Genomic DNA, 108,828 nt, shown 5'->3' on the forward strand with positions numbered 1-108,828 from the left:
GTCAGGTTTTTTCCGAGAACCAGATCTCAATGTTTTCAAGCACTTAACGAAGTGGGGCACTATGAACAAGCCATTGCCGGGTCAGGCTCAGCATGCTGCGGGCGATGTCGGTGATGCGCCGTCGCCTGCCGCTGAGGGGGACGAGGGCGTCAGGAGAAAGTGGCGCATGCGCCAGCGCAACCTCACGATCTTTCCCAATCTGCAGATCATCGATATCCAGTCGATGAAGCTGTCACTTCAGCTGCGCACTTGGCAGCCGCTTGCGGCTGACAAGACGCGAATGAGCTCGCATTGCCTCGCTCCGGTCGGCGAGGCTCGCGGCGAGCGACGGTCGCGCATCCGCGCGTACGAGGACTTCTTCAACCCCAGTGGGCTCGCGACTTCCGATGACAATGTCATGTACGAGTTTTGCCAGAGCGGGTTCAGGGCCATCGCGGCGGGCCCGACGCAGGGCTATCTGCGCGGTTTGGGCGAGTTGCAGACCAATGGCATGGAGCACGCCGCGGAGCTGAATATCGACGACTGTGAATCGGCGTTTGGATCGATGACGTTTGGCAATGAAACCTGTTTTCATGCAGGTTATCGGGAATGGCAACGCCTGCTGCTCGCCGAGGACTCCAGGAGTTCCGTCATCGTCCACAGCCCGCGCGCTGCCGGCCAAGCGACGGCGGTTGAGCGACCCGTCGTTGACGACGCCGTCGCGACGGGTTTGAGGAGGTCGCCATGATGAATCACGAGGCCACGGCAGTCGCCACGGAGATCTTGTTCCGGGAGGGGATGTATCTGGACCGGCGCAGATGGAAGGAGTGGGTTGGTTTGTATGCGCCCGATGCGGTGTATTGGGTTCCGGCCTGGCGCAACGAGTACGACGAGATCGACGATCCGGATACCGAGATCTCTCTCATCTATCACGATTCGCGCATCGGCCTTGAGGAGAGAATCAGTCGAATTCAATCGCGAAAATCGGTTACCGCCATGCCACTGCCGCGCACGACGCATTTTGTGAGCAATGTCATGGCGAGCCCGGCCGGGGCAGAGACGATCGAGGCCCAGTCGAGCTGGATGGTGCGCGTCTACGATGCCCGGACCGCCAAGCAGCACGTTCATTTTGGCTGGTACGAACTACAGATGAAACATAAGGACGGGCAGTGGTTGATTGCGCGCAAGAAGATTCATTTGCAGAACGACCTGGTTCCCGCGGCGATGGATTTCTATGCGCTCTGACCCGCTGCGCCGGCTGTCACGGGCAGTGCTGGTTTCTCCTCTGGCGGGAGGAAGGTTTGCAGAGCGTCGCCATGCTGTGCAGCGAGCGGTCAAGTCGAAGGCTGCTCGTGGGAAAGTGCTTACGTTGTGCTGCCCATCCCCGATCTGATGAACGACCCCATGGTGCGCGAGGCCTATCTCGGGCTCGGCGTCGAAGCAACGGAGACTGCCGCATGAGTCTGTGGCTGGATCTGCTGGGCGCCACCGTGCGCCACGTCGACACCCCAAGCTTCGGCAACATCCGCATCGTCGAGACTGGCGTGGGCAAGCCCGAAGCGCTGCTCCTGATGCACGGCATCGGCGGCCACCTGGAGGCCTATGCGAAGAAAGTGCTGGCTTATCGGCCGGCCCGACTATCACGTCTTCGCTTTCGACATCGTCGGCCGCGGTATTGCCGACCATTCGATGATCCTGAACGCCATCGTGACCGCCAGCTCGCTGGCTGCCGGGCGCGCCTTCCCGACCCTGCACTGACATGTCAGCAGCCCTTGCCCAACGAGAGGACCGCTGCATGAGCGACTCCAAGACGATGACATTCATCGCCCGCATCGACGATGTCGAGGCCGGCTACGCCCTTCAGGTGCCTGTCGAAGGCCGCGAGCCGGTGGCGCTGGTGCGCCTAGACGAAGGCTATTTCGTCATCGACGACACTTGCACCCATGGTGCGGCGTCGATGTCCGAGGGCGACATCGTTGGCTGCGAGATCGAGTGCCCGTTCCACAGCGGCCGGTTCGACATCCGCACCGGCGCCGCCACCGCGTTTCCGTGCGTCAAGGCACTGATGATCTACCCGGTCAAGGTCGAAGGCGACGAGGTCTACGCCGCACTGGACGCGGGCACGCGTGCCGACGAATCCACTTCCTGAAGGAGCCTCACATGGACGCTGCACCCCAAACTCTGCTCGACGACGACGTTCACCACGAAGACGGGCAGCGCGCCGTCGATCGGCGCATCTTCGTCGACCCCGATCTGTTCGAACTCGAGCAACGCCAGATCTCGAAAAGGTCTGGGTCTATGTTGCACATGAGAGTCAGCTGCCCAAGCCCAAGGACTACCTCACCGGCTGGATCGGCCGCGCGCCCATCGTTGCGAACCGCGACAAGGCTGCCTGCCATGCTCAAGAAAAAGAAGGGCGTGATCGTCAACGTATCGTCGGTCGCCACGCGCAGTGTCAATCGGGTGCCTTAAAACATGTCCCTGTTTGATTCCCGCCCCAAGTTCGCAGTGCACGTGGCCCCGACGGACGAGACCTTTCCCTGCGCCGGCAATGAAAGCCTGCTCACCGGCATGGTCCGCCTGGGCCGCAAGGGCATCCCGGTGGGTTGCGTCAACGGCGGCTGCGGGGTCTGCAAGGTCCGCATCGTCGAGGGACAGATCAAGGCCCTGGGGCCGATCAGCCGTGCACACGTGACGCTCGACGAAGAGAACCAGGGCTACACGCTGGCATGCCGCGTGGCGCCCCAGACGCCGGTGAACCTCGAAGTGGCCGGCAAGTTGAGCAAACCGTTTTCCAAGGGGCGCGCAGAGTCTGCGACTGCCAGCCCTTCGATTCAGCAGCAGTAATCAACCACCAGGAGACACAACATGGGTGTGATGCGCATCGGGCACGCGAGCCTGAAAGTGATGGACATGGACGCCGCCGTCCGGCACTACGAGAACGTGCTGGGCATGAAGACCACCATGAAGGACAAGGCGGGCAACGTCTACCTCAAGTGCTGGGACGAATGGGACAAGTACTCGGTCATCCTGACCCCGTCGGACCAGGCCGGCATGAACCACCTGGCCTACAAGGTCGAAAAGGAAGCCGACCTTGAAGCGCTGCAGCAGAAGATCGAGGCCTGGGGTGTGAAGACCACCATGCTCGACGAAGGCACCTTGCCCTCGACCGGCCGCATGCTGCAGTTCAAACTGCCCAGCGGGCACGAAATGCGCCTGTATGCCAGCAAGGAGTTTGTCGGCACCGACGTGGGCAACATCAATCCCGACCCCTGGCCCGACGGCCTCAAGGGCGCGGGCGCCCACTGGCTGGACCACTGCCTGCTGATGTGCGAGATGAATCCCGAGGCCGGCATCAACACCGTGGCCGACAACACCCGCTTCATGACCGAGGCGCTGGACTTCTTCCTGACCGAGCAGGTGCTGGTCGGCCCCGAAGGCAACATGCAGGCGGCGACCTGGATGGCCCGCACCACCACGCCGCACGACATCGCCTTCGTCGGTGGGCCGCGCAGCGGCCTGCACCACATTGCCTTCTTCCTGGACTCGTGGCACGACGTGCTCAAGTCCGCCGACGTGATGGCCAAGACCAAGACGCGCATCGACGTGGCCCCCACCCGCCACGGCATCACGCGCGGCGAGACGATCTACTTCTTCGACCCGAGCGGCAATCGCAACGAGACCTTCGCCGGCCTGGGCTATCTGGCCCAGCGCGACCGGCCGGTGACGACCTGGACCGAAGACCAACTGGGCAGCGGGATCTTCTATCACACGGGCTATCTGGTGCCGTCTTTCACCGAGGTGTACACGTGATCACCCCCCTGCGCCACTGACGCGGCTTCCCCCCTCTCTGGCGCGCCTTCGGCACTTGGAGGAGGGACGGCACCTGAGGCCCGGCGGAGCCGGTTCCTCGGTGCCCCTCGAACTGGAGTCACCTTTCTCTCGCCGCTTCTTCTTATGACATCCGCTCTCTCTGTTCCCTCTTCCGTCATCTCCGCATCTGCGGCTTCGCTGGCCTGCCAGGCGGCGGTGGCGCATGCGGAGGCATCGGGCATTCGCATCAACGTGGCCGTCACCGATGCCTCGGGCACGCTGGCCGCTTTTCTGCGCATGCCCCATGCGTTTCTGCATTCGATCGACATCGCGATCGACAAGGCCTACACGGCCGCGAGCTTTGGCTTTCCCACCTCGCAATGGGGTGGCGTGATCGGCGACGACGAGTTGCTGCGCATCGGCCTGAACCAGCGCCAGCGCCTGGTGCTGTTCGGCGGCGGCCTGCCGGTCGTGACCGACGGCCAGCGCATCGGCGGCATCGGTGTCTCCGGCGGCTCGGCCGAGCAAGACGAGGCCTGCGCCCGCGCCGGCCTGAAAGCCCTGGGCCTCGACTGATTTTTCATCTCACTCACGCACCATGAAACAGTTTCTGAACTTCATCAACGGCGAATTTGTCGCCACCGCCAAGACCTTCGAGAAGCGCGCGCCCGCCACCAACGCGGTGATCGGCCAGGTGCACGAGGCCGGTCAGGCCGAGGTCGACGACGCCGTGGCCGCGGGCCGTGCCGCGCTCAAGGGCGAGTGGGGCCGGATGAGCGTGGTCAAGCGCGCCGAGCTCCTGCACGCGGTGGCCGACGAGATCAACCGCCGCTTCGACGACTTCCTGGCCGCCGAACTGGCCGACACCGGCAAGCCGCGCTCGCTGGCCTCGCACATCGACATCCCGCGCGGCGCGGCCAACTTCAAGATCTTCGCGGACATCGTCAAGAACGTGCCGACCGAGAGCTTCCAGATGACCACGCCCGACGGCGGTACGGCCATCAGCTACGGCCTGCGCACGCCCTTGGGCGTGGTCGGCGTCATCTGCCCCTGGAACCTGCCGCTGCTGCTGATGACCTGGAAGGTCGGCCCGGCGCTGGCCTGTGGCAACACCGTGATCGTCAAGCCCTCCGAAGAAACCCCCGCCACCGCCACCCTGCTGGGCGAGGTGATGAACGCGGTCGGGATTCCCAAGGGTGTGTACCAGGTGCTGCACGGCTTCGGCCCCGGCTCGGCGGGCGAGTTCATCACCAAGCACCCCGGCGTCAACGGCATCACCTTCACCGGCGAGACCCGCACCGGCGAGGCCATCATGGCCGCCGCCGCCAAGGGCGTGCGCCCGGTCTCGTTCGAACTCGGCGGCAAGAACGCCGGCATCGTGTTCGCCGACGCCGACTTCGACAAGGCCATTGCCGGCATCACGCGCAGCGCCTTCGAGAACTGCGGCCAGGTCTGCCTGGGCACCGAGCGCGTGTACGTGCAGCGCCCGATCTTCGACAAGTTCGTCGCGGCCCTGAAAGCCAAAGCGGAAGGCCTGAAGATCGGCGGCCCCGACATGCCGGGCGTGGGCATCGGCCCGCTGATCTCGGCGGAGCACAAGCAGAAGGTCATGGGCTACTACGCCAAGGCCAAGGCCGAGGGCGCGACCGTCGTCACCGGCGGCGGCGAACCGGCCATGACGGGCGAGTACGCCAACGGCCACTTCGTGCAGCCCACCATCTGGACCGGCCTGCCCGAAAGCGCCAGCGTGATTCGCGAGGAGATCTTCGGCCCCTGCTGCCACATCGCGCCCTTCGACACCGAAGAGGAAGCGATTGCGCTGGCCAACGCCACCGACTACGGCCTGGCCACCACCGTGTGGACGCAGGACCTGGGCAAGGCCCACCGCATGGCCGCGGCCATCGAGGTCGGCCTGTGCTGGATCAACAGCTGGTTCCTGCGCGACCTGCGCACCGCCTTCGGCGGCAGCAAGGCCAGCGGCATCGGCCGCGAGGGCGGCGTCCACTCCCTGGAGTTCTACACCGAGCTCCGCAACGTCATGGTGAAACTGTGAACGCACCGCACAACCCCGAAATCGCCCGCAGTGTCCGCACGCGCGCGTTCAACACCAACGTGCACGACCTGGGCAGCGCCAAGCCGGGCCAGCCGCCGGTGCTGTTCATCCACGGCTCCGGCCCCGGGGTCAGCGCCTGGGCCAACTGGCGCCTGGCGATGCCGGTCATCGCCAAGGACCGCCGCGTGATCGCGCCCGACATGGTCGGCTTCGGCTACTCCGACCGCCCGGCCGGCATCACCTACAACATGGACACCTGGGTGCAGCAGGCGCTGGACCTGCTGGACGCGATGGGAGTCGAGCAGGCCGACGTGGTCGGCAACAGCTTCGGCGGCGCGCTTTCGCTGGCACTGGCCGTTCGCGCCCCGCAGCGCGTGCGCCGCCTGGTGCTCATGGGGTCCGTGGGTGTGCCCTTCCCGATCACGCCGGGCCTGGACGCGGTCTGGGGCTACGAGGCGTCGCTGGACAACATGAAGCGGATCATGGACGTGTTCGCCCACGATCGCTCCCTGGTCACCGACGAGCTGGCCGAGCTGCGCTACCAGGCCAGCATCCGCCCCGGCTTCCAGGAATCCTTCTCGGCCATGTTCCCGGCCCCGCGCCAGCGCTGGGTCGACGCCATGGCCAGCCCCGAATCGGCGATCCGCGCGCTGCCGCACGAGACGCTCATCGTGCACGGCCGCGAGGACCAGGTGATTCCGCTGCAGACCTCGCTCACGCTGAGCCAGTGGATTCCCAACAGCCAGCTGCACGTGTTCGGCCACTGCGGCCACTGGACGCAGATCGAACACGCCGCGCGCTTCGTCCAGCTGGTGTCGAACTTCCTCGCCGAAGCCGACGCGCAGGGCGCCGCGCCCGCCTGACCTCTTTTCCCACACAGAACACCATGGACAACTCCAAGATCCAGCACTACGGCGACGAGCTCTACCAGTCGCTGCTCGACCGCCAACCCGTCGCTCCACTGACCGACCGCGAAGCGGACATCACCATCGAGGACGCCTACCAGATCCAGCTGCGCATGATCCAGCGCCGCCTGGACGCCGGTGAACATGTGGTCGGCAAGAAGATCGGCGTGACCAGCAAGGTCGTGATGGACATGCTCAAGGTCAACCAGCCCGACTTCGGCCACCTGCTCTCGGGCATGGTCTACAACGAAGGCCAGCCGATCCCGGTGAGCAACATGATCGCGCCCAAGGCCGAGGCCGAGGTCGCCTTCATCCTCGCGCGCGACCTCGAAGGCCCCGGCGTCACCGCGGCCGACGTGCTGCGTGCCACCGACTGCGTGATGCCGTGCTTCGAGATCGTCGACTCGCGCATCAAGGACTGGAAGATCAAGATCCAGGACACCGTGGCCGACAACGCCTCCTGCGGGGTGCTCACGCTCGGCGGCCTGCGCAAGAGCCCGCGCGACCTCGACCTCGCGCTGGCCGGCATGGTGCTGGAAAAGAACGGCGAAATCATCAGCACGTCCTGCGGCGCATCGGTGCAGGGCTCGCCGGTCAACGCGGTGGCCTGGCTGGCCAACACGCTCGGCCGCCTGGGCATCGGCCTGAAGGCTGGCGACATCATCCTCTCGGGCTCGCAGTCGCCGCTGGTGCCGGTGGTCGCGGGCGACAGCCTGTATTGCAGCGTCGGCGGCCTGGGCGGCACGTCGGTGCGTTTCGTCGCCTGAGCGGGAAGGAAACAACCACATGAAACTCGACAAGAACACCCTCGCCCAGCTGGCCGAGCATCTGGAAAACGCCGAGCTGAAGGCGCACGACGTCACCAAGATCACCGACGACCACCCGGACATGGACTGGGACGACGCCTACGCGATCCAGGACATCATCCGCGCGCGCAAGGAAGGCCGCGGCAACAAGACCGTGGGCCTCAAGTGCGGCCTGACCTCCTACGCCAAGATGAAGCAGATGGGCGTGGACACGCCGGTCTTCGGCTTCGTCAGCGACTACATGGCCTGCGCCGAAGGCAGCGACATCAAGACCTCCGAACTCATCCATCCCAAGGTCGAGGCCGAGATCTGCGTCGTCACCAAGGCGCCGCTCAAGGGCCCGGGTTGTCATGTCGGCGCCGTGATGGCCGCGATCGACTTCGTGATCCCCGGCGTGGAGATCATCGACAGCCGCTACCGCGACTTCAAGTTCGACCTCAAGAGCGTGATCGCCGACAACACCTCGGCCTCGCGCTTCGTGATCGGCGGCCGTGCCCGCCGGGTGGAAGCGCTGGACCTGCGCACGCTGGGCGTGGTGCTGGAGAAGAACGGCCAGATCGTGGCCATGGCCGCGGGTGCGGCCGTGATGGGCCACCCCGCCGCCGCCATCGCCGCCCTGGCCAACCACCCGGGCGCGCGCGGCCATGAGATCCCGGCGGGCAGCTTCATCATGACCGGTGGCGTGACCGAAGCCATCGCGGTGCAGGCCGGTGACAGCGTGAACGTGCGCTTCCAGGACCTGGGCACGGTGGGCATGCGCTTCGTCTGAGCGCCGCCCTGCGAAGCCTGCGCCCATGAACGCACCCGCCACCCCGTCGCGCGCCGTGACCGTGCTGGTCACGCGCCGGGTCGCACCCCAAGGCGTGGCCGGCTTCGAGACGGCCATGGCCGGCATGATCGAGGCGGCAACGCACCTTCCCGGCCACCTGGGCGGCCAGCTGGTGCGCCCCGGCGAGGCCGGCAGCGGCGACGAGCCCCTGCTCTACCACGTGGTCTTCGCCTTCGACAACGACGCGCACCTGGCCGCCTGGCAGGACTCGCCCGAGCGCTCGCACTGGCTCGCGCAAATCGCCCCGCACACCATCGGCGCGCAGGAAATGCGCCGGGTCAGCGGGCTGGACTACTGGTTCGCGCCGACCGGCAGCACCACCAAGGCGCCGCCGCCGCGCTGGAAGGTGGCGGTCGTGACCTGGCTGGGCATCTTCCCGACCGTGCTGCTGCTGTTCCTCACCGTGGCGCCGCTGCTGGCCGACTGGCCGCTGGTGCCGCGCACCATGGTCATCACCATGCTGGTGGTGGTCCTCATGACCTGGGTGGTGGCGCCGCGCCTGACCCGCTGGCTGGCCGGCTGGCTGCACGCCCAACCGCCCGCAGGAGAGCGCCCATGAGTCAGGCACCACGCCCCCTGGCGGGACAGACCGCCTTCGTCTCGGGCTCGACCGCCGGTATCGGTCTGGCCATCGCCCAGGCCCTGCTGGCCGACGGTGCCCACGTGATCATCAACGGCCGCAGCGAAGCATCGGTGCTGCGCGCGCTGCACACCCTGCGCGAACAGCGCCCGCAGGCCGAGGTGTCCGGCATCGCCGCCGACCTGGGCATCGCCGCCGGCTGCGAGCAGGTGGCGACCAGGCTGGCCCAGGTGGACATCCTGGTCAACAACCTCGGCATCTTCGAGCCCAAGCCCTTTGAGCAGATCGCCGACGCCGACTGGCAGCACCTGTTCGAGGTCAACGTGATGAGCGGCGTGCGCCTCGCCCGCGCCGCGCTGCCCGGCATGCTGGCGCGCAACCGCGGCCGCATCGTCTTCATCTCCAGCGAGTCGGGCATCTGTCCGCCGGCCGAAATGGTGCACTACGGCATGAGCAAGTCGGCCCAGCTGTCGGTGGCGCGAGGCCTGGCCGAGTGCTGCGCCGGCACCGCCGTCACGGTCAACAGCGTGCTGCCCGGCCCCACGCTGACCGAAGGCGCACGCGCTTTTTTCGACACGCTCGCCACACAGCATGGCCTGAGCTTCGACGAAGCCGCGGCCCGCTTCTTCCGCGACGCGCGCCCCACCTCGCTGCTGCGCCGCTTCATCCGCCCCGACGAAGTCGCCGCGATGGTGGCCTACGTCTGCAGCCCGCAAGCCAGCGCCACCACCGGCGCCGCGCTGCGGGTGGACGGTGGCGTGGTGCGCACGCTCACCTGAACCTTTTTTCTTCTTCCCCCAGGAGTCAACCCATGAGCAAAAAAATCAAGTGCGCCCTCATCGGGCCCGGCAACATCGGCACCGACCTGCTGGCCAAGCTGCAGCGCAGCCCCGTGCTCGAACCCGTGTGGATGGTGGGCATCGATCCCAACTCCGACGGCCTCAAGCGCGCCAAGGAGATGGGCATCAAGACCACCGCCGAGGGTGTGGACGGCCTGATTCCGCACATGAAGGCCGACGGCGTGCAGATCGTGTTCGACGCCACCAGCGCCTACGTGCACGCCGAGAACTCGCGCAAGGTCAACGAACAGGGCGCGATGATGATCGACCTCACGCCCGCGGCCATCGGCCCCTACTGCGTGCCGCCGGTCAACCTCAAGCAGCACGTCGGTCAGCGCGAGATGAATGTGAACATGGTCACCTGCGGCGGCCAGGCCACCATCCCCATGGTCTACGCGGTCAGCCGCGTGCAGCCGGTGAGCTACGGCGAGATCGTCGCCACCGTGTCCAGCAAATCGGTCGGACCCGGCACGCGCAAGAACATCGACGAGTTCACCCGCACCACGGCCGGCGCGGTCGAGAAGGTGGGCGGCGCGAAGAAGGGCAAGGCCATCATCGTGATCAACCCGGCCGAGCCGCCGCTGATCATGCGCGACACGGTGCACTGCCTGGTCGAAGGCACGCCCGACGAGGCCGCGATCACGAAGTCGGTGCACGACATGATCCGGGAAGTGCAGAAGTACGTGCCGGGCTACAAGCTGGTCAACGGCCCCGTCTTCGACGGCAACCGCGTCTCGGTTTTCATGGAGGTCGAGGGCCTGGGCGACTACCTGCCCAAGTACGCCGGCAACCTGGACATCATGACCGCCGCCGCCGCGCGCACCGCCGAGATGTTTGCCGAAGAAATTCTGAAGGGCGAGCTCGTGCTCGAACCAAGCATGGCCTGACCCCCGCGCCGCTTCGCGTCACCCCCTTCCAGGGGGCGCAGCCTGCAGCCCGGCAAAGCCGGTTCTGCGGCAGCCCTCGAAAAGACATCTGAAAGAGACTCACATGAGCACCAAGATCACCCTGCACGACATGACCCTGCGCGACGGGATGCACCCCAAGCGCCACCTGATGACGCTCGACCAGATGAAGAGCATCGCCGGCGGCCTCGACGCCGCCGGCGTGCCGCTGATTGAGGTCACCCACGGCGACGGCCTGGGCGGCTCCAGCGTCAACTACGGCTTCCCGGCCCACTCCGACGAGGAGTACCTGGGCACCGTGATCCCGCTGATGAAGCAGGCCAAGGTCTCGGCCCTGCTGCTGCCCGGCATCGGCACCGTGGACCACTTGAAGATGGCGCACGGCCTGGGTGTGCACACCATCCGCGTGGCCACGCACTGCACCGAAGCCGACGTGAGCGAGCAGCACATCACCTACGCGCGCCAGCTCGACATGGACACCGTGGGCTTCCTGATGATGGCCCACATGAACAGCCCCGAAGGTCTGGTGAAACAGGCCAAGCTGATGGAGGGCTACGGCGCCAACTGCATCTACATCACCGACTCGGCCGGCTACATGCTGCCCGCCGATGTGAAGGCCCGCCTGCAGGCGGTGCGCGACGCGCTCAAGCCCGAGACCGAGCTGGGCTTCCACGGCCACCACAACCTGGCCATGGGCGTCGCCAACTCGGTCGCCGCGATTGAATGTGGCGCCGCCCGCATCGACGCCGCCGCTGCCGGCCTGGGCGCGGGCGCGGGGAACACCCCCATGGAAGTGCTGGTCGCCGTGCTCGACCGCATGGGCGTGCAGACCGGGGTGGACGTCTGGAAGATCCAGGACGTGGCCGAAGACCTGGTCACCCCCATCATGGACTTCCCGATCCGCATCGACCGCGACGCGCTCACCCTGGGCTACGCCGGCGTGTACGGCAGTTTCCTGCTGTTCGCCAAGCGCGCCGCCGTCAAATACGGCCTGTCGGCGCGCGACATCCTGGTCGAACTGGGCCGCAAGAAGATGGTCGGCGGCCAGGAAGACATGATCGAAGACACCGCCATGACCATGGCCCGCGAGCGCGACGCCCGCCAACAGAAAAAAGCCGCCTGAGGAACACAGCCCATGCAACGCAGAGATTTCATCGCCTCCGTGGGGGCCGGCCTGGCCCTGGCACCCACGGCAGGCTGGTCGCAGGACGCCTACCCCGCCCGCCCCGTCAAGCTCATCGTGCCCTTCCCGCCGGGTGGCCCCACCGACATCATGGGCCGCACCGCGGCCAAGGCCATGGGCGACGCCCTGGGCCAGTCCTTCGTGGTCGAGAACAAGGCCGGCGCGGGCGGCAACATCGGCACCGACGCGGTGGCCAAGGCCGCGCCGGACGGCTACACCATTGGGCTGTCGGCCATCAGCAGCCTGGCCATCGCACCCTACCTCTACGACAAGCTGCCGTTCCAGGTGGAAAAGGACTTCGCCCCGATCTCGCTGGTGGGCACCACGCCCTGCGTGATCGTCGTGCACCCGAGCGCACCGTTCGCCGACCTCAAGGGCCTGGTGGCCTACGCCAAGGCCAACCCGGGCAAGCTCGGCTACGCCACGTCCGGCATCGGCACCAGCAACCACCTGGCGGCCGAGCTGCTGCAGTCGGTGGCCGGCATCGAACTCACCAACATCCCCTACAAGGGCTCGAGCCAGATCGTGCCGGACCTGCTCTCGGGCACGGTGATCATGAGCATGGAAAGCTCGCTGGCCACCACCTTGCAGCACATCCGAAGCGGCAAGCTCAAGGCGCTGGCCGTCACCTCGCCCACGCGCGCCAAGGCCCTGCCGGACGTACCGACGGTGGCCGAGTCCGGCTACCCCGGCTTCGCGGTGGAGACCTGGTTCGGCCTGGTCGCCCCCGCCGCCACCCCGGCCGCCGTCGTGCAGAAGCTGCACGACGCCTGGGCCAAGGGCGCCAAGACCGCCGAGGCCCAGGCCGCGTTCGACAACATCTCCGGCAACCTGCGCGTCACCACGCCCCAGGAGTTCGGCGCCTTCATCAAGGCCGAGAACAACCGCTGGGGCTCCCTGATCCGCAAGCTGGACATCAAAGCCAACTGACCCGGGAGACCACCACCATGCCGTTCGCACAGATCTACATACTCGAAGGCCGAACCCCCGAGCAGAAGAAGGCCGTGATCGAGAAGGTCACCCAGGCGCTGCACGAGGCCATCGGCGCGAAGAAGGAAACCATCCGCGTCTGGATCCACGAAATGCCCAAGGAGAACTGGGGCATCGCGGGCGTCAGCGCCAAAGACCTCGGCCGCTGACCAGGACCGGAATCGCCGCCCAGCGCTACCAGGGGGGCGTGATCGTCGTGACCGGCGCCGCGCAGGGCATCGGCCGGGCCTGCGCGCTGCGCATGGCGGCCGAGGGCGCGCGCGTGGTGCTGGTGGACCGCGCCGCCGGCCCCTGCGAGGCGGTGCGCGACTAGATCACCGCTGCAGGCGGCGAGGGCCTGCTGGTGGCCGCCGACCTGGAGCAGCACGAAGGCGCGCAGGCCGTGGTGCAGGCGGCCCTGCAGGCCTGTCGGCGCCGATTGAATCTTGACCACCCGTTCCGACCGATTCTTGACCAGGGGGCGGAAGCCGGTTTTTCAGTGCCCGGCTGTGCATAAGTTTAGTGTTTGAGTCCTCCTCGATGTTGTGATCGCGCGCGGGGGAAGCCGCGAAGGGCGTAGCCCGTAGCGGATTTCCCCGCGCGGCCGCTTGCGGCTCAGTCGCCAGTTGCCGCCGGCGGCTGCGGATATGCCTTGCGGGCCTGTTCCCTCGCCTTGATCCGCTTCTTCGCCGTGGCGCTGCTGTGCAGGAAGCGGTGGCTCTCATTGCCCGTCTCCACGATGTGGCAGTGATGCGTGAGTCGGTCAAGCAAGGCGGTGGTCATCTTCGCGTCGCAGAACACCGTGGACCACTCGGCGAAGTCCAGGTTGGTGGTGATCACCACGCTGGTGTGCTCGTATAACTTGGACAGCAGATGGAACAGCAGCGCGCCACCGGCCTGACTGAACGGCAGGTAGCCCAGTTCATCCAGGATCACCAGGTCCATGCGCAGCAGCGCACTGGCGATGCGCCCGGCCTTGCCCTGGGCCTTCTCCTGCTCCAGTGCATTGACCAGATCGACCGTCGAGAAGAACCTCACGCGTTTGCCATGACGCGTGATGCCGGAGACACCCAGAGCCGTGGCCAGATGGGTCTTGCCCGTGCCCGGCCCGCCGACCAGCACGGCGTTGTGCGCGGCGTCGGTGAACTCCAGTGTCGCCAGTTGTTCGATCAGCTTGCGATCCACCACCGAGGCATCGAAGTCGAAGCCCGCGAGGTCCCGGTGCACAGGGAAGCGCGCCGACGTCATCTGGTACTGCACCGAGCGCATCGCGCGGTCCGTGGTCTCGGCCTGCAGCAGGTGTTCGACCAGCCAGCGTGAGCTATCCAGACCCGAGGCCGGGCCCTGCTCCTGCAGATCGCACCAGGCACCAGCCATGCCGTGCAGGCGCAATGCCTTGAGTTCAACCGTCACATCACGCATGGTCCACCTCCTGGCCGCGCAGGCTGTCGTAGCGCGCCGTGTTGGCCAGCGGCGGTGTTGCGACCTGCAGCGCCGTCTCGGCGCCGAGGGGCACTGCCGGCGCGTTGAGCCGGCCGAGCACGTTGATGACGTGCTCTACGCTGACACGTCCAGACGGCGGGCGGCTCTCCATCGCCAACTCCACCGCCACGATCACGGCATCCAGGCCGGCCGCCGGCACGATGGCCAGCACCTGGGCCATCACGCGGTCGCCGCCGGCCTGGCGCAGCAAGCCGCGACGCAACTGTTGCAGCGCCTCGGGCATGTCCGCGAAGGGCGCCCCGTTCCTGAGGGCCCCCGGCTTGCGCTGCACCAGCGGGATGTAGTGCTGCCAGTCGTAGCGCGTGCCGCCGGAGTCGCTCAGGCGCTCGTGGCGAGCCACGACGACGTCATCGGCGACGACCGCGACGCTGCTCGGATACAGTCGTGTGCTGATCATCTGCCCGGCCCACTCGCACGGCACCGAATAGCGGTTGCGCGCCACCGACACCAGGCAGGTGCTCGACACCCGAGCGGGCTTCTCCACGTAGCCGTCGAAGGGCTCGGGCATGGGCATCAGGTGGGGCCGCTCGTGCTCAAGCATCTCGGCCACGCTGAACTGGCTGTGCTCGGGATGGCGCACCTCGCTCCACAGCGCCCGGCAGCGCTCGCCCAACCACGCGTTGAGCTCGGCGAAGGAGCTGAAGCGTCGTCGGGCGGCCTCGATCCAGATGCGCCGACGGCTGTCCTGCACGTTCTTCTCCACGCGGCCCTTCTCCCAGCCCGAGGCCACGTTGCAGAAGTCGGGGTCGTACAGGTAGTGCGCGCACATCACCGCGAAGCGTGCGTTGACGGTACGGCCCTTGCCCTTGTGGACCTTGTCGACGGCGGTGCGCATGTTGTCGTAGATCCCGCGGCGCGCCACGCCGCCCAGCGCAGCGAACGATCGAGTGTGGGCGTCGAACAGCATCTCGTGGCCCTGACTCGGGTAGGCCACCAACCAGAACGCGCGGCTCGCGCACAGCTTCGTGTGCGCCACCTGCACCCGGTAGTAGATGCCGCCGACCACCAGGCCTTCCTCGCTCCAGTCGAATTGGAAGGCCTCGCCGAGTTCGAAGTTCAGCGGGACGTAGGCCGTGACGTTGACCGCCTGCCCCTCGCCCTCGCGCCAGGCTCGAATGAAGTCGGTCAGCCGGCTGTAGCCGCCTTCATAGCCCAGGGCCTTGAGTTCGGTGTGCAGCGCCCTGGCCGTGCGCCGCTCATGCTTGGCTCGCCGCGCATCGGCGCGCAGCATCTGCACCAGCGCCTCCTCGAATGCACTCAGCTTGCCAGCTACAGCCTTGCGTCGATAGCGCGGTTCGACCTCTGCGGGCGCCTTCACCCACTTCTTGACCGTGTTGCGCGACAAGCCCGTGCGTCGGGCGATGTCGCTGAATGAGAGTCGGTCGCGGAAATGCATCCGCTTGACCTTGCCAATCATGTCCATGGTGATCACCTGTTCGCCCTGCTGAAAAAATCAGCAGAGCAGTGGAACACCCTGGTAAATTTTCGATCGGTAGACCTCGCTTTAGATGGTCAGTTTTCGGTCGGCGCCAACACAGTCATTCGCTCGGTACAAATCGATCCAGGTTTCGGCCAGCGGCTGTTGACAGTCGAGAATCTGACCACGTTCAACGAAATGGCCGGACAACGGCCGGACGATGCCATCGTCATCTACACGGGCGGCATGCCGAGTCCATCGTGGAAGCGAGCCTATGCAGTGTTTCTGAAGGCGCTTGCGCCGACCGCGACCCTCCATCACTGGGGCGACATCGACTTGGGCGGATTCCGCATTGCGTCGCACATCGCTAAGTGCTGCGAACAAGAAGGGCGTTCGCTCCGTTTGCATGGCATGCGCGCTGATGCCGTGCTACCCGGCACCGTTACCCGGCGTGAATTGGCACCCTCTGCACGGCGCGAGATTCTCAGGGTCTGTGAGCGCTGGGGGTGGGGTGAAGAAGCCGCAGCACTCGGAGCGCTCGCGGTCGAGCAGGAAGCGATGGAGCCATGCTGGCCCGAGTGATCACGGCAGCGGCGCAAGTACCTGTCGATCTATTGAGCAACTGTCCGAAGGTTTGCAGCTAGCGTGCGTGGGGCCCTGCCACTCCGACACGCTCATGACCGTGGCCGTTGGCAACAACCCGTCAACCATGAACGTCTCAGATCAGCCCCAGAAACGGTCATGAAGCCGGTGAGCCCGAAAGGTTGCTCCTGGCCGTTGGAGCGGAAGTTGATAGCCTTGGCTGCGTGCCATCACCGGACAAACAGAAGCCCGCTTGAGCGGGCTTCTGTTGCTCATCTGCTACGCACTGCGCAGCGGATCAGTGCTTTTGGTGTCCGACTGGCGTCCGCCATCATAAGTTGTTGATTTTGTTTGTATTAATTCGATCTTGTAGCCATCGGGGTCGGTCACGAAGGCAATCACCGTCGTGCCGCCCTTCACCGGACCCGCCTCGCGCGTCACGTTGCCGCCAGCGGCCTTGATCTTCTCGCAGGCGGCATAGGCATCGGGCACGCCCAGGGCGATGTGGCCGTAGGCGGTGCCCAGGTCGTAGCTCTCGGTGCCCCAGTTGTAGGTAAGCTCGATCTCGGCCTGTGCGGGGTTGCCTTCGTAGCCCACAAAGGCCAGCGAGTACTTGTACTCGGGGTTCTCCGAGGTGCGCAGCACCTGCATGCCGAGCACCTGGGTGTAGAAGTCGATCGAGCGCTGGAGGTTGCCCACGCGCAGCATGGTGTGAAGGATTCGCATGCGCTCTATTTTGCGGGCATCTCGAAAACCAGGCAGGTTGTCGTGGCATGGGCGTAGAGCTTGCCGTCTGCCCCGACGATGCGGCCCTCGGCGGTGGCGAGCTGGCGGCCTGCATGCACCACGGTGCCGATGGCGCGCAGTGGCCCGCTCTTCAAAGATGCAGCACGCACGATGTTCACACTCAGTTCGGCCGTGGTGTAGCCGCGTCCTGCCGGCATCACGGTGTGCACGGCGCAACCCACGGCCGAATCGAGCAGGGTGGCGTACCAGCCACCGTGCACCGAGCCCAGTGGGTTGTAGTGCTTGAGTTGCGGCGTGCCCTGGAACACGGCGCGGCCCTCGCCGATTTCCACCAGGGAGAAATCCATGGTGTCGGCGATGTGTGGATAGGGCGCCTTGCCATCCAGCATGGCCTGCATCTGCTGCATGCCGTTCAGCCCGGCAAAGGCCTCGCGGCTGGCCAGACCCGGGCCGGCGCCGGCCCGCATGCGCTGAATGGTGGCCTCGTACTCGCGGTTCCAGAGTGCCAGGGTTTCTTCGGTCGTCATGATGCGTGTCCTTCTGTTTGCAGATGCAATCATTGTAGATACAATTATTGAATGAACTCCGACGCCCAGGTGACAATGCCGACCCCCATCGGCTGCACCAACTTCAAGTTGCGCCAGCTCACCCGACGGGTGACACAGCACTACGACCAGCACCTCTCGGCAGCCGGTCTGAAGATCACCCAGTATTCGCTGCTGACCCATGTGGACCGGCTCGGCCCGCTCGCCCCGGGCGAACTCGCGCGGCGCATGGACATGAGCGCTTCCACGCTGACGCGCAACCTGCAGCCCATGGTGGCCGCGGGCTGGCTGGAAATGGGCGTCGGGCACGACGCGCGCAGCCGCCTCGTTCACATCACCGAAGCCGGACTCGAGATGCGCCGGCAGGCGCAGCGCCGCTGGAAGGCCGCGCAACTCTCTCTCAACGACAAGCTGGGTCCCGCCACCGTGGCCGCCCTGCACGTGCTGCTGGACCAGGGTCTGGCCGCATTCCACGAGGACGACACGCATGAAGACTGACACCGTCTCCCCCAACCGGCCGATGGTCTGGTGGCTCGTGCTGCTGGCCGCCGCCGGTGCCTTCGCGCTCACCATGGGCACGCGGCAGACCATGGGCTTTTTCCTCTCGCCGCTGAACACCGCTACCGGCCTGGGCGTGGGCAGCATCAGCCTGGCGTTTGCCTTCGGGCAACTGTGGTGGGGGCTCACGCAACCGTTTGCGGGCGCGGTGGCCGATCGCATCGGTGCCGGGCGCGTGCTGCTGGTGGGCATCGTGCTGGTGGCACTGGGCACCTTCATCACACCGTTCATGACCACCACCTGGGGCTTGATCCTCGCCATTGGTGTGCTTGCGGCGGGCGGTGCCGGCATGGCGGGGCCGTCGGTGCTGATGGCGGCCACAACGCGCCTGATACCACCAGAGCGCCGTGGCATGGCCACGGGCATCGTGAACGCGGGCGGATCGTTCGGTCAGTTCCTCATGGCTCCGCTGGCCGCCGCGCTCATGCTCGCTCTGGGCTGGGCCAACGCGCTGCAGGTGCTCGGGCTCATCGTGCTGCTGGCGCTGCCGGCGGCCTGGGTGTTGCGGGGTCCCGGCCTCGCCGCCAGGGCCGGCGCCGCACCCGTTGCTGTGGCGTTGCCGGCGCGCGAAGCGATCGCCGGGGCCTTGCGCAACCCGAGCTACCTGCTGCTGTCGGCGGGCTTTTTCGTCTGCGGTTTTCATGTGGCCTTCCTCGCCACGCACCTGCCCGGCGTGGTGGCCGCTTGCGGCCTGCCCGCGCCGGTGGGTGCCTGGGCGCTGGGCATCATCGGCCTCTTCAACATCATCGGCAGCCTGGCCATGGGCTGGGCAGTGGGGCGCTGGCGCATGAAGTCGCTGCTCTCGCTGGTGTACGCCACGCGCGCGCTCGCTGTGCTGGTGTTCCTGCTCGCGCCCAAGACCGAAGCCGTGATGCTGATCTTCGCGGCGGTGATGGGCCTGACCTTCCTGTCCACCGTGCCACCCACGGTGGGCCTGGTGGCCAAGTTCTTCGGCACCGGCAACATGGCCATGCTCTTCGGCATCGTGATGCTGGTGCACCAGATCGGTGGTTTCCTCGGCGCCTGGCTGGGTGGCCAGGTGTTCGAGGCCACGGGCAGCTACGACTGGATCTGGTACATCGACATCGTGCTCGCCGTGGGTGCCGCGCTCATCCACCTGCCGATCCGTGAAGCGCGGGTGGTGCGGGCGCAGCCGGCCTGAGGCCAGGCGTTCCTACACCGGCACGGTGTAGTTCAGCGTCATGCGGCCACCATCGACGGTGACGATCTCGCCGGTCACGTAGCTGGCGGCATCGCTGGCGAGCCATGCCACCACGTCGGCAATCTCGGCGGGTTCGCCCAGGCGCTTCATGGGGGTGCGGCTGAGGATGCGGTTACTGGCCTCTTCGCTGGTGAGCACGGCCTTGGCGGCCAGCTCCGTGGCAATGGTGCCCGGTGCCACCGCGTTGACGCGGATGCCCTGGTCGGCCAGGGCAAGCGCCATCACGCGCGTGAGCTGGTTGATGCCCCCCTTGCTCACGTTGTAGCTGGCGATGCTGGGGATGGCGAGCACGCCATTGACCGAACTCATGTTCACGATGCTGCCGCCGCCGGTGCCCACCATGGCGCGCGCCACCGCCTGGCCCATGAGGAAGGCTCCCCTTGAGGTTGACGCGCAGCACCGCGTCGAAGTCGGCCTCGGTGATGTCCAGAAAGTCCGCCGCCTTGAAGATGCCGGCGTTGTTGACCAGCACGTCGATGCGGCCGTGCGCCTGCAGGACTTGCGCCACGGCGGCGTCCACGTCCGGCTTGTGGCCCACGTCGCCATGCACGTAGAGGGCTTGCAGTTCGGTGGCCAATGCCTGTCCGCGCGCATCGGCCACATCGACCAGCACCACCTTGGCGTCCTCGCGAGCGAAGCGGCGTGCGCAGGCTTCACCGATGCCTTGCGCACCACCCGTGACGAGGACCACACGGCCCTGGTGGCCGAATTGCACGGGGGAAGGTGTCGGTGTGTTCATGTGCCGCATGGTAGCGGCGCTTTATCGTGGCGCGGCGCTGGCGGCTTCCAGCATGGAGAGCACCGCGGCATGACCGGCTTCGCGCGCCAGATCGGCGGCGCTTCGACCCTCCCTGTCGCGGCGCCTTGGGTCAGCACCCGCTTCCAGCAGGTGGCGCACCCGGTCGGCGTCGCCCTGCACGGCGGCGCGCATGAGCGCGGTGCGACCTTGCGGATCGATCGCGTTGACGTCGACCTCGCGCGCCAGCGCGCCCTGGGCTTCCGGTCGAGTCTGCGATCGGGCAGCCGGCGCGCTTTCACTCATGGCGTCGGCAGCGCTGTCCTGCGCCCTGGCGGGCGCCGGGGCCGGGGCCGGGGCACTTGGCGCGCGCAGGACGGGGGAGGCTGGAGCTGGCGCGGGTGCTACCGACTCGGCGGACCGCGTGCGCGCCTCGGGTGGCGGTGCTGCAGGTTGCGCGACAACGGGCGGTGCGGGCCGGGGTGGCGGTGTGGCCGACACCGGTGGAGTTGCGGGTGCGGGCGTGGTGGTTGGGGCGGGCGACGGCGCAGCGGAAGGCGCAGGAGCCGGCACGGTGGCGCGGGGTGCTGTCGGCGCCAGCACCGCGTCTCTTTCCTCCGGGGTGCCGCGATCGAACTGCAGCACCACCAGCGTGGCCAGCCCCAGCACCGCCAGGCCGCCGAGCGCTCGCCAGCGCCAGAAAGCGTCGTTGGCCGCCGCCGCCGGGCGGGCCTCGCCAGTGGGTGCTCCAGCGATGGCACGCGCACGCGCCAAAACCTCTTCGCGCAGGGCGGGCGAAGGCCGCGCAGGATCCAGCGCGTTGGCCTCCCGGTAACGTTCGAGCAAGGAATCGTCGGGTGTCATGCCAGGGTCTCCAGCGTTTGGCGCAGGCGCTCGCGCGCGTAGCGCAGGCGGCTCTTCGCGGTTTCGTGGGTGACGCCCGTGGCCTCTGCGATGTCGGCCACGCTCAAGCCCCCTTCAGCCTGCAGCAGGAAGGCCTCGCGCTGTGCAGCCGGCAACCCGGCGAGCGCATCGAGCAGGGCCTGCGCCTGTTCGCGCGATTGCAGCTGGCTCACCGGACCAAAGCCCGAATCCGCCGCCAGCGAGTCGGCCAGCGCCGCGCCCTCTTCGGTGTCGGCGTCCAGGCTGATGTGCGGCTTGTGGGTGCGCCAGTGGTCCACCATGCGGTGGTGTGCCAGCGTGAAAAGCCAGGTGCGAAACCTTGCACGCGGCTGGTAGTTGGGTGCATGGCGCAGCAACGAAAACCACACGTCCTGCACCAGGTCGTCCGCCAGTGCGTTGTCTCGCACGCTGCGCTGCACGAAGCGCCACACCGGCAGGGCGTGGCGGTCGTACAGCGTTTCGAAGGCGCGCGCATCGCCCGCGGCGAAGCCCAGCATCAGGGTTTCGTCGGCGGGCTCGGTCATGCCTCTGGATTATGGAGAGTCTCGACGGAGAGCGATCCGGCGCCGGGCCGCCCCAAGCCGGATCAGCCCCCTCGGGGGGCAGCGACCCGCAAAGCGGCGGAGCGTGGGGGTCGCGCTTCAGCTCGGATCGGGTGCGTAGCCGGGAGACACACCTCCCGGGAAAGGATTCGGCCTGGGCGGCATGGGCAGCGTCGGGATGATGCCCATGGCCACCAGGTTCTCGCGGCTGTCGTAGCGGATGCGGATGAGCTCGTCGGGGCGCTGGCTGCGGCGCTCGAAGGTGGTGTGGCTGACCACCGAGGTCTCGCGCTCGCCGTGGCCGGTGCCCAGGCGCGGGCGGGCTGCTGCCATGTCGGCAGCGCTGGAGGGGGCGGATGAGCGGCTCTCCTGTGCAGCGCCCTGCTCGCGCAGCATGGGCGATGGCGCCACGGCGGGGGGTGGCGGAGGCTCCGGCTTTTCACGGAACACGGCCACGCCGACCACGCCCAAGTGCGCCGGCCGGCCGGTGCGCTCGGCATACGAATCGCTGGATGCGGTGAAGTGGAACGCCGCCACCTCGGTGTCGCTCTTGCGCCAGCCGTTGATGGCGTGCTGTTGCCAGGGCGAGAGCACGTAGCCGGTCTGCCGCCAGTGGGCGGTTTCGCCCGAGATCACGTTCACGCCGTCGACCGACACCACGCTCAACACGCGGCCGGGGGTGGCGTTGCGCACCGAGACCGCGTAACGCGCGCCGGGGCGCCCGGCCACCCAGTGTTCTCCCTGATGGCGGTAGACCGTGAGGGTTTCGCCGCTGTCACGGTCGATCACCTGCACGTCGGCGATGCCACCCACGGCATGGGCGGGCAGGGTGGTCAGTGAGGCGAGGGCGGCCACCAGTGCAAGGGTGGTACGAACGGTGGGCAGGGGTTTCATGCGGGCTCCGTGTGAAGTGGATGGAGCCTGTTGAAACGAACCAAGGCGCGCGACGGGGTTGACTGCGCCAAGCCAAGTTGTAACGGCCTGTGCGAGCCCGTGTTCAGCAGCTTTCGCACGTGGCCAGTGCGCTGACCACCCGCATGCGCGTCTGCTCGGTGAGGTAGTCCAGGAACACCTGGGTGCGCCGTGGCATGAACTTGCGGCTGGGCAGGGCGGCGTACATCGTGAGACGGCCGGTGATCCAGGGGTTGAGCACGCGCACCAGGTCGCCGTTCTGCAGCAAGGGGGCTGCGAGCTCGACGGTTGAGGACGTGATGCCTGCGCCATCGAGTGCCGCGTGCATCAGCGTGTCGTTGTGGTTGGCCCAGAGTACGGGCTGAACGTCGACGTCGATGTGCCGGTCCACATCAAGCGCGTGCAGCAGGCGCCAGGCGCGGGTGCGCCCGGTCGGGGGCTTGAGGCGCAGGCAGTCGTGCTGGCCCAGTTCTTCTGGCGATCGCGGCACGCCCTTGCGCTTGAGGTAGTCGGGCGAGGCCAGCAGGATGGCTTCGGTGGAGATCACCTTGCGCGCAATCACGTTGGCATCGAAGCCGTCGCTTGCGCCCATGAGCGTGATGTCGTAGTCCTCGATCGGTGGCTCGCGGTGCGACTCGACATCAATGTCGAGCAGGATCTTGGGGTAGGCCTGCCGAAAGCCGCTGACCAGTGGCGCGAGCACATGCGTGGCCAGCACCGGCGGTGCCAGCAGGTGAAGAACCCCGGCCAGTTCGCTGGTGTGGGAGCTCACGAGCGCGTGGGCCTCGTCCAGCTCCAGCAGGATCAGGCGAACGCGGTCCAGGTAGGCATCACCTGCCTCGGTGAGCGAGACGCGCCGCGTGGTGCGGTGAAGCAGGCGCGTGCCCAGGTGCTCCTCGAGATCGGCCACCAGGCGTGTCACGACCGCAGGCGACATGTCCAGCGCCCTGGCGGCCGCCGCAAAGCCGCCCTCGTCAATCACTTTCTGAAAGGCGCGCATCGAAGCAAGGCGGTCCATGGGGCTCTCGGGTGGTTTCGGATCGGGTGATTGTTGCTGAAAGAGAAACGTGGCAATGGCAATAGGGTTGTTTTTCTTCGAAATCAGAAACTTTAAAGTGCACCCATCGATGCAAGCCAACCCGGTTCACAGGCATCGAAGCCGGGCAGGTCACCACAAGTGACCGCCCGGCATGTTCAACCTACCCAAGGAAAAATGTCATGAAAAACACCCGTCTCTCCGTTGTGGCCATCGCTCTCTCCACCCTCGTTGCAGGTCACGCCCTGGCCGCCGATCTCACCGTGGGCAAGACCCGCGAGCAGGTGCGTGCCGAACTGGCCCTGGCCCAGCGCAACGGCGACCTGATCGCCAACGGCGAATCCGGCCTGCGTTTCAACCAGCTCTACCCGCAGCAATATGCACAGCCGGTGGTGGTCTCCAAGAGTCGCTCGCAAGTGCAGGGCGAACTCGAAGAAGCCCGCGACGGCGGCACCCTGATTGCCGACGGCCAGTCCGGCGCCACCGCCCGCGAACTGGCGCCCCAGCGCTATGTGGCGCAGCGCAAGACCCGCGAGGAAGTGCGTGCCGAAGTGCGCGAAGCCCTGCGCAACGGCAGCCTGCATCCTGTCGGCAACGACTACCCGGTGAACTGATCGGCCTGACCGGGCGCGGTGCGATGCGCCGGCAGGTGCACCGACACCGACAGACCGCCCCCCGGGCGGTCGCGAAGTTCGATGCCGCCCCCGTTGTGTTCGGCGATCTGCGTCACGATCGCCAGCCCGAGACCGCTGCCGGTGGTGTCGTGGGGGTTGAGTCGAACGAAGCGCTGCAGTGCGCGCGCTCTTTCGGCCTGGGCAATGCCCGGGCCGTTGTCGTTGACGGTGAGCATGACGCGTTCGCCCACTTGCTGCACCTGGATGTCGACCTGGCTGCCCAAGGGCGTGTGTCGCAACGCGTTGTCCACGAGGTTGTTGAGCAGCACGCGGAAGTCTTCCGGGTCCATGCACACGGTGGCAGCGTCGCTGGGCTCCAGCCCCAGATCGATGCGGCGTGCGTCGGCCCGTGCGGAAAACGCCCCCACCACCTCGGCCGCCATCTGGTCGCAGCGCAGCGGCACGGGATGGCGCTGGTGCATATCGCGCTCCAGCCGGGCCATCTGCAGCAGTTGCGCCACCAGGTGCGTGCTGCGTTCGATCCCTTTGTCGAGTTCGTCCAGCGCCGCTTCGCGGTCGACATCGTTCGAGCGGCGGGCCAGTTGGGCCTGCAGCTTGACCGCCGCCAGCGGCGTGTTGAGTTCGTGCGCCGCATCGGCCAGCACCTGGCGCTGGCGTGTCAACAGGCCATCCACCCGCCTCAGCAACTGATTCAGTGCCTCGGCGAGCGGCGTCAGTTCCTGGGGAAGATCACGCGTCGGCAGAGGGTTGAGGTCTTTTTCATCGCGACGGTGGATGTCGCGACCCAGCTGGTTCAATGGCAGGAGCGCGCGGGTCACGGCCGCATGGATCAAGGTGCTGAGCACCAGCACGAGCAGACCGGTGGGCACCAGCAGCCAGGGCGCCAGCTGGCCAAAGCTCGTGGCGCGGTCGCTCGACGTCTTGGCCACCTGCACGATCTGCTGCGGATCGACCAGCGTATAGACATGCCAGGACTCGCCCGACCACGCCACTTCATGAAAGCCAGCGGGCTGCAATGGGGGGCCGGTGCCTGGGACCGAGCTGTAGAGGATCTCGCCGCCGGGGGACCAGATCTGGCTGATGAAACGTCCCAGGTCGTTGGCCGTGGCAGGCGCCGCCGGCGGATTCGTGGCCCAGGAGCCAGGCCGCACGCCATGGCGTACCACCGAGTGCGCGATCTGCTCCATGGCGAAATCCCGCTCCCGGTTGAACGCCTGCCAGGCCAACTGGTAGGTGAGAGCGCTGACGAGAACGCATGTGATCACCAGGGCGGTGATCTGCCAGAACAGCAGGCGCTGCCGGATCGAGTTCATCCGGCCTCGACCAGCTTGTAGCCCACCCCGCGCACGTTCTTGATCCAGGCGCTGCCCAGCTTGCGCCGCAGGTGGTGCACGTGCACCTCGATGGCGTTGCTGGCCAGTTCGTCGTGGTCGCCGTAGAGCCGGCTCTCCAGTTGCTCGCGCGAAAGCACGTTGCCTGGGCGCTCCATCAAGACGAGCAACAGGTCGTATTCGCGCGTGGAGAGGCTCAAGGGCTGGTTGTCGAGCAGGGTCTCACGCCGCAGCGGCCGCATGATCAGCCGCCCCAGTTGCAATTCCGAGGGCGCGCGGCCCACCACGCGCCGCGCCAGCGCATGCATGCGGGCGACCAGTTCGTCGAGGTCAAATGGCTTGGTGAGGTAGTCGTCGGCGCCCAGGTTCAGGCCGGCCACGCGATCGCCTACCGCATCGCGGGCCGACACCACCAGCACAGGAATGGGCAGGTGCTCCGTACGAAGCCAATGGAGCAACTGCAGTCCATCCAGGCCGGGAAGGCCGATGTCAAGCAGCAACAGGTCGTAGGACTGCGCCCGCAGCGCCGCCTGGGCTTGCACGCCGTCGCGCACCCACTCGACGGCAAAGCCCGCCATGCGCAGTCCCCGGTCCATGCTGGCGCCCAGCATGGTGTCGTCTTCGGCCAGCAAAACTTTCATGGAACGTAGTGTGAGCGAAAAATCCCGCGCCTCTGGTACAACGGCAGACCGTTTCCTGGAGATTTCCTTGAACACATTCAATCAGGTGATCCTCTATACCGATGTCAGCGGCCTGGCCCGATTCCGCGAGTCCCCGATCGCGTTGAGCGAGGGTTCGCCAGCCGCCCGGCTGTCGGCCCTGTTGCCGGCCACGGCATGTCAACTGCGCGAGAGCCCCGTGGGCTTTCGCAGCGAATTCCATTGCACGCCAGCGCCGCAGTGGCTGTTCGTGCTGCAGGGCTTCATGGAGATCGGCCTGCAAGATGGCAGCTGGCGCGCCTTCGGGCCTGGCCAGCATTTCTACTCGGCCGACACGTTGCCGGAAGGCGCCACGTTTGACCCCACCGTGCACGGTCATCGCAGCCGGCAGGTGGGCGACGAGCCACTCGTGACCCTCTTCGTGCGCGGCTGAAAGCGCCGTCAGAGAAACCGGTCGAGAAGTCGGCGCGAATGCGCGTCGAGCGCGAACCGGTCGCGCACCGCGAAGCTCACACCGTGGCTGGCCTGGATCAGCAGGGCCTGGCCTTCGAGCCGGCGAATGTCGTCCTCGCTGCGCAGCACGAAGCTGGTGGTGCCGCGGTCGGTGGCCACCTGCCAGGTGCTGGGCGTGGAGAACGTGGACACCGACTCGATGCGCTGGATCACGGGTGTGAATTCGCGTTGCGCCAGTTCCTCTTCGATCAGGCTGCGCGTGTCTGGCGGCAGTGTCGAGAGGCGATCCACCCAGGCCAGTTCATGGCCATCGCTGCCCAGCAGTGAAAGGCCCTCATCGGGCGCGCCGATGGGGAAGGCGCGCACGGGCACCACGCCGACGTGGTCTTCGCCGCCGGCTTCCGTGAGGACCAGGCGACCGAAGGGGTTGCGCGTCAGGCGCCAGGAAGGTGTGGAGGTGGACGCGTTCATGGCGTGTCCTCCGGCGCATCCACATCGAGCAAGGCAGCGGCTTCCTGCTCCTTGCGCGCCTGCGCCTCGTAAAGGCGCCAGTAGTGGCCGCGCAAGGCCATGAGCTCGTCGTGCGGGCCGATCTCCACCACCTGGCCGCGGTCCATCACCACCAGGCGGTCGGCGCGGCGCAATGTGGAGAGGCGGTGCGCGATGGCAATGGTGGTGCGGCCCTGCACCAGGTTGTCGAGCGCCTTCTGGATTTCCTTCTCGGTCTCGGTGTCGACCGAAGAGGTGGCTTCATCCAGAATCAGGATGCGCGGGTCGATGAGCAGTGCGCGTGCGATGCTGATGCGCTGACGCTCGCCACCCGAGAGGCCCTGGCCCCGCTCGCCCACCAGCGAGTCGTAGCCCTGGGGCAGGCGCAGGATGAATTCGTGCGCATGCGCCGCGCGGGCAGCGGCCACGATCTCGGCCCGCGTGGCGCCGGGTTTGCCATAGGCGATGTTCTCGGCGATGGTGCCGAAGAACAGAAATGGTTCCTGCAGCACCAGACCAATGTGGCGCCGGAAGTCGGCCACGGCCACGCGGCGGATGTCCACGCCGTCGACGCGGATGGCCCCTTCGCTCACGTCGTAGAAGCGGCACAGCAGATTGACCAGGGTGCTCTTGCCCGATCCACTGTGTCCCACCAGGCCGATCATTTCGCCTGGCTGGATCTGCAGGCTCAGGTTGCGGATCACCGTGCGACTGCCATAGCGAAAACTCACGTCCTGCATCTCCAGCCCGCCCTTCACCTGGGTCAGCGGCACCGGCTGCGCGGGGTCCGGTACGTTGGAGACGTGGTCCAGGATGTCGAAGATGCGCTTGGCGCCGGAGGCCGCTTTCTGCGTGACCGAGACGATGCGGCTCATGGAGTCGAGCCGGCCGTAGAAACGCCCGATGTAGGCGATGAAGGCGGTGAGCACGCCCACGGTGATCTGGCTCCGGCTGACCAGCCAGATGCCGAAGGCCCACACCACCAGCAGGCCGATTTCCGTGAGCAGGGTGACGGTCGGCGTGAACAGCGACCAGGTCTTGTTGATGCGGTCGTTGACGGCGAGGTTGTGCTCGTTGGCGCGTTTGAAGCGGCGCGCTTCGCGGGCTTCCTGCGCGAACGCCTTCACCACCCGGATGCCAGGGATGGTGTCGGCCAGCACGTTGGTGACTTCACCCCAGACGCGGTCGATCTTCTCGAAGCCGGTGCGCAGGCGATCGCGAACGAGGTGGATCATCCAGCCGATGAAGGGCAGTGGCAGCAGCGTGACCAGCGCCAGCCAGGGGTTGATGGAGAACAGGATCACCGCCGTCATGCTGATCATCAGCACGTCGGTGACGAAATCGAGCGCGTGCAGCGAGAGAAAAACGCTGATGCGGTCGGTCTCGCTGCCGATGCGCGCCATGAGGTCACCAGTGCGCTTGCTGCCGAAATAGTCGAGCGAAAGCGCGAGCAGGTGGTCGAACGTGGTGGTTCGCAGGTCGGAGCTGATGCGCTCGGACACCACCGCAAGCAGCCAGGTGCGCGCCCAGCCCAGGCCCCAGGCCAACAGGGCTGACCCCAGCAGGCCCGAGAGCAGCAGCAGCACCAGGCCGGTGTCGATGTCCTGGCCGTTCTGGAACGGGATCAGCACCCGGTCCATCAAGGGGATGGTGAGGTAGGGTGGTACCAGCGTGGCGGCGGTGGAGGCGAGCGTCAGCGCGAACCCGGAAAACAGGGTCCAGCGATAGGGACGGGCGAAACGCCAGAGGCGCAGCAATACCCATGTCGAAGGAGGGGCTTGTGGCGCGTCCTGCGCGCAGTCGGAGCACTCGTCGCTGTCGGGCGGCAGGCTGGCCTGGCACTGGGGGCAGGTGCGGACCGCCTCGTCCAGCGCCACGCCGCTGGTTTCGTCGAGCTGGGCAATCACGCGCTGGAACTGCTCCACCAGGCGCGCCGCCCGGGGCTGGGCAGCCAGTGTGAAGCGCCACACGGCGAGTCGGCCCTGGGCATCCATCAACTCCAGCACGCCAACGCCAGCGTGGTCGCCGAGACGCAGCTCCATGTCCGGGGTCAGCACCCAGGCCTGGTCTTCCAGCACCAGGCGTTGGCGGCTTAACAACAGCGTCCTTGTGCGGAAATGTAAATGCTCGTCCAGGTCAAGCGCCAAAGTGGCGACGGCGCTATCATCGCCCCCCAGCCGGGTTGATGCGGGCCGCAAGGCGTCCCGTGCAGGGTCGGCTTTTGAAGCTGATGATTCAGCTGGAAAGTGTGAAAGCATGGTGAAGAAGGCTGCGTGGCGTCGACCGCGAGTACCGGCATGCTCCCACGGGAGAGCATGGCATTTTCACCGATGTCGGGTTCATGATCAGTGAAAGTATTGAACTTCCTGTGACCCTCAGACCGGTACAACACCCGGTTGCCAGAAACACGAGTCCCGCTGGAGACATGAGCTCTCGACACGACATCACGCTGCTGCGCATCAATTACCTGCGCGGCCCCAACATCTGGACGTACCGCTCGGTGCTGGAGGTCTGGCTCGACCTTGGCGACCTGGAGGATCTGCCGTCCAACAAACTTCCTGGTCTCACCGATCGCCTGCTCGAATGGCTCCCCGCGCTGGAGGAGCACCACTGCGGCGTGGGCGAACGTGGTGGCTTCATTGAAAGACTGCGCGAAGGCACCTGGGCCGGCCACATCCTCGAACACGTCGTCATCGAGTTGCTCAATCTGGCCGGGATGCCCACGGGTTTTGGCCAGACCCGCGAGACCACCCGGCGCGGCGTCTACCGCATGGTGTTCAGGGCGCGCGACGAAGCGGTGGCGCGCGCCGCGCTGGCCGAGGCGCATGCCTTGCTGCTGGCTGCCATCCGCCACAAGGACGGTTCGACCAGCTTCGATGTGACGGGCGCCGTGGCGCGCATCGTGGAGCAGATCGACCGCAGCTACCTCGGCCCCAGCACCGCCGCCATCGTGGCCGCCGCCACCGATCGCGGCATCCCGCACCTGCGCCTGAACGACGGCAACCTCGTGCAGCTCGGCCATGGGAAGCGCCAGCGCCGCATCTGGACCGCCGAGACCGACCACACCAGCGCCATCGCGGGCAACATTGCGCACGACAAAGACCTCACGAAGAGCCTGCTGGCTTCCTGCGGTGTGCCGGTGCCCGAAGGGCAGGTGGTGGACAGCCCGGCCGCCGCCTGGGAGGCCGCGCAGGACATCGGCCTGCCGGTGGTCGTCAAGCCTTCTGACGCCAACCATGGTCGCGGCGTGAGCCTGGACCTGTCCGATCGCAGTGACGTCGAGAAGGCCTTTTCCGTGGCCGATGCCGAAGGCAGCGAGGTCATGGTCGAGCGCTATGTGCGCGGTGACGAGCACCGCCTGCTGGTCGTGGGTGGCCGCGTGGTCGCGGCAGCGCGCGGGGAAAGTCTGTCGGTGGTCGGCGACGGTCGCTCCACGGTGGCCCAGCTCATCGACAGCCAGCTCAACAACGACCCGCGTCGAGGCGAGGCCGAAGAGTTTCCGCTGGAGACCATCCGCCTGGAGCGCGAGCCCGTGATGCGCCTGCTGCTGGAGCGCCAGGGCCTGTTCGGCGAGGCGGTTCCGGTGGCTGGGCGCCGCGTGCTGGTGCAGCGCAACGGCAATGTGGCGATCGATTGCACCGACGAAGTTCACCCCGAGGTGGCGCATGCGGTGTCGCTGGCCGCCCGGGTGGTCGGGCTGGACGTTGCGGGTGTCGACGTGGTCGCGCAGGACATCGGACGTCCCTTGCAGGAGCAGGGTGGCGCGGTGGTGGAAGTGAACGCCGGCCCCGGGTTGCTGATGCACCTCAAACCCGCCACCGGCATGTCGCGTCCCGTGGGGCGCGCCATTGTGGACCACCTGTTCGATGACGGGGGCAATGGCCGCGTGCCGATCGTGGGTGTGGCTGGCTCCCGGCACGGAGGGGCCATCGCCCGCCTGGTGGCCTGGCTGTTGCATCTCAGTGGACATCAGGTGGGCCTGGCCTGCCGTGATGGCCTGTTCCTTGGCACCCGCAAGGTCGATGCCCGGCCCAGTGCCCACTGGGATGCGGGCCAGCGCCTGCTGATGAACCGCGAAGTGGATGCCGTTGTGCTCGAGAACGACGCTGCGGCCATCCTGGAAGACGGCCTGGCGTACGACCGGTGCGCCGTCGGCGTGGTGACCGATCTTGACGATGTCGCGGGGCTGGAACGCTACGACGTGCGCGATGTTGACCAGCTCTACCGCGTGCTGCGCACCCAGGTCGATGTGGTGCTGCCCGATGGCGTGGCCGTTCTCAACGCGGATGACGCACGTGTGGCGCAGATGGCCAGCCTGTGCGATGGCGACGTGATCTTCTACGGGCTTGACGGTGCGTCCTCCCTGCTGGAGAAACACCGTGCCCTCGGCCTGCGAACGGTGTCGGTGTCCGATGGCGCACTGGTGCTGGCCGAAGGCACGCGCAAGGCACATCGGGTGAAGCTTGACGCGCCGATCGTGCAAGGCCTCGGCGAGGAACTGGGCCTGCACACGCTGTTGGCGGTGGCCGCGGCCGCCTGGGCACTCGCGGTTTCACCCGAACTGATCGCTGCCGGCATGGAGACCTGCGGTTTTGGTGCGGCCACCACGCCCGAGCCCGCCGATGCCGCCGCCCCTGTTCCCGTGTCCTGAGCCGCTCAACCGTTCAACCCATTCATTCGCCGTCATGGACGTTTCCCGTATCCGGACCCTGCGTGGTCCCAATCTCTGGAGCCGCCACACCTGCATTGAGGCCATCGTGGCTTGCGAAGCGGACGAGCTCGATCTCGATGCGCTCCCCGGCTTCGAGCGGCGGCTGCGCGAACTCTTCCCTGCGGTCGGTGCGTTGCAGCCGAGCAATCCGCAGGAGCACCTTTCGCTCGCCCATGTGCTCGCCGATGTGGCGCTGGCCTTGCAGGCCCAGGCCGGTTGCCCGGTGACTTTTCGCCGTGTCGCAGCCACCCTGGAAACCGGGGTGTTCCAGGTGGTGGCGCAGTACAGCGAGGAAGTGGTGGGACGGCTGGCTTTTGACCTGGCGCGCGAGCTCCTCGATGCGGTGCGCGCCGGTGAGCCGCAGGGCTTCGATGTGGAGGCCGCCATCACCCGGCTGCGTGTGCTCGACGAAGACGTTCGCCTGGGCCCGAGCACCGGCTGCATCGTGGATGCCGCTGTGGCGCGAAACATTCCCTACCGGCGCCTGACGTCGGGCAGTCTGGTGCAACTGGGCTGGGGCTCGCGGCAGCGGCGCATCTGGGCCGCCGAGGTCGACAGCACCAGTGCGGTGTCCGAATCGATCGCGCAGGACAAGGACCTTAGCAAGAAGCTGCTGGCCGCAGCCGGCGTGCCGGTGCCCGAAGGCCGCCCGGTGAGCGACGAGAGCGATGCGTGGGCAGCGGCGCAGGAAATCGGCCTGCCGGTGGTCGTCAAGCCGCAGGACGGCAACCAGGGCAAGGGCGTGACGGTGAACATTGTGTCGCGCGATCACCTGGAAGTGGCGTTTCGCGCCGCCGCCGAGCACGGCGAGGTGATGGTCGAGAAGTACCTGCCCGGCAGCGATTTCCGCATGCTCGTCGTGGGGGACCGCGTGGTCGCCGCATCGCGCCGCGATCCGCCGCACGTCATTGGCGATGGCGAACACACGGTGAGCGAACTGGTTGACCTCGTCAACGCCGATCCTCGTCGGGGCGAAGGCCACGCCACGTCGCTCACCAAGATCCGGTTCGACGACATCGCACGTGCTCGCCTGGGCGTGCAGGGCCTCACACCCGAATCGGTGCCCGAGATGGGGCGGCGCGTCGTGCTGCGCAACAACGCCAACCTGAGCACGGGCGGCACGGCCACCGACGTGACCGACGACCTGCATCCTGACGTGGCCGCCCGGTCGGTCGCCGCCGCTCAGACCGTGGGGCTGGACATCTGCGGTGTCGACGTGGTTTGCGAGAGCGTGCACGTGCCACTGGAGAAGCAGAGTGGAGGCGTGGTCGAGGTAAACGCCGCACCCGGCCTGCGCATGCACCTCTCACCCTCGTACGGCAAAGGCCGGCCGGTGGGTGAAGCGGTGGTGGCGCACATGTTCGAACCGGGTGACGACGGCCGCATTCCCGTGATCGCGGTCACCGGCACGAACGGCAAGACCACCACGACGCGCCTGATCGCGCACCTCATGGCCACCAGCGGCAAGCGCGTGGGCATGACCAACACCGATGGCGTGTACGTCGACGGCCGCCAGATCGACAGCGGCGATTGTTCCGGTCCCAAGAGCGCGCGCAACGTGCTGCTGCACCCTGACGTGGACGCGGCCGTGCTCGAAACCGCACGTGGCGGCATGCTGCGCGAAGGCCTGGGTTTTGATCAGTGCAGCGTGGCGGTGGTGACCAACGTCGGTGCAGGCGACCACCTCGGCCTGAACTACATCACCACGGTCGAGGACCTCGCGGTGCTCAAGCGCGTGATCGTGATGAACGTGGCACCTACCGGCTATGCCGTGCTCAACGCGGCAGATCCCATCGTGGCAGCGATGGCGGCCAAGTGCACGGGTGGGGTGGTGTTTTTTGCCCAGGAACACGATCACCCCGTGCTGGCGGCACACCGAGTCCAGGGGCGTCGCACCATCTGCATCGAGGGTGACCGAATCGTCGTCGCCGAAGGAAGCTGGCGGGTGCAGATTCCGCTGCAGGGCGTGCCGATCACGCGCGGCGGCACCATCGGTTTCCAGAAGGACAACGTCATGGCCGCCATTGGCGCTGCCTGGTGCACAGGGCTCGATTGGGACACCATCGCGCGAGGCCTGGCCACCTTCTCCAACGACGCCGACAACGCGCCCGGTCGTTTCAACGTGATGGACTACCGAGGCGCCACCGTGATCGCCGATTACGGCCACAACCCGGATGCCATGCGGGCGCTGGTCGAGGCGGTGAAGGCCATGCCGGCGCGCCGCCGCAGCGTGGTCATCAGTGGCGCAGGCGACCGGCGCGACGAAGACATCCGCGAACAGACCGCGATTCTGGGCACCGCCTTCGACGAGGTGCTGCTGTTCCAGGACGCCTGCCAGCGCGGGCGAGAAGACGGCGAAGTGCTCACCCTGCTGCGCCAGGGCCTCCAGGGCGCCAGCCGCACGCGCGAGGTGCTGGAGATCCGCGGCGAGTTCATCGCCATCGACACGGCGCTGGAGCGCTTGCGCCCCGGCGACCTGTGCCTGATCCTGGTCGACCAGGTCGAAGAGGCGCTGGCCCATCTGGCCTCGCGCATTCGCGAAGGCGAGGCGCAGCCCGTCGCTTCAGACCACTGAAGCCGCGGCGTCGGGCAGGCGGATGCGCAGCAGGGCGCGCACGAAGCCGTGGTCGCTGCGGCTGCGGTCCCGGCCCTCGAAGAGGTGATCGTTGAACACCTCCACACGTCGCACATCGCCCAGGGTGCGGCGACTCGTCGCCACAAACTCCTCGCTCACCAGCACCTGGTCCAGCACCTCGGGATAGCCCTGGTGGATGTGCGAGTAAGCCACGTCACGACGCAACGCGGCTTCACCCTGCACATCCCAGGCGCTGAACAGCGCGTGATCGTTCGCGCCCTTGTCGTAAGCCACCTGCGATGTGGCGGCAATGAGCTGGGTGGTCACACTGTGCGGGCTGTCGTTGAGGTCGCCCATGAGCACCAGTGGGGTGCGCGTCTGGTGCAGCAGTTCCACCACTTTCAGGCGCAAGGCCAGCGCTTCACCGGCACGCATGATGAGTGATCGCAGCGATGCCAGCGCCTGCACGGCCGGGTCTGCCGTGTCCTCATTGATCTTTCCTTCTGAATCTTCGAGAAACTTCGGCCGTTTGCTCTTGAGGTGAGCCGTGATCACACACAACGGCTGGCCATGCCTGAGGCGCAGGTGGGCAATCAGCGGAGCGCGCTCGAAGCGTGTGTGAAGCCCGAGGCCCGGCACCTGAACCACAGCGGCCACTGGAAAGTCGGCCATCGACTGCAGGGACTCCACCTTGAGCCGCGTGACGATGCCCACGCGCGGCGTGCCTTGCGCGCCATGCTGGCCAGGCCCGTTTTCCGCACCGGGCACGGCGACCACGCCGTATTGCAGACCGCTGCGCGCCACTGCGGCGCGCAGGGCCAGTTCGTCCCAGACTTCCTGCACCGCGATCACGTCGGCATTGAGCGCCTTGAAGCGGTCACCCAGCCAGTCCACCTTGCGGTCGAACTCGTTCTGGGTATAGGGCTCCTGCCCGTCGTAGAAATGGCGGCCGGGTTGTGCCAGGTTGAGCACGTTGCAGGTAGCCACCATGAGGGTGGCCCAACGCGGCAACGCCCCATGGCCTGCGGGGGCCAGCGGGGCGCTGGAAGGAAGCGGTGTGAGGTCAGGCTGCATGACCTCACTGTAGTTCAGCGAATCCTGCCGTAGTTGGTGCGCAGCGGGTCGGCAGGGCCACCGCCGTTGCCACGTTGACCACCGCCGCCCTTGCCTTTGCCACCACGGTTGCCGGTGCGCATGGCATCGATGCTGGTGCGCAGCGGGTCGGGCTGGCCGCCCGGGTTGGCCGCACGGGGACGCGGTTCCTTGATGCGCAGGCTGCCCAGGTGGGCGTTGGGGCCCGGCTGGCGCTCGGCGCCGGGTTCACGGTCCTCGCGCGGGCCGCGGTCTTCACGGGGACCACGGTCTTCGCGCGGCGGACGGTCGGCATGCTGACGCGGCGGGCGCTGGCCTTGCGGGCCATTTCGGTTGCCACCATGGCGCTGCTGGCCACCACCGTTGCCGCCTCCGTTGCCACGGCGGCCTTCGCCGCGTGGGCCGTCGGCCTGGGCGCTGTCACCACTGGCAGGGCGGTGGCGCTGGCCACCGCCATTACCGCGTCCCTGGCTCGGATCACTGGCCTTCTTTTCACGCACGCGCTGCAGCATCTCGGTGCGCGCGGCCTTGGCGGCAGCGGCCATCACCTCGCGGCTCGGTGGCTTGCCGGCACCGCCCCAGATGGTCTGGCGTCCCATGGCGATGGGTTCGGCCTTCTCGCCGGGTTCGGGCATGAATTCGGGGAACATCTGCACCGGAATCTGCTGCTTGGTGAAGCGCTCGATATCCATCATGAAGCCTTCTTCGTCCAGGCTCACGAGGTTGACGGCTTCGCCACTGTTGCCGGCGCGGCCCGTGCGGCCGATGCGGTGCACGTAGTCTTCGCAGACGTTGGGGATCTCGTAGTTCACCACGTGCGGCAGTTCGTCGATGTCGATGCCGCGCGCCGCAATGTCGGTGGCCACCAGGGCGCGGATTTCGCCGCTCTTGAAGCCAGCCAGCGCCTGGGTGCGGGCACCCTGGCTCTTGTTGCCGTGCAGCGCCATGGCGTGGATGCCGTTCTTGGTGAGGTACTCGGCGACGTTGTTGGCGCCGAACTTGGTGCGCGTGAACACCAGCACCTGGCTCCAGTTGTGCTGGTTGATGATGTGTGCCAGCAGGGCCTTCTTCTTGCCGCGACCCACGGGGTGAATCACCTGGGTGATGCGCTGCACCGTGGTGTTGCGCGGGGTCACCTGGATGTGCAGCGGATCCTTGAGCAGGGCGCTGGCGAGGTCACGGATCTCGTCGCTGAAGGTGGCGGAGAACAGCAGGCTCTGCTTGTCCCGTGGCACCAGCGCCAGGATCTTCTTCACATCGTGGATGAAGCCCATGTCGAGCATGCGGTCGGCCTCGTCGAGCACGAGCATCTGCACGGTGGACAGGTCCAGGAAGCCTTGCTGCTGCAGGTCGAGCAGGCGGCCGGGCGTCGCCACCAGGATGTCGACGCCGCGCTTCATCGCGTTGATCTGCGGGTTCATGCCGACGCCACCGAAGACGACGGTGGAGGTCAGCGAGAGGTGCTTGCCATAGACCCGCACCGATTCTTCGACCTGTGCCGCGAGTTCGCGCGTAGGGGTGAGCACCAGTGCGCGGATGCCGATGCCGCCAAAGCGGCTCTTGGCACGCTCGGAGGCGGCCAGTCGATGCAGCATGGGCAGCGTGAAGGCAGCGGTCTTGCCGGTGCCAGTCTGGGCGCCGCCGAGGAGGTCGCGCCCGGCCAGGATGGCCGGAATGGCCTCGACCTGGATGGGGGTGGGTGTTTCGTAACCGTGTTCGCGCACTGCTTGCACGATGGCCGGGGCCAGGTTCAGATCGTCAAAGGTCATGTTGTGATGAGGCGCCCGTCCAGGGCGCTGGGGGCATCGGCCACTCCGGTTGCCATTGCCAGGTTGGCAGCGGCGCCCGGTCAGTCTGGGGCAGATGGATTCAGGAAGTTGGTGGCCGCAAGCGTTTTGCGCACACCCCAGCCAAGCGCTGGTGCCGGACCAACTGAAGTGCCCGACAGGCCGTATTGTCGCATGCGCGGATAATCATGGGTTTGGCGCCGGTTCCCGGCGCAGATTTCAGGCAAAAAATCCCATGGCTCAATACGTCTTTTCCATGAACCGGGTCGGCAAGATCGTGCCGCCCAAGCGCCAGATCCTCAAGGACATCTCGCTCTCGTTCTTCCCCGGTGCCAAGATCGGTGTGCTCGGCACCAACGGCTCGGGCAAGTCCACGCTGCTCAAGATCATGGCCGGCATCGACAAGGAGATCGAGGGCGAAGCGATCCCGATGCCGGGCATTCGCATCGGCTACCTGCCGCAGGAACCGCAGCTCGACCCCGAGCAGAACGTGCGCGAGGCCGTCGAGGCCAGCATGAGCGGCGTGCGCGCCGCCCAGAAGCGGCTGGACGAGGTGTACGCGGCCTATGCCGAGGAAGACGCCGACTTCGATGCGCTGGCCGCCGAACAGGCCCAGCTCGAAGCCATCATCGCCACCTCGGGCACCGACGGTGAGCACCAGCTGGAAATCGCCGCCGACGCGCTGCGCCTCCCGCCCTGGGACGCCAAGGTGGGCGTGCTTTCCGGCGGTGAGAAGCGCCGCGTGGCGCTGTGCTGCCTGTTGCTGTCCAAACCCGACATGCTGCTGCTCGACGAACCGACCAACCATTTGGACGCCGAATCCGTGGACTGGCTGGAGCAGTTCCTTGCGCGCTTCCCTGGCACCGTGGTGGCCATCACCCACGATCGCTACTTCCTGGACAACGCGGCCGAGTGGATTCTCGAACTCGACCGGGGCCATGGCATTCCGTACAAGGGCAACTACTCCACCTGGCTGGAGCAGAAGGAAGCCCGCCTGGAGCAGGAGCAGCGCACCGAGGACGCCCGCACCAAGGCCATGAAGAAGGAACTCGAGTGGGTGCGCCAGAACCCCAAGGGCCGCCAGGCCAAGAGCAAGGCGCGTCTGGCCCGCTTCGAAGAGTTGAGCGACGTCGAATACCAGAAGCGCAACGAAACCAACGAAATCTTCATTCCCGTGGCCGAGCGCCTGGGCAACGAGGTGTTCGAGTTCAAGAACGTCAGCAAGTCGTTCGGCGACCGCCTGCTGATCGACAACCTGAGCTTCCAGATTCCGGCCGGTGCCATCGTCGGCATCATCGGTCCGAACGGCGCGGGCAAGTCCACGCTGTTCAAGCTCATCAGTGGCAAGGAACAGCCGGACACCGGTGAGGTGAAGATCGGCCAGACCGTGAAGATGGCCTTTGTCGACCAGAGCCGCGAAGGCCTGGACGGCGACAAGACCGTGTGGGAAGACATCTCGGGTGGCCTGGACATGATCACCGTGGGCAAGTTCCAGATGCCCAGCCGCGCCTACTGCGGCCGTTTCAACTTCTCGGGCGGCGACCAGCAGAAGCGCGTGGGCAGCCTTTCCGGTGGTGAACGCGGACGCCTGCACCTGGCCAAGACCCTGGCCGAAGGCGGCAACGTGCTGCTGCTGGACGAACCTTCGAACGACCTGGACGTGGAAACCCTGCGCGCGCTTGAAGACGCGCTGCTCGAGTTCGCCGGTTGCGCGCTGGTCATCAGCCACGATCGCTGGTTCCTCGATCGCATCGCCACCCACATCCTGGCCGCAGAGGGCGACAGCCAGTGGGTGTTCTTCAACGGCAACTATCAGGAATACGAGGCCGACAAGAAGAAGCGCCTGGGCGAAGAGGGCGCCAAACCCAAGCGCATGCGCTTCAAAGCCTTGAAGTGATGTCCGAGATCGAAGCCGCGACGCGCGAGTGGATCGAGAAGGCCGTCATCGGCCTGAACCTCTGCCCTTTCGCGCGGGCGGTGTACGTGAAGAACCAGGTGCGCATCGTGGTGAGTACAGCGCGCCACCTCGATGCCTTCCTCGACGACCTCGATCGTGAGCTCGACCTGCTGGTGAACACGCCGGCCGAAGAGATCGACACCACGCTGCTGGTGCATCCCTCGCTGTTCCCCGAGTTCGAGGTGTTCAACGACTTCCTCAACGTGGTGGACGACGTGGTGACCGAGCACGAACTCGACGGCGTGATCCAGGTGGCACCGTTCCACCCATTGTTCCAGTTCGAGGGCACTGAGCCCGACGACGTCACCAACTGCACCAACCGATCGCCGTTTCCCACATTGCATCTGTTGCGTGAAGAGAGCGTGGAGCGGGCCGTTGCCACGGAGGGCGGGGACGCCGAGGCCATCGTTGATCGCAACCTGACCACCTTGCGTCAGCTCGGCTTGTCCGGCTGGCAGGCGCTGTGGTCTAAAACCTGAACTGTCAGGTTTTACAGGTTTCTTTTCCCGGTTTGCCGTTGTAACCTGTTGGGCACAATGAGTGGCAAGACCCGTTCCCTTGATTGAAAGACCCCGTCTGCATGGACGCCCGCGATACACAGGCCTTTGACGATTGCCTGAAAGAAGCCTTGACACTCACCCGCGAGTGGATGCCGCGTTGGCTCACGCAATTGCAGACCGCGCTCAAGGACAAGGAGTCCTCCACCAGCCAGATGAGCGAGAAGCAGGGCCTGATCCAGGCCCGCAGCGCGCTGGAATCCCACCGTGATCGCATCGCCACCGATTTCCTTGCCTCGGCGGCCGAGGCGGTCGAGCAGGCGCTCCCACGGTCGGGCGGTGGCCCGCGCCGTGCCCGCTCGGTGAGCTTCGACGAGCTCGAGCTGATGGGCGACGACCAGGTCCAGGAAACGGTGGAACTGGCGCGCGTGCAGCAGGTGGTGCAGATGTCGGTGGACGAGGAGCAGCTCGCACTCACGGCGCTGCTGTCCACGGCGCAAGGATACGAACTCGTCAACGCCGATGCCAACCCGCTGCGTGCGGAAATCGTGGTGGCTGCCTTGATGAAGACGCTCAAGGGCCTGCCGGTTGAACCTGCTGTTCGTGCACGCTGGCTGCAGGCAGGCGCACTGGCCCTGGGCAGCGAACTGAGGAACATGTACCTTCAACTGGGCATGTTGCTGAGCCAGGCGGGCATCGAGCCGGCGGCCTATGCGGTGATCCAGGCCCCTGAGAGCCGCCCCGTCCCGAACCCGAATGCGAAGCCCGGTTCGAACACCGGCGCGGCCCAGGCCCGTGCGGATGCCGACACGGAGCACGAGGTGCTGGGCAGCGACGCGCTGCTCACGCTCGACCACCTTCACCAGTTGCTGGTGGGCAATCTGGACCAGAGCGGCGATGCGCCAAGCGACCAGGGCGCATCGGGCTCGGGCAACGCCATGGTGCGCACCCTGGCCAGCGAGGTCGTCTCGCTCATGCTCAAGCGCATCGCTTCCGACGAACGACTGCTGCCACCGGTTCGCGAGATGCTGCAGGAGATGAAGCCCGCGCTCTTGCAACTGGCGCGCGCGGAACCCCGCTTCTTTGCCGACCGCCAGAACCCCGCGCGGCGCATGCTCGATGCCATCACGGAGCGCAGCCTGGCCTTCACCAGCGAGCAGGATCGGGGCTATGGCCCCTTCTCTGGCCAGGTGCGCAACATCCTGAAGGCCCTGAAGACACCAGGGCCTGACATTTCCGAACGCCTGGAGCAATTGCTCGAGGACTTGAACCGCTCGCAGGCCGAGGCGGTGGCACCGGCGCAGGTGCAGGCGCGCGGCCTGGCCGTGCAGACGCTGGTGCGCGTGGAGCAGCGCAATCTGCTGGCAGAGCGGGTGGCAGCCGAGATCCGCAGCCGCAACGATTTCGAGAAATCTCCCGGCGTGGTGCGCCGTTTTCTCACCAGCGCGTGGTCGCAGGTGATCGCACAGGCGCGGCTGGAGGTGTCGGAGACGCCCTCGATCAAGCCGGCGGATTCACCCGCCTTTCGCTACACCGAACTGTTGCCCGACCTGCTGTGGTCGAGCCAGCTGGCCCTGGCCAGCCTGAACCGGCCCCGGTTGGTGAAGATCATCCCCACGGTGCTGCGCACCCTGCGCGAAGGCCTGGATTCGATCGAATACCCGCGCGAGCAGACCGAGGCTTTCTTCCAGGCCCTGATGGGGTTGCACGAGGCGGCTTACAAGACGCAGCGCAATGAGCCGCCGGTGGAGGACGACCCACCGAGTGTTCAACCGGAGATGGACGACGAGCCCTGGATGCAGCGCACCGAAGCCCGCAATTCCTGCCTGATGGAAGACGTGTTCCTGGATTCGCCTCTGACCTCCACGCAGCCCGCTTTCCTCGAGACCCGGCCGATGCAGCGAGACTGGGCCGACCTCAAGGTCGAGCTGGCGGGCCAGCAGGCGTCCAACCTGCCGGTGGGCACCTGGGTCGACATTGCGCAGGATGGCCATGCGGTGCGCTGGCAGATCACCTGGGCCAGCCCGCACGGCACGCTCTTCCTGTTCACGGGCGCCAATGGCCGCTCGCTGTCGATGACCAAGCGCGGTCTCGATCGGCTGCAGGAGCAGAACCGCCTGCGCGTGGTGGCCGACCACGGCGTGGTGGACGAGGCGCTTGACGAGGTAGCCCGTCAGGCCTGGCTCAACTCCGCCAAAACGGATGGCCTCTAGGCCTTTCTCAGCAGTTTCTTGCGCACCAGGTGGATGTTGTTGCGCAACGCGTAGAGCTCATCGGTGTACGACAGGGGCACCACGATCTTCTCCACCTTTCCTTCCATGGCATCGAGCTGTTCCAGCAGGTCGGGCGCACTGGCGCTGCCGCTTTCGTGGCGCTGCTCCACGTCCCGCAGCTCGGCGTACCAGCGGAACACGCGTGAGCGGATGCGAAAGGCGTAGAGCGGGGGCACGATGCGAGAGAGCGGCAGAGCCAGCACGATGATCAGGCCCATGGCCAGCCACACGCGTTCGATCAGGTTGGCCAGCCAGAACGGCAGGTAGCGTTGCAGGAAAGGCGGGCCGTTCTTGATGGCGCGTTGCGCTTCGGACGAAATGGGTACCTCGCTGTGTTCCAGATTGGGGTACTCGCGCGCCCGGCTGAACCAACTGGCACCGCCATGCAGCTGGGTGGCGGTCTGCGCGAAGAGTTGCAGGATGGCCGGATGCGTGTGGCTTCGAGCGAGCAGGCTGGTGGTGGAGGCCACCAGTCGCACGTTGCGTGCCGGAATGTTGTTGGCCAGGTCCACCACGCCCTGTGGCATCAGCACCGGTGTGAGGTAGCCGAAACGGCGTGAGTAGGCTTCGCTCTGCGCAAAGTCCAGCAGCCTGATGCCCGGGGTCTGCAGCAGCATCTGCACCATCAGCGATTCGGGTGCCGAGGCGAACACCACGGCGTCCAGCTCACCGTTGAGGAAGGCCACGGTGGCCGGCGTCTGCTCGAGCCGGCTCAACTGCAGCTGGCCGGGCTCGATGCGATTGACGTCGAGCAGGGTGTTGAACAGGCGTGGCACGCCGCTGCCCGGGGTGCCGACGTTGACGCGCCAGCCCTTGAGTTCGGAGAGGCTCCGGACCACCGGTTCCTTGCGCAGCCGCCGAGCGGCATCTTCACGGTAGAACAGCCACAGCGGCTCCACGAACAGGCTGCCGAGGGAGGTCAGCGTGTCTTCTTCGTCGTAGCCGATGTCGGCGGTACCGCCTTGCACGAAGCCGAGATCGGCTTCGCCGGTGCGCAGCTTCTCCAGGTTGTCCGAAGAGCCTTCGGTGGTCAGCAATTCGACCTGGATGCCGTAGCGCGCCAGCGACTCGGCATAGCGCTTGCCGAATTCCTCATAGGCACTCTGGGCCGGGCCGGTGGCCAGCACCACGCGCTCGGGTGGGTTGGGGTTGAGCCACCAGTAGGTCAGGACCAGCAGGGCGATGGTGAGCAGTGCGAAGGGCCCGGCGGACAACAGCATCTCTCGCAGGGACAGCAGGGTGTAGCGCAGGGTCTTGGGCATGGCGCGACATTAGCATGCCGTCCAGCGAAAACACCCGCCCAGCGCGGTGGCGAGGCGAGGCCGGATGTTTCAGACTGTGTCGGTCCTCAAGGCGCCGGAGCGATGCTCATCACCGTGTAGGCACCCTGTATCTTGTCGGCGGTGAAGTGCACCTTGTCACCCGTTTTCACCCCGCTGAGCAGGGCCGGATCGCTCACCTGAAACACCATGGTCATGGGTGGCATGTCCAGGTTCGGGATGTCGCGGTGCTTGAGTGTGATCTTGCCCGCGCGCACGTCGACCTTGCGGACTTCGGCCTCGACGGCGGGCAGGCCGCGTGCATCACCCGACGTCGGCTTGAAACCACTGCTGGCGTTGCCTGGGTAGTGTTGGTAGACATGCGCACTGCCATCGCGCAACACCATCACCACGTCGTAGGTGTCGCGCCGGTCACCATAGATGGGTCCGTCCATACCGGGGCTGCCCACTGGCATGCCGGGCACCGCCAGGCCAATGGCTTGAGGCTTCTCAGCCAGCAGACGGCGGATTTCGCGCGTGCTCACATGCCCTTCGATCACATAGCCGGCGATCAGGCCGGTGTGGCAGGAGCCGTACTTGTCAGGCAGGCCCAGACGCTTGCGCACCGCGGTGTTGCCGGTGTCGAACACCTGGACCACAAAGCCATCCTTCCTGAGGAGATCCACCCAGTCGTTGCAGCAACCGCAGTTGGGGTCTTTCCAGACTTGCAGCGCAGGAAGAGCGGGCGGGGCGGATCGGGCCAGCACCGCCGGGTCGGAGAGCAGCAGGCCGAGTGCGAGGGTGAGAAGGTTTCGTCTTTGCATGGTGGTGTGCTCCGGGTTCAGGGTCGGGCTTTGACGCGGATGGTGCCGCGCATGCCGGCCTCGAAGTGGCCGGCGATCAGGCAGGCGAACTCGAACTCGCCGGCCCGGTTGAAGGTCCAGACGATATCGCCACGGCGCCCCGGCGGCACATGGGCCATGTAGGGTTCGTCGTGTTCCATGCCCGGGTGTTTCTTCATCATCTCCGCATGCGCCTTCAGCTCTTCGCTGGTGCCGAGCACGATCTCGTGCATGAGCCTGCCCTGGTTCACCGCGCGCAGGCGCAGCGTCTCGCCCTCGCGAACTTCCAGGTGGTTGGGCGAGAGCTTCATGTCATCGGTCATGCGGATCTCCACCGTGCGCGTGGCTTCACGCGGCTCGGCGGCAATGCCCCAGGGTTTTTGCTCCTTCACCACCGTGGTGCTGGGGGAGCCATGCCGTTCACCATGGGCGCGGGCGGCGTGGGCGGCCAGCGTCCATGGCAAAGCGAGCAGGGCGAGCTGGAAATGGCGGCGGGATGTGTTCGGGGTTTTCATGAGCGTGTCCATGTCAGTGAGCGTGACCTGATGGGGATGAAGGTTTGCGTGCGCTGCCGCTGGCGGGCTGCGTGGGGGTCGATGATCTTGCGGGTTCGGGTGCGATCCCGTTTTCCACCTGCCGGGCCTGCGTGCCCGGCGGCATGGCGTACCAGCCCGGATCGGTGTAGTCGCCGGCCTTCAGTCCGGCGCGTACCTTGAGCAGGGTGAACATGCCGCCCATCTCGATCGGGCCATAGGGACCGGTGCCGGTCATCATGGGATGGGTGTTGGCCGGTAGCTCCATCTGCATTTCGCCCATGTCGGCCATGCCGCGCTCGCCCATCACCATGTAGTCGGGAGCGGCGCGCTGCAAGGGTTTCACCAGGCCCCGGTGATCCACGCCGATCATGGTGGGCACACCGTGGCCCATCGCGCCCATGGTGTGGTGGCTCTTGTGGCAGTGCATGGCCCAGTCGCCCGGTTCGTCGGCAATGAACTCGATCTGCCGCATCTGCCCGACGGCGATGTCGGTGGTCACCTCGGGCCAGCGAGAGCCCTTGGGGGTGGGGCCGCCGTCGGTGCCGGTCACTTCGAATTCGATGCCGTGGATGTGCACCGGGTGGTTGGTCATGGTGAGGTTGCCGACCCGCACGCGCACGCGCTCACCCAGTCGCGCCACCAGCGGCGAGATGGCCGGGAACACGCGGCTGTTGAAGCTCCAGATGTTGTGTTCCAGCATGGTGTTGACTTGTGGCGTCATGCTGCCGGGCTCGACGTCGAAGGCGTTGATGAGGAAAGCGTAGTCGCGCTGCACGTCCTCGATCAGGGGGTGCTTCTGCTTAGGGTGTGTGATCCAAAGGCCCATCATGCCCATGGCCATCTGCACCATTTCGTCGGCATGCGGGTGGTACATGAAGGTGCCGGGGCGGCGCGCCACGAATTCGTAGACGAAGGTCTTGCCGGATGGAATCTGGGGTTGGTTCAGTCCGCCCACGCCGTCCATGCCGTTGGGCAGGCGCTGGCCGTGCCAGTGGATCGTGGTGTGTTCGGGCAGGCGGTTGGTGACGAAGAGGCGCACCCGGTCGCCTTCCACCACTTCAATGGTGGGTCCCGGGCTTTGCCCGTTGTAGCCCCACATGTTGACCAGGAAGCCTGGCGCCATCTCGCGCACCACCGGTTCTGCCACCAGGTGGAATTCCTTGGCGCCGTCCTTCATGCGCCAGGGGGCGGTCCAGCCGTTCAACGTGACCACCGGGTTGTAGGGGCGCCCGGCACCGGTCACACCCGGTGGCGTCCAGGGGCCTGCGGTGTCGGCCGAGTTCTGTTGCACGGCCTCGGGAATGGCCGCGAGCGCCACGCGGTTCACGCTGGTGGCGGCCACCGCCGTGGCCGCGGCACCCGCGAAGAAGTGTCTTCGGTTCATGGAGGGGTTCATGTCAGTGTCCTGCGGGGGCGCTGGTGGCGGCGCCGGAAGTGGAGGGGTTGTCGGCACGGCGGTAATCGGCGCCGGACAGGAGGGCTTGCCAGTCGGCCTGCGCGAGCCAGAAATCGCGCCGGGCCTGCAGGGCTTCGTCGAGTGCGCGCAGGCGTTCACGCGCGCTGGCCAGCAACTCCCAGGTGCTTTGCAGCATGCCGTTGTAGCGCAGCAGGCTGTCCTGAGCCAGGCTGCCCTGGAGTGCGACCACCACGTCCTGCGCGTGGGTGGTGGCGGCGTGGCGCAGTTGCAGTTGGGCCCAGGCTTCGCGCGCCATGGATCGGCGCTCGGTGGCCTGCCGCAGCAGGTCGGATTCGACCTGTGCGGCGCGCACCAGAGGGTGGTCGCGCAGCAGGCTCAGGTCTTCGATGCGGGGTGGCTGGAGCGTGCCGGCAGAGCCCGCGTCGGGCATGGTTCGCAGCGCGCCGTTCACGGCGCGCTGCCAGGCTTGCCGGCGTTCCCGATTCATGGCGTCGAACTGGCGCTGCGCCAGCTGTCGATCGCGCGCCAGCGTGGGGTGGCTGCGCAGCACCGCCGTCTCCAGGGTGGTGGCATCCAGGCCAGGGCCAGGCGAGAGCTGCTTCGGCGGGGCTGGCAGGTCCACGTCGAGGCCTTCCCCGAGCCTTGTCACGTCGTCGGCCTGCCATTGGCCCAGCAGGCGCGCAAGCCGTTCGCGTGCGCTCAGCTCCCGGGCCTGGGATTCCAGCACCGCCGACCACGCGCTGGCCTGCAGCAGGCGCTCGCGGGTCAGGCGCGCCTGGCTCCAGTTGCCGGCGTTCACCATGCGCTGGCCCAGTTCGCTGCCCGTGCGCGCGGCGTCATGCACCTCCGTCATCAGGCGCAGTCGCTGGCGCGCCGCCGCCGCGTCGATCCAGGCGCGTTGCAGCTCGCGCACGTGGTTGGCGAAACGCACGCGGACCTCGGCCTGCTCAGGCGCGTTCATGCCGGCATGCACGAACAGATCGGGACGCAATGACAGGGAGCGTTGCAGCGCGGCGGCAAAGCTCAGGGGCGTATCGCCCGTCGTTGCCGGCGTGGCGTCGCCCGCGCCGGGTTGTCGCGCTTCCCATTGCAGCAGGTCCACATGGCCGCGCGGGAATTCGGCCACGCGCTGGTTGGCGCGCTGCCAGACCGCGCGCGCCTGGTCGATATCGGCTGGCAATTCCATCACGGTGGTGTCGCCCATGGGCGGCCACTGCAAGGGCGGCACAGACGAAGGGTGTCGGGGGTCGGCCGCTTGCAGCGCTTGCGGCGTGGGCTCGGCCGCATGGGCGGCGGTCATGGCGAGTGCGGCCAGCCATGCCGCAGGCCATCTTGAAAAAGGCATGTCAATCTCCTGAAGAACACGGTCACGCTTCCGTGTTGCAACCCGATCGGGTCGACGACGGACGCACCTGTGGTGTGGACTTCAGAAAATGGGTGGCTTGATGCCCGGCTGCGGCACCGAACTGGTGAACCGCTCGGTGGGAGGGGCAAGCACGCCGTGCACCGCCTGGGGTGACGGCGCCAGCTGCACAGCCAGTGGCATGGCCGGCCCATGGCACACCTTGCAGCTGTTGTGCTGGTGGTCCATGGGGGCGTTGGATTCGCCCATGGCGTGGTCAGGGCAGGGAGCGGCTTCTGCGGGGGAAGCGGACACCACCTCCTGGGTGGGAACCGGCATCTGCATGGTGATCGCCATGGCGTCTCCCACCCAGGCCCGCAAGGGCAACAAGGCGATGACGAGGGCGATCAACAGGTGGCGCATGGTCAGGAATGATACGGCTGGGCCGCATAGGTTCCCTGGGCGCCTCAGCGCAGGTCGGGCGCCACACCGAAAGGCACACGCGCAGGCGCGGCAGCACTCGGTTCTCCCTGGTTCCCGGCGGGTGGCAGTGCGATCCTGGGTGGCAGCGCCATGCCGCGCCGTTCCATCACGGTGCGCAAGCGATCAGGGTAGTCGGTGATGATGCCGTCCACGCCCCAGTCGATGAGGCGGGCCATGTCCTGAAGCTCGTTGACGGTCCACGGCACCACGCGCAGTTCCAGCTCGCGGGCGCGTTGCAGTTGCTGCTGATCGAGGTCGCCGAAGTGAGGTGACCACAGCTTGCCGCCGGATGCGGCCACCATGGCAGGCGCGTCCGTGAAATCGGCCAATCGAAGCCCGGCTGTCCATTCACCACTTGCGAGGGTGTTGAAGCGGGGCAGCTGCGCTGAAAGGTAGGACAGTGGCATGCCGGGGGCGAGCTGGCGGGCCACTTTCTGGATGCGCCAGTCAAAGCTCTGCAGGCTCACCCGCTGGGTCATCCCGTGGGCGGCAATCACGTCGAGCACCGCGCGCACGAAGGTCTGTGGATCGGGAGATTCTGCCGGCCGACCGGGATTGAGCTTGAGTTCGATGTTGAAGCGCACATGGCGAGCGCCGAGCTGACGGACGCGATCAAAAAGGGCCGCCAGCGTGGGAATGCCCTGGCCGTCCCGCGCCACTTGTTGGGGGAAATCGCGCGCGTAGCGGCTGGCCGGATTGATGCGACCCACATCCCAGGTGGCGATCTCGGCGAGTGGGAGGCGATGGAACGGCTGGCCGCGCGCCTTCAGCCACTGTCCCTGGGCGTCTCGGGTGAGGTCGGGGTTGGCGGTGGTGTCGTGCGAGATCACCGGTACGCCGTCGGCGCTGAGCACCACGTCGAGCTCGAGCGTGCTGACCCCGATGGTGAGCGCGCGCTCGAAGCCGGCAATGGTGTTTTCCGGTGCGAGGCCGCGCGCACCGCGGTGGCCCTGCACGTCAAAGGCCAGCGCTGCTCCCGCGCACCACAGCGACAGGCCCAGTGCGGTGGTGCAACTCCAGCGGATCCAGGTCAGGCGCTGCACGCCTGGTGGAGAGGTATCGGTCATGGGGCGCAGTGTGACAGCGCGTCATGACCGATGCAAGACAGCTCAATGTCCGAGGATTTTGGAGAGGAAATCCCGGCTGCGTTCGTTCTGCGGGTTGTTGAAGAACTCCATGGGCGTGTTCTGCTCTACGATCTGGCCCTGGTCCATGAAGATCACGCGGTCGGCTACCGCCTTGGCAAACCCCATTTCGTGTGTCACGCAGATCATGGTGATGCCCTGGTTGGCCAGTTCGATCATCACATCCAGCACTTCCTTGATCATCTCGGGGTCAAGTGCCGAGGTGGGCTCATCGAACAGCATGATCTTGGGCGTGAGACACAGCGCACGGGCGATGGCCACGCGCTGCTGCTGGCCGCCCGAGAGCTGCAGCGGGTACTTGCCGGCCTGCTCGGCAATGCGCACCCGTTTGAGCTGCGCCATGGCTCTTTCCTCGGCCTCTTTCTTGGGCAGCTTGCCCACCCACATGGGCGAGAGCGTGAGGTTCTCCAGCACCGTGAGGTGGGGGAACAGGTTGAACTGCTGGAACACCATGCCCACTTCCTTGCGGACGCGGTCGATGGCCTTGATGTCGTCGGTCAGTTCGATGCCGTCGACGATCAGGTGGCCCTGCTGGTGTTCTTCAAGGCGGTTGATGCATCGGATCAGCGTCGACTTGCCGGAGCCCGAAGGGCCGCAGACCACGATGCGCTCGCCCTTGGCGACGTCCAGGTCGATGTCGCGCAGGACATGGAAGTCGTTGCCATACCACTTGTTGACTTTGTCGAATCGGATGATGGGATCGGACATGCTGGTTTCCTTCAACGCGCCTTGCTGGCGCTGAGTTGTTTTTCGACCCACAGGCTGTAGCGCGACATCGAGAAACAGAATGTGAAGTACACGAGGGTGATGAAGATGTAGGCCTCGATCTTGAAGGGCCTCCAGTTCACATCGGAATTCAAGGCCAGCGCGAGCGCACCGGTGAGCTCGTAGAGGGAGACGATGGTGACCAGCGAGGTGTCCTTGAAGATGGAGATGAAGTTGTTCATCATGCTGGGCACCACCATCGCCAGGGCCTGCGGCAGCACGATCTTGCGCTGCGTCTGCCAGTACGAGAGCCCCAGCGTATCGGCCGCCTCAAGCTGCCCCTTTGGAATCGCCTGCAGGCCACCCCGGATGATCTCGGCCATGTAGGCGGCGGCAAACAGCGTGATCCCCACGATGACCCGCACCAGCACATCCAGCGTGACGCCCTGCGGCACGAACAGCGGGAACATGAACGATGCCATGAAGAGCACCGAGATCAGCGGTACCCCGCGGATGAGTTCGATGTAGACGATGCAGGCCGAGCGGATGGCCGGCAGCCGGCTGCGCCTGCCCAGCGCCACCACGATGGCCAGCGGAAAGGCCATGAAGATGGACAGCGTGGCGAGCATCACCGTGAGCGGCAGGCCGCCCCAGAGGTCGGTGCGAACCGGGCTCAGCCCGAGCACGCCGCCACGCATGAGCAGGAAGAAAATCGCCAGCACACCGATCCACATCAGCACCAGCCAGGGCTTCCAGAAGAAACGGATGCAACTGAGCACCAGGCCGGCGATCATGACGGAGGTGGCAATCAACGGACGCCATTGTTCGTCATAGGGGTAACGACCGAACAGGATGATGCGGTACTTCTCGGTGACGACTCCCCAACAGGCGCCCATGCCGCGTGCGGCCTGGCAGGCATCGGCGTCCGCGCGGAAGACCGACTGGAGGACGGCCCAGTTGAAGAGGCCGGGAATGGCATAGACCAGAAGGCCGCCGACGAACAGCGTCGTGATGGTGCTGCGCCAGTCGGCAAAGAGGTTCTGCCGCGCCCAGGGCACGAAGCCCGTGGTCTTGATGGGAGAGGGGCGCGGAGGAATGGGGACGAATGTGTCAGACATGGTCATCGCTCCTTGATGGCCATGCGCTGGTTGTACCAGTTCATGAAGGCCGAAGTGGACAGCGAGGTGGTGAGGTACACCAGCATGATGATGGCGATGCACTCGACGGCGCGTCCGCTCTGGTTGATGGTGGTATTGGCGATCGAGACCACGTCCGGATAGCCCACCGCCACCGCCAGCGACGAGTTCTTGGTGAGGTTGAGGTACTGGTTGGTCAGCGGCGGGATGATCACGCGCATGGCTTGCGGCAGGATGACCTGGTTCATCTTCTGCTTCGGATTCAGGCCGAGGGCCGCGGCCGCTTCGTCCTGGCCACGGCTCACCGACTGGATGCCACCACGCACCACTTCGGCAATGAAGGCCGCGGTGTAGATCGTGAGGCCGATGAGGATGGCCATGAACTCGGGCGTGGCGCTCACGCCGCCGTCCACCATGAAGGCCAGTTGCTCGGGCACGTTCCACTTCGTGGGCATGCCGGCCACCGCCCAGCCCACGAGCGCGAATACCACGATGAGGGCGATCGGCCCCCACACGCGGTCGCCGTCGTGGCCGGTGAGCTCGAACTTCTTCTGCGCGCGCCGACGCCAGAACCAGGAGCCGATCAAGCCCGCGCCGATGCCGGCGAGCACATGGCCCACGCCGAGAGCGGGGAACGGGAAGGAGAATCCGCCCTTGCTCAGGTAGAACAGATCGGCCACGTTCCAGGCCTCGTTGGACGGGGGCAGCACCTCGATGAAGATGAGGTACCACATCAGCAACTGCAGCAGGATGGGCACGTTGCGGAAGGTTTCCACATAGCCGTAGCAAAGACCGCGCACCAGCGCGTTGCGCGAGAAGCGGCCAACACCGATCAGCACGCCCAGGATGGTGGTGAGGACGATGCCGATCACGGCGACCTTGAGCGTGTTGAGCACGCCAACCCAGATGGCCTTGCCGTAGCTTTCGCTGGGGTCGTAGGGGATCAGTGTTTCGCCGATATCGAAGCCAGCGGCGGCGCCAAGGAAATCAAAGCCGCTCTGGATGCCGCGGATCCGCATGTTTTCCTGCGTGTTGTGTGCAAGAAACCAGATGCCGGCGGCGATGAGAATCAGGGCGATGGCCTGGAAAATCAATCCGCGCGTGGCGCGGCTGTTGATCGACCAGTTTCGTTTTTTGGGGGGGAGTTGCGGTTTCAATGCGGCCTCGCAATCCTGTCATGGGAAAAGCTTTTGCGCCACAGGCCCTGGGTTTTCTGGACCCAGGGCCTGTGGAACGGGGAAAGTCAGGGCCGCCGGCCGATGACGGCACGGCGGCAGGACAGGGCGGAGATCAGCGCACGGGCGGGGCGTACATCAGGCCGCCTTTGGTCCAGAGGTTGTTGCTGCCACGGGGCAGGCCGATGGGCGTCTTGGGACCCACATGGCGCTCGAACTGTTCACCGTAGTTGCCCACGGCCTTGATGGCGCGCAATGCCCATTCCTTGTCCAGGCCGAGCAGCTTGCCGGTGTCTTCCGTGCCCGCGCCCACCAGACGCATGACGTTGGGGTTGGTGCTGGTCTTCATGGAATCGGCATTGGCTTGCGTGACGCCATATTCCTCGGCTTCGATCAGTGCGTAGCCCACCCACTTCACGATGCCGAAGAACTCGTCGTCGCCACGGCGCACGGCCGGGCCGAGAGGTTCCTTGGAAATCAGTTCGGGCAGGATCACGTGTTCTTCGGGCTTGGGCGTTTCCTTGGCACGGATCGAGGCGAGACCCGAAGCGTCCGTGGTGTAGGCCTGGCAGCGGCCGGCCACGTAGGCGGCGGTGGCGGCTTCCACCTTCTCGAACACCACCGGCTTGAGCGCCAGGTTGTTGGCGCGGGAGAAGTCGGTCAGGTTCAGCTCGGTCGTGGTGCCGGATTGCACGCACACCGTGGCGCCCTTGAGGGACTTGGCGCTCTTTACATTGAGCTTGGTGGGCACCATGAAGGCCTGGCCGTCATAGAAGTTCACACCGACGAAGTGCAGGCCCAGCGAGGTGTCGCGGGTCAGCGTCCAGGTGGTGTTGCGCGCCAGCATGTCGATCTCGCCAGACTGCAGGGCGGTGAAGCGCTGCTGGGCGGTCAGGGGCACGTAGCGCACCTTGTCGGGGTTGGACAGGACCGCAGCGGCCACAGCGCGGCACACGTCGACGTCCATGCCGCTCCACTTGCCCTGGCTGTCGGCGGCGGAAAAGCCCGCCAGGCCGGTATTGACGCCGCAGATCAGCTCGCCGCGCTTCTTGATCGCATCGAGGTCCTTGCCAGCATGGGCGGGCAGGGCCACCAGGGTGGCCGCCGCCGCGCTCAGGCCCAGGGCCGCCAGTTTCAGGGAAGTCATCTTCATCGGTTTACTCCGTGTTGTGGTTGGAAAGAATTCGCCGGGCTGGAACTGCACCGTTTGGGTGCGGCTCCGGGACCGCAACTGAATGTATCGCTGCCCATTTGCGCAGGGGATCGGGGTTTACGTGGGAAAGCCATGCAATATTCTTATGACGCCATGGTGAAACCCCCTGGCAGGGCATCGAGCCTGGCAACTCGCAGGTTCCGTGCCACCGTCGACGATGGTGAGGTCCCTCGCGCGACAAACCGGTTTCCACTTCAGGGATGCCGCCCGTATGCTGTGCCGCACAACATTGGAGACAAGCGATGAGCAGCAGCATCCGCGCCGAGGACGCACCGACCGCGTCTGGTCATTTTCCGCACCACCGTTTCTGGCCGACGCGCCTGCCGCATCGCATCACGCCTCCCGCCACCTCGCTCTGGCACAACCTGGCCGTCAGCGCCCTGCGTTTCCCTGACAAGACGGCGCTGGTGTTCTTCGACCGCACGGTGACTTATGGTGAACTGCACGAACAGGTGGAGCGTCTGGCCGCGCACCTGCGGCAGCAGGGCGTGGAAGACGGTGACCGTGTGATCCTGTTCATGCAGAACTGCCCTCAGTGGGTGGTGGCGCACTTCGCCATCCTGCGGGCCAACGCGGTGGTGGTGCCCGTCAACCCCATGAACCGCGCCGACGAGCTGGTGCACTACATCACCGACCCCGACGCACGCGTGGCCATCTGCGCCGCCGACCTGGCGGCCGACCTGCACAAGGCCGACGAGGCGGTGCCTGAGGGCGCGCGCCTGCGCCATGTGGTCGTCTCGCACTACAGCGACGCGTTTGGCCCGGAGGCTGAAATTCCACCGGCCTGGTCGCCATGGCTGGGCTCGCGCCACGCCGCCCCTGCGTTCAGCCACGCCACGGTGAGCGATTGGGTGGCAGCCCTTGCCTGCCCCGGCACCGCGCCCGCCCACAACCGCGGTCCGGACGACCTCGCCGTTCTGCCCTATACCAGCGGCACCACCGGGCTTCCGAAGGGCTGCATGCACCCGCACCGCACCATCATGCACAACGCGGTCGCGGTGGGTCTGTGGACCAACAGCACGGCAGAGAACATCGGCCTGCTCGTGGTGCCGATGTTCCACATCACCGGCCTCGCGGCGGGCCTGAACGCCGGGGTGTACATGGGCGCCACCATGGTGCTCATGCCGCGCTGGGACCGCGAGCTGGCGGGCCGGCTCATCTCGCGCTGGCGCGTGACGCACTGGACCAACATCCCCACCATGGTCATCGACCTGCTGGCCAGCCCCAGCTTCGAGCAGTACGACCTCTCCAGCCTGGTGCTGGTGGGTGGTGGTGGTGCGGCCATGCCGCAGGCCGTGGCCCAGCGCCTGCTGGACCAGTTCGGCCTTCGGTACTCGGAAGGCTACGGCCTCACCGAAACCGCCGCGCCTTCGCACAACAACCCGCCCGACCACCCCAAGCAGCAGTGCCTGGGCATTCCCTTTCTCAGCACCGAGGCGCGCGTGGTCGATCCCCTCACGCTGCAGGAGATGCCACAGGGCGAGACGGGCGAGATCGTCATCCATGGCCCCGAGGTGTTCGATGGCTACTGGAAGCGGCCAGAGGCGACCGAGGCCGCCTTCATCACACTGGACGGCAAGCGCTTCTTTCGGTCTGGCGACCTCGGGCGCGTCGATGAAGACGGCTATTACTTCATCACCGATCGCCTGAAACGCATGATCAACGCCAGCGGCTTCAAGGTGTGGCCGGCCGAAGTGGAGGCGTTGATGTTCAAGCACCCGGCGATTGCCGAGGCCTGCGTGATCGCGACACGGGATGCCTACCGTGGCGAGAGCGTGAAGGCGGTGGTGGTGCTGCGCGATTCGGCCCGCGGCACCACGAGCGAGCAGGACATCGTGGACTGGTGCCGCGAGCACATGGCCGTCTACAAATGCCCGCGCTCGGTCGAGTTCGTCACCGCCTTGCCCAAGAGCGGCAGCGGCAAGGTGATGTGGCGGCTGCTGCAAGAGCAGGAAGAGGCGCGCACGAACACGGCGTCACAATGACGCCATGCCATCCATCCAGGAATCCGTTCGTCGCCTCTGGCAACCCCGTAAAGGCCTGTTCTGGCTCGCGCTCGGGTTCAATGCCCTCTCGTCCTTCATGGTCGGGTTCATCCACGTCAACGATCCGCCCGATGGCATTCGCCTGGTGGTGAGCCTGCTTGCGCTCACCAACTCCCTCATCGGCTGGTGGTTGACGGTGCGCCTCTGGCGCGACGGTGACCCCAAGCCATCGCCCTAGGAGACGACCCATGTTCAACGCCCTCGTGATCACCAAGCCGGAGTCCGGCTACCGCTGCGAGCTGTCCGCCATCGACGAAGCACAACTGCCGGCTGCTGGCGACGTGACGGTGCGCGTGGCCTGGTCCACGATCAATTACAAGGATGGCCTGGCCATCACCGGCAAGTCGCCGGTGGTGCGCAGCTTCCCCATGGTGCCCGGGATCGATTTCGCCGGCACGGTGTCGCACAGCGACCACCCGCGATGGAAGACCGGCGACCGCGTGCTGCTGAACGGCTACGGCGTGGGTGAATCGCACTGGGGCGGCCTGGCGCAGATGGCGCGCGTCAAGGGCGACTGGCTGGTGGCACTGCCCGAATCCCTGAGCGAGCGCGAGGCCATGGCCATTGGCACCGCGGGCTACACCGCCATGCTGTGCGTGCAGGCCCTGCAGAGGCACTGGGCCGATGCGGGCGTGCAGCCCGGCAGTGGCGAGGTGCTGGTGACCGGCGCCAATGGCGGCGTGGGCAGTGTCGCCATTTCGTTGCTGGCTGGCCTGGGCCACACGGTGGTGGCGTCCACCGGCCGGTTGCAGGAGGCCGACTACTTGAAATCGCTGGGTGCGGCCAGCGTGATCGACCGCAGTGAACTGGGCGCGCCCGGCAAGCCGCTGCAGAAGGAGCGCTGGATCGGTGTGGTCGATTCCGTGGGCAGCCACACGCTGGCCAACGCCTGCGCCAGCACGCGCTACGGCGGCGCCGTGACGGCCTGTGGGCTCGCGCAGGGCATGGACCTGCCGGCCAGTGTGGCTCCGTTCATCCTGCGCGGTGTCACGCTCTATGGCATCGACAGCGTCATGGCACCCATGCCGCGCCGCGTGGCGGCGTGGGAGGCGCTGGCGAACACGCTGGACCGTCAGCGACTGGCCGCCATCACGAAGGAAATCGGTCTGAAGGATGCGGTCGGTGCGGCCAGTGACATTCTGGCCGGACGAGTGCGCGGCCGGCTGGTGGTGGACGTGAACGCCTGACGCCTCAGGCGGAGGTCGGCACGATCTGCCTGTAGGCATGCCAGGTGGCATGACCCAGCACGGGACCGATGGCCAGCAAGCCCAGGAACCAGGGCAACATTGCCAGCACGATCATCACGGTGATCAGCGCCCCCCACCCAAGCATCACCCCCGGGTTCTCCAGGCACGCCCGGATGCTGGTGAGCCCTGCAGAGATCGCATCGGCCTCGCGGTCCAGGATCATGGGGATGGAAATCGCGCTGGTGACGAAGATGAGCCCGGCGAACAAGCCACCCACCACCGTGTAGGTGATGAGGAATTCGAGGTTGCCCGCATTGAACAGTTGTGTCAGCAGTTTCTCGGTCGACGGCATGGTGTTGAAGCTGATCGCGAAAACCACCAGCGACGCGCGTCCCCACAGCATTTCCAGAATCAGCAGCAGCCCTGCAAAGATGGCCATGGTGCGAAGCGTGGGCCGCCAGGCCACCAGCGAACGGCGCAGTGATGGGCGCAGCCCCAACTCCAGCGCGCGGCTGGCGTCGTACAGCCCAAGGCAGAGGAACGGGCCCATCAACAGGAAGCCAGCGCTCAATGCCAGCACATAGGCCGGCGCGGCCTGGAACACCGCCAGCAGGGCGTGCCCCATCGTGAAGAAGCACAGGCCGTAGAACAGGCCGATGCGCGGGCAGCGCACGAAGTCGGCCCAGCCCAGGCGCAGCCATCGCAGGGGATCGCGGACGTGCAGAGTGGCCAGTCTCATGGCTTTACCGATAAACCTATCAGCTCGGCGCGGCGCAGGTGCAGTGCCGGCGCGGCCTGGGCCCTGGCCAGCAGTTCTGCAGACGCCTGGTGGGCAATGTCCATGGGCTCGAAGCCCAACAGGAGCGCAGGGCTCCATCTCGCTCTCTCCATGGTGGGTCCTCCGTGTTCAGGTTCACAGCTTCGCAGCGGTGGGTGCGTCTGAATTTGATCCAGCGCAGGAAAGCGGCGGATGAACGCTGGCATGTGGCTAAACTGCCCGACCATGACCAGCGAATTCCAGCCTCCTTACGTCCCACTGCCTGCCCTGCGCGAGTCCCTGAACGCCTCGGGCTTTGCCCTGTTGAGCGCCACCGATGTGTCCCGGTGGCTGGACGCCACCCCGGGTGACTTGCAGACCCTGCACCAGGGTTGGGACGCGCTGCCGCCCGACGCCTACCTGAAGGATGGCGGGCGCTACCGCAGTCGCCGCCACAGCTGCTTCGTGGTGGAAGGAGCGCAGGTCCAGCAGGTGCCGCACCGCGCGCACTGGCAGCCGCTGGAATACAACGCGCTGCACGGTGGCATGCAGCGCTGGTTCGAGCCCATGGCAACCGACTCCGTGGCCCTGCCGGTCTGGGGCCGCCTGCTGCAGCGCCTGGGCGAAGCGGCCAGTGCCCTGCGGGGCCCGCAACCCTGGTACACCGAGGCGCACCTGTTCCGCATCGACACCACCGACGGCATCGGCCGGCCCACGCCCGAAGGCGCGCACCGCGACGGTGTCGACCTTGTCGCCGTGTTCATGGTTCAGCGCCACGGCATCAAGGGCGGCGAGAGCCGCGTCTTCGAAGCCAACGGCCCTGCTGGCCAGCGTTTCACCCTGTGTGAGCCCTGGTCGCTGCTGCTGCTGGACGATTCGCGCGTGATCCACGAAAGCACGCCGATCCAGCCACTGGAAGGCGATGAACTGGGCTGGCGCGACACGCTGGTGGTGACGTGCCGGCGGGGCGGGTTTCAGGGCGATTGAGCGTTCGCCCAGTCGCGATCGTCAGAAGCCCTTTCCGGGCATCACCTTCAGCCAGTTGAACTGGGGCTTGCCGTTCTGCATGCGCGTGTAAGTGCCGTCGACGTTCTTCTGAATCTGGGCGCAGCTGTCTTCTCTGCCCACGGTCACGCATTGATCACCGTTGTCCAGGACGCGCCACTTGCCTTCGGTGACGATTCCCTTCTCCCATCTGATCCAGATGCCACTCGGCTCGTAGTAGGCAAGAAAGCGCGACCCATTGGATCGCTGCGCTTCTGCCGTGTTGCCGGTGATGGTGGTCCTGACTTCATCTGCTGTGAGCATGGCCTGCGCGGACACTGCCGGTGAATGCCCCGCCGCCAGGGCCAACACAAGGTGTCCCGTCAACCGCATGGCTTCTCTTTGATATCCCATGGCGTTTCTCCATGAATGCGGGCAAGTTGGTCGGAGGGATTGAGGCTGAGAAGTCCGGAAAAGTCAATCTGCCCGCGCGACTTCAGCTGGATCGAGCGCTATCCGCGGACTGAATCCGCGTGCGCGCGCTCACGCGCCTGATCGCCTCGGCAAACGCCGGCACCACGGGCGGCGGGCCCTCGGCGGCGCGTCGGGTGTAAAGGCCGAGCGAGGGCAGGGCCACGGTGGGCGTGATGCGCAGGCGGGTCACGCCGCCCCGTGCGAGTTCGTCACGGGCTTGCTCGAAACGCACCGCGCCAAGCAGGGTCTTGTCCAGGCGCAGCACGCTGCCCACCGTCACCGATGACAGTACCTCGATCGCGGGCTCCGGCGGTTCCAGTCCAGCGTTGAGGAAGGCGGTCATCAAGGCCTGGCGCACCAGCGTGTCCTTTGGGGGTGCGACCCAGGGCTGTGCGTGGAGATCGTCCCAGCTCAGTCGACGGCTGCGTGACAGGACATGCCCTTCGGCGCAGAGCACGCAGAGCTCGTCCTTGAGCAGCACTTCGGGTTGCAGCAGCGAGAGCTGGTCGCTGGTCAGCAGCTCAGGTGTGACGGCGCCGAACACGCAGTCGAGCTCACCGTCCAGCAGTCGCTGGATCATCTCCCGCACGCGACCTTCCTGCACCTGAACGCGGGCGCCTGGCAGGCGACGTCGCAGTTGCACGACTGCCTGCGGCACGGTCGCCGTCACCGACAGCGTGCCCAGGCGCAACAGGCCGACGGCACCCGTTCGAAGCGCGTCCACTTCGTCCTTGCCGCGCGAGAGTTCGCCCAGGATGACCCGTGCCCGGTAAACCGCTGCGTGGCCTGCCGCGTTGGCCACCAGCCCCTGCGGTGAGCGTTCGAACAGGCGCGCATCGAAGCCGGCTTCGATCTCGCCCAGCATCTTGCTCAGAGCGGGCTGGCTCAGGTTCAGCCGGTTAGCGGCGGCCCGCATGGTGCCGGCATCGGTCAGGGCGACCAGCAGTTCGAGGTGCCGCAGGCGCAGTCGTCGGACAAGGTAGTCGGGAGAGGAGGGCATCGGTCGCTCCGGGACAGAGGCAAAGGATGAAGGTGATCACCAGGAGTGATCAGGTCATCAGGATTATGGATTTTTCAGGAATCAATATCGCGCCTATCGTCGCGACCCATGTCTTCAGCTTCATCGCGCAGTTCTCGCTCGGCGGCCACCCCGCTGGCCGGCGTCAAGGTCATCGATCTCGGCCAGTACATCGCCGGCCCGGGCGCGGCCATGGCACTCGCCGAACTCGGGGCCACGGTGATCAAGGTGGAGCCCTTGGCCGGCGACCAGGCCCGCCATGTGGGACGCTATGGCGAATCGATGGTGCGGGCCTACAACCGGGGCAAGCGGTCCATCGCCCTCGACCTCAAGAGCGAAGCCGGCCGCGACATCGCCTGGCGCCTCATTGCCGGCTGCGACGTGGTGATCCAGAACCTGCGGCCGGGTGCGGTGGAGAAGCTCGGTCTTGGGCCGGTCGACGTGCGGGCCCGGCATCCGCGCGTGATCTACCTGTCGATATCGGGCTTTGGCGGTGCCGGGCCGTCCAGCGAACGCCCCGGCTACGACATTGCGGCACAAGCCGAAAGCGGGTTGATGGCCGTCACGGGCGAAGCCGATCGACCGCCCCAGAAGGTGGGCGTGCCCATCGTCGATGCGGCTGCGGCGGACCTGGGTGCGCAAGCCATCCTTGCGGCGTTGTACGGTCGCGAGCGCAGCGGGCAAGGCGAGACCCTGGAGGTGTCGTTGCTGGAGACCGCTCTGCACCTGCAGGCCGCCACCTGGTGCGAATACCTGGGCGGTGGCCCGGAGCCCACCCGCATCGGCCACGGACAACCTCACAACGCGCCCGCCGCCGAGGTGGTGACCACGCTCGATGGCCACATCGTGCTCTCGGCCTATGCCGAAGACCACTGGAAGCGCTTCTGCCTGGCGATCGGTCGCGAGGAACTGGCGGCCGACCCGCGCTTTGCCAGCAACGAACAGCGCGTTGTGCACCGCGCCGAACTGCGCGAGGTGCTGGATCAATGCCTGTCGGGCTTTACCAGCGAGGCCTGCGTGGCGCTGCTGAGCCAGCACCAGATCGTGGTGGGCGCGGTGCGCCGCTACCGCGATGTCCTGACCAGTGCCGACGTCATCGCCAGTGGAATCCTGGTGGACGCCGCGTCTGTCGATGGAAGTCCTTACCGCGCGCTCGGGCTGCCCTACCGCATCGGCGACGGGCCGAGACCCGCGCCCGCTGCCGCGCCCGCCTGTGGTGCGGATGGCGCCGAACTGCTGGAAGAGTTTGGCTACTCGGCACATGACATTGCGGCCCTGCGCGAAGCGCGCGTGCTGCTCTGACCATGGGCACCGCCATGTCCATGCGCGCCGCCGTGATCCGGACCTTGCCGCTGTTCGAGATGATGCGCATGCGCGCCGCCACCACGGCCCGGCGCCATCCCATGCTGGGCTTTGCCAGCGACGACCGCACGTCTCGCCTGCGCTGGGTGAACCAGTTCACGCACACCCACCGCCGGATCGGACCGGACGACCGCGAGGTGGTCAGCCCGAACAACGACACGGTGTTCAGCAACGCGTGGCTGGACCTTTCCGAAGGCCCGGTGCTGATCGACACGCCCGACATGGGCGAGCGCTACTGGACCCTGGGCCTGCTCGACGCATGGACCAACCCGTTTGCCTACGTGGGGCGCCGCACCACCGGCAATCGGCAGCAGCGAACCCTGGTGCATGGCCCGGCGTGGACTGGAGACGTGCCCTTGGACGTGGACAACGTGATCGCGTCGCCGGGGGACGATGTGTGGGTCATCGGCCGCATCCTGGTGGACGACAGCCCAGGCAACCTGGAACAGGCCGCGGCGCTGCAACGCGGCATTTCAACGCATCGGCTGGACGGCAGCGACGCGGCGATGCGTGTGGACACGCGGATGGATGGCCGCTCGGTGGACACGCCCACGGCGGCGCTCTACCACGCCACGGTCGACCAGGCCCTGGCGCGCAATCCGGTGCCGCAAGGCGAGTCCTTGCAATGGCCTGTGGAACGCAGCGCGCTGGCGGCTGCATTGCCCGCGGTGTTCGAGGAACTGCGTCAGAAAGCGCAGCCGCATGCGCTTGGAGGCGGCTGGGCGTTGCCGGTATCGGTGCGAACCCACTGGGGCGCCGACCTGGACATGCGCGCCCGCGTGGCGCGCAATTTCATCGGCGCGCTCGGCATCGAGGAAGCCATGTACCCCACCGCGGAGGTGGACGCCGAAGGTGAAAACCTGAACGGTTCGCACGCCTACGAACTTCGATTCCCGCCCGAGGCCAAGCCCGAGGTGGATGCCTTCTGGTCGCTCACGCTGTACCGGCGCAGCGATTGCCTGCTGGTGGCCAACCCCATCCATCGCTACTCGGTAGGCGATCGCCTGCCGGGCCTGCTGACGGACGCTGATGGGGGCCTGTCGATCCGCGTGCAGGCCTCGGATCCGGGTCCGGCCCACAACTGGCTGCCGGCGCCGCCGGGCGAAGACTTCTACCTGGTGCTGAGGCTCTATCAGCCCCGGCGCAGGCACCTGGACTTTCAGTTTCCGTATCCCCCCTTGCGCCGCAGGTGAATCCGGGCGCGCCTCAGCGACACTTCCCATCAGGAGACAGACATGAGCTTGCACCGCCGACCTTCGCCGACCATCCGCCCGACCGGGCTTCAACGCCGCACCGTGCTCGTCACGCTGGCGGCGGGTGTTGCCTCCGGCTCGGGGCTCCTGGCTCACGCGCAGGCCGACTGGCCTTCGCGGCCGGTGAAACTGATCTCGCCCTACGGCGCCGGAGGTGCGAGCGACCTTTCGGCCCGGGTGCTGGGTGAATTCCTTGCCAAGGAACTGGGCCAGCAGATCGTGGTGGAAAACAAGCCGGGCGCTGGCACCCGGGTGGCCATCGAAATGGTGGCGCGCGCACCGGCCGATGGCTACACCGTGCTCTACGTCGCCGCGCCCTACGCCACGGCCGAGGCGTTTTACGGCAAGGGCCTGAGCTACCAGCGCGACCAGCTTCGGCCCGTCGCCATGGCCATGCATGCACCCTTGTTCCTGATCGTCAATGCGCAAAGCCCGGTGAAGACCGTGCGCGACCTCGTGGCGTATTCGAAGACGCGTCCCGGCGGCCTCAATTTCGGCTCGCCCGGAGCCGGTTCGCAGCCGCACCTGGCGGCCGAACTGCTGTTGCGGGACGCGGGCATGCAGGGGCTCAACGTGCACATGCGGGGCGATGCCATGGCGTATTCCGAGTTGCTGGGCGGGCGCATCGATGCGACGTTGACCGCGATCAGTTCGGCACTGCCGCACATCGAGGCCGGCAAGCTGCGCGTGATCGGCGTGGCGTCCGAAGCGCGCAGTCCGCTGTACCCATCGGCGCCCACCATCCGCGAACAGGGGTTCCCCAGCGTGGTCGCTTCCGGGTGGTACGGTTTCATGGTGCCCGCTGCCACACCGCCCGAAGTGGTGGCACGCCTGCAGCCGGCCCTGCTGCGCGCGCTCGAAGACCCTGCCATCAAGCAGAAGCTGCTCGACATCGGCCTGGAAGCCAGCGGCGCGCCGGGCCCCGAGTTCGCCCGGTTCATCGACGGCGAAACCCGCAAGTGGACCGACGTGATCCGCAAGGCCAACATCCAGATCGAGTAGGTCCGCCATGAAGACCGCTGCCACCCGCCTTGCCCTCTTCATCGGCGCGCTGCTGATGCTCAACGCCTGCACACACGCGCCCGCCGAGCGCACCGGCCTGCAGCGCCAGACCACGTTCGGCCCGGTGATCGGCGCCGACGACTCGGCCGCCAATGGCACCCATGCCTGGAAGGGCGTACCGTTCGCCGCCGCGCCAGTGGGCGAGCGCCGGTGGCAGGCGCCGGTGGACCCACCGGCGTGGACGTCACCTCGATCGGCCACGGCGTTTGCGCCCGCCTGCGTGCAGACCGGGCGCTTGTACGGACCGGGTCTGAACAACCGCCACGACGCCACGATCGGCAGCACCCTGGGCCAGACGCTGGGTTCGGAGGACTGTCTCTACCTCAACATCTGGGCGCCGGCGGTGCCGTCGACCACCCCGAGGCCGGTCATCGTCTGGGTACATGGCGGCAGCAACATCACCGGTTACACCGCCGATCCGGTGTACGACGGCGCCGCACTGGCCAAGGCCACGGGCTCGGTCGTGGTGTCGGTGGCCTATCGGCTGGGCATCTTCGGTTTCCTCGATCTGGCCCCGCTGAAAACCGGGGCTGCCGCGTCCGACTCGGGCAACTTCGCGTTGCTCGACATCGTGAAGTCGCTGGAATTCGTGCAGGGCAACATCGCGCGCTTTGGCGGTGACCCAGGCCGGGTCACGCTGATGGGCGAGTCCGCCGGAGCGGTCAACGTGTATGCGCTCCTCACCTCACCCATGGTGGTGGCCAGGCCGGCGCCATTGTTCCAGCGGCTGGTCGCGCTCAGCGGCGGCATTTCGTCGGCCGCCACGCTGCCGCCTGGTTCGTTTGCCACCATCCTGCCCCGCAGCGTGTGGATCACGCGTGGCAATGCCTTGCTGATCCATTCTCTCGTGGCGGACGGCACGGTGGCCGATCGCGCAGCGGCCGAATCCGTTGTTGCCTCGAGCACGCCGCAGGAACTCGCCACCTACCTGCGTGGCAAGACGGCCGATGCGCTGCTGACCACGGTGCGAACGCGCCTGGCTCCGCTTGGCCTCGCGGCTTCCAATCCGATTCCCGATGGGCACGTGGTGCCGGCCGATCCGATCGCCGCCATCCGCGCAGGACAGTACGTGAAGGTGCCGGTGCTGTCGGGCAACACGCGCGATGAGAGCAAGCTGTTTCCCAGCCTGCTGGCGCTGCGACCTGCGCTGGGAGGCAGCAGCGGCCGTTTGCTGGACGACGCGGCGGTGTTCCAGCTGGCCTACGCCTACCAGCCGGACGCGCCGCCGGCCAGCCGCATCGAGCAATGGATTCCGCCGCAGTACCTGCCTGTGGACGCGCCCACCACCGGGTTGAACGCCCGCATTGCGGAACTCGACCGCATCTGGTTCTTCGCCTTCCGCGACGACGTGATGAACGCTCTCAAGGCCCGCCAGCCCGAGGTGTGGCACTACCGCTTCGACTGGGACGAACTTCCGCCCCCGTTTGACGTGGTGTATGGCGCGGCACACAGTTTCGATCTGCCGTTCATCTTCGGCAACTTCGGGCCTTCGCTCTACGCCAACATTTCATTCAGTCGCGCGAACGAGCAGGGCCGCCTGGCGTTGTCGCAACGCATGATGCAAAGCCTCGGCGCTTTCGCTCGCGAAGGCGACCCCAACACCGCCGTTCTGGGGACACGCTGGCCGGCCTGGCCGGGACGCCTGGTGTTTGACGCCGACCGGCAGGCCGCCAGGCTGGTGGTGGAGTGAAAAGCCACTTCAACCTGCTGGACTACGCGACCCGCGTGGCCGTTCGTAGCCGCGGCTGGCTGTCGAACCTCCCATCGGATTTGTGCGATGCACTTCTGCGCGAGACCGTGGTCATCCGCCTGCAGGCCGGTCACCGGCTTTTCGCTTCTGGCGACCGGGCAGAAGGTATCTGGCTGTGTGCCAGTGGCTTCGTTCGCCTGAGCAGAGAGTCCAGTGGTCGGCGGCGAACGCTGGCTTACGCTTATCAGGGCGATGCCGTGGGCGCGTCAGGGTTCTTTCTGGGCACTCAGGAATGCGATGCCGACGTGCACAGCCACGCCACGCTGTTGTTCCTTGGTCGAACGGATCTGCAGCGCAGGCTGAACGAGTGGCCGCAGCTTTCGCAGGCGATGCTGACGGTGCTGGCCCACCAGGTGAAGTGCCTGGGAGAAGAAGTCTGCGACGCCAGGTACCTTCCGCTGGACGCCCTGATGGCCAAACGCCTGGCGGACTTGTGGTCTCAACACGGACAGCCGTTGCATCCCGGTGGGCCTGCCAACCGCATCAAGCTCGCCATGGCGCAGTCCGAACTCGGCGAGCTGATCGGCTACTCACGCCAGCACGTGAATGCCTCGCTGAAACGTCTGGAGCGCAGAGGCCTGATTGCGGTCACCGCATGCGGCATCGTCGTTCACGACCCGGAAGGTTTGCGCGCATAGCTCACCGTGAGCATTTCCCACTGGTGCCCGTCGGGCTCGTTCCAGTAAACCATGCGCCCGCCGAAATCGGTGCCGATCCGTCTGTCCTGGGGGCCCCGCACGCTGCTGCGGTAGGCGATCTCGGCAGCCTTCAAGCGGTCGAGGATGGTGTCGAACTCGGCTTCGCTCACGCGAAAGCAGAAGTGGTAGACCGGGAAGTCCTCATCGGTGCCCATGAAATCCAGCGTGAGCCCGCCGTTGACGAACACCGGAGAAAACGGCCCGAGGCTGCTGGTGGCCCATGGCACGCCGAGCAACTCGGCCAGTTGTCGAGCCGATTCCACCGGTGTTCGCGATGGAACGATGGTGTGGTCGAGCTCGATGGTCATGGTGCTCTCCGCTCTGGTTCGATCAGACCCGCTCGAAGATCGCCGCAATGCCCTGGCCGCCGCCGATGCACATGGTGACCAGTGCGTACTTGCCGCCGATGCGGTTCAGTTCGTGGATCGCCTTCACCGTGATGAGTGCGCCGGTGGCGCCAATGGGATGGCCGAGCGAGATGCCTGAGCCATTGGGATTGACCTTGGCCGGGTCGAGGCCGAGGTCTCGGGTGACGGCGCAGGCCTGGGCGGCGAAGGCTTCGTTGGCCTCGATCACGTCCAGGTCGTTCACCGTGAGGCCGGCTTTCTGCAAGGCGATCTTCGTGGCAGGCACCGGGCCGATGCCCATGTACTTCGGATCGACGCCGGCGTGGGCGTAGGCCACCAGCCGCGCCAGCGGCTTCGCGCCGCGCGCTTTCGCGGCACCGGCTTCCATCAGCACCACGGCAGCAGCAGCGTCGTTGATGCCTGAGGCGTTGCCTGCGGTCACGGTGCCGTTCTCCTTCAGGAACACAGGCTTGAGTTTGCTCAGGTCTTCCAGGGTGGCGTTGGGGCGGAAGTGCTCGTCGGTGGCGTAGGTCACGTCGCCCTTCTTGCTCTTGAGCATCACCGGCACGATCTGGTCCTTGAAGACACCGGCCTCGGTGGCGCGCTGGGCGCGGTTGTGGCTCTCCACGGCCAGCTTGTCCTGGTCTTCGCGGCTGATGCCCCACTTGGCGGCAATGTTCTCGGCCGTCACGCCCATGTGGATGGTGTGGAACGGGTCGTGCAGCGCACCCGTCATCATGTCCACCATCTTCGTGTCGCCCATGCGCGCACCCCAGCGCATGTTCAGGCTGGCGAAGGGCGCGCGGCTCATGTTCTCGGCGCCTGCCCCAATGGCGATGTCGGTGTCGCCCAGCAGGATGCTCTGCGAGGCCGAGACGATGGCCTGCAGGCCTGAACCGCAGAGGCGGTTCACGTTGAAAGCGGGCGTGCCTTCCGCGCAGCCGCCGTTGATGGCCGCCACGCGAGAAAGGTACATGTCCCTGGGTTCGGTGTTGACGACATGGCCAAAGACCACGTGGCCCACGTCCTTGCCATCCACGCCGCCGCGTGCCAGCGATTCGCGCACCACGAGTGCGCCGAGTTCGGTGGGGGGCTGGTCCTTCAGGCTGCCGCCGAAGGTGCCGATGGCGGTGCGCACGGCGCTGACGACCACGACTTCTCTGCTCATGAGGTGCTCTCCTGTTGTTGAATGGGTTTGGCAGACATCCTAACGCTGGTGGCTTGCACCGCGTTGACCTGCGTCAGAACGTCTGGCGGGCCAGCAGGCGCAGGCGCCCGCTTTCTGGGCGCGTCACGAACACCTCGCCCATGGCGAGGAACTCGCCGGTGAGGGCGGTGATGTTGACCTGGTGCGTCACCAGCATCAGGTTGCGAGGTGGCGACCATGCCTGTGCGGCGGCCAGCACTTCTCGGGTCTGGCTATCGCGCCCCTCGCTGCCGAAGAAGGAATTGATCGGCGGCCAGACGGTGTTCTGCTTGAAGGCCAGCATGGCGGTATCCACGCAGCGGCACCAGGCGCTGGAGCGCACCTGGTCGAGCTTGATGCGTTCGCGCACAAAGGCAGCGCCGACGCGGCGCGCCTGTTCGCGGCCGGCCTCGCTCAGGTTGCGCTGGGTGCTGCATTCGCCGAGCTTGAAATTCGGCGGGTCGCCCACGCCGGGCTCGGTCTGCGCATGGCGCATGAGCACCACGCAGCCCCCTTCGCGAAGCAAGGTCCAGAAGCCTTCTCCCCCGGTCTGCGCTGGAGCAAGACCACTGGAGAGTGCCAGCGCCGCGCCGGCGGTGAACTGGCGGCGGGTGAACAGTTTGGGGGTCATGGCGGTGTTCCTTCAGTCCCGGACGTCGGCCACGGGTTTGTCGCCGAAGTCCTTTCTCTGGAGCCATGCCAGCAGGCGCGCCGCGGCGTCTTCCGGTGACGTGAGCTGTCCCTGGCGCTGGAGCTCGACAAAGCGGCTGCGGTCCGGAAAGGCGGCCGGGTCCCCCGCGCGCAATTGCGACTGCATGTCGGTGTCGATCACGCCCGGCGCCAGCGAGACCAGGCGCGCGCCGTGTTCGCGGTGCGCTTCGTCGAGCGCGCTGCAGCGGGTGAAATGGTCCATGCCGGCCTTGGCGGCGCAGTAGGGCGCCTGCGCGGCCATGGCGTTGCGGCCAAGACCCGAGGAAATGTTGAGCACCTTGCGCGGCCCGCGCCAGCCCGCTTCCACCCAGCCGCCAGTGGCTCGCAGGAAGGCGGCCGTGAGCTGCATCGGCGCTTCCAGGCCCACGCGCAAGGCGTTGGCCAGATCCTCGGGAGGGCATTGGTCCAGCGGGCCGATGCGCGGGATCACACCGGCGTTGTTGATCAGCGTGGCGCTTTTCAGTGCGCTGGTGTCCAGGCCTTCGAGCCAGATCTGCAGGCGCTCGCGAGATCCAGTGGTGTCGGCGAGGTCCTGCGTCCATTGTGTGAGCGGCGCGCCTTTCTGGCGGGCCTGTTCGGCGAGCCCGTCGTTGGCGCGGCGCGAAATGCACAGCAGGTGCCGGGAAGGATCGAGCAATTGCACGGCCATGGCCAGGCCCATGCCGCGCGAGGCGCCGGTGAGGATCGTGAGGTGTCGGGTCGTTGTCATGGGTGGTTCAAAAGGGACAAGGGCTGTGGAATTCGATGAGTTGACCATCGAGCGGGTGTGGCAACTGCAGCCAGTGCGCGTGCAGCAGCAGGCGATCGGCCAGGGCTTGCTGCTGCGTGTTCGCGTACAGCGCATCACCCAGGATGGGGTGGCCGATGGCCTGCAGGTGCACGCGCAGCTGGTGTGTGCGCCCGGTGACCGGCTCCAGTTCTAACCGGGTTGTGATTTCTGCGTGCACGGCCGGTCTTTGCGTGGTCTCCAGCCGCCAGCGCGTGAGGCTGGGCTTTCCCAGCGTGTGGCTGACGACGCTGCGAGGCCGGTTGGGCCAGTCCACGGTGAGCGGCAGGTCGATGAGGTTCCAGCCGTTGTCGGGCTGGTGGTTGCCCATGGCTCCAGCCACCACGGCGGTGTAGCGCTTGTGCACCTGGCGCGTCTCGAACGCGCGCGAAAGGGTGCGCTGGTGCGCCAGCCCGCGCGCCATCACCACCAGGCCCGAGGTGGCCATGTCCAGCCGGTGCACCACCAGCGCGTCGGGCCAGCGCGCCTGGGCGCGTGCGCTCAGGCAGTCCTGCTTGTCGGGGCCGCGTCCGGGCACGGCCAGCAGGCCGGCGGGCTTGTCCAGCACGATAAGAGCGTCGTCGGCGTGGACGACCTGCAAGGTCACGAAGGCGGCCCGAGCGCGCGGACCACCTCATCGGCTTCCAGGCTGCGTGCGGCACCGAATCCGGCCACCTGGCGCGCGCCGAGCGGGGTAAGGGCGACGAAGCTGAAGTCACCCAGCGTGGTCATGTGCGTGGCTTCGGGAAAACGGAGCAGGTAAGCGGCGCAGGCGCTCTTTTCGGCTTCGCCCCCCGCTTCCAGCGTCTGGGCCTGCATGACCAGCATGACGCGAGGCAGCGCATGCACCGGCTCACCCACCACCTCGGCTTGCGCCACGAGCAGTGAAGCGCGGGGCTCGCGCCGTAGGTTGGCGCTGTGTGAGGCGAGTGCGCTGACGTGGATCACGATCACCCGCAGGCTGGTGTCCACCGCGAAAGGCACCAGCGAAACCCATGGCGCGCCGTCCATGCCGAGGGTGCCAAGCGACCCCACCCGCTGGCGCGCCAGCAGTTCACGCAGGGCCTGGGTCAGGCGGGATTGATGGGGCATGGAACGGCCATGGTAGCGCGGCCCGGACCGGCTGTGGAGGCACGGCGTGGTGAAATACCCGCATGTTGTTGCTTGCGCCCATGGAAGGTTTGCTGGATGCGACCCTGCGCGATGTTCTTACGCGCACGGGCGGGGTCGACCGCTGTGTGAGCGAATTCATCCGTGTCACCAACACCTTGTTACCCGAGCGCGCATTTGTGCGCGTGGTGCCCGAGCTTCTGAATGGTGGTTGCACCCGCGCTGGTGTGCCGGTGCGCCCGCAACTGCTGGGTTCGGACCCGGTCTGCCTGGCCGAGAACGCGGCCCGCCTGGCGGGACTGAATCCCCCTGGAATCGATCTCAACTTCGGCTGCCCCGCCAAGACGGTGAACCAGAGCCGTGGCGGTGCGGTGCTGCTGGACGAACCCGAGCTGGTGGGCCGCATCGTGGCGGCGGTGCGTCGCGCCGTGCCCGCCCACGTGCCGGTGTCGGCCAAGATGCGCCTGGGTTTCAACGACGACGCCGTGGCCGAGGCCTGCGCCCAGGCCATCGCCGAGGCCGGCGCCGACGAACTGGTGGTGCACGCCCGCACCAAGGCGCACGGCTACCGCCCGCCGGCCTACTGGGAGCGCATTGCGCAGGTGCGAGAGGCGCTGCCCGCCGCGCACCGCATCCCGGTCATTGCCAACGGCGAGATCTGGAGCGTGGCCGATGCGGCGCGTTGCCGCGAAGTCAGTGGCTGCGACTCGCTCATGATCGGTCGCGGCATGGTGAGCGATCCCGGCCTGGCGCTGGCCATCCGCGGGCAGGGCGGCGTGCACTGGTGGCAGATCGAACCGCTGCTCACGGTGTTCTGGGAGCGGGTGAGTGTGCGGGTGGAGCGCCGCCACCGCGCCGGGCGTCTCAAGCAGTGGCTCAACCTGCTCCGGCGCCGTCATCCCGAGGCGCAGGCCGCCTTCGACGAACTGCGCCTGGTGAACGATCCAGCGGCCGTCGACGCCTGGCTGCTGCGCTCCCGCGCCGATGCGCCCACTACCACAGAGCCGATCCCGGCGTCGCCAGCAGAATTGGGCCAGCCGTGTTAACTTCCGGCCCCGGACCCGATTCAAGACGCCTGTATGACCCCTTTCCAACAACGGCTGGACACGCTCACGCCTGAGCAATTGCGTGGCATGCGGCGCGGCCTTGAAAAGGAGAGCCTGCGTGCCCAGCCCGATGGCCGTCTGGCCCTCACGCCGCACCCTTCCGCTCTGGGCAGTGCGCTCACCCACCCGCACATCACCACCGACTACAGCGAGTCGCAGCTCGAACTCATCACCGGCGTGCACGCCAGTGTCGAGTCGTGCCTGAACGAGCTCACCGAGGTTCACCAGTTCACCGTGCGCAGCCTGCACACGGCCGGCGACGAAATGCTCTGGGCTTCCAGCATGCCCTGCGGCCTGCCCACCGACGAGACCATTCCGCTCGGCCGCTACGGCTCGTCCAACGTGGGCCGCGCCAAGAGCGTCTACCGCATGGGCCTGGGCCACCGCTATGGCCGTCGCATGCAGACCATTTCGGGCATCCACTACAACTGGTCGCTGCCCGGCGTGGGCAACGATGGTTACTTCTCTCTCATCCGAAATTTCCGCCGCCACGCCTTCCTGCTGCTCACGCTGTTCGGTGCCTCGCCCGCAGTGTGTTCCAGCTTTGTCGAAGGCCGCCAGCACGAACTGCAGAAGCTGGGCAATGGTGGCACGCTCTACATGCCGCACGGCACCTCGCTGCGCATGGGCAGGCTGGGTTACCAGAGCGAAGCGCAGGCCACGCTCGCCGTGAGCTACAACGGCCTCGAAGGCTATGCGGCCTCGCTGCACGATGCGCTCACGCGGCCCTGGCCGGCCTACGAGTCGGTGGGTATCCGCAACCCGGGGGGCGACTACAACCAGCTCGCCACCACGCTGCTGCAGATCGAGAACGAGTTCTACGGCACCATCCGCCCCAAGCGCGTGATCTATCCCGGCGAGCGCCCGCTGCACGCGTTGCGCGAGCGCGGTGTGGAATACATCGAAGTGCGCTTGATGGACCTCAATCCCTTCGAGCCCATCGGCATTGGCGCGCCCACACTGCGCTTCCTCGACGTGTTCCTGCTGCACTGCCTGCTCTCGGACAGTCCGCCGGACACGCCAGCCGAGATCCGCGAGCTCGCGCACAACCAGCACCTCACCGCCGCGCGTGGCCGCGAGCCCGGGCTCGACCTTCTGCGCGAGGGCCGGGCGGTGCCGCTGGTGCAGTGGGGGCTGGAGATCATCGACCAGCTTGTGCCCATCGCCGCAGCGCTGGATCTCGCCCAGGGCGGCGTGGAACATGCCGAGGCGGTGGCGCAGGCACGCGCTGCCCTGCAGGACCCGCAGCGGCTGCCCTCGGCCCGCGTGCTGCACGCCATGCACCAGGACCATGGCGATGCTTTCATCGCATTCGCCCGGGCGCAGTCGCTGGCCACGCACCAGCACCTGCTGGCTCTGGACTGGAGCGCCAAGCAACAGGCCCGCTTCGAAGCCATGGCCGCCAAATCGGTGGAAGACCAGCGCGCCATCGAGGCCGCCGACTCCATGCCGTTCGAGATCTACCGACAGGAATACACCTCGTCAGCGCGCCTGGGTCGACCTCAGGTCGCGCCGGAGGCAACGGTTGCGCCAGAAGCCCTCACGGTTTCACGGTAAATCGGAGCGGCCTGGCGCCTGCCACTATCCTGCGGCTTTTTGCTGGAGACTCCCATGGGCCGACTCACCGCCGCCGATTTCGACCAGGAACTGCTGATCCTCTTCGACGCCTATGTGCACGGCGACATCGACCGCCGGGCGTTCCTGGATCGGGCCTCGAAGTTTGCCGTGGGCGGCATGACCGCCGCAGGCCTGCTGGCCGCGCTCAGCCCGAACTTTGCCGCTGCCCAGGTGGTGGCGCCCACCGACGCGCGCGTGAAGACCGAGACTGTCAATGTGGCGTCTCCTCAGGGCTACGGCACCATCAAGGTCTATGTGGCGCAACCGGCCGTGCCACGGCCGGGTGGGCGTTTGCCGGGCGTGCTGGTGGTGCACGAGAACCGCGGCCTGAACCCGCACATCGAAGACATCGCGCGCCGCCTGGCGCTGGACGGTTACCTGGCGTTTGCGCCTGACGCGCTGACGTCGCTGGGAGGCTACCCCGGGGACGAAGAGAAGGCGCGCGCGCTGTTCGCCCAGCTCGATCAGGCCAAGACCCGGCAAGACTTTCTGGCCAGCGCGGCCGCGCTCAAGGCCCGACCCGATGGCACCGGACGCATCGGCGTGGTGGGGTTCTGCTACGGCGGTGGCATTGCGCACATGCTGGCGACCGAATTGCCCGACCTGGCTGCTGCGGTGTCCTACTACGGCAACCACCCACCGGCGGAGGCGGCCGCCCGGGTGAAGGCGCCGCTGCTGATCCATTTTGCTGCGGTCGATGAACGCATCAACGCCGCGTGGCCTGCCTATGAAACAGCGCTCAAGGCGGCCAGTGTGCGCTACATGGCCCACCAGTACCCAGGCACACAGCACGGCTTCAACAACGACACCACGCCGCGTTTCGACGCCGCCGCAGCCAGGCTTTCCTGGGACCGGACGCTGGCGTTCTTCAAGCAGAACCTGGCGTCCTGAACCAGAAGCACACCGCGCCCACCTCAGCCCTGCAGTTCGACTCTGGGCCGTTCGCCGCCGGCTGGCGCGGCCTTCGTGAACGCATTGCCGCCCAGGGCCCGCGCCGTGGCGATATGGGACGTTGCGGCTTGTCCGTTCACATCGAGCAGGAACTCCGAGGTAACGACCTGCGCGCCGCAGAAATCGAAGATGCCGTGGTCGATCTGGGTGCGCATCGCCTTGTCGTAGCCGTGCCGTGAATAGGTGCCTCCGTCCGCGCCGCCGATGCCGATGAGGTGGACGGCGAGGCGGCCGAGCCTTTTCCCCAGCGTGCCGTCTGGCGCCTCGTCGTAGGCCCATCCATTGGAGAACACGCGATCTACCCAGCCTTTGAGCTGGCCCGGGAACGACCACCAGTAGACAGGATAGACGAGCACGAGTGCGTCGGCCCGGTCGATGCGCTCCTGCTCGCGCAGAATGTCCGATGGCAAGGGCTTCTGGAGCAGATAGGCGGAGCGGTCGGCCCGGTTGAACGCCGGATCGAAGCCTTCTGCGGCGATGTCGGCGATCTCGGCGGTGTGTTTGCTCGATGCTGCAACGCCTTCGGCGAACGAGCGCGCGATGGCGTGCGTGAGGGATTGGGGATCGGGATGGCTGACGACGATGAGGGCGTGCATGGTGGGTCCTTTGGATGTGGGTGTAAACTACGGTTGGTAATCTACTGATGGTAGGTTACCTTTGGTAGGTTAAAAATGTCAAGCAAGCAAACGAAACCGGCTATGGAAGTCACGGCGAAGAAGCGCCTCACCAAGGAGGATCGCAACCGCCAGCTCATGGATGTCGCGTGGTCCATCGTGCGCAGCGAAGGAACCGACGCACTGACGCTGGGCTACCTGGCGGAGCGGGCAGGGGTGACGAAGCCCGTGGTGTACGACCATTTCGGCACGCGCACCGGTCTGCTCGGTGTCCTGTACGAGGAGTACGACAACCGGCAGCACGCCTTGATGGACGAGGCCCTGGAGGCGTCGGGCAAGTCGCTCCCCGCCGTGGCCAGGGTGATTGCTGCCACCTACGTCAACTGCGTCATGGAGATGGGCTGCGAGATGCCCGGTGTCAGCGCCGCGCTGGCAGGCTCACCCGAACTCGACGCCTTGAAGAAGAAACTCGAAGCGGCTTTCCTGGCGAAGTGCCAGGCTGCGCTGCAGCCGTTTGCAAAGCGGCCTATCGGGCCCGCCGGCATGCGCGCGATGCTGGGGACGGCAGAGGCGGTGTCGTTTGCGGCGGCTGCCGGCGAGCTCGATCCGGCGGATGCAGAAAACGAGATTTACGACGCCATCGTGCGCATCGCGCGCAGGATGTAAACGGCGTCAGGCCTCGCCGCCAAATCGCTTGATGAGGTTGGCGATGTACTTCTCGACGAGTTTCTCGAACTCGCCTTCCACCACCGGCGCCACCACCATCTTCATGAGGCCGGGCAGCGGCACCTCGATCTCGCCCTGAATCGCCAGGGTGAGGCCGGTGGACTTCTTGTTGTCCACGATCTTCCAGTTGCCACCGACCTGGGCATTGCCCACGCCCTTGACCGGCGTCCATTTCACCGTGCCGCGTGCCTTGTCGCTCACGTATTTGCTGGCGTAGACCGTCTGGATGTTGACCTGCGCGGTGCCGACCTTTTCCATTTCCCACTGGTAGACGCCGCCGCCGAGGTCGGTGAGCTTTTCCACCTTCGGGAAATGGCTGACCGAATCGGGCACATCGGAAAGCACTTCGAACACCTCGGCCGCCTTGGCCTTGACGTCGAACTCGTAGCCCAGGTCGATCTTGACGGTGATGCTCATGAAGCGCCTCTGCGGGGTGTTGAAGTGGAAGCGATTGTAGGGACGGCCACGGCGCCCGGACCCGGGAGTTACACCAAGGCACAATCGCCGCCATGAGCATCCAGTGGTTTCCCGGACACATGCACCTGACGCGCAAGGCCATCACCGAGCGCGTGAAGGACATCGACGTCGTCATCGAAATGCTCGACGCACGCCTGCCCGGTTCCAGCGCCAACCCCTTGCTCGCCGAGCTCACCAGCGGCAAGCCCACCCTGAAGGTGGTGAACAAGCAGGACATGGCCGATCCGCAGCGCACCGAGCTCTGGCTGGCGCACTACAACGCACAACCCCACACCCGTGCCATTGCGCTGGATGCCAGCGTGACCGCACCGGCGCGCGCCATCATCGATGCCTGCTTCAAGCTGGCGCCCCTGCGCGGCGGCATGGTCAAACCCATGCGGGTGCTGATCTGCGGCATTCCCAACGTTGGCAAGTCCACGCTCATCAACACCCTCATGGGCAAGCGCGCCGCAAAAACCGGCGACGAGGCCGGAATCACCCGCAATGAGCAGCGCATCGCCCTGGCCGACGATTTCTACCTTTTCGACACGCCCGGCATGCTCTGGCCGCGCATCGTGGTGCCCGAGAGCGGTTTCAATCTGGCCGCCAGCGGCGCCGTGGGCCGAAACGCCTACGACGATCAGGAAGTGGCGCTGGAGCTGTTGAACAAGCTCAAGCAAGCGTATGCCCCTTTGCTGGAGGCTCGGTACCGACTTGGTCTGAGCAGGGAAGCCATCGCCGCCCTGCACCACGACGAGCTGCTCGAGGCCATCGGCCGCAAGCGCGGGGCCCTGGCCGGCGGCGGTGCGGTGAACTGGCAAAAGGCGGCGGAACTGGTCATTGCCGATTTCCGCAGCGGTGCGCTGGGCCACATCACGCTGGAAACGCCCGAAGAATTCACCCGCTGGCTGAGCGCGGGCCTGGCGGCCGATGCCGATCGGCAGGGCCGCAAGAAAGAGCGCGGATCGAAGGCGCGCAAGCCCGACCGGCGCTGATGGCTCAGGCCGCGACTTTCACGCCCTTCCAGAATGCCACTCGCCCGCGCACCATCTCGGCTTCGGGCTTGGGCTCCGGGTAGTACCAGGCGGCGTCGGCATTGAGTTCGCCGTTGACCAGCAACGAGTAGTAGCTGGCCTGGCCTTTCCAGGGGCAACTGGTGCGGTGGTTGCTGAAGGTGACGTACTCGCGATTGAGCGCACTCTCAGGGAAGTAGTGATTGCCCTCCACCACCACCGTGTCGTCGCTCTCGGCGACCACCACGCCATTCCAGATGGCCTTCATGCGGTGCTGCTCACTTGTTCTTGTCCTTGCCGCGCGGCAGGACGGCCGTGACCGGTGGCACCGGGCGGTCGGAACTGACCGGACCCTTGGGCGTCGAGGTGTCCTTCTTGGGTTTCTTGCTCATCTTTTCGTTGCGCTGTTCCTTGCCCATAGGGCCTCCATTGACAGCCGCGACGCGCGGCTTGATCCGGCGATGGTAAGCGACAAAACGGGCGTTTCAACCGCGCCGGGCGAGCCTCACTGGGCCATGCCCAGGAACTGCGCCAGGGCCTGCGTTCCCATGGATCCGGCCTGCGTCACCACCTGCCCGCTGCCCTGATGTTTTGCCACGATGAAGGGCACCGAGGTGGCGCCCAGCCGATCGAGCAGCGCAGTGTTGTTCTTGATGGTGGCTTCCACTTCGGGCGCGATGCTGGCAGAGGCCGAGATGCCGCCGCTGTTGGCGAGCAACTCGCGTTCGTGGGTGTTCATGGTCTCGGCCGGGTTGGCTGCGGTCATGATGGCCGCGCCCTGGGGCAGGCTCTTGGCATTCAGGAGCGCTACGGGCAGCCAGGTGAATTTCACTTTGCCCTGCAAAGGGATCGAGGCTTGCCAGAGGTGCGCACAGTGGGGGCACTGCGGATCGAACAGCACATACACCGTGTGGGCGCTCATGAGTGCGCCGACGGTGAAGCCCTTGCCTTCCCTGGCCAGTGTGTCCAGGGCCTGGCCAGGTGCGATGGGCGCTGCCGCTGGCGCTGCCGGGCTGGCACTTTCCTGCTTCGAACAGGCACTCAGCGCGACGCTGAGGGAGGCGAGGAGGGCGAGGGAAACATGGCGGCGTTGCATGGTGGGCAGGGACAGGGAGTTGCGCTGAGCGAGATCATCGCAGAGAAGCCCTGCCCCCGGCCATCGTCAACGGTTCAGGATCAGGTGGGCGATGAGGCCCGTGGCGATGGCCACCAGCACGTAGTCGCCACCCACTTGCACCCACTGCTGGCCGCGCGGGGGCGCGTAGAGACGGTGCGAACGGTAGTCCGTGACCACGTATTGACGGCCCCGGTATTCACGCGGGATGTAGTGCCCACGACGGAATTCCGGGCCGCGCGCGTTGTAGTAGCGCGTGTGCTGCGAGTGGCGGAAATCGCGCCGGTCGTCCCTGCGCTCTGCCCGGAAGTCCCGGCGGTCGTCGCGGCGGTCCTGCCGGAAGTCGCGTCGATCATCGCGCCGATCGTCGACCTTGATGATTCTGGGGGCCTCGTGACGCGGACCCTGCGCGAACGACATGGTGCTCATGCCGAGCGTGGCGGCTGCAACAGCAATGACAACAAGGTTTCGGGATTTCATGGAGGTAACTCCTGGGGGTTGGTGAGCCTCCATCGTGTTCCCCGCCTGTATCGCCTTCGTAAACGCAACGCACGCGCTGCGCAAAGTTGCGTAGCAGTGTGTGGCGCCCGGATCAGGCCGCGTCGGTGCGCTGTTTCACGGTGTCCTGCGCATGCAGCTTGGCCGCGATGTACTCGCCGTGCGTCACGTGCAGCAAGCCCGCCACCTTGCTGATCACATGGTGCTCGTTGGCGTCGAGGTGATGGTCGGCAAAGGCCACTTCCCACATGGCCTCGACCACGCGAATCTTCTGGTCCTGCGAGAAGCGCTCATTCAGGCTGCGGGTGAAGCGCTGGTAGTCGTAGGCGGTGCGCGCGGTCTCGTGCGCCAGTTCAAGCAGGCGTTGCAGCTCGTCGTCGGCGAGGTCGAACTTGTTTCGAAGTGCGAGGATGACGGCATCGCGCTCGGCATCCTGCATGGTCGGCTCCGCGCGCATCACCTCCACCAGCAGCACGGCGGTGGCCAGTTGCAACGAATGATCGAGCTCGGCCGGGGGTTGCGCGCCCGGCGGCGCGCTCAGGCTGGTGGCGAGGTTGTCGAACAGGTCCTTGAGACTTCTGAGCATGGGGTGGGTCCGCAAACGTGACAGGTGGATGGGAGCCCTGACTGCATGCCCGAGTTCCCGCGGAGCCTGACTCAGCTCAGCTGCATTGGTACGGTCTCTATGTCGTTTTCCATCAGGCGGCTGGGCATCAGCACCTTGGCCAGGGCATGGCGCTCGGCGTCGTTGAGCACGTCCATCGGGTTCACGCCTTCCGGATCCAGCGTGACCACGCCCAGGCCGAGGCGAGGCCGGAACAACTGACGCGACTTCTTTTCATCCATCACGGTCAGCGGGTGCGACACCGCACTCCGCAGGTGCGTCAGCATCTCGGCCACCGGGGTCTGGTGCTTGTCTGCCGTGGTGACCACCACGAAACAACGCGGGTGGTACAGACCCACCACGCAGCGGAAACCAGCGGCACGGCGGATGCGCGCAGCCAGTGTGACGAGGATCTGGCCTTCCACACCGGGGCCGGCGGTTTCGGCCAGCTCGTAAAGGTTGCTGATGTACAGGCACATCACGGTGCATTCGCCATGGCGGCGCGCTGTGCGCCAGAAGGCATGCTCCACCTGCGCCAGCAGGGCCGAGCCCGTGGGCAGCCCGGTGGAGGGGTCGGTGCTCTGCTGCAGGCGCGAAAGGCGCGTGAGTTCGCGGTTGTGCCGGTTGCGAAGCAGGCCCAGCACCGAGGCCATGAGGAAATACACCAGCGTGACGGCGGCTGTGATCATCCAGGCACCGAGGCCCAGGCCAGGCACTTCCAGACCACGCAGGTACAACCCGATCGTCATTGCTGCCAGGCAGCCAATCGCCAGCAACATCCAGCGCGCCAGCGGGTCACCCAGTTTGGTCGCGCGGATCACCGCGAAGAAGGCCAGCAGCACCGGTACCAGGTTGACCACTGCCGCCGCTGCCAGCAGCGTCCGGAACTGCTCCAGCGGCGCCTGTGTGGCCACCGCAGCCAGACTGAGGGAGGCCAGCAGCACAACGGCGGAGCCCCAGGTGGTGAGCCGGTGCATCAGCGAGTCTTCGCGCACGCCGCCGAGCCAGTTGCCCAGGAAATGCAGCGCCATCGCACCAGCGGTCGGTCCCAGGCTGGCCTTGAGCACCATCATCAGGCGTTCAGGAAGGGCAGGGAAGAACACTTCCGGCAGACCCGTGATGACCACGCAGCTCGCGCCGGTGAGCAGCACGAACAACAGGTTGCGCACGGAGCCGTGGGTGCGGCTGTCCAGCACGTCGGCAAGCGCCAGCGCCGCAAGGGTCAGCAGCCCCCCCAGCATGGCCGACCAGACGGCGATCTCGGAAATGGACATTCGCGGATTATGGTGGTCGCAGTCAGGGGTCCCTCGGACCTATTGCACACTTTGACAGGGTAAGTGGGCGGGCTCCATGGAGCCCGCCCGCGGGGTGTGGAAACGTTCGCGCTGACGAGCGTCCCGGGACTCAGCTTCTGCTGGCAAGGGACCTGCGGGAAGACGACCGGTGACGGTTCTCTTCCTTGCCCCGAGGCTTGAGCCGGGGCATGGGTTCCAGGAAGGTGGAGTGCTGGCGCAGCAGCATGTTGGCCTCGGCCTGGGTGCGGCGTTTTTCCAGCATGTGCAGCACCAGCAAGGCAATGCCGATGCCGATGGCCATCCAGGCGGGTGCCAGCAGGGCCTTGGACGCGAGAGCGGGCACGCCTCGCGCTTCCAGCACCAGTGACAGCAGCCACAGTGCCATGCCGGCGGCGGTGGCCCCCACACCATTGGCCAGCAGCGGCGGCGTTCTGCGTCGGCTGGACCGGCGGCGTGCCGGCGTCTTTGTCTTGCTCATGTCGCGCAAAAATCGGTCTTGTGATGTCTGAATGGCAGGGATCATGCGGCAGGCTCGACGAGTGGCGCCGTTCAGACCGACGAAGCGGGCGATTGGCCGGCTGACCGCAACCCGGGGTGATGCCTTGGTGTGATCGGGGTCAGAGGAAGTAAGTAAAAGGCGTGCGCAAAGCGCCTACATTTGCGACATGCATCTCTCGCCTTCCACCTCACCTGAACACGCCGTCTCGCGGCTGCGCACCGCGCGCCTGGCCGCAAGTGCCAAACCTTACCTGGCGCGCGGCTCGGGCCTGGTTCGGTGTGCGGGCTGCCGGCTGGTCGCAAGCCATTGCATGTGTGTCTCGCGCCCCCAGGCCGTCACGCGCGCCGGCGTGTGCCTCGTCATGGGCGACATCGAAGCCCTCAAGCCCAGCAACACCGGCTGGCTGGTGGCCGATGTGGTGACCGACACCTGGGCCTTCGGCTGGTCTCGAACGGCAGTGGACCCCGGCCTGCTCGCGTTGCTGGCCGATCCGCAATGGCAACCCTACGTGGTGTTCCCCCGTGAGTTCGTTCGGCCCGAGCGGGTGGTGACGGCATTGCTGCCGGCGACCGACACACCGGTGATGCAGGGCACTTCACGCAAGCCCTTGTTCGTGCTGCTCGACGGCACCTGGTCGGAAGCGCGCAAGATGTTCCGCAAGAGTCCCTACCTGGACCATCTGCCGGTGCTCAGTCTGCATCCCGAGCACATGGTGTCGAACTACCGGTTGCGGCGCTCCGCGCGCGAGACGCACTTCTGCACCGCCGAAGTGGCCGCGCTGTGCCTGTCGCTTGCGGGTGAAGACCATGCAGGCAACACGCTGGCGGCATGGTTTGACGTGTTCAGCGAGCACTACCTCAGCCTGCGTCTGAGTGCACCACTGAACCGCGAGAGCGAGGCGCATCAGCGCCTGCTTGACCTCACTCGGCCGGAATCTCGGCCGACACCAGCAGCGTGAGCAACTGCAGCGATTCCTGCCAGCCGAGGTAACAGGCCTCGACAGGTATCACCGCCGGAATGCCAGTCTGCTCCACATGCAGTTCGGTGCCGACCGACACCGCCTTGAAGGTGAGGGTCACGCGCATCTCGCCTGGCAGGTTGGGGTCGTCGAACTTGTCGGTGTGCACGATGCGCTCGTTGGGCACGAGCTCCAGGTATTCACCGCCGAAGGCGTGCGACTGGCCGTTGCTGAAGTTGGTGAACTGCATGCGGTAGCTGCCGCCCACGCGCGCGTCCATCTGCAGCACGCGCCCGGTGAAGCCGTGCGGCGGCAGCCACTTGGGCATGGCGTCGGGGTCGAGGAAGGCGCGGTAGACGCGCTCGGGTGGGGCGGGCAGGACGCGGTGGAGGGTGACGGTACCGGTGGTCATGGCGAATCCTTTCTGGGGAGTTTTCCGTTCGATGGCGGTGCGGACATTCTGACTGCCCACCCTTGCACGACGGACGACAACCCCGGATTCGACAAGTGCCTGGATTCAATCGCCGGTCTTGCCCCGCGCGAAGAGCTCGTCGAGCTTTTCCTCGTACCGGTGGTAGTCGATGGCTTCGTACAACTCGGCACGGGTCTGCATGCTGGAGACCACATCGCGTTGCGTGCCGTCCCTGCGGATGGCCTGGTACACCTGCTCGGCGGCTTTGTTCATGGCGCGGAAAGCCGACAGCGGGTACAGGACGAGCCGCACACCGGCAGCGCGCAGTTCGTCCGCGGTGAACAACGGGGTCTGGCCGAACTCCGTGATGTTGGCCAGTACCGGCACGCGCAGGGGACCGGTGAAGGCGCGGTACATGTCCAGTGTCGTCACCGCTTCGGGGAACACCATGTCGGCACCGGCTTCCACACAGGCCTGTGCCCGCTCCAGTGCGGCCTGCAGGCCGTCCACGGCCAGCGCGTCGGTGCGGGCCATGATCACGAAGTCCGCATCGGTGCGTGCGTCCACGGCCGCCCTGATGCGATCGACCATTTCCTGCAGGCCCACGATCTCCTTGTTGGGCCGGTGGCCACAGCGCTTGGCGCCCACCTGGTCTTCGATGTGGATGGCGGCCGCGCCGGCCTTCTGCATCGCGCGCACCGTGCGGGCCACGTTGAAGGCGGAAGAGCCGAAGCCCGTGTCCACGTCCACCAGCAGCGGCAAGGAGCACACATCCGTGATGCGCCGCACGTCGGTCAGCACGTCGTCCAGGTTGGAGATGCCCAGGTCGGGCAAGCCGAGCGAACCGGCCGCCACGCCCCCGCCAGACAGGTAGATCGCGCGGTAGCCGGCACGCTGGGCCAGCAGGGCGTGGTTGGCGTTGATCGTGCCAACCACCTGCAGGGGCGTCTCTTCCCCCACGGCAAGTCGGAAGGCGCGTCCCGGGCTGAGAAAGGGCATGGATGGGGTCCTTGTCGGGGAATGAAGTGTCAGGTGTCCAGCAGGCCAGGCACGCGGCAGTGGCTCAGGCGTTCGTTCAGCGGTTTCATCGATGGTGCATCGAACACGCCGCTGGCCAGGGCCAAAACGGCAGTGGCCGATTCCGGTCCCACCGCCGCACCTGCCAGTGAAAGGAACTTGCGCTCGATTTCGTCCATGGACATGGGATTCTCCGGCATGCCGCGCGAGTATTCGACGTGGCGTTCCCGCCGCGTGCCATCGTGCAGCGTCAGGATGACGCGCCCGCCGTAGATCTCGGGATAGGCGCGGTCCACGTCGTCGTGGATCTCGATTTCCAGCCGGCGCGCCAATGCCACGACATCGGGGTCGACGATGCGATCGGGCGTGAACTGCTCCAGATAGGCCTGACCATCGTGCATGGCGATGGCCACGTTGTAGCGAAGGCTCATCTGCGCGTTCAGCACCGAATCGGCCTCGTAGTCGAAACCGGTCTGCGTGTTGACCACGCGTGGTATGCCGGCCACCACCCGCGCCACGTCGTCGATGCGCAGCCCGTGCTCGCGCATGAGATCGAGCACCGCGTCCACGCAGGCGTGGTTGCTGCCGCAGCAGGCGTGGGGCTTGAAGCAGGTGAAATCGCTGTGCCACACCTCGCCCAGGCCTTCGGTCACGCGGCCCGGGCGCGGTGCGTCGGACATCGCGAACAGCAGCCCGCCGTCTTCGGCTTCCAGGATGTGGCGCGGCCCTTCGAAACCGCGCTGTGCGAGCAACGCGGCATTCACGCCGTCCTGCGCGGCCTTGCCGGGGTGGATGCGCTTGCTCATGGAGCCGTCGCTGGTGAAGGCCCACAGCCCGGCCGACTGGGTGCCCGCCAGGCCGAGGGCGCTGGCGGTGGTGTGGGCGTCCAGCCCCAGCAGCACGCTGGCGGTGGCCGCTGCAGCCAGCGTGCCGCAGGTGCCCGTGAGGTGCCAGCCGCGCATGCGGGCTCGGCCTGGGTTGGCGCCCTGGCTCACGCGGTTCATGGTTTCGTAGCCAGCGGCCACGGCCGCCAGCACGCGTGCGCCGTTCGCTCCCACCTGTTCACCCAGCGCCAGCGCCACCGGGACCACGATCGCACCCGGGTGGATCTTGGCGCGGCTGTGATCGTCGAAATCGAAGCTGTGCACGGCGGTCGCTGCGGCCAGCACGCTGTGGCCTGCGCTCACGCGCGCGCCACTGGCCCACAGGCTCGCTTGTGGCGGGCCGCCCTGCTCGGTCGCGAAGGCGTGGATGATGCGACCCCACGGCGTGGTCAGACCATACAGGCCACACCCAATGGCGTCCACCACCGCCTTGCCCAGGATGGCGCGGGTGGCGGCGGGGATGGGCCGCTCGGGCATGCTGGCCACGAAATCGGCCAGTGTCTGCGTGATGCCGCGGTGTTCGCGCGCCAGTCTCTTCCAGGAGTCGAGGTCGTCCATGGGGGCTGGATTCAATCCGCGCGAGCGCCCGAGGCCCGGGCCACCACGCCCCAGCGCTGCAGTTCCTCGCGCATGAAGGCATTGAAGGCGTCTGGCGTGCTGGAGCCCATGGGATCGATGCCGTTGGACACCAGGGCCTCGCGCACCTGTGGCGTGCGGATGGTCTCGTTCAGTGCCTTGTGCAGGCGCTCGACGATGGGCCGAGGCAAGCCCGCCGGACCCATGACGGCGAACCAGTTGAACGCCAGCAGTGAGGGGATGCCTTGTTCGACCGAGGTGGGTGTCTGTGGCAGGGCGGGCGAGCGTTCCTGGTTGGTGATGGCCAGCGGTCGCAGCTTGCCTTCCTTCACCATGCCCAGCAGCGCGGGCAGGTCCATGATGACGCCGTTCACGTGTCCACCAGCGGTGTCCGTGACAGCCGGGCCCGCCCCACGGTAAGGCACGTGCATGAAGCGGCCCGACGTGGCCGTGCGCAGCAGCTCGATGGCCAGATGCGGCAGCCCACCATTGCCGGAGGACGAGAGCGTGACTTCGCGGGTGCGCGAGAGGGCCACGAGTTCCTGCAGCGTGTTCGCCGGGACCGAAGGGTGGACCGCGATCAGTTCCGGGGTGGCCGCCACGCTGGTGATGCCAGTCAGGTCCTTCACGGGATCGAACGGCATCTTCGAATAGGTGTTCGGGCTGATCACCAGCGGGCTCGCGCTGGCCAGCGTGATGGTGTAGCCGTCCGGCGCCGAACGCGCCACGAAGTCGGTGCCGATCAGCGCGTTGCTGCCGGGCTTGTTCACCACCACCACCGGCACCCCCAGCAGCTCGCCCAGGCGAGGCGCAAGAATGCGCGCCACGATATCGTTGGAGCCACCCGGCGGGAAGCCCACCACCAGGTTGATGGCGCGCGAAGGGAAGTCCTGCGCCTGCGCCTGCGCACCGATGCCCAGACTGGCGGCACCCGCGACGAGGGCAACGGCGCTGATCAGGGCACGGCGGCGCAGCCGCCGCTGCCCGTTGGCGGAGGGAGTTGGGGTGGTCTCTGGATGGTGCATGTGTGTCTCCGGTTGTTGTGGCGTCGAGAATTCGCTTCAGGTCGTGGTCACGGGTGCGCGGTCCAGCCGCACGGCGATGCCTTGCAGTTCCGGCGTGGGTGCTTCGTAGCGCTGCATCACCAGCGGGTCGTGGCCGGGCACGATGTGCTCGGGCGATTCCGCGAGCTCGCGCAGCCGGTCGAACCCGGCCACCATGTCGCCGACGTGGTGCACCAGCGGAAAGCAGCGTCGCTGCTCGAAGTGCTCGTAGTAATGGCTGGCATCGGACGCCAGCACCACCCAGCCGCGCGCGGTGTGCACGCGCACGCATTGCAGCCCGGCGGTGTGGCCGCCGATCAGGTGCACGCTGATGCCGGGCGCGAGTTCTGCGTCGCCATCGTGGAAGCTCACGCGGTCCTTGTAGACCAGGCGAACGAAGCCTGTGACGTGATCAGGCTCGTAGGGGCGTGCGAAGCGGTCGCAGCACATGTAGCGGCCGGTGGCGTAGTCCATCTCCTTGTCCTGCAGATGGAACCTGGCGTTCGGGTACTCATTGAACGTACCCGCGTGGTCGTTGTGCAGGTGGGTGATGACGATGTCGCGCACATCGGCGCAGTGGATGCCCAGCAGACCCAGCGCCTGCGCGGGGCGGCGCAGCAAGGTGCGGTGGCGCTTGATGGCCATGTCCTCGTTGAAGCCGGTGTCCACCAGCCACAGGCGCTGCGCGTCGCGCACCACCCACAGGTAGTAGTCCATGGGTGCGGGCTGGTCATGGGGATCTCCGCCGATGAAGTGGTCGGGCCGCGCACCGGCGCGTGTGGCGTATCGCAAGGCGATCACCTCGTACTGCGGCAGATCCCCAGCCATGCTCAGCGCGCCACCGGTTGCGTCAGGCGCATGAGCTCACCGATGTTTCGGCAGTCTTCAACGGCGAGGATCGCGGCCGCCAGCTCGGCGCTGCGGGACGCTCCAAGCACCGGCAGGGCGAGGCTGTCGAACTTCGCGCGCAGTTCGCTGTCGTCCATCGGGTTCTGGATCGACCCCTTGGGGTAGTCGACCTGCGAGACGTGGCGCGTGCCGTCGTCCATTTCCATGACCAACCTGCACGATACGCCGCGCGGCAGCGAGGCATCGACGGTGATGCGCAACATGTCGGAGAGCCTGAGGAGTTCGGGCTCGCTCAGGCGCTGGTCGTTGTACTGCTCGAACAGCGCCTGGCCGTCGGCAAGGGCCACCGCCACCGAGTAGGGCACGCTCACCTGCGCCTCGTGGTAGGTGCTCGGGCGCGCGTTCTGGTGGTACAGCGCCCAGTCGGGGTGGCGCGCCATTTCCATCGAGACGATGCGCGACACATCAACCTTGTGCTTGCGCCGGATGTCCAGTGCGCAGTCGATCGCGTTGTGGATCGGGCGAGCGCACGAATAAGGTTTGAATTCGATCTCGAGCGGGTACGGCTGGTCCAGGTTTTCCACCAGGCGTTCGGGCTGGTTCTGGTCGGTGAAGGCGGCGAGGAAACCGCGCTCGCCCTCGAAGATGGTGGCCGCGCCAGTGAAGCCCAGTCCTGCCATGGTGGCCGCGGTCACACCGTTGCGCGCAGCGGGTGCGGGGTTGAAGCGCTTCTGCATGGAGGGGCCGTACATCTCCATCAGGCCACTGGCGCTGGCGCCCGCCATGCCGAGTGCGGAAACGGTCTGCGTGGATGAGAGCCCTTGCAGCTTGGCCGCGGCAATGGTGGCGCCGAACACGCCACAGGTGGGCGTGGTGTGGTAGCCGCGGTTGCGCAACGACCAGTTGGCCGCGTTGCTCAGGCGTTCCATCATTTCGCAACCCGCCGCCAGTGCGACCAGCAGCTGCTCGCCGCTGGCGCCGAGCTGTTCACCCACGGCCAGCGCGGCCGAGTAGACCGGTGGGCTGAAGTGGAACAGCGCCAGCACGTCGATGTCGTCCAGCTCCACGCTGTGCGAGGAGATGGCATTGGCGAACGCTGCCTGCATGGCGGGGACGCGACCCTGGCCCCCGATCAGCGTGGACTCTTCGTGGCCACCGGTGATGGCGGCGAACTGACGGGCCACGCTGCCACTTTCGGTCTGGCTGCCGGCCACGGCCACGCCGATGTAGTCCAGCAGCAGGCGCTTGACGGCGCGGCGAGTCTCGCTGGTGAGACTGGCGGCGTCCTGGCGGTTGAAGTGTTCACCCAGGCGTTCGGCAAGGGTGGGGGCGTCGGTGCTGTGAGGTTCGGCGTGTTTCATGGAAATGAGTCGATGTGGTCAAGAAAAAGGAGGAAGGCTCCAGGCCTGCGCGCGCGGCGCGACGACCAAAGCCATGAGCTCGTGCAGGTTGTCCAGGTGTTCCAGCCGCGCGACGAGGGAGACCACGCGGTCGATGTCGGCAGCGCGCAGGCACGAGGCCACCACGTGGCGAAACTTGTATTCGACGTCGGCCGCCGACAGCGGGTTTTCCGGGCTGCCACGGCGGTGCAGGATCTCGTGCGCGAGTTCTCGGCCGTCGCGCAGCGTGAGCTGCATCCGTGCGGCGTGGCGGAACGGCGCGCCCATGGCCTCGATCTCCGGGTCCACCCGCGCCTCGATGCGCCGGATGAAGTCCATCACGCGAGGTTCGGCCAGGCGGTCTTCGCTGTATTGCGCCACGAAGGCCATGCCGTCGTAAGCCATGACGGCCAGGCCGTAGTACAGGTTCATCTGCGCCGCCGTCACACCCTGCGCCTTGTATTCCCAGGCGCAATGCGTGTAGGTCATGGGGCTCAGGCCCACCTCGATGCGGGCGATGTCGTCTGGCTGGATGCCATGTGTGGTCATGAGATGCGCCAGCGCGTCCAGCGCGGCATGGATGCTGGTCACGCAGGCGTGGGGCTTGTAGCCGACCTTGCCCGCTTCCCACACACTGCCCAGACCGTCGGTCAGTCGCGCAGCGTTGGGCTTGCCGGAATAGGTGCTGAGGTAACCGCCGTAGCCGGCTTCCAGCACGTCCGTGATGCCCGTGAAGCCGCGCTGCGCCAGCTGCGCGGCGTAGACGCCGCTCTGGGCGGCGCGCCCGCAGTGCAGGCGTTTGACCATGGCGCCTTCCTGCGCGGCCATCAGTCCCCCGGCCTGCGAGCCCACGATGCCCAGAGCGTGCAGGGTCTGGCCGGCGTCCAGGCCGAGCATGTGCGCGGCCGAGGCGGCGGCGACGAACACGCCCGAGGTGCCCTGGGGATGAAAGCCGCGGAAGAACAGGTCCATGGTGGCGGCATTGCCCACGCGCGTGCCGATCTCGTAGCCCGCGGCCATCGCCGCCAGCAGCGTGCGGCCGCTGGTGCTGACCTGCTGTTCGCCCAGGGCCAGCGTCACGGGAACGGCAATCGATCCCGCGTGAACGATGGATTCCTTGTGGATGTCGTCCAGCTCGAACGCATGGCCCGCCGTGGCGTTGACCAGCACCGCGCCCGCCACCGATGTGCGCGCACCCCGACCCATGATGGAGGCCACGGGCATGGCTCCCTCGGCCTCCACCATGGCCTGCACATGCTGCGTCCAGGGCAGGGTGGCCCCCCACAGGCAGCATCCCAGGCTGTCAAGCACGCTGGTCTTCATGCGCTCGATGACCTCGGCCGGGATGTCCGGGTAGCGGATGGCCGAGGAGAATTCGGCCAGTGTGCGGCTGGCTCCCTCCAGAAGCGGAGGCACGTTGCTGCTCATTCGCGATGTCCCTGTTTCACTCGAGGATGGTTCCGGAGGCCTTGATGCGTTCGGCCCATTTCTGATGCTCGGACTTGAGGAAGGCTGTGGCCTGTTCGGCGTTGCCGTTCATCACCGTCATGCCGGTGGCTTTGAGCTTTTCCTGCAGGTCCGGCGAATCGACGGCGCGTGCGATGGCCTTCTGCAGGAAGTCCACCGTCTCCTTTGACATGCCCGCCGGGCCCAGCACCATGTACCAGGTGGTGGACGAGTAGTCCTTGATGCCGGTCTCTTCGATGGTGGGCATGTCCAGGGCGATCGGCGAGCGCTTGGTGCCGGTCTGTCCCAGGGAGCGCAGGCGACCGTCGCGCACGAAGGGCATGCTCTCGGCGATCGGCAGCATGGTCACGTCCACGCGGCCGGCCATCACGTCGAGCATGGCGGGGCCGCCGCCGCGGTACGGGATGTGGGAGTACTGCATGCCGGTCTGGGCGCGCAACACGTCCATGGCCAGGTGGGAGGAACTGCCGTTGCCCGAACTGGCAAAGCGAATGGCGTCGGGCTTGGCCTTGGAAGCTTCCACCAGTTCGGTCACGCTCTTGATGGGCAGCGCCGGGTTGATGAGCAGCACCAGCGGTGCCTCGCCCACCAGCGCGATGGGCGTGAAGTCCTCCAGCTTGTAGTTGACCTTGCGGTACAGGCTGGGGTTGATGGCGATGCCCGGCGTGCTGAAGAGCAGCGAGTAGCCGTCGTTCTTGCTGGTGGCGATGTGGGCGAACGCGATGTTGCCCCCAGCACCGGTGCGGTTCTCCACCACGAACTGCTGTCCGACCTGTTCGCTGAGCTTCTGCGCCACATGTCTTCCCACGATGTCGGCGCTGCCGCCGGCGGGGAAGGCCACCGTCATCTGGACGGGTCGGCTCGGGTAGTTCTGTGCCAGGGCCGCGGTGGCGGCCAGGGTGAGCGCGGTGGCGCAGGCAAGTGTGGTGGCAAGTTTCATGGATGTCTCCTGTCGGTGTTGTGGTGGGACTGGCGCACGGGGGAAATGCGGATCAGGGGTGGGTCTCCGCGATGGGGGGCTCGTGCAGGCTCACGGCGATGCCGGCCAGTGCCGCAGCGGGCGCGCGGTAGCGGCGCATCACCAGCGGGTCGTGGCCGGGCACCACGTGATCGGGGGTCTCGGCCAGGCGCAGCAGTGTCTGGTAGCCATCCACAGCCTCGCCGACGTTGAACATGGTGGTGAACACGCGCCGCTGCTCGAAGTGCTCGTAGTAGTGGCTGGCGTCGGACGCAAGCACCACCCAGCCGCGCGCGGTGTGCACACGCACGCACTGCAGGCCATGGGTGTGGCCACCGATGCGGTGCACGCTCAGGCCCGGGGCGAGTTCGGCTTCACCCCGGTGGAAGGCCACGCGGTCCTTGTAGACCATGCGCACCATGCCGACCACTTCGTCCACCTCGTAGCCGTGGTTGAACTGGCGGTGCCGCATGTGGCGTCCCGTGGCATAGGCCATCTCGTCGTCCTGCAGGTGGAAGCGTGCCTGCGCGAAGTCGTCGAAGGTGCCCACGTGGTCGTAGTGCAGGTGGGTGATGACCACGTCCTGCACGTTGCCGGCTTCCACGCCCATCAGCGCCAGCGCCTCGGCGGGATGGCGCAGCAGCGTTCGACCGCGCTTCACGGCCACCTCGGCGCCGAACCCGGTATCGACCACGACGGTCCGGCCCTCGCCACGGATCAGCCACACGTAGTAGTCCATGGGCATGGGCGCATCGTGCGGATCGCCACCCAGGAAATGGTTCTTGCGACGCCCGTCGCGCGTGGCGTAGCGCAGGGCGTGGACTTCGTAGCAGGGCAATGGCCTGTTCATGGAATGCTCGCTGGCTGACGGTGGCCTTGCACGGGCGCAGCGGCGTGGGAAAGGGCCTCGGCGTCCAGCGCCAGCGCGGCCATCCAGCCGTCGCGGATGGCGGCCAGGAAATCGCCCGGTGCCTGGGCGTCGCCTACCCGGGTTAAGGGCACACCGGCCTGGTTCACCGCATCCAGCGCATCCAGCTGAGGCTGCGGGCCGGTGGCGAACACCAGCCAGTCGCCCACCGGCAGTTCGCTGGCCGGCGCATCGCCGATGCGCACGTGCAGCCGGTCGCCCACCACGGCGTCCATGCGGCAGCGCGTGACCAGGCGGACACCGTCGGCGACCAGGCGCTCCAGCAGCTCCATGCGGTTGTTGCGCGCCATGCCCAGGCAGGCTGCGTCCTGCATCTCCAGGATCTGGATGTCGCAGCCGCGCCCGCGCAGCAGGTCGGCCAGTTCGGCGCCGACCATGCCGCCACCCACGATCGTCAACCGCGTCTGCGGGCCAAAGCGCTCGGCCTGTTCGAACAGGTCCCACGCGTGGCACACCTGCACGGCCGGCGAGAGCCGCTCCAGGGACAGGGGCGGCTTGCGCGGGTGCGAACCGGTGGCCACGATCACGTGGTCCGGCCCGAAAGCGCGGATCATGGCCTCGTCGGCCTGGACGCCGGTGCGCACCGGCACCGCCAGGCGTTCGATCTCCTGCCAGCGGTCGGTCCACACCGGCCATACCTCGGTCTTGTCCGGTGCGGCCACTGCCAGGTGGATCTGTCCACCGGGCCGCGCAGCGCGCTCCCAGATCTCCACATCGTGTCCCCGCTCGGCCAGCACGCGCGAGGCCTCGACACCGGCCACGCCAGCGCCCAGCACCAGCACACGCCTGCGCGGTGCGCTGGCGCGGGGCGCCGGCGGCAGCACGTGCTCCATGGCCTCGAACTCGGTGCCCACCATCGGGTTCTGCACGCAGCTCACGTCCTTCTCCAGCGTCAACCGCTCGAAGCACACGTTGCAGGCAATGCAGCGGCGGATGGGCGCGGCCATCTCGCCAAAAGCCTTCAGGCACCAGTGCGGGTCGGCGTACAGCGCGCGGCCGAGCGACACGAAGTCGGCGCTGCCCGAGGTGAGCAGCGCTTCGGCGTCCTGCGGTTCCACCACACGCCCGGCCACCATCACCGGGATCGACACAGCCTGCTTGATCGGCCTGGCCACGGGCCCGAGGCAGCCGCGCGGAAAGGAAGGTGGCTGGATGCAGTACTTCGAGAGCTGGGGACTCTCGTTGCTGCCACCGGAAAGATCGATGGCTGCCGCGCCCGCCTGCTCCACGGCGCGCGCCAGTTCGATGATTTCTTCCTGCGTGTAGCCCGCCGGTGTGTATTCGCTGGCGCTCAGGCGCACGATGAGCCGCAGGTCGGGCAACGCCTGGCGGATGCGGTCCATGGTCTCCAGCAGCAGGCGCATGCGGTTCTGGATGGCGCCGCCGTATTCGTCGGTGCGCTGGTTGATGCGCCGCGTGAAGAACTGCTGGAACAGGTACCCGTTGGCGGCGTGGATTTCCACGCCGTCATATCCGGCGCGCCACAGACGCCGCGCGGCGTCCACAAACAGGCGCTGGATGTCGTGGATCTCGCTCACGCGCAGTGCACGAACCGCGTCGCCGGTGTTTGGATTGACCCAGTCCGAAGGCCCCACCGGCTCCATGTTCAGCACCGAGCGGCGCAGCAGCGCCCCGCGGTGGTTGAGTTGCGCAAAAGCGCGGCAGTCGTGCGCCTTGATCGCTTCGACGATGCTGGCCAGGCCCGGGATGAAGCGGTCGTGGTAGCAGCACAGCGAGTTGTGGTGCGGGCGCGCCTGCTGCGTGACCACCATCGCCTCCGTCATGATCGCGCCCACCCCGCCCCGGGCGCGCTCGGCGTAGTACGCCACATCCCGTGCGGTCGACAGGCCGTCGGTGGTGCTGTAGTTGGTGCCCATCGGCGCCATCACCACGCGGTTTTTCAATGTGAGCCCGCCCAGGCTTCCGGGTTGTTTCAAGTGCATCGGGGCATCTTATCCATGCGTTATGGATCGATAAAGTACGTAAAATTCCATTCAGTATTGAAATGAATTCATAAATAAAGCCATGGACAATCTCAACGCGATCACTGTCTTCGTGCGGGTCGCCGAAGCCCGCAGCTTCACGGCCGCCGCCGAGCGCCTGGGGCTGACCCCCTCGGCCGTGAGCAAGGCCATCACACGGCTGGAGAAGGAGTTGGGGGTGCGGCTCCTTCACCGCTCCACGCGGCTGGTCAACCTCACCAACGACGGGGTGGGCTTCTTCGAGCACTGCCGCGAGATCCTGGCCTCGGTGGAAGACGCCGAGCGCGCCGTGACGCTGGCCAAGGCCTCGCCACATGGCCGCTTGCGCATCCAGATGCCGGTGGGCTTCGGGCGCCGCGTGGTCATGCCCGCGCTGCGCCAGCTTTCACAGCGCCACCCCGCGCTGATGGTGGACGCCGAACTGAGCGACCGCGTGGCCGACCTGGCGTACGAAGGATTCGACGCCGCCATCCAGATCGGGCAGGTCGGTGGCGACCTGCTCGTCGCGCACGAGATCTGCCGCCTTCGCTTCACCGCACTGGCCTCGCCGGAGTACCTCGCGCAACACGGCGAACCGCGCACGCCGGACGACCTCGACCAGCACAGCTGCCTGGCTTACGTGTCTCCGCTAACCGGGGGTTACCGGCCCTGGGAGTTTTCGCGCGACGGGCAGACCTTCTCGCGCCGCGTATCGGGTCGGCTCAACGTGAACCACGCCGACTCGCTGGTGGAGGCCGCCATCGCGGGTATGGGCATCGTCATGATCAGCAATTTCATCGCCGCCGACGCCATCAAGCGCGGCCTGCTCAAGCCCATCCTCAGCGACTTCGTGGCCCCCGGACCCAAGGTCCATCTGGTGCATCTGCCCAGCCGGGTGGTCTCGCTCAAACTGCGCGCGCTCATGGAGTCGCTGGACGAAGCCGTGGCCGCGTTCGATCAGGTGCTGGAACCCAGTGGCGCAACTCAGGCAAGCGGACAGGCCCCACGCCCTGAAAACCCGGCGGTGTAGCATGGGAAGGCCCTGACCAACCCCAAAGGTGAAGAGGCCATGAACGAGCGCCATGCAGCATCGCGGCTCCCCGCACTCATCACGTTCCTGATCGTGCTGGCCGTGGCCGGCTATTTTGGCTGGCGGTATTTCCACCAGCCGGTGGTTCCGCCGCAGGATGTTCCGGTGGTGTCCCAGCCCGCCGGACCCGTTGCACCGGCCGCGTCCGCACCCACGGCCGCGCCCACCATCCAGCATCCGGTGGATCCCCCCGGCACCGAAACGGCGGTGGCACCCACGCCGCTGCCCGCGCTGGCCAATGCCGATGCCCTGGTGCGCGAGCTGGTCACCGGTCTGATCACCAGCAAGGACGTGGTGACCTTCCTGCAAATGGACGGCTTCATCCGGCGCGTGGTGGCCACGGTGGACAACCTCCCACGTGAACAGGCGCCGCTGATGAGGTGGCCCGTGTATCCCACGCCCCAGCGCTTCACCACGCAGCGCAGCGACACCGGCGTGGACACCATCCACCCGGACAACAGCCGGCGCTACGTGCCCCTGGTGCAACTCATCGAATCGGTGGACAGCGCCAAGGCGGTTGCGGTGTACCGGCGCCTTTACCCCCTGTTTCAGCAGGCGTACGAAGAACTGGGTTTTCCGGGCCGCTACTTCAACGACCGACTGGTGCAGGTGCTCGACCACCTCATCGCCACGCCGGTGCAGACCGGCCCGCTGGCCGTGACGCTGGTGGAGGTGAAAGGCGAGGTGCCGTCCACCCGGCCCTGGGTGCGCTACGAATTCGCCGACCCCGCGCTGCAATCGATGTCGGCAGGGCAGAAGATGCTGGTGCGCACCGGCGCAGAGAACCACCAGCGCCTGCGCGCCAAGCTCGTCGACATCCGTTCTCGCGTGGCTCGGCGATGACACACCCCAATCCATGAACAAAGTTCTGCTCACCGGGTTCGAGCCCTTCGGCGGCGAAACCATCAACCCGAGCTGGCTCGCGGTGAAGGCGCTGCACGGGCGCAAGATGCTCGGCCGCACGGTGGTGGCTGCGCAGTTGCCCACCGTGTTCGACGATTCGCTGCGCGTGCTGAACAAACTGCTGCTGGAACACCAACCCGAGCTGGTGGTGTGCGTGGGCCAGGCCGGCGGGCGCCACGCCATGTCCCTGGAACGCGTGGCCATCAATGTGAACGACGCGCCCATTGCCGACAACGCAGGTGCCCAGCCCATCGACACCCCGGTGGTGCGCCGCGCACCGGTGGCCTACTTCACCACCCTGCCCATCAAGGCCATGCTCGCTGCGCTGCACCGTGAAAACATCCGCGCCGAAGTCTCCCAGACCGCCGGCACCTTCGTCTGCAACCACGTGTTCTACGGGCTCATGCGCATGCTGGCCACGAACCACGCCTTGCGGCACACACGCGGCGGCTTTGTGCACGTGCCCTGGCTGCCGGAGCAGGGCGCACCCCACATGTCGCTCGACGACCTTGTGCGCGGGTTGAGGGCGGCAGTGCGGTGCGCGCTGAGGGTGCAGGAGGATCGGGTGATGGGGGCGGGGGCGACGGATTGAGCACAGGCGACTCAAGCCTGCCACACCCCAAACCCCGCCGATCGCAGATCGATCCCCACCTCGATCTCCTTGTCCACCGCGTCCTCGTAGCGCATCGGGTTGAAGCCCTCGTACAGGTCCGGCAGCAGGCGCAAACCGTACTTGAAGACGTACGCGTTGGCCTGGATGCCCGCCTTGTGCTTGTCGAAGCGCACGTCCGGGTCCAGGCCGGTCATGCCCACGTACACGCAGGGCTTGCCGTCCACGTAGTCCGGGTTGCACTGGCGGAACTTGTGCTCGAGCAGCACGTCCCTGTGCAGCTCGATGACGTAGACGTGGTGGTGGGGGCGACGGCTCATGGCTTCATCCGGGGCGGCACCATTATGGGTTGCTCCCTATAATCGCGCCCTTTTTTCTCGACGGAGCCCGGCCATGCATCTGGAGATTGCGCAGTCCACCCCCACGGCCGCCGCCATGGCGCGTGTGGTGCAGGCCCACTACCCGCTGGGCGATGTGGTGGACGCTGAATTCCTGCGGCGCAGCTTCAACCAGGTGTACCGGCTCACCCTGGCCGATGGCCGCCGCGTGGTGGCGCGGCTGTGCGCCGAGCGCCCGCGTGGCGAGCCCCGCCTGCAGTTCGAGGCCGACGTGCTGCAACACCTGCGCGCACGCGGCTGTCCCGTGGCCGCCAGTCTGCCTACCACCACGGGCGATGTGGCGGTGCGCATCACGCTGCCCGAAGGCGAGCGCGAAGTCATGCTGTTCGAACACCTGGACGGCGAAGCCACCACCGACCTGCCCGCCAACATCGAGGCCTTCGGGCGCGGCCTGGCGCAACTGCACACGGCGGGTGAGGGATTGCAGAGCGACGCGCCCCACTACACGCTGGATCTGGACCACCTGCTGCTGCGCCCGCTGCAACACCTGCTGCGCGCCCCCACCATGACGGCCGAGCTCCGCCCGCAGTTCGAAGCCCTCGGCCTGCGGCTGCGAGACCGCATTGCCGCGCTGGGTGAACTTACCCAGGTGCTCTGCCACGGCGACGCGCACAGCGACAACAACTTCATCACCGTGAACGAGAGCGAGGGCGACGAAAGTGAACGCCAGGCTGTGTTCTTCGACTTCGACGACACAGGCCCGGGCACCCTCGCCTACGAACTCGCCGTGTACCCGTGGTGGCTGCACCCGCGCAACGTGGATGGCGTGTGGAGCGAGAAGGCGCTGGCACGGTGGAACCACTTCATCTCCGCCTACCAGGCCGTGCGCCCCTTGAGCGAAGCCGATGTGGCCGCCCTGCCCATGTTCGTGGCGGTGCGCCAGTTCTGGCTGCTGGGCGAATACGCAGGGCGCGTGCCCGTGTGGGGCTCACAGGCCATGCCGCTGGACTATTTGCAGCGGCAGGTGAAGGTGTTGACGCAGTGGGAGACGTTGGAGCTGGCGGTGCGTGAGTTCCCGGCTGCGGGCGCGTCAGGCTGAAGGCTTGCCAAGGCGGCGCAAAGCCCGCACTTTTTGCCACAGCAGCGCCTTTGGCATCTGCATGTCCATCGCCTGCATGCAGCGCTCCAGCCAGCCTTTGCGATTCTGCAAGCGGTCGATCGCTTTCTCCAGATCGCGCGTGATCGCCGGGCCATAGGCCTGCTCAGCCTTGGCGCTTGCGGCGCGCAGTGAGCGCAGCGGCAAGGCCATCATGGCCAAGTCGATCACGTCGCGGTTGAACACGCCATCGTCCGCCTGCCGGTCTGAGTTGGCGAGCAGCTTGGAGGCCGCCAGATCCAGAGTCGTAAGGGTGCTCACGCCGCATATGTTGTCGCTCATCTGCGGTGGCTCGAGTTCGATGCGCGCCTCCCGCACGATCTCGAACTTGATGGCATGCCCGTCCATCTGAACCTGCGTCCGAATGCCGTACTGGTCCGCCCGAATCTCGCGCACCACAACCAGGGGTTGCGCGCCCACCCGTGTGATCGCACCCAATCCCGTGGGGCCAGTGAGCAACTGCCGCAGCTCGCGGTAGCCCACTGTGTCCGATACGAGAAAGTCGATGTCCACCGATTCGCGGTATTCGCCATGCCGCAAGGCGATGCAGGTCCCACCGCCAAACAGGCAGGCATGCTGGCGCAGCGTGTCGCCGTCGAGTGCGGCCAGCACATGCGCAATGCGCTGGTGATGAGGCCGCTCAAACTCCATCGGGTGTTTCCTTTGCTGGGTGCTTGTCTTGCAACCCGAGTCGAAGCGCGTCGAGCAAGTCTTGCTCGTCGGCCGACATGGCCTGCGCGTCCAGGTGGCGCGCATTGCGCTCGTAAATGCCCAGGGCCTCCATCGGCGTGAGCGTCTCGGTGCCGTGCACCTGCCAGGCCAGCGAGCGAAGCTGCGGGTAGTCGTGGAGGTGCACGCGTGCGGGAATCCAGCCCTTGCGGTCTTGGCGCTCCGACGCCACATCCGCCAACTGCCCGGCAGAGTGCGCCTGCCACACCATGCCCAGCGCCGCCAGCACGTTGCCCCAGGCCCCCGCAGCCACCGAAGGCTCGCCCTTCTCTACGCGGTGCAACGTCACGCGCGATATTCCGGCCGCCTCTGCAGCGGCCGTGGCACTCACGCCCAGCGCTTTGCGCCGAATCCGAATCTGCACGCCCAACGACTTGAGCTGAGCGGCGCTGGCTTCGGTGACGGGTGGGGTGGTGGTTGGCATTTGCTTCTCATTTTGATCAAAATTGGCATTTTGTCAATTATGAGAAACATAAAATTACAGCCAAACCCGCCCATCCCCAGGCCCGGTGTCAATCGTGAACTCCGGCGACCCACCCAGCACGAAGGCGCCCAGCACGAAGCTGAGCACGGCAATGAACAGGCTGGCCCAGAACGCTGTCCAGAACCCATCCACCTTGAAGCCCTCCACGATCTTGGCCACCAGCAACAGCATCAGCGCGTTGATGACCAGCAGGAACAGGCCGAAGGTGATCACGGTCAAGGGCAGTGTGAGGAAAACCAGCAGCGGCCGCACGATCGCATTGGCGAGGCCCAGGAGCAGGGCCGACACCACCAGCGCCGAGGTGCTCCCGAACCGGATGCCCTTGAACAGATGGCTCGCCACCCAGAGGGAGAGGGCGGTGATGGCCCAGTGGAGGAGGAAGGGGGTCAGGTTGGTGAGCATGGGGTGTTCCCGAACGATTACTTGCCCCAGGAGTCCTTCAACCCCGTCACCCGATTGAATACCGGCTCCCCCGTCACATGATCCACCCGATCCGCCACAAAGTACCCATGCCGCTCGAACTGGAACTTCTCATCCGGCTTGGCGGCGGCCAATGAAGGCTCCACGTAAGCGGTGACGACCTTGAGGCTGTCGGGGTTCAGGGCTTCGATGAAATCCTTCCCACCCGCATCCGGGTGCGCATCGCTGAACAGGCGGTCGTAGAGACGCACTTCGGCTTGCACGCCGTCGGCCACGCTCACCCAGGTGATGGCGGCCTTGGCTTTCACGCTGTCGGCGCCTGGGGTGCCGCTCTTCGTGTCGGGGATCACCTTGGCGTGCACTTCGGTCACTTGGCCGTTTGCGTCCTTGGCGCCGACGCCGGAGCATTCGATGACGTAGCCGCCTTTCAAGCGCACCACGTTGCCGGGGAACAGGCGCTTGTAGCCTTTGGGGGGCACTTCTTCGAAGTCTTCGCGTTCGATCCAGACTTCCTTGCCGATCTTGAACACGCGCGGCGCCGGCTCGGGCTGGCCTTCGGGAATGGCGCTGTGGGGCAGGGCGGGCTGGGTGCAGTCTTCGGTGTGGTCGTCGGAGCCGAACACCTCGCCCCAGTTGGTGAGCACCAACTTGACGGGGTCGAGCACGGCCATGCCCCGGTGGGCCTTGTTCTCCAGGTCTTCGCGCAGGCAGCCTTCTAGCGTGCTGTAGTCGATCCAGGAATCGCTCTTGGTCACGCCGATGCGTTCGGCAAACAGTTGAATGCTCTCTGGCGTGTACCCGCGCCGGCGCAGGCCGACGATGGTGGGCATGCGCGGGTCGTCCCAGCCGCTGACCTTGTGGTCGTACACCAGTTGCGCCAGCTTGCGCTTGCTGGTGATGACGTACGTGAGGTTCAACCGTGCAAATTCGTATTGCCGTGGCGGCGGGGTTTTCAGCAGGCCGCCTTCGCACAGGCGTTCCAGTAGCCAGTCGTAGAACGGGCGCTGGTCTTCGAATTCGAGTGTGCAGAAGGAGTGGGTGATCTGTTCCAGCGCGTCCTCGATGGGGTGTGCGTAGGTGTACATGGGGTAGATGCACCAGGTGTCACCCGTGCTGTGGTGCGTGGCGCGGCGGATGCGGTAGATGGCCGGGTCGCGCAGGTTGATGTTGGGGCTGGCCATGTCGATCTTGGCGCGCAGCACCATGCTGCCGTCTTCGTGCTGGCCGTCGCGCATTTCGCGGAATCGCGCCAGGTTCTCGGCCGGCGTGCGGCTGCGGAACGGGCTGTCCACGCCCGGCTTGCCGAAGTCGCCGCGGTTCACGCGCATCTGCTCCACGGTCTGTTCGTCCACATAGGCGTGGCCCGCTTCCACCAGGTATTCGGCGGCGCGGTACATGAAATCGAAGTAGTCGCTGGCCTGGTACAGGTGGGTCTCGCCGTGGGCCTGCCAGTCGAAGCCGAGCCACTTCACCGCGTCGATGATGCTGTCGACGTACTCGGTGTCTTCCTTTTCGGGGTTGGTGTCGTCAAAACGCAGGTGGCACACGCCGCCGTAGTCGCGCGCCAGGCCGAAGTTCAGGCAGATGCTCTTGGCGTGGCCCACGTGCAGGTAGCCGTTGGGCTCGGGCGGGAAACGGGTGCGGATTTTTGCCGGGTCGGGCTGCCCGGCGGCGTGGTGGGCCGCGTCGCCGGGGCTGCCGGCCCACTGTCGGCTGGTGTAGGTACCGGCGGCCAGGTCGTGTTCGATGATCTGGCGCAGGAAGTTGCTGACCTTGTGTTCGCCGTCTTCGGCGGGGGTGTCGGGCTTGTTGGCAGGGGTGGTGGAGCTCATGCCGCATTCTATTGATGTGGTTTGCCGGGGCGCGGCTTTCCGCTATCGTCCTGCCAACAGGAAGAGGAAACGCATATGAACAAGGACGCCCCCGACACCATGCCCGGCGAGGAACCTCCGCGCTGGCAGATCACGAAGACGGAAGACGTGTTCCTGCCCAGCGTGCGCGTGCAGCTCACCTGGCGCGATGTGGAGGCCGCCGTGGAGCAGGGCGCCATCCTGCCCGCCGAGGCGCATGCGCTCTGGGCTTCCTGGGCCGCACCTGGCAGCCCGCAGCGCGTAGCGGCCCCGCCCGCGGTGGACACGCAGCCCCAGCCGCTGGAAGCCCTGCCATCGCCTGCCGCACCTTCACCGGTGCACGCCAGCCCGGTGTTCTCGTTCACCAACACGCTCTACTACTTCGGCGGCATGCTGGCCATTGGCGCCATGACGCTTTTCATGAACCTGGGCTGGGCGATCTTTGGTTCCTGGGGCGTGTTGGCCATCTCGGTGGGCTACCTCGTGGGCGCCCTGGCGGTGGCGAGCAACCTGCTGCAGAAAGGCCTGCGCACGCCGGCTGGCATTCTGGCCACGCTGGCCGTGTGCCTGGTGCCGCTGGCGGTGTGGTCCCTGCAGTCGGGCATCGGCCAGTGGCCTGAGGGCGGGCCCGAGAACTATCGCGATTACCACCGCTTCATCGACTGGCGCTGGCTCACGCTGGAGCTCGCCACGCTGATTGCCGCCGTGGTGCTGCTGTGGCGTTTCAAGCTGCCCTTCCTGGTGATGCCGGTGGCCGTGACCATCTGGTACCTCAACATGGACGTGGCGCACATGCTGATGCAGAAGGACGGCCTGGACTGGGAATTCACGCGCGACGTGTCCCTGGTGTTCGGCCTGGCCACCTGTGCGCTGGCCGTGTGGGTGGACCTGCGCACACGCACCGCCACCGGGGCGGAGAACCGGCAGGACTTTGCCTTCTGGCTCTACCTGTTCGGCGCCGTCATGTTCTGGTGTGGCCTGAGCCTGCGCGAAAGCAATTCGGAACTCAACAAGTTCCTCTATGCGCTGATCAACGTGTTCATGGTGTTCCTGGGCGCGGCCATCGGGCGGCGCGTGTTCACCGTGCTGGGTGGCTTTGGTGTGGCCGGCTACCTGGGCTACCTCGCCTACCGCGTGTTTGAAAACAGCCTGCTGTTCCCGTTCGCGCTCACGCTGCTGGGGCTGGCGGTGGTGGCGCTGGGCATCTGGTGGCAACGCAACGAACCTGCCATCCATGCGCGGCTGGCGGGCTGGCTGCCAGCGGCCTTGAAGCCGCTGGCATCGCGTTGACGTTCAATACGTCAGATTCAGCTGGAGCACGGCGGTGGTGCCGCTCACCTCATTGCCCACCACCAGCAGCGGCTTGCCGTTGGGCGAGTCCTTGGCGGCGATGAACACCAGGCCTTCGGGACCCAGGTCGCCAGCGGTGGCCAGGTCGGGCGGGTTGGTCAGCCATTCGTCGCGGGTGTTCAGGTAGTCCACACGCACCGGTGCGGTCGGCGTGGTGATGTCGTACACCAGCACGCCGCCCATGCGCTCCAGGCCGATGAAGGCAAAGGTCTTGTTGCCGATCCTGCCCAGCGCGATGCCTTCGGGTTCCGGTCCCTTGGCGTCGCTGCGGCTGTCCTTGGCGTTGCCTTCGTCGTGACCCGAGTTGAAGAAATCGGTGCAGGGGATGTTGCGGGTGGATCCGAGCCTGCAGTCGGTGCTGTTGAGGAACTTCTCGATCTCCGCGCCCGAGTCCCACACCAGGCCGCCGTTGGCGTTCCAGATGCTGAAGGAGCGCGCACCGTAGCTGTAGAGCCTGTCGTACATGAGGCGGTTGCCGGCCGGGTCCTGCACGCCGGCGGCCGAGAACATCATCGGCGAGCCGTCGGGGTTGGTGCGGTAGCCCATGGTCCAGCTGATGTTCAGACGGCCCAGGGCCGAATCCGCGCGGCAGCCGGCGGGGTCGCCTGCCACGGCACCGCAATAGCCGAAGACCGCCGGGTCGAGCAGCCCACCGGCGGCGATAGCGTTGAGCTGGGGCGGCAGGTCGTCGCCGGCTCGGCCCGACCAGCCGTTGCGGTTGACCAGGTGCTTGACGCGGAACTCCTCCACAAAGCCCTGGCTGGCGTCGCCGGCCCAGTAGGCGGCGTTGTCTTCGCCCCAGGCGCGCGCGTCGCCTTCGTTGGCCGTGACCAGGTAGGTCTGTCCGCCGACGGTGTACGAGGCCATCGCGTCCGGCAGGAACATGCCGTGCACACCCGGCCAGGTCCTGATGGTGACCGCACCGCCTTCGGTGTCGGAGGCGTCGAGCTCGTTGCCGGCCACGCCGTGGTCCTTGAAGCCCAGCGGCAGGATGTCGGTGACCGTGGCGCTGGCGATGTTCACCCTCGCCAGTGCGTTGTTCTCCTGCAGCGTGACCCAGGCCGTGGTGCCATCGGCCGAAACGGCGATGTACTCGGGCTCCAGGTCCTGCGCCACGGTGGCGTTGGGGCCGTAGATGCGCACACCTGCCGTGCGCAGAGCCGCGGCCTGTGCATTGAAGGCGGTGAAGGTGGCCTTGCGTTCCACGGGCGCGGCGGGGTTGCGCACGTCGATGATGCTGATGCTGCCTTCCGGGTCGACCTGGTAGTCGTCGCTGGGCTCGCCTTCGTTGGCCACCAGCACGGTCTGGCCGTCGGGCGTGAAGGTGACCATGTCGGGCAGCGCACCCACGGCGACCGAGCCGAGCAGGGTCAGGTCGCTCGCGCGGTACAGCGCCATGAGGCCGTTGTCGGTCTTCACCGCCGCCTGGATTGCCACGGCCACGATGCCGTTGTGCACGGCCACGCTGTTGATCGACGCACCGGCCAGCAGGGCGGTGGCGTCGATCACGCCGATCTTCGTCGGGCTGATGGGGTTGGTGAGGTTCAGCACATCGACCGCGCCGAGTTGGGCGTTCACCACGAAAAGGCGCTTGCTGGCGGCATCGAACGCCGGGATTTCTGCCGCGCTCACGCCGAACTGGCCGGTGCTGTAGCTGCCGATCTTCTGCAGCGTGAGGCCCGCCGGTGTGGCTTCGGGCGCCGGGCTGGGTGCAGGTGTGTCGTCGCTGCCGCCGCCACAGGCGGCGAGGACAGCGATCATGACGAGGGAGGTGGTGAGCAGGCGCAGGGAGGGGTGTCTCATGGTGGGTCTTGACGATCGGGATGGAAACCCCCGGTTGTATGGACCCGCCGTGACGTCGGCGTGACGAAACCGTGTCGGCGCCGTGAAGCAGCGCGCACCGGCTATTGGCCGAAGCGCGGGCCATCCTTCAGAAAAGCCAGTTCTTCCGCCGTGCTGGTGCGGTCCAGGGCGGCGTTGCGATGCGGGAAGCGGCCGAAGCGCAGCACGATGTCACGGTGCAGTTTCGCAAAGTGCAGGTTGCGCCCCAGCGTCTCGCGCAACTCCGGTGGACTGGTGTCCACCAATCGCTGAAAGCGCGCCACGGCCTCGTCCTGCGAGGCGAGGTCCTCCGCGTGCACCAGCGGCATGTAGAGGAACACGTGGCCCACCGTGGCGAGGTCGCGGTCGAGCCCGGTGGCCAGGGCATCGCGCACCAGCCGCTGCGCGCGCGCGTCGCCTGCGAAGGCCTGGGGCTGGCCGCGGTGGATGTTGCGCGTGAACTGGTCGAGCAACAGCACCAGTGCCAGGCGCGTTTCCATGTGGGGCTCCCAGTCGCCCAGCCCGCCCGCCAGGGCCTGCGCCACCAGCGGGCCGAAACGCTGTCGGATGCTGGCGTCCAGCTCCGGGCCGCCACCAAACCAGAGTTCATCGCGGTTGTCGGAACACCAGCCGAGCTGCAGGCCGTCGCCAAGCCAGAAATCGAGCACGTCCTGCGCGCCAGCCGGGTTGGAGGAGGTGGGTGTATTCATGGTTTTCCCTAGGAAACTGGATACGGTTACCGGTGTCGTTACGTCTGGCAACGACTTTGACTGTGCATAGGGAAGAGCGTATCGCGGAAAATTCTGTAATACGTTCACAGGGTGCCATTCAGCCCTGCCTAAGGAGCCCCACATGAAAGCCATGACGTTCAACACCGCCTGGAGCCGCAGTTCGGGCTGGGCACGCGGCCTCACCATCGCCACCCTGGCCGCTGGCGCCTGGGCATTGTCCGGTATCGCCACGCAGGCAGAAGCCCGTGGCAATGACGTGTACTTTTCCGTCGGCGTGAATACCCCCGGCATTGCCGTGGGCGTGTCCAACGCGCCACCCGTGTACTACGCACCGCGCCCGATCTACCACGCACCGCGTCCCATCTATTACGCGCCGCCGCCGGTGTACTACGTGCCGCCGCCCGCCTACTACGCGCCGCGTCCCATCTACCGCTCCCATTGGGGCCATGGCCCGCGCTGGGACGATCGCCGCGACTGGCACCGTGACCGTGGGCATCGCGGTCATCGTCACGGCCATCGCTGAGCGCTCGAGCCGGGCTTACATCGCCCGGAACCGGTCCGCGTAGAGGCGGCTCACGGCCAGCGCTTCGGGACGGCCGCGCAACCGCAGGCTCAAGCGCCCCGCTTCGTTGCGGGTGACGCTGTCGATGGCATCGGCGCGCACCACGGTTCCGCGGTGGATCTGCCAGAACACGGTCGGGTCCAGTTGTGGCAGCAGTTCTTTCAGCGGGGTGCGGATCAGCACTTCGCTGTTGGCCATGAGCACGCGCACGTACTTGTCGGCCGCCTCGAAAACAAGCACCTCGCTGATGGGCACCATGCGGATGCCCTGGCCCACGCTGGCGGGGATCACTTGCAACCGGGGCGCTGCGGGTGCCTCGCCGCCAGCCAGCAGCGCTCGCAGCTGGGCCAGTGAGGCATCGAGCCCGGCCGGCGCGGCCTGGCGGGAGGCCAGTTGGGACTGCACCCGTTGCACCGCGCGCAGCAGTCGCTCGGGCTGCACGGGCTTGAGCAGATAGTCCACCGCCTGCGCTTCGAACGCCTGCACGGCGTAGGCGTCGTAGGCGGTGACGAACACGATGGCCGGAAACGGTACGCCTGCCGGCCACGCGTCAGCGAGCTCGGCGGCGGTTTCGAGCCCGCTCAGGCCGGGCATGCGGATGTCGAGAAACAGCACGTCGGGCTGGTGGGCCAGCGCCTGCGCCACGGCCGATTCGCCGTCACCCACGACGGCACTGATGTGGAGCGCGGGCCATGCAAGTGCCAGTTCGGACTGCAGTGCCCGGGCCAGCAGAGGTTCGTCTTCGGCAATGAGCGCGGTGGTGTTCATGTCATGCCACTTTCAAGGGCAGGGTGAGCAGGGCGCGCGTGCCGCCACCGGGGCGGCTGTCCCAGTCCAGCCGGGCCTGGCCGTGGTAGGCGGTGTCCAGGCGCTCGCGCACTTGCGCCAGACCAAAACCCGCTTGCGGATCGGGCTCGCAGCCCACGCCGCTGTCGCTGACTTCCAGTTCCAGGCTGCTGGCACCCGCGCGCGCAGCCACCCTGACCTCACCGCCTTCGCGGCTGGGCTCCAGACCGTGGCGGATGCAGTTCTCCACCAGCGGCTGCAGCAGCAGCGGCGGCAGGCTCTGCCCGGCCAGGTGTTCGGGCAGGTCCAGCGTGTAGCGCAGGCGCGGACCCATGCGCACGGCCATCAGCTCCAGGTAATCGCGCAGCCGGGCGAACTCCTCGGCCAGGGTGTGGCGCCCGGCGGTGGCCTCGGTTCGCGAGGCGGTGAGGGTGGCGCGCAGGAAATCGTTGAGCCGATCCAGCATGGCGGTGGCGCGATCGGGATCGGTGCCGATCAGGGCGCGCAGGTTGGCCAGCGTGTTGAACAGCATGTGCGGTTCCAGCTGCGATTCGAGCAGTTTGAGCCGCGCTTCGCTGGCCTGGCGCTGGGCCTCTTCCTGCCCCAGCCGCGCCCGCGCCAGCATTTCGCGGCTGGTGAAAAAGTACGCGCCGAAGCCACCGGCCGAGAGCGACATGAGCACGAAGCCCAGCGTGGCACGAGGAAAGTTGTTCAGTCCCAGCAGCAGTTCGCGGCCCAGCAGCAGGTTGGCCGACACGCTCCCCATCAGGTAGGACGCCAGCACCGAAACCACCACCAGTGCGGCCATGGCCGGCGCACCGGGCCAGCCGCCGGGGTTGAGGACATAGCGGCCTCCATCGATCAGCACCCAGATGAACATGCCGATGAACTGCGAATACAGCAGGTTCACCGCGAAGCTCTCGCCCCCGACTGCGGTGATGGCCAGCGCGATGACCGTGTTGAACACCACAGCCACGAGGGCGCGGCGGGCGATGGTGGCGGGCTTCAACGGCGGCATGGACGCAGAGTATCCCGCACGCAGGGCGCCGCAGTCACAGGCCGCTGCGATCGCGGGACAGGCGCTCACGCTCCTGCGCCACCAGTCGGGCCTGCAGGCCGCCACCACCCAGCGCCATCCACACGCCCACGCCGTGCATGAGCAGCCCGAGTCCCCAGCCCAGTGCGGGGTAAATGGCCCATTGGCGGCCGCTGCTGAAAGAAAGGAAGGCAAGGGCGGTGTTGACGGCGAGAAAGACCATCGCGTGCACGTACCAGCCCATGCGGGCACCGGCTCGGCGGCGCGCACGGCGTTCGAGTTCGTCGTCGATCAGGGGGCGGGAAGCGGGGTACATGGCGAACTCCAGGGGGTGGGTGAAAAACAGATTCAGGCGATGCCGAGCCACTGTCCCCAGACCAGTTGGCCCAGGGTGCGGTGCGGCAGAAGGGTGAAGGCGCCAGCGCCCACGCAACCGGCAAAGTAGAGCGAAAGCATGGTGATGCGGTGGCCGCGCACGTTGCCGCGCAGCAGGAAGCGGAAGGCGAAGAACAAGGCGCCGAAGACCACGGGCACCAGCAAGTGCACCGGCGAGAAGCCGGCGATGTTGGGCATGTGCGGGTCGCTGATGAAGATGGCCGAAATGGCCGTGATCAGCATGAGCGTGACCCAGGCGTAACCGGCGGCGCGGTGCAGTCGCGGCCGTTGGCCGGTGGGTTGGCGGCGCGCCCACAAGGCGAGCGGGCCAATGAGCAGGGCGGCCAGGGCGGCGGCCAGGTGGATGGCAATGACCGGGGTGAGCTGCATGTCAAGCCTCCTGCCGAGCCGCCTCAAAGGAGGCTTGCACCCCCTCGGGGGGCAGTGAGAACACGAAGTGTCGAATGTGGGGGCTCATGGCATCTCCTTGGAGGTGGGCAGGTGAGCCGGACTGTGCCGACGACCTGCTGCCTTTGCCATGCGTTTGCGATGGATTCGCTGCCTGCGTTCGTGAAACGACGCCTGACGGCGCGAACGGTGCTTCAGGCGAGGGTGAAGCGGAAGGTGGCGCCTTCGCCGGGCGCCGCCTCGGCCTGAAGCTCGCCACTGTGGCGCTGCACGATGCGCCGTGCCGTGGCCAGGCCAATGCCCAGCCCACTGAACTCGTTGGGCATGTGCAGGCGCTGGAATGGCTGGAACAGCTTGGCCGCGCGCGCCATGTCGAAGCCCGCGCCGTTGTCGCTGACGCAGAACCAGGTCTTGCCGTCGCGGCGCTGCGCGTACACGCGCACCGAAGCCAGGGGCGTCTGGGCGGTGTATTTCCACGCGTTGTGCAGCAGGTTCTGCATCAGCGCTTCCACCAGAGGCGGGTCGCCCAGGGCCTGCAGGCCCGGGTCCACGCGCCACTGCACCTGGCGCTGGGGTTCGGTGGTGGCAGACTCTTCCAGCAGCCGTGTGGCGATGGCGCTGATATCGACAGGCTCTCGCTGCAACTCGCCGCGCGCGAACTGGGACAGCGTGAGCAGGCCGTCGATGAGTTCGCCCATCTTCTTGCTTGCCCCCATGATCCGTTCCAGGTGAGCCTGGCTGTCGTTCTCCATGGAAGGGTTGTCTTCCCGCAGCGCCTGCGCAAAGCCATTGATGATGCGCAGCGGCGAGCGAAGGTCGTGCGCCACCGCGTAGGAATAGCTCTCCAGTTCTTCGTAGGCAGCCTCCAGTGCCTGGGTGCGCAGGCGGATGCGCTGCTCCAGGGAGGCATGGAGTCGCTGCACCTCGAGTTCACTGCGCTTGCGCGCCGTGATGTCTTGTATCACGCCGAGGGCGCGCACGGCACGGCCATTGGCATCGCGCTCGAATTCGGCCTGCACCAGGAACCAGCGGACATCGGGTCCAAACATCAGGCGGTATTCGATGTGGTAGCTCGTCTTGCCCTGCAGCGCGAGTGACCACAGCTGCAGCGCTCGCGGCTGGTCGTCGGGGTGCGTGAGTGCGAGCAGGTCCTCGCCACTGAACTCGGCTGAAGGCAGGCCCAGGACCTGGTGCGAACCAGCCAGCGTGACGAAGCGTCCCGTGGCGAGGTCGGCCTTCCAACTGGCGAGGCCGGCCAGCGCGTGGGC

General features: G+C 66.7%; 115 protein-coding genes and 2 pseudogenes (1 of these 117 only partly in view). 50 read left to right on the plus strand and 67 right to left on the minus strand.

The window, feature by feature from the left end:
* The 19 genes from ACTIF6_RS09895 to ACTIF6_RS09985 all read left to right on the plus strand — a co-directional run.
* Positions 1-727 (plus strand): SRPBCC family protein (locus ACTIF6_RS09895; RefSeq protein WP_439587807.1); only part of this gene is annotated, 727 nt, incomplete at its 5' end.
* A complete protein-coding gene (locus ACTIF6_RS09900; RefSeq protein ID WP_439587808.1) occupies positions 724-1,224 on the plus strand; it encodes an aromatic-ring-hydroxylating dioxygenase subunit beta in 501 nt (166 codons plus the stop codon). The genes ACTIF6_RS09895 and ACTIF6_RS09900, both read left to right, overlap by 4 nt.
* A 212-nt stretch (positions 1,225-1,436) precedes the next feature.
* Positions 1,437-1,778, plus strand: coding sequence for a hypothetical protein (locus ACTIF6_RS09905; protein ID WP_439587809.1), 342 nt, complete (start codon positions 1,437-1,439; stop codon positions 1,776-1,778).
* Positions 1,775-2,128: a non-heme iron oxygenase ferredoxin subunit gene (locus ACTIF6_RS09910; RefSeq protein WP_439587810.1), complete on the plus strand. Its 354-nt coding sequence runs from the start codon at positions 1,775-1,777 to the stop codon at positions 2,126-2,128. Before ACTIF6_RS09905 ends, ACTIF6_RS09910 begins: the two co-directional genes overlap by 4 nt.
* Positions 2,129-2,139: 11 nt before the next feature.
* On the plus strand, positions 2,140-2,451 hold the full coding sequence (locus ACTIF6_RS09915) for a hypothetical protein (protein WP_439587811.1): 312 nt from the start codon (positions 2,140-2,142) through the stop codon (positions 2,449-2,451).
* A gap of 3 nt (positions 2,452-2,454) precedes the next feature.
* Complete coding sequence (locus ACTIF6_RS09920) at positions 2,455-2,826, plus strand: 2Fe-2S iron-sulfur cluster binding domain-containing protein (protein ID WP_439587812.1); 372 nt, start codon at positions 2,455-2,457, stop codon at positions 2,824-2,826.
* Positions 2,827-2,847: 21 nt separating this feature from the next.
* Positions 2,848-3,792, plus strand: coding sequence for a catechol 2,3-dioxygenase (locus ACTIF6_RS09925; protein WP_008328854.1), 945 nt, complete (start codon positions 2,848-2,850; stop codon positions 3,790-3,792).
* Positions 3,793-3,936: 144 nt separating this feature from the next.
* Entirely contained in the window at positions 3,937-4,368 is a 432-nt protein-coding gene (locus tag ACTIF6_RS09930; protein WP_439587813.1) for a GlcG/HbpS family heme-binding protein, read from the plus strand.
* Between the two features lie 22 nt (positions 4,369-4,390).
* Positions 4,391-5,845, plus strand: a complete 1,455-nt coding sequence (locus tag ACTIF6_RS09935; RefSeq protein WP_439587814.1) for a 2-hydroxymuconic semialdehyde dehydrogenase — start codon at positions 4,391-4,393, stop codon at positions 5,843-5,845.
* Positions 5,842-6,708 (plus strand): alpha/beta fold hydrolase, encoded by an 867-nt coding sequence (locus ACTIF6_RS09940; protein WP_439587815.1) that lies wholly within the window; start codon positions 5,842-5,844, stop codon positions 6,706-6,708. Before ACTIF6_RS09935 ends, ACTIF6_RS09940 begins: the two co-directional genes overlap by 4 nt.
* Before the next feature lie 23 nt (positions 6,709-6,731).
* Complete coding sequence (gene dmpE / locus ACTIF6_RS09945) at positions 6,732-7,517, plus strand: 2-oxopent-4-enoate hydratase (RefSeq protein ID WP_439587816.1); 786 nt, start codon at positions 6,732-6,734, stop codon at positions 7,515-7,517.
* 19 nt (positions 7,518-7,536) lie between these two features.
* Positions 7,537-8,325: a 2-oxo-3-hexenedioate decarboxylase gene (gene dmpH, locus ACTIF6_RS09950; RefSeq protein WP_439587817.1), complete on the plus strand. Its 789-nt coding sequence runs from the start codon at positions 7,537-7,539 to the stop codon at positions 8,323-8,325.
* A 25-nt stretch (positions 8,326-8,350) separates the two neighbouring features.
* On the plus strand, positions 8,351-8,944 hold the full coding sequence (locus ACTIF6_RS09955) for an antibiotic biosynthesis monooxygenase (RefSeq protein ID WP_439587818.1): 594 nt from the start codon (positions 8,351-8,353) through the stop codon (positions 8,942-8,944).
* Entirely contained in the window at positions 8,941-9,744 is an 804-nt protein-coding gene (locus ACTIF6_RS09960) for an SDR family NAD(P)-dependent oxidoreductase (RefSeq protein ID WP_439587819.1), read from the plus strand. The genes ACTIF6_RS09955 and ACTIF6_RS09960 overlap by 4 nt, the downstream gene beginning before the upstream one ends.
* Before the next feature lie 32 nt (positions 9,745-9,776).
* On the plus strand, positions 9,777-10,691 hold the full coding sequence (locus tag ACTIF6_RS09965; RefSeq protein WP_439587820.1) for an acetaldehyde dehydrogenase (acetylating): 915 nt from the start codon (positions 9,777-9,779) through the stop codon (positions 10,689-10,691).
* A 103-nt stretch (positions 10,692-10,794) separates the two neighbouring features.
* Positions 10,795-11,832, plus strand: coding sequence for a 4-hydroxy-2-oxovalerate aldolase (gene dmpG / locus ACTIF6_RS09970; RefSeq protein ID WP_439587821.1), 1,038 nt, complete (start codon positions 10,795-10,797; stop codon positions 11,830-11,832).
* 12 nt (positions 11,833-11,844) lie between these two features.
* Positions 11,845-12,822, plus strand: a complete 978-nt coding sequence (locus ACTIF6_RS09975) for a Bug family tripartite tricarboxylate transporter substrate binding protein (protein ID WP_439587822.1) — start codon at positions 11,845-11,847, stop codon at positions 12,820-12,822.
* A gap of 17 nt (positions 12,823-12,839) precedes the next feature.
* The gene (locus ACTIF6_RS09980; RefSeq protein WP_279819632.1) at positions 12,840-13,031 is read left to right on the plus strand and encodes a 2-hydroxymuconate tautomerase; all 192 of its coding nucleotides are present in this window, start codon (positions 12,840-12,842) and stop codon (positions 13,029-13,031) included.
* Between the two features lie 38 nt (positions 13,032-13,069).
* Positions 13,070-13,195, plus strand: coding sequence for an SDR family NAD(P)-dependent oxidoreductase (locus ACTIF6_RS09985; RefSeq protein ID WP_439587823.1), 126 nt, complete (start codon positions 13,070-13,072; stop codon positions 13,193-13,195).
* A 281-nt stretch (positions 13,196-13,476) separates the two neighbouring features.
* Here the strand turns inward: ACTIF6_RS09985 and istB are convergent, their stop codons facing one another.
* Together istB and istA are read right to left on the minus strand one after the other, a co-directional pair.
* Positions 13,477-14,283, minus strand: a complete 807-nt coding sequence (istB, locus tag ACTIF6_RS09990; RefSeq protein ID WP_439587824.1) for an IS21-like element helper ATPase IstB — start codon at positions 14,281-14,283, stop codon at positions 13,477-13,479.
* Positions 14,276-15,787, minus strand: coding sequence for an IS21 family transposase (gene istA / locus ACTIF6_RS09995; protein WP_439587825.1), 1,512 nt, complete (start codon positions 15,785-15,787; stop codon positions 14,276-14,278). Before istA ends, istB begins: the two co-directional genes overlap by 8 nt.
* Between istA and ACTIF6_RS10000 the strand changes: the two genes are divergently transcribed.
* Complete coding sequence (locus ACTIF6_RS10000; protein ID WP_439587826.1) at positions 15,755-16,363, plus strand: Wadjet anti-phage system protein JetD domain-containing protein; 609 nt, start codon at positions 15,755-15,757, stop codon at positions 16,361-16,363. The genes istA and ACTIF6_RS10000 overlap by 33 nt on opposite strands.
* Before the next feature lie 279 nt (positions 16,364-16,642).
* On the opposite strand, the gene gloA is transcribed toward ACTIF6_RS10000, so the two are convergent.
* Together gloA and ACTIF6_RS10010 are read right to left on the minus strand one after the other, a co-directional pair.
* Positions 16,643-17,089: a lactoylglutathione lyase gene (gloA, locus tag ACTIF6_RS10005; protein ID WP_439587827.1), complete on the minus strand. Its 447-nt coding sequence runs from the start codon at positions 17,087-17,089 to the stop codon at positions 16,643-16,645.
* Between the two features lie 5 nt (positions 17,090-17,094).
* The gene (locus ACTIF6_RS10010) at positions 17,095-17,637 is read right to left on the minus strand and encodes a PaaI family thioesterase (protein WP_439587828.1); all 543 of its coding nucleotides are present in this window, start codon (positions 17,635-17,637) and stop codon (positions 17,095-17,097) included.
* A 51-nt stretch (positions 17,638-17,688) separates the two neighbouring features.
* On the opposite strand from ACTIF6_RS10010, the gene ACTIF6_RS10015 reads away from it, so the two are divergent.
* A complete protein-coding gene (locus ACTIF6_RS10015; RefSeq protein WP_439587829.1) occupies positions 17,689-18,153 on the plus strand; it encodes a MarR family winged helix-turn-helix transcriptional regulator in 465 nt (154 codons plus the stop codon).
* The gene (locus ACTIF6_RS10020; protein ID WP_439587830.1) at positions 18,143-19,375 is read left to right on the plus strand and encodes an MFS transporter; all 1,233 of its coding nucleotides are present in this window, start codon (positions 18,143-18,145) and stop codon (positions 19,373-19,375) included. The genes ACTIF6_RS10015 and ACTIF6_RS10020 overlap by 11 nt, the downstream gene beginning before the upstream one ends.
* A 12-nt stretch (positions 19,376-19,387) precedes the next feature.
* Here the strand turns inward: ACTIF6_RS10020 and ACTIF6_RS10025 are convergent.
* The 5 genes and pseudogenes from ACTIF6_RS10025 to ACTIF6_RS10045 all read right to left on the minus strand — a co-directional run bounded on the left by ACTIF6_RS10025 (position 19,388) and on the right by ACTIF6_RS10045 (position 23,546).
* Positions 19,388-20,174 (minus strand): annotated as a pseudogene (locus tag ACTIF6_RS10025) (SDR family NAD(P)-dependent oxidoreductase).
* Between the two features lie 21 nt (positions 20,175-20,195).
* Complete coding sequence (locus tag ACTIF6_RS10030) at positions 20,196-21,035, minus strand: ankyrin repeat domain-containing protein (RefSeq protein WP_439587831.1); 840 nt, start codon at positions 21,033-21,035, stop codon at positions 20,196-20,198.
* A complete protein-coding gene (locus tag ACTIF6_RS10035) occupies positions 21,032-21,598 on the minus strand; it encodes an RNA polymerase sigma factor (RefSeq protein WP_439587832.1) in 567 nt (188 codons plus the stop codon). Before ACTIF6_RS10035 ends, ACTIF6_RS10030 begins: the two co-directional genes overlap by 4 nt.
* Positions 21,599-21,715: 117 nt before the next feature.
* The gene (locus ACTIF6_RS10040; protein ID WP_439587833.1) at positions 21,716-22,510 is read right to left on the minus strand and encodes a hypothetical protein; all 795 of its coding nucleotides are present in this window, start codon (positions 22,508-22,510) and stop codon (positions 21,716-21,718) included.
* A 103-nt stretch (positions 22,511-22,613) separates the two neighbouring features.
* Complete coding sequence (locus tag ACTIF6_RS10045) at positions 22,614-23,546, minus strand: LysR family transcriptional regulator (RefSeq protein ID WP_439587834.1); 933 nt, start codon at positions 23,544-23,546, stop codon at positions 22,614-22,616.
* A gap of 200 nt (positions 23,547-23,746) precedes the next feature.
* Here ACTIF6_RS10045 and ACTIF6_RS10050 point away from each other — a divergent pair, with 200 nt between their 5' ends.
* Complete coding sequence (locus ACTIF6_RS10050) at positions 23,747-24,178, plus strand: DUF4148 domain-containing protein (RefSeq protein ID WP_439587835.1); 432 nt, start codon at positions 23,747-23,749, stop codon at positions 24,176-24,178.
* Here the strand turns inward: ACTIF6_RS10050 and ACTIF6_RS10055 are convergent.
* Positions 24,163-25,512: an ATP-binding protein gene (locus ACTIF6_RS10055; protein WP_439587836.1), complete on the minus strand. Its 1,350-nt coding sequence runs from the start codon at positions 25,510-25,512 to the stop codon at positions 24,163-24,165. The genes ACTIF6_RS10050 and ACTIF6_RS10055 overlap by 16 nt on opposite strands.
* Positions 25,509-26,171, minus strand: coding sequence for a response regulator transcription factor (locus tag ACTIF6_RS10060; RefSeq protein ID WP_439587837.1), 663 nt, complete (start codon positions 26,169-26,171; stop codon positions 25,509-25,511). Before ACTIF6_RS10060 ends, ACTIF6_RS10055 begins: the two co-directional genes overlap by 4 nt.
* Positions 26,172-26,238: 67 nt before the next feature.
* Here ACTIF6_RS10060 and ACTIF6_RS10065 point away from each other — a divergent pair, with 67 nt between their 5' ends.
* Complete coding sequence (locus tag ACTIF6_RS10065; protein ID WP_439587838.1) at positions 26,239-26,622, plus strand: hypothetical protein; 384 nt, start codon at positions 26,239-26,241, stop codon at positions 26,620-26,622.
* Positions 26,623-26,630: 8 nt separating this feature from the next.
* Here the strand turns inward: ACTIF6_RS10065 and ACTIF6_RS10070 are convergent, their stop codons facing one another.
* Complete coding sequence (locus ACTIF6_RS10070; RefSeq protein ID WP_439587839.1) at positions 26,631-27,113, minus strand: cyanophycin metabolism-associated DUF1854 family protein; 483 nt, start codon at positions 27,111-27,113, stop codon at positions 26,631-26,633.
* On the minus strand, positions 27,110-29,389 hold the full coding sequence (locus ACTIF6_RS10075; protein WP_439587840.1) for a cyanophycin metabolism-associated ABC transporter: 2,280 nt from the start codon (positions 29,387-29,389) through the stop codon (positions 27,110-27,112). The genes ACTIF6_RS10070 and ACTIF6_RS10075 overlap by 4 nt, the downstream gene beginning before the upstream one ends.
* A 167-nt stretch (positions 29,390-29,556) precedes the next feature.
* Here ACTIF6_RS10075 and ACTIF6_RS10080 point away from each other — a divergent pair, with 167 nt between their 5' ends.
* Entirely contained in the window at positions 29,557-31,782 is a 2,226-nt protein-coding gene (locus ACTIF6_RS10080; RefSeq protein WP_439587841.1) for a cyanophycin synthetase, read from the plus strand.
* Positions 31,783-31,816: 34 nt separating this feature from the next.
* Positions 31,817-34,417: a cyanophycin synthetase gene (cphA, locus tag ACTIF6_RS10085; protein ID WP_439587842.1), complete on the plus strand. Its 2,601-nt coding sequence runs from the start codon at positions 31,817-31,819 to the stop codon at positions 34,415-34,417.
* Here cphA and ACTIF6_RS10090 read toward each other — a convergent pair.
* The gene (locus ACTIF6_RS10090; protein WP_439588031.1) at positions 34,406-35,407 is read right to left on the minus strand and encodes an endonuclease/exonuclease/phosphatase family protein; all 1,002 of its coding nucleotides are present in this window, start codon (positions 35,405-35,407) and stop codon (positions 34,406-34,408) included. The two genes, cphA and ACTIF6_RS10090, sit on opposite strands and share 12 nt — an antisense overlap.
* Before the next feature lie 98 nt (positions 35,408-35,505).
* Positions 35,506-37,278, minus strand: coding sequence for a DEAD/DEAH box helicase (locus ACTIF6_RS10095; RefSeq protein WP_439587843.1), 1,773 nt, complete (start codon positions 37,276-37,278; stop codon positions 35,506-35,508).
* A 253-nt stretch (positions 37,279-37,531) separates the two neighbouring features.
* On the opposite strand from ACTIF6_RS10095, the gene ettA reads away from it, so the two are divergent.
* From ettA to ACTIF6_RS10110, 3 genes are all read left to right on the plus strand, one after another.
* Entirely contained in the window at positions 37,532-39,193 is a 1,662-nt protein-coding gene (ettA, locus tag ACTIF6_RS10100) for an energy-dependent translational throttle protein EttA (protein WP_439587844.1), read from the plus strand.
* A complete protein-coding gene (locus ACTIF6_RS10105) occupies positions 39,193-39,732 on the plus strand; it encodes a DUF1415 domain-containing protein (protein ID WP_439587845.1) in 540 nt (179 codons plus the stop codon). Before ettA ends, ACTIF6_RS10105 begins: the two co-directional genes overlap by 1 nt.
* 101 nt (positions 39,733-39,833) lie before the next feature.
* Complete coding sequence (locus ACTIF6_RS10110; RefSeq protein ID WP_439587846.1) at positions 39,834-41,963, plus strand: DUF1631 family protein; 2,130 nt, start codon at positions 39,834-39,836, stop codon at positions 41,961-41,963.
* On the opposite strand, the gene ACTIF6_RS10115 is transcribed toward ACTIF6_RS10110, so the two are convergent.
* From ACTIF6_RS10115 to ACTIF6_RS10170, 12 genes and pseudogenes are all read right to left on the minus strand, one after another.
* A complete protein-coding gene (locus ACTIF6_RS10115; RefSeq protein WP_439587847.1) occupies positions 41,960-43,285 on the minus strand; it encodes a TAXI family TRAP transporter solute-binding subunit in 1,326 nt (441 codons plus the stop codon). The genes ACTIF6_RS10110 and ACTIF6_RS10115 overlap by 4 nt on opposite strands.
* An 86-nt stretch (positions 43,286-43,371) precedes the next feature.
* The gene (locus tag ACTIF6_RS10120; protein ID WP_439588032.1) at positions 43,372-43,560 is read right to left on the minus strand and encodes a copper-binding protein; all 189 of its coding nucleotides are present in this window, start codon (positions 43,558-43,560) and stop codon (positions 43,372-43,374) included.
* An 87-nt stretch (positions 43,561-43,647) separates the two neighbouring features.
* Positions 43,648-44,106, minus strand: a pseudogene (locus tag ACTIF6_RS10125) (DUF411 domain-containing protein); the annotation flags it as partial.
* A 17-nt stretch (positions 44,107-44,123) separates the two neighbouring features.
* Positions 44,124-44,639, minus strand: coding sequence for a cupredoxin domain-containing protein (locus ACTIF6_RS10130; protein ID WP_439587848.1), 516 nt, complete (start codon positions 44,637-44,639; stop codon positions 44,124-44,126).
* A gap of 13 nt (positions 44,640-44,652) precedes the next feature.
* The gene (locus ACTIF6_RS10135; RefSeq protein WP_439587849.1) at positions 44,653-46,044 is read right to left on the minus strand and encodes a multicopper oxidase family protein; all 1,392 of its coding nucleotides are present in this window, start codon (positions 46,042-46,044) and stop codon (positions 44,653-44,655) included.
* A 13-nt stretch (positions 46,045-46,057) separates the two neighbouring features.
* Positions 46,058-47,422: a TolC family protein gene (locus ACTIF6_RS10140; protein ID WP_439587850.1), complete on the minus strand. Its 1,365-nt coding sequence runs from the start codon at positions 47,420-47,422 to the stop codon at positions 46,058-46,060.
* Between the two features lie 81 nt (positions 47,423-47,503).
* Positions 47,504-47,842, minus strand: coding sequence for a hypothetical protein (locus tag ACTIF6_RS10145; RefSeq protein WP_439587851.1), 339 nt, complete (start codon positions 47,840-47,842; stop codon positions 47,504-47,506).
* Positions 47,843-47,886: 44 nt separating this feature from the next.
* Positions 47,887-48,969, minus strand: coding sequence for a glycerophosphodiester phosphodiesterase (locus ACTIF6_RS10150; protein WP_439587852.1), 1,083 nt, complete (start codon positions 48,967-48,969; stop codon positions 47,887-47,889).
* A gap of 42 nt (positions 48,970-49,011) precedes the next feature.
* On the minus strand, positions 49,012-49,755 hold the full coding sequence (locus tag ACTIF6_RS10155) for an amino acid ABC transporter ATP-binding protein (RefSeq protein ID WP_439587853.1): 744 nt from the start codon (positions 49,753-49,755) through the stop codon (positions 49,012-49,014).
* 11 nt (positions 49,756-49,766) lie between these two features.
* Positions 49,767-50,870 (minus strand): amino acid ABC transporter permease, encoded by a 1,104-nt coding sequence (locus ACTIF6_RS10160; RefSeq protein ID WP_439587854.1) that lies wholly within the window; start codon positions 50,868-50,870, stop codon positions 49,767-49,769.
* A 2-nt stretch (positions 50,871-50,872) separates the two neighbouring features.
* Positions 50,873-52,045: an amino acid ABC transporter permease gene (locus ACTIF6_RS10165; protein ID WP_439587855.1), complete on the minus strand. Its 1,173-nt coding sequence runs from the start codon at positions 52,043-52,045 to the stop codon at positions 50,873-50,875.
* Positions 52,046-52,178: 133 nt separating this feature from the next.
* Complete coding sequence (locus ACTIF6_RS10170; RefSeq protein WP_439587856.1) at positions 52,179-53,216, minus strand: amino acid ABC transporter substrate-binding protein; 1,038 nt, start codon at positions 53,214-53,216, stop codon at positions 52,179-52,181.
* Positions 53,217-53,518: 302 nt separating this feature from the next.
* On the opposite strand from ACTIF6_RS10170, the gene ACTIF6_RS10175 reads away from it, so the two are divergent.
* The 3 genes from ACTIF6_RS10175 to acuI are packed head-to-tail and all read left to right on the plus strand — an operon-like array spanning position 53,519 to position 56,508.
* Entirely contained in the window at positions 53,519-55,261 is a 1,743-nt protein-coding gene (locus tag ACTIF6_RS10175) for a long-chain fatty acid--CoA ligase (protein ID WP_439587857.1), read from the plus strand.
* Positions 55,262-55,265: 4 nt separating this feature from the next.
* Positions 55,266-55,499, plus strand: coding sequence for a hypothetical protein (locus ACTIF6_RS10180; RefSeq protein WP_439587858.1), 234 nt, complete (start codon positions 55,266-55,268; stop codon positions 55,497-55,499).
* Positions 55,500-55,509: 10 nt separating this feature from the next.
* Positions 55,510-56,508: an acrylyl-CoA reductase (NADPH) gene (gene acuI / locus ACTIF6_RS10185; RefSeq protein WP_439587859.1), complete on the plus strand. Its 999-nt coding sequence runs from the start codon at positions 55,510-55,512 to the stop codon at positions 56,506-56,508.
* Between the two features lie 4 nt (positions 56,509-56,512).
* On the opposite strand, the gene ACTIF6_RS10190 is transcribed toward acuI, so the two are convergent.
* Positions 56,513-57,247, minus strand: a complete 735-nt coding sequence (locus ACTIF6_RS10190; protein WP_439587860.1) for a DUF2189 domain-containing protein — start codon at positions 57,245-57,247, stop codon at positions 56,513-56,515.
* On the minus strand, positions 57,244-57,399 hold the full coding sequence (locus ACTIF6_RS10195; RefSeq protein ID WP_439587861.1) for a hypothetical protein: 156 nt from the start codon (positions 57,397-57,399) through the stop codon (positions 57,244-57,246). Before ACTIF6_RS10195 ends, ACTIF6_RS10190 begins: the two co-directional genes overlap by 4 nt.
* 79 nt (positions 57,400-57,478) lie before the next feature.
* On the opposite strand from ACTIF6_RS10195, the gene ACTIF6_RS10200 reads away from it, so the two are divergent.
* Positions 57,479-58,252, plus strand: coding sequence for a 2OG-Fe dioxygenase family protein (locus ACTIF6_RS10200; RefSeq protein ID WP_439587862.1), 774 nt, complete (start codon positions 57,479-57,481; stop codon positions 58,250-58,252).
* A gap of 21 nt (positions 58,253-58,273) precedes the next feature.
* Here the strand turns inward: ACTIF6_RS10200 and ACTIF6_RS10205 are convergent, their stop codons facing one another.
* Together ACTIF6_RS10205 and ACTIF6_RS10210 are read right to left on the minus strand one after the other, a co-directional pair.
* Positions 58,274-58,663 (minus strand): hypothetical protein, encoded by a 390-nt coding sequence (locus ACTIF6_RS10205; protein WP_439587863.1) that lies wholly within the window; start codon positions 58,661-58,663, stop codon positions 58,274-58,276.
* 82 nt (positions 58,664-58,745) lie between these two features.
* Entirely contained in the window at positions 58,746-59,723 is a 978-nt protein-coding gene (locus ACTIF6_RS10210) for a LysR family transcriptional regulator (RefSeq protein WP_439587864.1), read from the minus strand.
* A 108-nt stretch (positions 59,724-59,831) separates the two neighbouring features.
* Here ACTIF6_RS10210 and ACTIF6_RS10215 point away from each other — a divergent pair, with 108 nt between their 5' ends.
* From ACTIF6_RS10215 to ACTIF6_RS10235, 5 genes are read left to right on the plus strand one after another with little or no spacing between them, the layout of a single operon-like run.
* Positions 59,832-61,043, plus strand: coding sequence for a CaiB/BaiF CoA transferase family protein (locus ACTIF6_RS10215; RefSeq protein ID WP_439587865.1), 1,212 nt, complete (start codon positions 59,832-59,834; stop codon positions 61,041-61,043).
* Positions 61,044-61,057: 14 nt separating this feature from the next.
* On the plus strand, positions 61,058-62,296 hold the full coding sequence (locus tag ACTIF6_RS10220) for a DUF1254 domain-containing protein (protein WP_439587866.1): 1,239 nt from the start codon (positions 61,058-61,060) through the stop codon (positions 62,294-62,296).
* 42 nt (positions 62,297-62,338) lie between these two features.
* Positions 62,339-63,358 carry a Bug family tripartite tricarboxylate transporter substrate binding protein gene (locus tag ACTIF6_RS10225; RefSeq protein ID WP_439587867.1) on the plus strand — a complete coding sequence of 340 codons (1,020 nt, stop codon included), beginning with the start codon at positions 62,339-62,341 and terminating at the stop codon, positions 63,356-63,358.
* Between the two features lie 7 nt (positions 63,359-63,365).
* On the plus strand, positions 63,366-65,108 hold the full coding sequence (locus ACTIF6_RS10230; RefSeq protein ID WP_439587868.1) for a carboxylesterase/lipase family protein: 1,743 nt from the start codon (positions 63,366-63,368) through the stop codon (positions 65,106-65,108).
* A complete protein-coding gene (locus tag ACTIF6_RS10235) occupies positions 65,105-65,806 on the plus strand; it encodes a Crp/Fnr family transcriptional regulator (protein ID WP_439587869.1) in 702 nt (233 codons plus the stop codon). Before ACTIF6_RS10230 ends, ACTIF6_RS10235 begins: the two co-directional genes overlap by 4 nt.
* Here ACTIF6_RS10235 and ACTIF6_RS10240 read toward each other — a convergent pair.
* The 6 genes from ACTIF6_RS10240 to ACTIF6_RS10265 all read right to left on the minus strand — a co-directional run bounded on the left by ACTIF6_RS10240 (position 65,779) and on the right by ACTIF6_RS10265 (position 69,968).
* Positions 65,779-66,174: a VOC family protein gene (locus ACTIF6_RS10240; protein WP_439587870.1), complete on the minus strand. Its 396-nt coding sequence runs from the start codon at positions 66,172-66,174 to the stop codon at positions 65,779-65,781. The two genes, ACTIF6_RS10235 and ACTIF6_RS10240, sit on opposite strands and share 28 nt — an antisense overlap.
* Positions 66,175-66,196: 22 nt before the next feature.
* Positions 66,197-67,381: a beta-ketothiolase BktB gene (gene bktB / locus ACTIF6_RS10245; RefSeq protein ID WP_439587871.1), complete on the minus strand. Its 1,185-nt coding sequence runs from the start codon at positions 67,379-67,381 to the stop codon at positions 66,197-66,199.
* Positions 67,382-67,454: 73 nt separating this feature from the next.
* Entirely contained in the window at positions 67,455-68,030 is a 576-nt protein-coding gene (locus tag ACTIF6_RS10250) for a histidine phosphatase family protein (RefSeq protein WP_439587872.1), read from the minus strand.
* A 12-nt stretch (positions 68,031-68,042) separates the two neighbouring features.
* On the minus strand, positions 68,043-68,819 hold the full coding sequence (locus tag ACTIF6_RS10255) for an SDR family NAD(P)-dependent oxidoreductase (protein ID WP_439587873.1): 777 nt from the start codon (positions 68,817-68,819) through the stop codon (positions 68,043-68,045).
* A gap of 7 nt (positions 68,820-68,826) precedes the next feature.
* A complete protein-coding gene (locus ACTIF6_RS10260) occupies positions 68,827-69,483 on the minus strand; it encodes an RluA family pseudouridine synthase (protein ID WP_439587874.1) in 657 nt (218 codons plus the stop codon).
* A complete protein-coding gene (locus ACTIF6_RS10265) occupies positions 69,480-69,968 on the minus strand; it encodes a HugZ family protein (protein WP_439587875.1) in 489 nt (162 codons plus the stop codon). The genes ACTIF6_RS10260 and ACTIF6_RS10265 overlap by 4 nt, the downstream gene beginning before the upstream one ends.
* A gap of 62 nt (positions 69,969-70,030) precedes the next feature.
* Between ACTIF6_RS10265 and ACTIF6_RS10270 the strand changes: the two genes are divergently transcribed.
* From ACTIF6_RS10270 to ACTIF6_RS10280, 3 genes are read left to right on the plus strand one after another with little or no spacing between them, the layout of a single operon-like run.
* The gene (locus tag ACTIF6_RS10270) at positions 70,031-71,032 is read left to right on the plus strand and encodes a tRNA dihydrouridine synthase (protein WP_439587876.1); all 1,002 of its coding nucleotides are present in this window, start codon (positions 70,031-70,033) and stop codon (positions 71,030-71,032) included.
* A gap of 33 nt (positions 71,033-71,065) precedes the next feature.
* Positions 71,066-72,649 carry a glutamate--cysteine ligase gene (gshA, locus tag ACTIF6_RS10275; protein ID WP_439587877.1) on the plus strand — a complete coding sequence of 528 codons (1,584 nt, stop codon included), beginning with the start codon at positions 71,066-71,068 and terminating at the stop codon, positions 72,647-72,649.
* A 54-nt stretch (positions 72,650-72,703) separates the two neighbouring features.
* Positions 72,704-73,600, plus strand: coding sequence for a dienelactone hydrolase family protein (locus tag ACTIF6_RS10280; RefSeq protein WP_439587878.1), 897 nt, complete (start codon positions 72,704-72,706; stop codon positions 73,598-73,600).
* A 23-nt stretch (positions 73,601-73,623) separates the two neighbouring features.
* On the opposite strand, the gene ACTIF6_RS10285 is transcribed toward ACTIF6_RS10280, so the two are convergent.
* The gene (locus ACTIF6_RS10285; RefSeq protein ID WP_439587879.1) at positions 73,624-74,256 is read right to left on the minus strand and encodes an NAD(P)H-dependent oxidoreductase; all 633 of its coding nucleotides are present in this window, start codon (positions 74,254-74,256) and stop codon (positions 73,624-73,626) included.
* 75 nt (positions 74,257-74,331) lie between these two features.
* Between ACTIF6_RS10285 and ACTIF6_RS10290 the strand changes: the two genes are divergently transcribed.
* Positions 74,332-74,940, plus strand: a complete 609-nt coding sequence (locus ACTIF6_RS10290; protein ID WP_439587880.1) for a TetR/AcrR family transcriptional regulator — start codon at positions 74,332-74,334, stop codon at positions 74,938-74,940.
* Positions 74,941-74,946: 6 nt separating this feature from the next.
* Here the strand turns inward: ACTIF6_RS10290 and ACTIF6_RS10295 are convergent, their stop codons facing one another.
* Positions 74,947-75,417 (minus strand): SRPBCC family protein, encoded by a 471-nt coding sequence (locus ACTIF6_RS10295; protein WP_439587881.1) that lies wholly within the window; start codon positions 75,415-75,417, stop codon positions 74,947-74,949.
* A 92-nt stretch (positions 75,418-75,509) separates the two neighbouring features.
* On the opposite strand from ACTIF6_RS10295, the gene ylqF reads away from it, so the two are divergent.
* Entirely contained in the window at positions 75,510-76,451 is a 942-nt protein-coding gene (ylqF, locus tag ACTIF6_RS10300; RefSeq protein WP_439587882.1) for a ribosome biogenesis GTPase YlqF, read from the plus strand.
* Positions 76,452-76,455: 4 nt separating this feature from the next.
* On the opposite strand, the gene ACTIF6_RS10305 is transcribed toward ylqF, so the two are convergent.
* From ACTIF6_RS10305 to ACTIF6_RS10330, 6 genes are all read right to left on the minus strand, one after another.
* Entirely contained in the window at positions 76,456-76,737 is a 282-nt protein-coding gene (locus ACTIF6_RS10305; RefSeq protein ID WP_439587883.1) for a DUF427 domain-containing protein, read from the minus strand.
* Positions 76,738-76,974: 237 nt separating this feature from the next.
* Positions 76,975-77,565: a DsbC family protein gene (locus ACTIF6_RS10310; RefSeq protein ID WP_439587884.1), complete on the minus strand. Its 591-nt coding sequence runs from the start codon at positions 77,563-77,565 to the stop codon at positions 76,975-76,977.
* 66 nt (positions 77,566-77,631) lie between these two features.
* Complete coding sequence (locus ACTIF6_RS10315; protein WP_439587885.1) at positions 77,632-78,063, minus strand: RcnB family protein; 432 nt, start codon at positions 78,061-78,063, stop codon at positions 77,632-77,634.
* Between the two features lie 112 nt (positions 78,064-78,175).
* Entirely contained in the window at positions 78,176-78,667 is a 492-nt protein-coding gene (locus ACTIF6_RS10320) for a TerB family tellurite resistance protein (protein WP_439587886.1), read from the minus strand.
* A gap of 71 nt (positions 78,668-78,738) precedes the next feature.
* Positions 78,739-79,959: a diguanylate cyclase domain-containing protein gene (locus ACTIF6_RS10325; protein ID WP_439587887.1), complete on the minus strand. Its 1,221-nt coding sequence runs from the start codon at positions 79,957-79,959 to the stop codon at positions 78,739-78,741.
* A 130-nt stretch (positions 79,960-80,089) separates the two neighbouring features.
* Entirely contained in the window at positions 80,090-80,458 is a 369-nt protein-coding gene (locus ACTIF6_RS10330) for a hypothetical protein (protein ID WP_439587888.1), read from the minus strand.
* A gap of 187 nt (positions 80,459-80,645) precedes the next feature.
* On the opposite strand from ACTIF6_RS10330, the gene ACTIF6_RS10335 reads away from it, so the two are divergent.
* Positions 80,646-81,437: a tRNA-uridine aminocarboxypropyltransferase gene (locus tag ACTIF6_RS10335; protein ID WP_439587889.1), complete on the plus strand. Its 792-nt coding sequence runs from the start codon at positions 80,646-80,648 to the stop codon at positions 81,435-81,437.
* Here the strand turns inward: ACTIF6_RS10335 and ACTIF6_RS10340 are convergent.
* The 10 genes from ACTIF6_RS10340 to ACTIF6_RS10385 all read right to left on the minus strand — a co-directional run bounded on the left by ACTIF6_RS10340 (position 81,400) and on the right by ACTIF6_RS10385 (position 92,893).
* Positions 81,400-81,849 carry an SRPBCC family protein gene (locus tag ACTIF6_RS10340; RefSeq protein ID WP_439587890.1) on the minus strand — a complete coding sequence of 150 codons (450 nt, stop codon included), beginning with the start codon at positions 81,847-81,849 and terminating at the stop codon, positions 81,400-81,402. The two genes, ACTIF6_RS10335 and ACTIF6_RS10340, sit on opposite strands and share 38 nt — an antisense overlap.
* A 105-nt stretch (positions 81,850-81,954) precedes the next feature.
* A complete protein-coding gene (prpB, locus tag ACTIF6_RS10345) occupies positions 81,955-82,848 on the minus strand; it encodes a methylisocitrate lyase (protein ID WP_439587891.1) in 894 nt (297 codons plus the stop codon).
* A gap of 29 nt (positions 82,849-82,877) precedes the next feature.
* Positions 82,878-84,308 (minus strand): MmgE/PrpD family protein, encoded by a 1,431-nt coding sequence (locus ACTIF6_RS10350; RefSeq protein ID WP_439587892.1) that lies wholly within the window; start codon positions 84,306-84,308, stop codon positions 82,878-82,880.
* An 11-nt stretch (positions 84,309-84,319) separates the two neighbouring features.
* Positions 84,320-85,351, minus strand: coding sequence for a Bug family tripartite tricarboxylate transporter substrate binding protein (locus ACTIF6_RS10355; protein ID WP_439587893.1), 1,032 nt, complete (start codon positions 85,349-85,351; stop codon positions 84,320-84,322).
* A 36-nt stretch (positions 85,352-85,387) separates the two neighbouring features.
* Complete coding sequence (locus ACTIF6_RS10360) at positions 85,388-86,197, minus strand: N-acyl homoserine lactonase family protein (protein ID WP_439587894.1); 810 nt, start codon at positions 86,195-86,197, stop codon at positions 85,388-85,390.
* Positions 86,198-86,199: 2 nt separating this feature from the next.
* Entirely contained in the window at positions 86,200-87,579 is a 1,380-nt protein-coding gene (locus tag ACTIF6_RS10365) for an MmgE/PrpD family protein (RefSeq protein WP_439587895.1), read from the minus strand.
* Between the two features lie 18 nt (positions 87,580-87,597).
* On the minus strand, positions 87,598-89,025 hold the full coding sequence (locus ACTIF6_RS10370; RefSeq protein WP_439587896.1) for an MmgE/PrpD family protein: 1,428 nt from the start codon (positions 89,023-89,025) through the stop codon (positions 87,598-87,600).
* A 16-nt stretch (positions 89,026-89,041) separates the two neighbouring features.
* Positions 89,042-90,004 carry a Bug family tripartite tricarboxylate transporter substrate binding protein gene (locus tag ACTIF6_RS10375; protein WP_439587897.1) on the minus strand — a complete coding sequence of 321 codons (963 nt, stop codon included), beginning with the start codon at positions 90,002-90,004 and terminating at the stop codon, positions 89,042-89,044.
* A gap of 52 nt (positions 90,005-90,056) precedes the next feature.
* Positions 90,057-90,872, minus strand: coding sequence for an N-acyl homoserine lactonase family protein (locus ACTIF6_RS10380; RefSeq protein ID WP_439587898.1), 816 nt, complete (start codon positions 90,870-90,872; stop codon positions 90,057-90,059).
* Positions 90,869-92,893 carry an FAD-dependent oxidoreductase gene (locus tag ACTIF6_RS10385; RefSeq protein WP_439587899.1) on the minus strand — a complete coding sequence of 675 codons (2,025 nt, stop codon included), beginning with the start codon at positions 92,891-92,893 and terminating at the stop codon, positions 90,869-90,871. The genes ACTIF6_RS10380 and ACTIF6_RS10385 overlap by 4 nt, the downstream gene beginning before the upstream one ends.
* Before the next feature lie 82 nt (positions 92,894-92,975).
* On the opposite strand from ACTIF6_RS10385, the gene ACTIF6_RS10390 reads away from it, so the two are divergent.
* Genes ACTIF6_RS10390 through pcp form a run of 3 tightly spaced genes read left to right on the plus strand, consistent with a single transcriptional unit; the run spans position 92,976 to position 95,496 of the window.
* Positions 92,976-93,941 (plus strand): LysR substrate-binding domain-containing protein, encoded by a 966-nt coding sequence (locus tag ACTIF6_RS10390; RefSeq protein WP_439587900.1) that lies wholly within the window; start codon positions 92,976-92,978, stop codon positions 93,939-93,941.
* 39 nt (positions 93,942-93,980) lie between these two features.
* Positions 93,981-94,844: a DUF3014 domain-containing protein gene (locus ACTIF6_RS10395; protein ID WP_439587901.1), complete on the plus strand. Its 864-nt coding sequence runs from the start codon at positions 93,981-93,983 to the stop codon at positions 94,842-94,844.
* A gap of 13 nt (positions 94,845-94,857) precedes the next feature.
* A complete protein-coding gene (gene pcp, locus ACTIF6_RS10400) occupies positions 94,858-95,496 on the plus strand; it encodes a pyroglutamyl-peptidase I (protein WP_439587902.1) in 639 nt (212 codons plus the stop codon).
* An 11-nt stretch (positions 95,497-95,507) separates the two neighbouring features.
* On the opposite strand, the gene ACTIF6_RS10405 is transcribed toward pcp, so the two are convergent.
* The gene (locus ACTIF6_RS10405) at positions 95,508-95,834 is read right to left on the minus strand and encodes a hypothetical protein (protein WP_439587903.1); all 327 of its coding nucleotides are present in this window, start codon (positions 95,832-95,834) and stop codon (positions 95,508-95,510) included.
* A gap of 73 nt (positions 95,835-95,907) precedes the next feature.
* Between ACTIF6_RS10405 and ACTIF6_RS10410 the strand changes: the two genes are divergently transcribed.
* Complete coding sequence (locus tag ACTIF6_RS10410; protein ID WP_439587904.1) at positions 95,908-96,951, plus strand: phosphotransferase enzyme family protein; 1,044 nt, start codon at positions 95,908-95,910, stop codon at positions 96,949-96,951.
* Here the strand turns inward: ACTIF6_RS10410 and ACTIF6_RS10415 are convergent.
* The 4 genes from ACTIF6_RS10415 to ACTIF6_RS10430 are packed head-to-tail and all read right to left on the minus strand — an operon-like array spanning position 96,943 to position 100,473.
* Entirely contained in the window at positions 96,943-97,659 is a 717-nt protein-coding gene (locus ACTIF6_RS10415) for a nucleotidyl transferase AbiEii/AbiGii toxin family protein (RefSeq protein WP_439587905.1), read from the minus strand. The genes ACTIF6_RS10410 and ACTIF6_RS10415 overlap by 9 nt on opposite strands.
* A complete protein-coding gene (locus ACTIF6_RS10420) occupies positions 97,649-98,161 on the minus strand; it encodes a helix-turn-helix domain-containing protein (protein ID WP_439587906.1) in 513 nt (170 codons plus the stop codon). Before ACTIF6_RS10420 ends, ACTIF6_RS10415 begins: the two co-directional genes overlap by 11 nt.
* A 54-nt stretch (positions 98,162-98,215) precedes the next feature.
* Positions 98,216-98,623, minus strand: a complete 408-nt coding sequence (locus tag ACTIF6_RS10425) for a phage holin family protein (RefSeq protein ID WP_439587907.1) — start codon at positions 98,621-98,623, stop codon at positions 98,216-98,218.
* A 17-nt stretch (positions 98,624-98,640) separates the two neighbouring features.
* A complete protein-coding gene (locus tag ACTIF6_RS10430) occupies positions 98,641-100,473 on the minus strand; it encodes a glutamine--tRNA ligase/YqeY domain fusion protein (RefSeq protein WP_439587908.1) in 1,833 nt (610 codons plus the stop codon).
* A 75-nt stretch (positions 100,474-100,548) separates the two neighbouring features.
* Here ACTIF6_RS10430 and ACTIF6_RS10435 point away from each other — a divergent pair, with 75 nt between their 5' ends.
* Entirely contained in the window at positions 100,549-101,781 is a 1,233-nt protein-coding gene (locus ACTIF6_RS10435) for a DUF2157 domain-containing protein (protein ID WP_439587909.1), read from the plus strand.
* A 3-nt stretch (positions 101,782-101,784) separates the two neighbouring features.
* Here ACTIF6_RS10435 and ACTIF6_RS10440 read toward each other — a convergent pair whose 3' ends face one another.
* Together ACTIF6_RS10440 and ACTIF6_RS10445 are read right to left on the minus strand one after the other, a co-directional pair.
* The gene (locus tag ACTIF6_RS10440) at positions 101,785-103,644 is read right to left on the minus strand and encodes a choice-of-anchor I family protein (RefSeq protein WP_439587910.1); all 1,860 of its coding nucleotides are present in this window, start codon (positions 103,642-103,644) and stop codon (positions 101,785-101,787) included.
* 101 nt (positions 103,645-103,745) lie between these two features.
* Positions 103,746-104,372: a DUF924 family protein gene (locus ACTIF6_RS10445; protein WP_439587911.1), complete on the minus strand. Its 627-nt coding sequence runs from the start codon at positions 104,370-104,372 to the stop codon at positions 103,746-103,748.
* Between the two features lie 142 nt (positions 104,373-104,514).
* On the opposite strand from ACTIF6_RS10445, the gene ACTIF6_RS10450 reads away from it, so the two are divergent.
* Positions 104,515-104,916 carry a hypothetical protein gene (locus ACTIF6_RS10450; protein ID WP_439587912.1) on the plus strand — a complete coding sequence of 134 codons (402 nt, stop codon included), beginning with the start codon at positions 104,515-104,517 and terminating at the stop codon, positions 104,914-104,916.
* 15 nt (positions 104,917-104,931) lie between these two features.
* On the opposite strand, the gene ACTIF6_RS10455 is transcribed toward ACTIF6_RS10450, so the two are convergent.
* From ACTIF6_RS10455 to ACTIF6_RS10475, 5 genes are all read right to left on the minus strand, one after another.
* Positions 104,932-105,723, minus strand: a complete 792-nt coding sequence (locus ACTIF6_RS10455; protein ID WP_439587913.1) for a LytR/AlgR family response regulator transcription factor — start codon at positions 105,721-105,723, stop codon at positions 104,932-104,934.
* 1 nt (position 105,724) lies between these two features.
* Positions 105,725-106,759, minus strand: coding sequence for a sensor histidine kinase (locus ACTIF6_RS10460; RefSeq protein WP_439587914.1), 1,035 nt, complete (start codon positions 106,757-106,759; stop codon positions 105,725-105,727).
* 34 nt (positions 106,760-106,793) lie between these two features.
* Positions 106,794-107,093, minus strand: coding sequence for a 2TM domain-containing protein (locus ACTIF6_RS10465; RefSeq protein ID WP_439587915.1), 300 nt, complete (start codon positions 107,091-107,093; stop codon positions 106,794-106,796).
* 32 nt (positions 107,094-107,125) lie between these two features.
* Positions 107,126-107,542: a DUF2306 domain-containing protein gene (locus ACTIF6_RS10470; protein WP_439587916.1), complete on the minus strand. Its 417-nt coding sequence runs from the start codon at positions 107,540-107,542 to the stop codon at positions 107,126-107,128.
* Between the two features lie 212 nt (positions 107,543-107,754).
* A protein-coding gene (locus tag ACTIF6_RS10475; protein ID WP_439587917.1) for a PAS domain S-box protein crosses the window boundary here: on the minus strand, positions 107,755-108,828 show its 3' portion. It continues 834 nt past the right edge of the window; only the last 1,074 of its 1,908 coding nucleotides appear in the window; its start codon lies off the right edge, out of view; the stop codon is at positions 107,755-107,757.

The sequence above is a fragment of the Hydrogenophaga sp. genome (assembly GCF_051860785.1).
Lineage (GTDB): Bacteria > Pseudomonadota > Gammaproteobacteria > Burkholderiales > Burkholderiaceae_C > Hydrogenophaga.

Bases quoted from the DNA above. Each gene is read 5' to 3' on its own strand.
- ACTIF6_RS10360 (WP_439587894.1), bottom strand. From the start codon at position 86,197: ATGGCTGGGGATCTGCCGCAGTACGAGGTGATCGCCTTGCGATACGCC.
- ACTIF6_RS10355 (WP_439587893.1), bottom strand. From the start codon at position 85,351: ATGCACCATCCAGAGACCACCCCAACTCCCTCCGCCAACGGGCAGCGG.
- ACTIF6_RS10200 (WP_439587862.1), top strand. From the start codon at position 57,479: ATGAACGCTGGCATGTGGCTAAACTGCCCGACCATGACCAGCGAATTC.
- ACTIF6_RS10000 (WP_439587826.1), top strand. From the start codon at position 15,755: ATGCATCCGCTTGACCTTGCCAATCATGTCCATGGTGATCACCTGTTC.
- ACTIF6_RS10105 (WP_439587845.1), top strand. From the start codon at position 39,193: ATGTCCGAGATCGAAGCCGCGACGCGCGAGTGGATCGAGAAGGCCGTC.
- ettA (WP_439587844.1), top strand. From the start codon at position 37,532: ATGGCTCAATACGTCTTTTCCATGAACCGGGTCGGCAAGATCGTGCCG.
- ACTIF6_RS10455 (WP_439587913.1), bottom strand. From the start codon at position 105,723: ATGAACACCACCGCGCTCATTGCCGAAGACGAACCTCTGCTGGCCCGG.
- ACTIF6_RS10315 (WP_439587885.1), bottom strand. From the start codon at position 78,063: ATGAAATCCCGAAACCTTGTTGTCATTGCTGTTGCAGCCGCCACGCTC.
- ACTIF6_RS10195 (WP_439587861.1), bottom strand. From the start codon at position 57,399: ATGGAGAGAGCGAGATGGAGCCCTGCGCTCCTGTTGGGCTTCGAGCCC.
- ACTIF6_RS10255 (WP_439587873.1), bottom strand. From the start codon at position 68,819: ATGACAACGACCCGACACCTCACGATCCTCACCGGCGCCTCGCGCGGC.
- ACTIF6_RS09980 (WP_279819632.1), top strand. From the start codon at position 12,840: ATGCCGTTCGCACAGATCTACATACTCGAAGGCCGAACCCCCGAGCAG.
- ACTIF6_RS10305 (WP_439587883.1), bottom strand. From the start codon at position 76,737: ATGAAGGCCATCTGGAATGGCGTGGTGGTCGCCGAGAGCGACGACACG.
- ACTIF6_RS09965 (WP_439587820.1), top strand. From the start codon at position 9,777: ATGAGCAAAAAAATCAAGTGCGCCCTCATCGGGCCCGGCAACATCGGC.
- ACTIF6_RS10395 (WP_439587901.1), top strand. From the start codon at position 93,981: ATGAACGAGCGCCATGCAGCATCGCGGCTCCCCGCACTCATCACGTTC.
- ACTIF6_RS09930 (WP_439587813.1), top strand. From the start codon at position 3,937: ATGACATCCGCTCTCTCTGTTCCCTCTTCCGTCATCTCCGCATCTGCG.
- ACTIF6_RS10310 (WP_439587884.1), bottom strand. From the start codon at position 77,565: ATGCAACGCCGCCATGTTTCCCTCGCCCTCCTCGCCTCCCTCAGCGTC.
- ACTIF6_RS09920 (WP_439587812.1), top strand. From the start codon at position 2,455: ATGTCCCTGTTTGATTCCCGCCCCAAGTTCGCAGTGCACGTGGCCCCG.
- cphA (WP_439587842.1), top strand. From the start codon at position 31,817: ATGGACGTTTCCCGTATCCGGACCCTGCGTGGTCCCAATCTCTGGAGC.
- ACTIF6_RS10180 (WP_439587858.1), top strand. From the start codon at position 55,266: ATGCCATCCATCCAGGAATCCGTTCGTCGCCTCTGGCAACCCCGTAAA.
- ACTIF6_RS10265 (WP_439587875.1), bottom strand. From the start codon at position 69,968: ATGCCCCATCAATCCCGCCTGACCCAGGCCCTGCGTGAACTGCTGGCG.
- ACTIF6_RS10205 (WP_439587863.1), bottom strand. From the start codon at position 58,663: ATGGGATATCAAAGAGAAGCCATGCGGTTGACGGGACACCTTGTGTTG.
- ACTIF6_RS10320 (WP_439587886.1), bottom strand. From the start codon at position 78,667: ATGCTCAGAAGTCTCAAGGACCTGTTCGACAACCTCGCCACCAGCCTG.
- ACTIF6_RS10375 (WP_439587897.1), bottom strand. From the start codon at position 90,004: ATGAAACTTGCCACCACACTTGCCTGCGCCACCGCGCTCACCCTGGCC.
- ACTIF6_RS10390 (WP_439587900.1), top strand. From the start codon at position 92,976: ATGGACAATCTCAACGCGATCACTGTCTTCGTGCGGGTCGCCGAAGCC.
- ACTIF6_RS09975 (WP_439587822.1), top strand. From the start codon at position 11,845: ATGCAACGCAGAGATTTCATCGCCTCCGTGGGGGCCGGCCTGGCCCTG.
- ACTIF6_RS10010 (WP_439587828.1), bottom strand. From the start codon at position 17,637: ATGACGACCGAAGAAACCCTGGCACTCTGGAACCGCGAGTACGAGGCC.
- ACTIF6_RS10365 (WP_439587895.1), bottom strand. From the start codon at position 87,579: ATGAAACACGCCGAACCTCACAGCACCGACGCCCCCACCCTTGCCGAA.
- ACTIF6_RS10175 (WP_439587857.1), top strand. From the start codon at position 53,519: ATGAGCAGCAGCATCCGCGCCGAGGACGCACCGACCGCGTCTGGTCAT.
- ACTIF6_RS10385 (WP_439587899.1), bottom strand. From the start codon at position 92,893: ATGCACTTGAAACAACCCGGAAGCCTGGGCGGGCTCACATTGAAAAAC.
- ACTIF6_RS10330 (WP_439587888.1), bottom strand. From the start codon at position 80,458: ATGAGCAAGACAAAGACGCCGGCACGCCGCCGGTCCAGCCGACGCAGA.
- ACTIF6_RS10230 (WP_439587868.1), top strand. From the start codon at position 63,366: ATGAAGACCGCTGCCACCCGCCTTGCCCTCTTCATCGGCGCGCTGCTG.
- dmpE (WP_439587816.1), top strand. From the start codon at position 6,732: ATGGACAACTCCAAGATCCAGCACTACGGCGACGAGCTCTACCAGTCG.
- ACTIF6_RS10040 (WP_439587833.1), bottom strand. From the start codon at position 22,510: ATGAAACCCCTGCCCACCGTTCGTACCACCCTTGCACTGGTGGCCGCC.
- ACTIF6_RS09935 (WP_439587814.1), top strand. From the start codon at position 4,391: ATGAAACAGTTTCTGAACTTCATCAACGGCGAATTTGTCGCCACCGCC.
- ACTIF6_RS10090 (WP_439588031.1), bottom strand. From the start codon at position 35,407: ATGGTGGCTACCTGCAACGTGCTCAACCTGGCACAACCCGGCCGCCAT.
- ACTIF6_RS10325 (WP_439587887.1), bottom strand. From the start codon at position 79,959: ATGTCCATTTCCGAGATCGCCGTCTGGTCGGCCATGCTGGGGGGGCTG.
- acuI (WP_439587859.1), top strand. From the start codon at position 55,510: ATGTTCAACGCCCTCGTGATCACCAAGCCGGAGTCCGGCTACCGCTGC.
- ACTIF6_RS09955 (WP_439587818.1), top strand. From the start codon at position 8,351: ATGAACGCACCCGCCACCCCGTCGCGCGCCGTGACCGTGCTGGTCACG.
- ACTIF6_RS10410 (WP_439587904.1), top strand. From the start codon at position 95,908: ATGCATCTGGAGATTGCGCAGTCCACCCCCACGGCCGCCGCCATGGCG.
- ACTIF6_RS10030 (WP_439587831.1), bottom strand. From the start codon at position 21,035: ATGACACCCGACGATTCCTTGCTCGAACGTTACCGGGAGGCCAACGCG.
- ACTIF6_RS10145 (WP_439587851.1), bottom strand. From the start codon at position 47,842: ATGCGCCACCTGTTGATCGCCCTCGTCATCGCCTTGTTGCCCTTGCGG.
- prpB (WP_439587891.1), bottom strand. From the start codon at position 82,848: ATGCCCTTTCTCAGCCCGGGACGCGCCTTCCGACTTGCCGTGGGGGAA.
- pcp (WP_439587902.1), top strand. From the start codon at position 94,858: ATGAACAAAGTTCTGCTCACCGGGTTCGAGCCCTTCGGCGGCGAAACC.
- ACTIF6_RS10170 (WP_439587856.1), bottom strand. From the start codon at position 53,216: ATGAAGATGACTTCCCTGAAACTGGCGGCCCTGGGCCTGAGCGCGGCG.
- ACTIF6_RS10080 (WP_439587841.1), top strand. From the start codon at position 29,557: ATGAGCTCTCGACACGACATCACGCTGCTGCGCATCAATTACCTGCGC.
- ACTIF6_RS10160 (WP_439587854.1), bottom strand. From the start codon at position 50,870: ATGTCTGACACATTCGTCCCCATTCCTCCGCGCCCCTCTCCCATCAAG.
- ACTIF6_RS10135 (WP_439587849.1), bottom strand. From the start codon at position 46,044: ATGAACCGAAGACACTTCTTCGCGGGTGCCGCGGCCACGGCGGTGGCC.
- dmpH (WP_439587817.1), top strand. From the start codon at position 7,537: ATGAAACTCGACAAGAACACCCTCGCCCAGCTGGCCGAGCATCTGGAA.
- istB (WP_439587824.1), bottom strand. From the start codon at position 14,283: ATGCGTGATGTGACGGTTGAACTCAAGGCATTGCGCCTGCACGGCATG.
- ACTIF6_RS10415 (WP_439587905.1), bottom strand. From the start codon at position 97,659: ATGGAGTTTGAGCGGCCTCATCACCAGCGCATTGCGCATGTGCTGGCC.
- ACTIF6_RS10350 (WP_439587892.1), bottom strand. From the start codon at position 84,308: ATGGACGACCTCGACTCCTGGAAGAGACTGGCGCGCGAACACCGCGGC.
- ACTIF6_RS10430 (WP_439587908.1), bottom strand. From the start codon at position 100,473: ATGAGCTCCACCACCCCTGCCAACAAGCCCGACACCCCCGCCGAAGAC.
- ACTIF6_RS10370 (WP_439587896.1), bottom strand. From the start codon at position 89,025: ATGAGCAGCAACGTGCCTCCGCTTCTGGAGGGAGCCAGCCGCACACTG.
- ACTIF6_RS10045 (WP_439587834.1), bottom strand. From the start codon at position 23,546: ATGGACCGCCTTGCTTCGATGCGCGCCTTTCAGAAAGTGATTGACGAG.
- ACTIF6_RS10340 (WP_439587890.1), bottom strand. From the start codon at position 81,849: ATGACCACCGGTACCGTCACCCTCCACCGCGTCCTGCCCGCCCCACCC.
- ACTIF6_RS10215 (WP_439587865.1), top strand. From the start codon at position 59,832: ATGTCTTCAGCTTCATCGCGCAGTTCTCGCTCGGCGGCCACCCCGCTG.
- ACTIF6_RS10115 (WP_439587847.1), bottom strand. From the start codon at position 43,285: ATGCCCAAGACCCTGCGCTACACCCTGCTGTCCCTGCGAGAGATGCTG.
- ACTIF6_RS10070 (WP_439587839.1), bottom strand. From the start codon at position 27,113: ATGAACGCGTCCACCTCCACACCTTCCTGGCGCCTGACGCGCAACCCC.
- ACTIF6_RS10295 (WP_439587881.1), bottom strand. From the start codon at position 75,417: ATGAGCATCACCGTCAAGATCGACCTGGGCTACGAGTTCGACGTCAAG.
- ACTIF6_RS10425 (WP_439587907.1), bottom strand. From the start codon at position 98,623: ATGCTCACCAACCTGACCCCCTTCCTCCTCCACTGGGCCATCACCGCC.
- ACTIF6_RS10280 (WP_439587878.1), top strand. From the start codon at position 72,704: ATGGGCCGACTCACCGCCGCCGATTTCGACCAGGAACTGCTGATCCTC.
- ACTIF6_RS10440 (WP_439587910.1), bottom strand. From the start codon at position 103,644: ATGAGACACCCCTCCCTGCGCCTGCTCACCACCTCCCTCGTCATGATC.
- ACTIF6_RS10150 (WP_439587852.1), bottom strand. From the start codon at position 48,969: ATGACCGATACCTCTCCACCAGGCGTGCAGCGCCTGACCTGGATCCGC.
- gloA (WP_439587827.1), bottom strand. From the start codon at position 17,089: ATGCGAATCCTTCACACCATGCTGCGCGTGGGCAACCTCCAGCGCTCG.
- ACTIF6_RS10220 (WP_439587866.1), top strand. From the start codon at position 61,058: ATGTCCATGCGCGCCGCCGTGATCCGGACCTTGCCGCTGTTCGAGATG.
- ACTIF6_RS10035 (WP_439587832.1), bottom strand. From the start codon at position 21,598: ATGACCGAGCCCGCCGACGAAACCCTGATGCTGGGCTTCGCCGCGGGC.
- ACTIF6_RS10240 (WP_439587870.1), bottom strand. From the start codon at position 66,174: ATGACCATCGAGCTCGACCACACCATCGTTCCATCGCGAACACCGGTG.
- ACTIF6_RS10155 (WP_439587853.1), bottom strand. From the start codon at position 49,755: ATGTCCGATCCCATCATCCGATTCGACAAAGTCAACAAGTGGTATGGC.
- ylqF (WP_439587882.1), top strand. From the start codon at position 75,510: ATGAGCATCCAGTGGTTTCCCGGACACATGCACCTGACGCGCAAGGCC.
- bktB (WP_439587871.1), bottom strand. From the start codon at position 67,381: ATGAGCAGAGAAGTCGTGGTCGTCAGCGCCGTGCGCACCGCCATCGGC.
- ACTIF6_RS09905 (WP_439587809.1), top strand. From the start codon at position 1,437: ATGAGTCTGTGGCTGGATCTGCTGGGCGCCACCGTGCGCCACGTCGAC.
- ACTIF6_RS10435 (WP_439587909.1), top strand. From the start codon at position 100,549: ATGAACAAGGACGCCCCCGACACCATGCCCGGCGAGGAACCTCCGCGC.
- ACTIF6_RS10015 (WP_439587829.1), top strand. From the start codon at position 17,689: ATGAACTCCGACGCCCAGGTGACAATGCCGACCCCCATCGGCTGCACC.
- ACTIF6_RS10060 (WP_439587837.1), bottom strand. From the start codon at position 26,171: ATGAAAGTTTTGCTGGCCGAAGACGACACCATGCTGGGCGCCAGCATG.
- ACTIF6_RS10405 (WP_439587903.1), bottom strand. From the start codon at position 95,834: ATGAGCCGTCGCCCCCACCACCACGTCTACGTCATCGAGCTGCACAGG.
- ACTIF6_RS10130 (WP_439587848.1), bottom strand. From the start codon at position 44,639: ATGAAAACCCCGAACACATCCCGCCGCCATTTCCAGCTCGCCCTGCTC.
- ACTIF6_RS10225 (WP_439587867.1), top strand. From the start codon at position 62,339: ATGAGCTTGCACCGCCGACCTTCGCCGACCATCCGCCCGACCGGGCTT.
- ACTIF6_RS10465 (WP_439587915.1), bottom strand. From the start codon at position 107,093: ATGTACCCCGCTTCCCGCCCCCTGATCGACGACGAACTCGAACGCCGT.
- ACTIF6_RS10285 (WP_439587879.1), bottom strand. From the start codon at position 74,256: ATGCACGCCCTCATCGTCGTCAGCCATCCCGATCCCCAATCCCTCACG.
- ACTIF6_RS09900 (WP_439587808.1), top strand. From the start codon at position 724: ATGATGAATCACGAGGCCACGGCAGTCGCCACGGAGATCTTGTTCCGG.
- ACTIF6_RS10050 (WP_439587835.1), top strand. From the start codon at position 23,747: ATGAAAAACACCCGTCTCTCCGTTGTGGCCATCGCTCTCTCCACCCTC.
- ACTIF6_RS10250 (WP_439587872.1), bottom strand. From the start codon at position 68,030: ATGACCCCCAAACTGTTCACCCGCCGCCAGTTCACCGCCGGCGCGGCG.
- istA (WP_439587825.1), bottom strand. From the start codon at position 15,787: ATGGACATGATTGGCAAGGTCAAGCGGATGCATTTCCGCGACCGACTC.
- ACTIF6_RS09915 (WP_439587811.1), top strand. From the start codon at position 2,140: ATGGACGCTGCACCCCAAACTCTGCTCGACGACGACGTTCACCACGAA.
- ACTIF6_RS10420 (WP_439587906.1), bottom strand. From the start codon at position 98,161: ATGCCAACCACCACCCCACCCGTCACCGAAGCCAGCGCCGCTCAGCTC.
- ACTIF6_RS09925 (WP_008328854.1), top strand. From the start codon at position 2,848: ATGGGTGTGATGCGCATCGGGCACGCGAGCCTGAAAGTGATGGACATG.
- gshA (WP_439587877.1), top strand. From the start codon at position 71,066: ATGACCCCTTTCCAACAACGGCTGGACACGCTCACGCCTGAGCAATTG.
- ACTIF6_RS10270 (WP_439587876.1), top strand. From the start codon at position 70,031: ATGTTGTTGCTTGCGCCCATGGAAGGTTTGCTGGATGCGACCCTGCGC.
- ACTIF6_RS10020 (WP_439587830.1), top strand. From the start codon at position 18,143: ATGAAGACTGACACCGTCTCCCCCAACCGGCCGATGGTCTGGTGGCTC.
- ACTIF6_RS10140 (WP_439587850.1), bottom strand. From the start codon at position 47,422: ATGCCTTTTTCAAGATGGCCTGCGGCATGGCTGGCCGCACTCGCCATG.
- ACTIF6_RS09960 (WP_439587819.1), top strand. From the start codon at position 8,941: ATGAGTCAGGCACCACGCCCCCTGGCGGGACAGACCGCCTTCGTCTCG.
- ACTIF6_RS10190 (WP_439587860.1), bottom strand. From the start codon at position 57,247: ATGAGACTGGCCACTCTGCACGTCCGCGATCCCCTGCGATGGCTGCGC.
- ACTIF6_RS10075 (WP_439587840.1), bottom strand. From the start codon at position 29,389: ATGCTTTCACACTTTCCAGCTGAATCATCAGCTTCAAAAGCCGACCCT.
- ACTIF6_RS10290 (WP_439587880.1), top strand. From the start codon at position 74,332: ATGTCAAGCAAGCAAACGAAACCGGCTATGGAAGTCACGGCGAAGAAG.
- ACTIF6_RS10460 (WP_439587914.1), bottom strand. From the start codon at position 106,759: ATGCCGCCGTTGAAGCCCGCCACCATCGCCCGCCGCGCCCTCGTGGCT.
- ACTIF6_RS10445 (WP_439587911.1), bottom strand. From the start codon at position 104,372: ATGAATACACCCACCTCCTCCAACCCGGCTGGCGCGCAGGACGTGCTC.
- ACTIF6_RS10110 (WP_439587846.1), top strand. From the start codon at position 39,834: ATGGACGCCCGCGATACACAGGCCTTTGACGATTGCCTGAAAGAAGCC.
- ACTIF6_RS10335 (WP_439587889.1), top strand. From the start codon at position 80,646: ATGCATCTCTCGCCTTCCACCTCACCTGAACACGCCGTCTCGCGGCTG.
- ACTIF6_RS10210 (WP_439587864.1), bottom strand. From the start codon at position 59,723: ATGCCCTCCTCTCCCGACTACCTTGTCCGACGACTGCGCCTGCGGCAC.
- dmpG (WP_439587821.1), top strand. From the start codon at position 10,795: ATGAGCACCAAGATCACCCTGCACGACATGACCCTGCGCGACGGGATG.
- ACTIF6_RS10095 (WP_439587843.1), bottom strand. From the start codon at position 37,278: ATGACCTTTGACGATCTGAACCTGGCCCCGGCCATCGTGCAAGCAGTG.
- ACTIF6_RS10450 (WP_439587912.1), top strand. From the start codon at position 104,515: ATGAAAGCCATGACGTTCAACACCGCCTGGAGCCGCAGTTCGGGCTGG.
- ACTIF6_RS09910 (WP_439587810.1), top strand. From the start codon at position 1,775: ATGAGCGACTCCAAGACGATGACATTCATCGCCCGCATCGACGATGTC.
- ACTIF6_RS10470 (WP_439587916.1), bottom strand. From the start codon at position 107,542: ATGCAGCTCACCCCGGTCATTGCCATCCACCTGGCCGCCGCCCTGGCC.
- ACTIF6_RS10380 (WP_439587898.1), bottom strand. From the start codon at position 90,872: ATGAACAGGCCATTGCCCTGCTACGAAGTCCACGCCCTGCGCTACGCC.
- ACTIF6_RS10055 (WP_439587836.1), bottom strand. From the start codon at position 25,512: ATGAACTCGATCCGGCAGCGCCTGCTGTTCTGGCAGATCACCGCCCTG.